At 67.2% G+C, this 114,907-nt stretch carries 103 protein-coding genes (2 of these 103 cut by a window edge); 38 read left to right on the top strand and 65 right to left on the bottom strand.

All coding sequences use genetic code 11. The annotated features are described in order from the left end of the window. Positions 1-157, top strand: partial view of a hemerythrin domain-containing protein gene (locus LTA6_RS01320; RefSeq protein WP_363544979.1) — the final stretch only. 305 nt of this gene lie to the left of the window's left edge; only the last 157 of its 462 coding nucleotides appear in the window; its start codon lies beyond the left edge, outside the window; the stop codon is at positions 155-157. A gap of 24 nt (positions 158-181) precedes the next feature. Here LTA6_RS01320 and LTA6_RS01325 read toward each other — a convergent pair whose 3' ends face one another. After that, positions 182-1,168, bottom strand: coding sequence for a glycerophosphodiester phosphodiesterase family protein (locus LTA6_RS01325; RefSeq protein WP_407358451.1), 987 nt, complete (start codon positions 1,166-1,168; stop codon positions 182-184). An 87-nt stretch (positions 1,169-1,255) separates the two neighbouring features. On the opposite strand from LTA6_RS01325, the gene LTA6_RS01330 reads away from it, so the two are divergent. Then, complete coding sequence (locus LTA6_RS01330; RefSeq protein ID WP_407358452.1) at positions 1,256-2,170, top strand: Bax inhibitor-1/YccA family protein; 915 nt, start codon at positions 1,256-1,258, stop codon at positions 2,168-2,170. A gap of 154 nt (positions 2,171-2,324) precedes the next feature. Continuing rightward, complete coding sequence (locus LTA6_RS01335) at positions 2,325-2,597, top strand: GlsB/YeaQ/YmgE family stress response membrane protein (protein ID WP_341975644.1); 273 nt, start codon at positions 2,325-2,327, stop codon at positions 2,595-2,597. A 115-nt stretch (positions 2,598-2,712) separates the two neighbouring features. Here the strand turns inward: LTA6_RS01335 and LTA6_RS01340 are convergent, their stop codons facing one another. From LTA6_RS01340 to LTA6_RS01390, 11 genes are all read right to left on the bottom strand, one after another. Next, on the bottom strand, positions 2,713-3,999 hold the full coding sequence (locus tag LTA6_RS01340; protein WP_407358453.1) for an RNA polymerase sigma factor: 1,287 nt from the start codon (positions 3,997-3,999) through the stop codon (positions 2,713-2,715). Between the two features lies 1 nt (position 4,000). Further along, positions 4,001-4,426 (bottom strand): YciI family protein, encoded by a 426-nt coding sequence (locus tag LTA6_RS01345; RefSeq protein ID WP_341975646.1) that lies wholly within the window; start codon positions 4,424-4,426, stop codon positions 4,001-4,003. A gap of 140 nt (positions 4,427-4,566) precedes the next feature. Then, positions 4,567-5,976 carry a glycosyltransferase gene (locus tag LTA6_RS01350; RefSeq protein ID WP_407358454.1) on the bottom strand — a complete coding sequence of 470 codons (1,410 nt, stop codon included), beginning with the start codon at positions 5,974-5,976 and terminating at the stop codon, positions 4,567-4,569. Then, positions 5,967-7,553: a glutamine-hydrolyzing GMP synthase gene (gene guaA, locus LTA6_RS01355; protein ID WP_407358455.1), complete on the bottom strand. Its 1,587-nt coding sequence runs from the start codon at positions 7,551-7,553 to the stop codon at positions 5,967-5,969. The genes LTA6_RS01350 and guaA overlap by 10 nt, the downstream gene beginning before the upstream one ends. Then, on the bottom strand, positions 7,550-8,020 hold the full coding sequence (locus LTA6_RS01360; protein ID WP_341975649.1) for a DUF3817 domain-containing protein: 471 nt from the start codon (positions 8,018-8,020) through the stop codon (positions 7,550-7,552). The genes guaA and LTA6_RS01360 overlap by 4 nt, the downstream gene beginning before the upstream one ends. Positions 8,021-8,072: 52 nt before the next feature. Next, complete coding sequence (locus LTA6_RS01365) at positions 8,073-9,050, bottom strand: class I mannose-6-phosphate isomerase (RefSeq protein ID WP_407358456.1); 978 nt, start codon at positions 9,048-9,050, stop codon at positions 8,073-8,075. After that, positions 9,047-10,243, bottom strand: a complete 1,197-nt coding sequence (locus LTA6_RS01370) for an ADP-dependent glucokinase/phosphofructokinase (protein ID WP_407358457.1) — start codon at positions 10,241-10,243, stop codon at positions 9,047-9,049. The genes LTA6_RS01365 and LTA6_RS01370 overlap by 4 nt, the downstream gene beginning before the upstream one ends. Positions 10,244-10,274: 31 nt before the next feature. Beyond that, the gene (locus LTA6_RS01375; RefSeq protein ID WP_363544957.1) at positions 10,275-11,138 is read right to left on the bottom strand and encodes a ketose-bisphosphate aldolase; all 864 of its coding nucleotides are present in this window, start codon (positions 11,136-11,138) and stop codon (positions 10,275-10,277) included. 46 nt (positions 11,139-11,184) lie between these two features. Beyond that, the gene (locus tag LTA6_RS01380) at positions 11,185-12,030 is read right to left on the bottom strand and encodes a carbohydrate ABC transporter permease (protein WP_407358458.1); all 846 of its coding nucleotides are present in this window, start codon (positions 12,028-12,030) and stop codon (positions 11,185-11,187) included. 2 nt (positions 12,031-12,032) lie between these two features. Further along, entirely contained in the window at positions 12,033-12,956 is a 924-nt protein-coding gene (locus LTA6_RS01385) for a sugar ABC transporter permease (protein ID WP_341975655.1), read from the bottom strand. 86 nt (positions 12,957-13,042) lie between these two features. Next, a complete protein-coding gene (locus LTA6_RS01390) occupies positions 13,043-14,341 on the bottom strand; it encodes a sugar ABC transporter substrate-binding protein (protein ID WP_341975656.1) in 1,299 nt (432 codons plus the stop codon). A gap of 229 nt (positions 14,342-14,570) precedes the next feature. Between LTA6_RS01390 and LTA6_RS01395 the strand changes: the two genes are divergently transcribed. After that, positions 14,571-15,377 carry a DeoR/GlpR family DNA-binding transcription regulator gene (locus tag LTA6_RS01395; RefSeq protein WP_407358459.1) on the top strand — a complete coding sequence of 269 codons (807 nt, stop codon included), beginning with the start codon at positions 14,571-14,573 and terminating at the stop codon, positions 15,375-15,377. 91 nt (positions 15,378-15,468) lie between these two features. Next, positions 15,469-16,092 carry a VOC family protein gene (locus LTA6_RS01400; protein ID WP_407358460.1) on the top strand — a complete coding sequence of 208 codons (624 nt, stop codon included), beginning with the start codon at positions 15,469-15,471 and terminating at the stop codon, positions 16,090-16,092. 121 nt (positions 16,093-16,213) lie between these two features. Here the strand turns inward: LTA6_RS01400 and LTA6_RS01405 are convergent, their stop codons facing one another. From LTA6_RS01405 to guaB, 7 genes are all read right to left on the bottom strand, one after another. After that, a complete protein-coding gene (locus LTA6_RS01405; RefSeq protein WP_407358461.1) occupies positions 16,214-20,551 on the bottom strand; it encodes an ExeM/NucH family extracellular endonuclease in 4,338 nt (1,445 codons plus the stop codon). Between the two features lie 237 nt (positions 20,552-20,788). Continuing rightward, entirely contained in the window at positions 20,789-21,547 is a 759-nt protein-coding gene (locus LTA6_RS01410; protein ID WP_407359237.1) for an SURF1 family protein, read from the bottom strand. A 59-nt stretch (positions 21,548-21,606) separates the two neighbouring features. Then, complete coding sequence (locus LTA6_RS01415; RefSeq protein ID WP_407359238.1) at positions 21,607-22,722, bottom strand: GuaB3 family IMP dehydrogenase-related protein; 1,116 nt, start codon at positions 22,720-22,722, stop codon at positions 21,607-21,609. 49 nt (positions 22,723-22,771) lie between these two features. Then, positions 22,772-24,460, bottom strand: a complete 1,689-nt coding sequence (locus tag LTA6_RS01420) for an ABC-F family ATP-binding cassette domain-containing protein (protein ID WP_407358462.1) — start codon at positions 24,458-24,460, stop codon at positions 22,772-22,774. A 165-nt stretch (positions 24,461-24,625) separates the two neighbouring features. Next, positions 24,626-25,177 (bottom strand): OsmC family protein, encoded by a 552-nt coding sequence (locus LTA6_RS01425; protein ID WP_341975661.1) that lies wholly within the window; start codon positions 25,175-25,177, stop codon positions 24,626-24,628. A gap of 110 nt (positions 25,178-25,287) precedes the next feature. Then, a complete protein-coding gene (locus tag LTA6_RS01430; protein WP_341975662.1) occupies positions 25,288-25,602 on the bottom strand; it encodes a DUF2277 domain-containing protein in 315 nt (104 codons plus the stop codon). A 75-nt stretch (positions 25,603-25,677) separates the two neighbouring features. Beyond that, the gene (guaB, locus tag LTA6_RS01435; protein ID WP_341975663.1) at positions 25,678-27,180 is read right to left on the bottom strand and encodes an IMP dehydrogenase; all 1,503 of its coding nucleotides are present in this window, start codon (positions 27,178-27,180) and stop codon (positions 25,678-25,680) included. A 340-nt stretch (positions 27,181-27,520) separates the two neighbouring features. On the opposite strand from guaB, the gene LTA6_RS01440 reads away from it, so the two are divergent. The 4 genes from LTA6_RS01440 to LTA6_RS01455 are packed head-to-tail and all read left to right on the top strand — an operon-like array spanning position 27,521 to position 31,501. Beyond that, on the top strand, positions 27,521-28,747 hold the full coding sequence (locus tag LTA6_RS01440) for a branched-chain amino acid ABC transporter permease (RefSeq protein WP_341978507.1): 1,227 nt from the start codon (positions 27,521-27,523) through the stop codon (positions 28,745-28,747). Positions 28,748-28,750: 3 nt separating this feature from the next. Beyond that, positions 28,751-29,728, top strand: a complete 978-nt coding sequence (locus tag LTA6_RS01445; RefSeq protein WP_341975664.1) for a branched-chain amino acid ABC transporter permease — start codon at positions 28,751-28,753, stop codon at positions 29,726-29,728. Continuing rightward, positions 29,718-30,770, top strand: coding sequence for an ABC transporter ATP-binding protein (locus LTA6_RS01450; RefSeq protein ID WP_407358463.1), 1,053 nt, complete (start codon positions 29,718-29,720; stop codon positions 30,768-30,770). The genes LTA6_RS01445 and LTA6_RS01450 overlap by 11 nt, the downstream gene beginning before the upstream one ends. Continuing rightward, complete coding sequence (locus LTA6_RS01455) at positions 30,767-31,501, top strand: ABC transporter ATP-binding protein (protein WP_341975665.1); 735 nt, start codon at positions 30,767-30,769, stop codon at positions 31,499-31,501. The genes LTA6_RS01450 and LTA6_RS01455 overlap by 4 nt, the downstream gene beginning before the upstream one ends. A 126-nt stretch (positions 31,502-31,627) precedes the next feature. Here the strand turns inward: LTA6_RS01455 and LTA6_RS01460 are convergent, their stop codons facing one another. The 3 genes from LTA6_RS01460 to groES all read right to left on the bottom strand — a co-directional run bounded on the left by LTA6_RS01460 (position 31,628) and on the right by groES (position 34,367). Then, positions 31,628-32,896, bottom strand: a complete 1,269-nt coding sequence (locus LTA6_RS01460; RefSeq protein WP_341975666.1) for an ABC transporter substrate-binding protein — start codon at positions 32,894-32,896, stop codon at positions 31,628-31,630. Positions 32,897-33,040: 144 nt separating this feature from the next. Beyond that, on the bottom strand, positions 33,041-33,928 hold the full coding sequence (gene rarD / locus LTA6_RS01465) for an EamA family transporter RarD (protein WP_407359239.1): 888 nt from the start codon (positions 33,926-33,928) through the stop codon (positions 33,041-33,043). 142 nt (positions 33,929-34,070) lie between these two features. Continuing rightward, the gene (gene groES / locus LTA6_RS01470; protein WP_341975669.1) at positions 34,071-34,367 is read right to left on the bottom strand and encodes a co-chaperone GroES; all 297 of its coding nucleotides are present in this window, start codon (positions 34,365-34,367) and stop codon (positions 34,071-34,073) included. 181 nt (positions 34,368-34,548) lie between these two features. Between groES and LTA6_RS01475 the strand changes: the two genes are divergently transcribed. After that, positions 34,549-35,745, top strand: a complete 1,197-nt coding sequence (locus LTA6_RS01475) for a THUMP-like domain-containing protein (protein ID WP_407358464.1) — start codon at positions 34,549-34,551, stop codon at positions 35,743-35,745. A gap of 15 nt (positions 35,746-35,760) precedes the next feature. Here LTA6_RS01475 and LTA6_RS01480 read toward each other — a convergent pair whose 3' ends face one another. The 8 genes from LTA6_RS01480 to LTA6_RS01515 all read right to left on the bottom strand — a co-directional run bounded on the left by LTA6_RS01480 (position 35,761) and on the right by LTA6_RS01515 (position 41,816). Continuing rightward, positions 35,761-37,005, bottom strand: a complete 1,245-nt coding sequence (locus LTA6_RS01480; protein WP_407358465.1) for a hypothetical protein — start codon at positions 37,003-37,005, stop codon at positions 35,761-35,763. Positions 37,006-37,008: 3 nt separating this feature from the next. Then, a complete protein-coding gene (locus tag LTA6_RS01485) occupies positions 37,009-37,545 on the bottom strand; it encodes a hypothetical protein (RefSeq protein ID WP_407358466.1) in 537 nt (178 codons plus the stop codon). Continuing rightward, a complete protein-coding gene (tsaD, locus tag LTA6_RS01490) occupies positions 37,542-38,618 on the bottom strand; it encodes a tRNA (adenosine(37)-N6)-threonylcarbamoyltransferase complex transferase subunit TsaD (protein WP_407358467.1) in 1,077 nt (358 codons plus the stop codon). The genes LTA6_RS01485 and tsaD overlap by 4 nt, the downstream gene beginning before the upstream one ends. Next, positions 38,615-39,124 carry a ribosomal protein S18-alanine N-acetyltransferase gene (rimI, locus tag LTA6_RS01495; protein WP_407358468.1) on the bottom strand — a complete coding sequence of 170 codons (510 nt, stop codon included), beginning with the start codon at positions 39,122-39,124 and terminating at the stop codon, positions 38,615-38,617. Before rimI ends, tsaD begins: the two co-directional genes overlap by 4 nt. Continuing rightward, entirely contained in the window at positions 39,121-39,744 is a 624-nt protein-coding gene (gene tsaB, locus LTA6_RS01500; RefSeq protein WP_407358469.1) for a tRNA (adenosine(37)-N6)-threonylcarbamoyltransferase complex dimerization subunit type 1 TsaB, read from the bottom strand. Before tsaB ends, rimI begins: the two co-directional genes overlap by 4 nt. Before the next feature lie 130 nt (positions 39,745-39,874). Continuing rightward, positions 39,875-40,357 carry a tRNA (adenosine(37)-N6)-threonylcarbamoyltransferase complex ATPase subunit type 1 TsaE gene (gene tsaE / locus LTA6_RS01505; protein WP_341975676.1) on the bottom strand — a complete coding sequence of 161 codons (483 nt, stop codon included), beginning with the start codon at positions 40,355-40,357 and terminating at the stop codon, positions 39,875-39,877. Beyond that, positions 40,354-41,460: an alanine racemase gene (alr, locus tag LTA6_RS01510; RefSeq protein ID WP_407358470.1), complete on the bottom strand. Its 1,107-nt coding sequence runs from the start codon at positions 41,458-41,460 to the stop codon at positions 40,354-40,356. The genes tsaE and alr overlap by 4 nt, the downstream gene beginning before the upstream one ends. Further along, complete coding sequence (locus LTA6_RS01515; RefSeq protein WP_341975678.1) at positions 41,457-41,816, bottom strand: holo-ACP synthase; 360 nt, start codon at positions 41,814-41,816, stop codon at positions 41,457-41,459. The genes alr and LTA6_RS01515 overlap by 4 nt, the downstream gene beginning before the upstream one ends. A 324-nt stretch (positions 41,817-42,140) precedes the next feature. Between LTA6_RS01515 and LTA6_RS01520 the strand changes: the two genes are divergently transcribed. Further along, on the top strand, positions 42,141-42,974 hold the full coding sequence (locus LTA6_RS01520; protein ID WP_407358471.1) for a DUF559 domain-containing protein: 834 nt from the start codon (positions 42,141-42,143) through the stop codon (positions 42,972-42,974). Positions 42,975-43,099: 125 nt separating this feature from the next. Here LTA6_RS01520 and glmS read toward each other — a convergent pair whose 3' ends face one another. Continuing rightward, complete coding sequence (glmS, locus tag LTA6_RS01525; protein WP_341975680.1) at positions 43,100-44,947, bottom strand: glutamine--fructose-6-phosphate transaminase (isomerizing); 1,848 nt, start codon at positions 44,945-44,947, stop codon at positions 43,100-43,102. 78 nt (positions 44,948-45,025) lie between these two features. Beyond that, positions 45,026-45,979 carry a type I pantothenate kinase gene (gene coaA / locus LTA6_RS01530; protein ID WP_341975681.1) on the bottom strand — a complete coding sequence of 318 codons (954 nt, stop codon included), beginning with the start codon at positions 45,977-45,979 and terminating at the stop codon, positions 45,026-45,028. A 40-nt stretch (positions 45,980-46,019) separates the two neighbouring features. Here coaA and LTA6_RS01535 point away from each other — a divergent pair, with 40 nt between their 5' ends. Further along, positions 46,020-46,763, top strand: a complete 744-nt coding sequence (locus tag LTA6_RS01535; RefSeq protein WP_407358472.1) for a low molecular weight phosphatase family protein — start codon at positions 46,020-46,022, stop codon at positions 46,761-46,763. A gap of 269 nt (positions 46,764-47,032) precedes the next feature. Beyond that, positions 47,033-47,776 carry a helix-turn-helix domain-containing protein gene (locus LTA6_RS01540; protein ID WP_407358473.1) on the top strand — a complete coding sequence of 248 codons (744 nt, stop codon included), beginning with the start codon at positions 47,033-47,035 and terminating at the stop codon, positions 47,774-47,776. A gap of 104 nt (positions 47,777-47,880) precedes the next feature. Here the strand turns inward: LTA6_RS01540 and LTA6_RS01545 are convergent, their stop codons facing one another. Both LTA6_RS01545 and LTA6_RS01550 read right to left on the bottom strand, forming a co-directional pair. Then, positions 47,881-48,996, bottom strand: coding sequence for a hypothetical protein (locus LTA6_RS01545; protein ID WP_407358474.1), 1,116 nt, complete (start codon positions 48,994-48,996; stop codon positions 47,881-47,883). Further along, a complete protein-coding gene (locus LTA6_RS01550) occupies positions 48,953-50,422 on the bottom strand; it encodes a polysaccharide biosynthesis tyrosine autokinase (RefSeq protein ID WP_341975686.1) in 1,470 nt (489 codons plus the stop codon). Before LTA6_RS01550 ends, LTA6_RS01545 begins: the two co-directional genes overlap by 44 nt. Before the next feature lie 154 nt (positions 50,423-50,576). Between LTA6_RS01550 and lepB the strand changes: the two genes are divergently transcribed. The 3 genes from lepB to LTA6_RS01565 all read left to right on the top strand — a co-directional run bounded on the left by lepB (position 50,577) and on the right by LTA6_RS01565 (position 54,905). Next, positions 50,577-51,275 carry a signal peptidase I gene (gene lepB, locus LTA6_RS01555; protein ID WP_341975688.1) on the top strand — a complete coding sequence of 233 codons (699 nt, stop codon included), beginning with the start codon at positions 50,577-50,579 and terminating at the stop codon, positions 51,273-51,275. A gap of 325 nt (positions 51,276-51,600) precedes the next feature. Next, complete coding sequence (locus LTA6_RS01560) at positions 51,601-53,004, top strand: sugar transferase (RefSeq protein ID WP_341975689.1); 1,404 nt, start codon at positions 51,601-51,603, stop codon at positions 53,002-53,004. 44 nt (positions 53,005-53,048) lie between these two features. Further along, positions 53,049-54,905 carry a DUF4012 domain-containing protein gene (locus LTA6_RS01565; RefSeq protein ID WP_407358475.1) on the top strand — a complete coding sequence of 619 codons (1,857 nt, stop codon included), beginning with the start codon at positions 53,049-53,051 and terminating at the stop codon, positions 54,903-54,905. A gap of 3 nt (positions 54,906-54,908) precedes the next feature. Here the strand turns inward: LTA6_RS01565 and LTA6_RS01570 are convergent, their stop codons facing one another. Genes LTA6_RS01570 through LTA6_RS01585 form a run of 4 tightly spaced genes read right to left on the bottom strand, consistent with a single transcriptional unit; the run spans position 54,909 to position 58,260 of the window. After that, positions 54,909-55,919 carry a MauE/DoxX family redox-associated membrane protein gene (locus LTA6_RS01570; RefSeq protein ID WP_407358476.1) on the bottom strand — a complete coding sequence of 337 codons (1,011 nt, stop codon included), beginning with the start codon at positions 55,917-55,919 and terminating at the stop codon, positions 54,909-54,911. Then, positions 55,919-56,188, bottom strand: a complete 270-nt coding sequence (locus LTA6_RS01575) for a hypothetical protein (RefSeq protein ID WP_407358477.1) — start codon at positions 56,186-56,188, stop codon at positions 55,919-55,921. The genes LTA6_RS01570 and LTA6_RS01575 overlap by 1 nt, the downstream gene beginning before the upstream one ends. Next, a complete protein-coding gene (locus tag LTA6_RS01580) occupies positions 56,185-57,045 on the bottom strand; it encodes a hypothetical protein (RefSeq protein WP_407358478.1) in 861 nt (286 codons plus the stop codon). The genes LTA6_RS01575 and LTA6_RS01580 overlap by 4 nt, the downstream gene beginning before the upstream one ends. 9 nt (positions 57,046-57,054) lie before the next feature. Continuing rightward, positions 57,055-58,260, bottom strand: a complete 1,206-nt coding sequence (locus LTA6_RS01585; RefSeq protein WP_407358479.1) for a glycosyltransferase family 4 protein — start codon at positions 58,258-58,260, stop codon at positions 57,055-57,057. A gap of 99 nt (positions 58,261-58,359) precedes the next feature. Here LTA6_RS01585 and LTA6_RS01590 point away from each other — a divergent pair, with 99 nt between their 5' ends. From LTA6_RS01590 to LTA6_RS01600, 3 genes are read left to right on the top strand one after another with little or no spacing between them, the layout of a single operon-like run. After that, positions 58,360-60,360 (top strand): glycosyltransferase, encoded by a 2,001-nt coding sequence (locus LTA6_RS01590; protein WP_407358480.1) that lies wholly within the window; start codon positions 58,360-58,362, stop codon positions 60,358-60,360. A gap of 37 nt (positions 60,361-60,397) precedes the next feature. Then, complete coding sequence (locus tag LTA6_RS01595; RefSeq protein WP_341975700.1) at positions 60,398-61,429, top strand: glycosyltransferase; 1,032 nt, start codon at positions 60,398-60,400, stop codon at positions 61,427-61,429. Next, a complete protein-coding gene (locus tag LTA6_RS01600) occupies positions 61,426-62,523 on the top strand; it encodes a glycosyltransferase (protein WP_341975702.1) in 1,098 nt (365 codons plus the stop codon). The genes LTA6_RS01595 and LTA6_RS01600 overlap by 4 nt, the downstream gene beginning before the upstream one ends. A 45-nt stretch (positions 62,524-62,568) precedes the next feature. On the opposite strand, the gene LTA6_RS01605 is transcribed toward LTA6_RS01600, so the two are convergent. Then, entirely contained in the window at positions 62,569-63,075 is a 507-nt protein-coding gene (locus tag LTA6_RS01605; protein WP_341975704.1) for a hypothetical protein, read from the bottom strand. 157 nt (positions 63,076-63,232) lie between these two features. Here LTA6_RS01605 and LTA6_RS01610 point away from each other — a divergent pair, with 157 nt between their 5' ends. Next, complete coding sequence (locus tag LTA6_RS01610; protein ID WP_407358481.1) at positions 63,233-65,044, top strand: ABC transporter ATP-binding protein; 1,812 nt, start codon at positions 63,233-63,235, stop codon at positions 65,042-65,044. 1 nt (position 65,045) lies between these two features. Here LTA6_RS01610 and LTA6_RS01615 read toward each other — a convergent pair whose 3' ends face one another. Further along, complete coding sequence (locus LTA6_RS01615; RefSeq protein WP_407358482.1) at positions 65,046-65,954, bottom strand: glycosyltransferase family 2 protein; 909 nt, start codon at positions 65,952-65,954, stop codon at positions 65,046-65,048. Between the two features lie 50 nt (positions 65,955-66,004). On the opposite strand from LTA6_RS01615, the gene LTA6_RS01620 reads away from it, so the two are divergent. From LTA6_RS01620 to LTA6_RS01640, 5 genes are read left to right on the top strand one after another with little or no spacing between them, the layout of a single operon-like run. Beyond that, complete coding sequence (locus tag LTA6_RS01620; RefSeq protein ID WP_407358483.1) at positions 66,005-66,955, top strand: glycosyltransferase family 2 protein; 951 nt, start codon at positions 66,005-66,007, stop codon at positions 66,953-66,955. 41 nt (positions 66,956-66,996) lie between these two features. Next, on the top strand, positions 66,997-67,836 hold the full coding sequence (locus tag LTA6_RS01625) for an alpha-1,2-fucosyltransferase (RefSeq protein ID WP_407358484.1): 840 nt from the start codon (positions 66,997-66,999) through the stop codon (positions 67,834-67,836). A 48-nt stretch (positions 67,837-67,884) separates the two neighbouring features. Next, positions 67,885-68,745, top strand: coding sequence for a glycosyltransferase (locus tag LTA6_RS01630; protein WP_363544850.1), 861 nt, complete (start codon positions 67,885-67,887; stop codon positions 68,743-68,745). Further along, positions 68,742-69,800 (top strand): glycosyltransferase family 4 protein, encoded by a 1,059-nt coding sequence (locus LTA6_RS01635; protein WP_407358485.1) that lies wholly within the window; start codon positions 68,742-68,744, stop codon positions 69,798-69,800. Before LTA6_RS01630 ends, LTA6_RS01635 begins: the two co-directional genes overlap by 4 nt. Before the next feature lie 28 nt (positions 69,801-69,828). Next, positions 69,829-71,028 carry a hypothetical protein gene (locus LTA6_RS01640; RefSeq protein ID WP_341975716.1) on the top strand — a complete coding sequence of 400 codons (1,200 nt, stop codon included), beginning with the start codon at positions 69,829-69,831 and terminating at the stop codon, positions 71,026-71,028. Between the two features lie 88 nt (positions 71,029-71,116). On the opposite strand, the gene LTA6_RS01645 is transcribed toward LTA6_RS01640, so the two are convergent. The 4 genes from LTA6_RS01645 to LTA6_RS01660 are packed head-to-tail and all read right to left on the bottom strand — an operon-like array spanning position 71,117 to position 76,247. Next, positions 71,117-72,016, bottom strand: a complete 900-nt coding sequence (locus LTA6_RS01645) for a polysaccharide pyruvyl transferase family protein (protein ID WP_407358486.1) — start codon at positions 72,014-72,016, stop codon at positions 71,117-71,119. Then, positions 72,013-73,167 (bottom strand): glycosyltransferase family 4 protein, encoded by a 1,155-nt coding sequence (locus tag LTA6_RS01650; RefSeq protein ID WP_407358487.1) that lies wholly within the window; start codon positions 73,165-73,167, stop codon positions 72,013-72,015. The genes LTA6_RS01645 and LTA6_RS01650 overlap by 4 nt, the downstream gene beginning before the upstream one ends. 4 nt (positions 73,168-73,171) lie before the next feature. Further along, the gene (locus tag LTA6_RS01655) at positions 73,172-74,776 is read right to left on the bottom strand and encodes a polysaccharide biosynthesis tyrosine autokinase (protein WP_407358488.1); all 1,605 of its coding nucleotides are present in this window, start codon (positions 74,774-74,776) and stop codon (positions 73,172-73,174) included. A 25-nt stretch (positions 74,777-74,801) separates the two neighbouring features. Beyond that, positions 74,802-76,247 (bottom strand): O-antigen ligase family protein, encoded by a 1,446-nt coding sequence (locus tag LTA6_RS01660; protein ID WP_407358489.1) that lies wholly within the window; start codon positions 76,245-76,247, stop codon positions 74,802-74,804. Positions 76,248-76,488: 241 nt separating this feature from the next. Here LTA6_RS01660 and LTA6_RS01665 point away from each other — a divergent pair, with 241 nt between their 5' ends. Further along, a complete protein-coding gene (locus LTA6_RS01665; RefSeq protein WP_341975723.1) occupies positions 76,489-77,133 on the top strand; it encodes a hypothetical protein in 645 nt (214 codons plus the stop codon). Between the two features lie 21 nt (positions 77,134-77,154). Next, complete coding sequence (locus LTA6_RS01670) at positions 77,155-78,180, top strand: MauE/DoxX family redox-associated membrane protein (protein ID WP_341975724.1); 1,026 nt, start codon at positions 77,155-77,157, stop codon at positions 78,178-78,180. A gap of 4 nt (positions 78,181-78,184) precedes the next feature. Here the strand turns inward: LTA6_RS01670 and LTA6_RS01675 are convergent, their stop codons facing one another. Further along, a complete protein-coding gene (locus LTA6_RS01675; protein WP_407358490.1) occupies positions 78,185-79,237 on the bottom strand; it encodes a heparan-alpha-glucosaminide N-acetyltransferase domain-containing protein in 1,053 nt (350 codons plus the stop codon). 153 nt (positions 79,238-79,390) lie between these two features. On the opposite strand from LTA6_RS01675, the gene LTA6_RS01680 reads away from it, so the two are divergent. From LTA6_RS01680 to LTA6_RS01690, 3 genes are all read left to right on the top strand, one after another. Further along, positions 79,391-80,701 (top strand): UDP-glucose/GDP-mannose dehydrogenase family protein, encoded by a 1,311-nt coding sequence (locus LTA6_RS01680; RefSeq protein ID WP_341975726.1) that lies wholly within the window; start codon positions 79,391-79,393, stop codon positions 80,699-80,701. Next, positions 80,701-81,804: a glycosyltransferase gene (locus LTA6_RS01685; protein ID WP_407358491.1), complete on the top strand. Its 1,104-nt coding sequence runs from the start codon at positions 80,701-80,703 to the stop codon at positions 81,802-81,804. Before LTA6_RS01680 ends, LTA6_RS01685 begins: the two co-directional genes overlap by 1 nt. A gap of 63 nt (positions 81,805-81,867) precedes the next feature. Beyond that, the gene (locus LTA6_RS01690; RefSeq protein ID WP_341975728.1) at positions 81,868-82,635 is read left to right on the top strand and encodes a low molecular weight phosphatase family protein; all 768 of its coding nucleotides are present in this window, start codon (positions 81,868-81,870) and stop codon (positions 82,633-82,635) included. 13 nt (positions 82,636-82,648) lie between these two features. Here the strand turns inward: LTA6_RS01690 and LTA6_RS01695 are convergent, their stop codons facing one another. From LTA6_RS01695 to LTA6_RS01710, 4 genes are read right to left on the bottom strand one after another with little or no spacing between them, the layout of a single operon-like run. Beyond that, positions 82,649-83,647 (bottom strand): Gfo/Idh/MocA family oxidoreductase, encoded by a 999-nt coding sequence (locus LTA6_RS01695; protein ID WP_341975729.1) that lies wholly within the window; start codon positions 83,645-83,647, stop codon positions 82,649-82,651. Beyond that, on the bottom strand, positions 83,647-84,744 hold the full coding sequence (locus LTA6_RS01700) for a DegT/DnrJ/EryC1/StrS family aminotransferase (RefSeq protein ID WP_407358492.1): 1,098 nt from the start codon (positions 84,742-84,744) through the stop codon (positions 83,647-83,649). Before LTA6_RS01700 ends, LTA6_RS01695 begins: the two co-directional genes overlap by 1 nt. After that, positions 84,741-85,295 carry an acyltransferase gene (locus tag LTA6_RS01705; RefSeq protein WP_407359240.1) on the bottom strand — a complete coding sequence of 185 codons (555 nt, stop codon included), beginning with the start codon at positions 85,293-85,295 and terminating at the stop codon, positions 84,741-84,743. Before LTA6_RS01705 ends, LTA6_RS01700 begins: the two co-directional genes overlap by 4 nt. Positions 85,296-85,345: 50 nt before the next feature. Beyond that, complete coding sequence (locus LTA6_RS01710; RefSeq protein ID WP_407358493.1) at positions 85,346-86,650, bottom strand: nucleotide sugar dehydrogenase; 1,305 nt, start codon at positions 86,648-86,650, stop codon at positions 85,346-85,348. 105 nt (positions 86,651-86,755) lie between these two features. Between LTA6_RS01710 and LTA6_RS01715 the strand changes: the two genes are divergently transcribed. From LTA6_RS01715 to LTA6_RS01725, 3 genes are read left to right on the top strand one after another with little or no spacing between them, the layout of a single operon-like run. Further along, positions 86,756-88,753, top strand: a complete 1,998-nt coding sequence (locus tag LTA6_RS01715; protein ID WP_407358494.1) for an acyltransferase family protein — start codon at positions 86,756-86,758, stop codon at positions 88,751-88,753. Positions 88,754-88,792: 39 nt separating this feature from the next. Beyond that, positions 88,793-90,046 (top strand): O-antigen ligase family protein, encoded by a 1,254-nt coding sequence (locus LTA6_RS01720; RefSeq protein ID WP_407358495.1) that lies wholly within the window; start codon positions 88,793-88,795, stop codon positions 90,044-90,046. Between the two features lie 5 nt (positions 90,047-90,051). After that, entirely contained in the window at positions 90,052-90,933 is an 882-nt protein-coding gene (locus tag LTA6_RS01725) for a glycosyltransferase family 2 protein (RefSeq protein WP_407358496.1), read from the top strand. 45 nt (positions 90,934-90,978) lie between these two features. On the opposite strand, the gene LTA6_RS01730 is transcribed toward LTA6_RS01725, so the two are convergent. The 13 genes from LTA6_RS01730 to LTA6_RS01790 all read right to left on the bottom strand — a co-directional run bounded on the left by LTA6_RS01730 (position 90,979) and on the right by LTA6_RS01790 (position 106,154). After that, entirely contained in the window at positions 90,979-92,265 is a 1,287-nt protein-coding gene (locus LTA6_RS01730) for an oligosaccharide flippase family protein (protein ID WP_407358497.1), read from the bottom strand. A 99-nt stretch (positions 92,266-92,364) separates the two neighbouring features. After that, on the bottom strand, positions 92,365-93,495 hold the full coding sequence (locus LTA6_RS01735) for a hypothetical protein (RefSeq protein ID WP_341975736.1): 1,131 nt from the start codon (positions 93,493-93,495) through the stop codon (positions 92,365-92,367). Positions 93,496-93,580: 85 nt separating this feature from the next. Beyond that, positions 93,581-94,708, bottom strand: coding sequence for a non-hydrolyzing UDP-N-acetylglucosamine 2-epimerase (gene wecB, locus LTA6_RS01740; protein ID WP_407358498.1), 1,128 nt, complete (start codon positions 94,706-94,708; stop codon positions 93,581-93,583). A 1-nt stretch (position 94,709) separates the two neighbouring features. Then, complete coding sequence (locus tag LTA6_RS01745) at positions 94,710-95,804, bottom strand: NAD-dependent epimerase/dehydratase family protein (protein WP_407358499.1); 1,095 nt, start codon at positions 95,802-95,804, stop codon at positions 94,710-94,712. Then, positions 95,801-96,847 (bottom strand): SDR family NAD(P)-dependent oxidoreductase, encoded by a 1,047-nt coding sequence (locus tag LTA6_RS01750; RefSeq protein ID WP_407358500.1) that lies wholly within the window; start codon positions 96,845-96,847, stop codon positions 95,801-95,803. Before LTA6_RS01750 ends, LTA6_RS01745 begins: the two co-directional genes overlap by 4 nt. 61 nt (positions 96,848-96,908) lie before the next feature. Then, a complete protein-coding gene (locus LTA6_RS01755; protein ID WP_341975740.1) occupies positions 96,909-98,132 on the bottom strand; it encodes a glycosyltransferase family 4 protein in 1,224 nt (407 codons plus the stop codon). Next, positions 98,129-98,812: a sugar transferase gene (locus tag LTA6_RS01760; RefSeq protein WP_341975741.1), complete on the bottom strand. Its 684-nt coding sequence runs from the start codon at positions 98,810-98,812 to the stop codon at positions 98,129-98,131. Before LTA6_RS01760 ends, LTA6_RS01755 begins: the two co-directional genes overlap by 4 nt. Before the next feature lies 1 nt (position 98,813). Further along, positions 98,814-100,025 carry a polysaccharide pyruvyl transferase family protein gene (locus LTA6_RS01765; RefSeq protein ID WP_407358501.1) on the bottom strand — a complete coding sequence of 404 codons (1,212 nt, stop codon included), beginning with the start codon at positions 100,023-100,025 and terminating at the stop codon, positions 98,814-98,816. Then, on the bottom strand, positions 100,022-100,732 hold the full coding sequence (locus LTA6_RS01770) for an HAD family hydrolase (protein ID WP_341975743.1): 711 nt from the start codon (positions 100,730-100,732) through the stop codon (positions 100,022-100,024). The genes LTA6_RS01765 and LTA6_RS01770 overlap by 4 nt, the downstream gene beginning before the upstream one ends. Then, positions 100,725-101,720, bottom strand: coding sequence for an ATP-grasp domain-containing protein (locus LTA6_RS01775; protein ID WP_407358502.1), 996 nt, complete (start codon positions 101,718-101,720; stop codon positions 100,725-100,727). The genes LTA6_RS01770 and LTA6_RS01775 overlap by 8 nt, the downstream gene beginning before the upstream one ends. Continuing rightward, positions 101,720-102,853, bottom strand: a complete 1,134-nt coding sequence (locus tag LTA6_RS01780) for a DegT/DnrJ/EryC1/StrS family aminotransferase (protein ID WP_407358503.1) — start codon at positions 102,851-102,853, stop codon at positions 101,720-101,722. Before LTA6_RS01780 ends, LTA6_RS01775 begins: the two co-directional genes overlap by 1 nt. Beyond that, positions 102,850-104,658, bottom strand: a complete 1,809-nt coding sequence (locus tag LTA6_RS01785; RefSeq protein ID WP_341975746.1) for a nucleoside-diphosphate sugar epimerase/dehydratase — start codon at positions 104,656-104,658, stop codon at positions 102,850-102,852. Before LTA6_RS01785 ends, LTA6_RS01780 begins: the two co-directional genes overlap by 4 nt. Before the next feature lie 338 nt (positions 104,659-104,996). Next, positions 104,997-106,154 carry a hypothetical protein gene (locus LTA6_RS01790; RefSeq protein ID WP_407358504.1) on the bottom strand — a complete coding sequence of 386 codons (1,158 nt, stop codon included), beginning with the start codon at positions 106,152-106,154 and terminating at the stop codon, positions 104,997-104,999. Between the two features lie 113 nt (positions 106,155-106,267). Here LTA6_RS01790 and LTA6_RS01795 point away from each other — a divergent pair, with 113 nt between their 5' ends. Further along, positions 106,268-107,644 (top strand): polysaccharide biosynthesis tyrosine autokinase, encoded by a 1,377-nt coding sequence (locus LTA6_RS01795; RefSeq protein ID WP_407358505.1) that lies wholly within the window; start codon positions 106,268-106,270, stop codon positions 107,642-107,644. Between the two features lie 80 nt (positions 107,645-107,724). Further along, positions 107,725-109,170 carry a polysaccharide biosynthesis tyrosine autokinase gene (locus LTA6_RS01800; RefSeq protein WP_407358506.1) on the top strand — a complete coding sequence of 482 codons (1,446 nt, stop codon included), beginning with the start codon at positions 107,725-107,727 and terminating at the stop codon, positions 109,168-109,170. 107 nt (positions 109,171-109,277) lie between these two features. Here LTA6_RS01800 and LTA6_RS01805 read toward each other — a convergent pair whose 3' ends face one another. Then, positions 109,278-109,736 (bottom strand): GtrA family protein, encoded by a 459-nt coding sequence (locus tag LTA6_RS01805; RefSeq protein WP_407358507.1) that lies wholly within the window; start codon positions 109,734-109,736, stop codon positions 109,278-109,280. A 64-nt stretch (positions 109,737-109,800) separates the two neighbouring features. On the opposite strand from LTA6_RS01805, the gene LTA6_RS01810 reads away from it, so the two are divergent. Then, positions 109,801-110,583: a glycosyltransferase family 2 protein gene (locus tag LTA6_RS01810; RefSeq protein ID WP_363544755.1), complete on the top strand. Its 783-nt coding sequence runs from the start codon at positions 109,801-109,803 to the stop codon at positions 110,581-110,583. A 40-nt stretch (positions 110,584-110,623) separates the two neighbouring features. After that, positions 110,624-112,096, top strand: coding sequence for a hypothetical protein (locus LTA6_RS01815; protein WP_407358508.1), 1,473 nt, complete (start codon positions 110,624-110,626; stop codon positions 112,094-112,096). Here LTA6_RS01815 and LTA6_RS01820 read toward each other — a convergent pair. After that, on the bottom strand, positions 112,069-112,587 hold the full coding sequence (locus LTA6_RS01820; RefSeq protein ID WP_341975754.1) for a VanZ family protein: 519 nt from the start codon (positions 112,585-112,587) through the stop codon (positions 112,069-112,071). The genes LTA6_RS01815 and LTA6_RS01820 overlap by 28 nt on opposite strands. 51 nt (positions 112,588-112,638) lie before the next feature. Here LTA6_RS01820 and LTA6_RS01825 point away from each other — a divergent pair, with 51 nt between their 5' ends. Then, complete coding sequence (locus LTA6_RS01825) at positions 112,639-113,586, top strand: Ppx/GppA phosphatase family protein (protein ID WP_407358509.1); 948 nt, start codon at positions 112,639-112,641, stop codon at positions 113,584-113,586. Between the two features lie 199 nt (positions 113,587-113,785). Here LTA6_RS01825 and glmM read toward each other — a convergent pair whose 3' ends face one another. After that, positions 113,786-114,907, bottom strand: partial view of a phosphoglucosamine mutase gene (gene glmM / locus LTA6_RS01830; protein WP_363544744.1) — the 3' portion only. Its footprint extends 237 nt past the window's final position; the window shows 1,122 of its 1,359 coding nt (coding positions 238-1,359); the start codon falls outside the window, past its right edge — the gene reads right to left on this strand; the stop codon is at positions 113,786-113,788.

Genomic DNA, 114,907 nt, shown 5'->3' on the forward strand with positions numbered 1-114,907 from the left:
CGAACGCGATGAGGATACGGCGTCGATCGAACGCCACCTCGACGGGATCGGCGCGATCATGGAGTCGCATTTCCGCTTCGAAGAGCGGGAGATCCTCGCTCCCCTTCGCGCGCTGCGGCTCGAGAAGACCGTGCCGGAGGTCCTGGGACCGCTCTGATGCCCCCGGATCGCGGGCGAATGCTCAGTTGCGGAAGAAGCCCACGCCCAGATCGGGGTGATCGACGAACACGCCGTCGATCCCGGTGCGCGCGATCGCTGCCCACTCCGCCTCGTAGTCGCCGTACTCGCTGCGTCCGCCGGCACCGCGGAACTCCGCGGCCAGGAACGCGTTCTCCGGGCGGGCGGTCCAGGTGAACACCTTGAGGCCGCGCGCATGCGCATCGTCCACGATCGTGTTGCCCTTGGCCAGCAGCATCCTCTTGTTGACGCTGATGCCATCGACCTTGCCGACCAGACCATCGAGTCCCCGCGGCGTGACCGTGGCCTTGTAGCTGAGCGCCTGCTTGCCCTGCGCGACGAGGAGGTCGTACGGGCGGCCGGATGCCTCGATCAGATAGACGTAGGAAGCGGCGATCCCTCGTGCACGCAGGTGGCCGAGCACCGTCGATTCGAAGCACTCGATGATGAGGGGCAGCTCGCCGTCGGCCCAGCCTGCCTCGCGAAGATCCCGTTCGATCAGGGGAGCAAGGTCCAGGCCGATGCTCGCGAAGTAGGTCGCATGCTTGATCTCCAGCACCACGCCGATCTCGCGCCCGTGCTCGATCGAGCCGGCGCGCACGATGTCGAGCACGTCGCTCAGTCGCAGAATGGCCTGCGACCCGTCGAAGCTCGCGCTGGTCAGCCGCACCTCGGGCAGCCGCTCGCGGCTGCGCAGAGTGGTCAGTTCGGCCCAGGTGAAGTCCTCGGTGAACCAGCCGGTCAGTGCCTGGCCGTCGACGCGCTTGGTGGTGCGTCGGTCGGCGAACTCAGGATGCTCGGCGACGTCGGTGGTGCCGGAGATCTCGTTCTCGTGCCGCACGACGAGGACGCCGTCCTGGGTGGCGACGATGTCGGGCTCCACGGCGTCGACGCCCATGGCGAGCGCGAGCTCGTACGACGATCGGCTGTGCTCCGGACGGTAGCCGGGAGCGCCGCGATGACCGATGACGAGCGGTGATTTCCTGGGCACGCTCTCAGCGTAGAACACGCCACTGAGCGCACCGCGCGGGTATCGTGGAGGAAAGAGACCTACGCACACTTTGGAGTGAGGCCCACCATGAGCAATTTCGCCTTCAACAATCCGGCGTTCAAGCAGCAGGATCCGCGCAATGTCGCGACCTACCCCGGCGGCCCGCAGGCTGCGGCTCAGGGTGCGCAGTTCGGTTCCGCGCAGCACGCCGGAATGGATGCTGCCGCCAACGCACAGCTGGAGGGCATGTACGCCGGTCCGCCCGCCGGCGCGATCGAGACCGACCGGATGACGGTCGAGGACACGGTCTGGAAGACCGCCGCCCTCTTCGGCATCCTGCTCGTCACCGCCGCCATCGGCTGGGTGTGGACCCTCGGCGGCGTGCAGATCGATCCCCGCCAGGGTGTCTCGATGATTCCGTGGATGATCGGCGCCTTCGGTGGCTTCGTGCTCGCCATGGTGATCACCTTCACCTCGCGCAAGAAGGTGCGTCCCGCACTGATCTTCGTCTACGCGGCGCTGGAGGGCCTGTTCGTCGGTGGCATCTCCGCGTTCTTCGAGATGATCTGGCCCGGCATCGTCATGCAGGCCACCCTCGCGACGGTCGCCGTCGTCGGCGTGACCCTCGCCCTCTTCGCCAGCGGCAAGATCCGCGCGTCGAAGAAGATGACCAAGATCGTCATGATCGCGATGCTCGGCTACATGGTCTTCTCGCTGCTCAACCTCGTCCTGATGTGGACGAACGTGCTCCCGGCCGGCCAGGCGTTCGGCCTTCTCAGCCAGGAAGTCATGGGCATCCCGCTCGGCCTCATCATCGGCGTCCTCGTAGTCTTCATGGCCGCGTACTCGCTGGTGATGGACTTCGACCAGATCCAGCAGGGCGTGCGCAACGGCGCACCGCGCAAGTACGGCTGGCTCGGCGGCTTCGGCATCATGGTCACCGTCGTGTGGCTGTACGTCGAGATCCTGCGCATGATCGCGATCGTCCGCGGCAGCAACTAGTCACGACTCGAAAGAGGCCCGTCTCCGCCTGGAGGCGGGCCTCTTTGCATACCTGGTGACCCCGGCGCAAGGGGGTATCCGAGATGTCCCGAGGCCAGCACAGTGGACTCACGAATCCCCGCAACTCGGGGATCCTGACACAAAGGAGCTGACCATGGGTTTCCTCGCCTTCATCATTCTGGGCCTTATCGCCGGTGCCATCGCCAAGCTCATCCTTCCCGGACGTCAAGGCGGCGGGTGGCTCGTCACCCTTCTGCTCGGCGTCGTCGGAGCCCTGCTCGGCGGCTGGATCGGCTCGATGCTCTTCGGCGTCGGTCTCGAGAACTTCTGGGATCTCTCGACCTGGCTGCTCGCGATCGGCGGTGCGATCATCGTTCTGCTGATCTACGGCCTGATCGTCGGACGCGGATCGCGCGTTCGCGACTGATCTCACCTCGCGCGTCGCGCGCGGTGAAAGAGGTTCCGCCTCTGCTCGGACAGCTTTGCTTCCGGCAGGGGCGGTTCCTGTCTGTGCCGCCGGCAGGAGTCGGCGGGACAGATCCTCATCTCCCGGCGGCCTTCGCCTCGAGCAGGGCGCGTTCTCGGTCGTTCCCGGCGAGAGATGCCGCGACCGCGAACTCGCTTCGCGCCTCGTCGTTTCTGCCCAGACGCAGCAGCAGTTCTCCGCGCGTCGCCGGGAGCAGGTGGTACCCCCGCAGGGCCCCCGACTCGGCAAGGCGGTCGATGATTCGCAAGGCGGATGCGGGACCGGTGGCCATCGCGACAGCAGCCGCGCGGTTCAGCTCGACCACCGGTGACGGCGCGATCCGGCCCAGCGCCTCGTAGAGCACGACGATCCGTTCCCAGTCGGTCTCCTCGAGCGATGCCGCCACCGCATGGCATTCCGCGATCGCCGCCTGCAGCCCATAGGCACCGCGACCTCGGCCCAGAGCATCCGCCCGAGCCAGCGCGGCTCGCCCGCGGGAGATGCGCCCCCGATCCCAGCGTCGGCGATCCTGGTCCCCCAGCAGCACCGGATTCCCTTGCCCGTCGACGCGAGCCGCGAACCGTGCCGCGGTGAGCTCCATCAGCGAGAGCACGCTGTGCACGTCGCGCTCGCGGGGCATCAGGGCCGCAAGCACTCGTGTGAGCCGGATCGCCTCTTCGCTGAGTTCCGGGCGCATCCAGTCCGAGCCGCCGCTGGCGGTGTGCCCCTCGTTGAAGATCAGATAGAGCACCCCGAGGATCGCTCCGAGTCGTTCCGGCTGCTCCTCCCTCGACGGCACCTCGAACGGCACGTTCGCGGCGGCGAGAGTCTTCTTCGCCCGCACGATGCGCTGCTGCACGGTGGCGGTCGGCACGAGAAAAGCCCGCGCGATCTCCTCGCTCCCGAGGCCGCCGACCACGCGCAGGGTGAGCGCGACCTGCGCCTCCCGCGACAGCACAGGGTGGCAGGAGATGAAGATCAGACGCAGCACATCGTCGTCGACAGCATCCGGATCCCAGGGCAGCGCATCGGTGGACTGCTCACGTTCCAGGTCGTGAGCGATCGCGGCGAGCCTGTCGTCCAGGCGTTCACGTCGACGCCAGCCGTCGATCGCCTTGCGCTTCGCCACCGCCGTCAGCCAGGCTGCCGGGTTGCGCGGAACGCCCTCGACGGGCCACTGCCGCAACGCGTCGATCAGCGATTCCTGGGCGAGGTCCTCTGCGAGCCCGAAGTCGCCGACCATACGCGTCAGCGTCGCGACGATCTTGGCCGATTCGATGCGCCAGACCGCCGCGACGGCGCGCTCCGCCGATGTCTGATCGGATGCGGAGCGCGTCGCCTGGTCTGCAGAAGGGTCGCTCATCTCACTGCTGGGCGCGCTGCGCCTGCTCGTCGCGCCAGCCCTCTTCCTTCTGGATCCACTCGTTGTCGGCGGGGAAGTCGTCGAACTCGGTCACCCGCCGCACCTCCAGGAACGATCCAGGGCCGAGGGGCGCACGTCCTGCCCACTCCGCCGCCTCTTCGCGCGAGGAGACCTCGATGATCCAGAAGCCGTTGAACAGTTCCTTGGTCTCGCCGTACGGGCCGTCGGTGATCAACGGCGCCTCCGCGCTGAAGTCGACGACGAATCCCTCGGCAGCGTCGGTGAGCCCCTCGCCGGCCAGAAGCACGCCCGCCTTCATCATCGACTCGTTGTACTTGCCCATGGCCTCGATGACCTGCTCGAAGGGGGTGTTCTTGTACGCCTCCACAGCCTCGTCCGTCGCGCGCATGATGAGCATGAACTTCATGATGTTCTCCTTGGTGTCCTGGGTCGTTTTCGACCCTCTCATTGAAGACGTCGAACGAGAAGACCCTGGATCGACAAACGTGCCGAAAAAACTTCTCAGCACTTCAAGAGTCGGCCTGGTCCCGCCCGATACCGCAGGACTCAGCGTCGCGCCGGCGCCGCCAGCACGCCGCGTGCGACGCCGGCAAGTGCACCCATCGCCGCCTCGGGGCTCCATACGCCCGCTGCCGCACCGGTCTGGCCGTGCAGTCGCTCCCAGAGCGCGGGGTCGGAGAGCAGGCTGCGCACGGCCTCGGCCAGAGCATCCTCATCACCGTCCGGCACCAGCACTCCCCCACCACCGCCCAGGATGTCGCCAGGACCGTAACGCACGTCGTACGACACGGCCGGTGCACCGTGGGCAAGAGCCTCGACGATCGACAGCCCCTGAGCCTCGAATGCCGTCGCGGTGAGCACCACGGACGCGCGATCCAGCACCGCTGCGGGATCCTCCGCGAACCCCGCGAGAAGCACCCGCTCTCCGGCGTCACACTCCTCGATCAGTTGCTGCAGTCGTGCCCGTTCCGGCCCGTCGCCCCAGATCTCGAGGCGTGCGTGCGGCACATCCGCATGCAGGAAGGCACGGATCGCGTGATCGATGCGCTTGCCGGCCGCGAGCCGGCCCAGCACGACGACGAGCCCCGGCTCGCGTTCTGCCTGGCGCGATCGAGGAGGTTGCACGCCGTGCGGAACCACACGGTGCGTGCTCTCGCCGCCGAAACGGCGCACCACATCCTGACGCTGGGTGGGAGTCGGCCAGACCACGGCGTCGAAGCCCTCGGCGAGCGCGAACCATCGGGACCAGAGGGCGTTGAGCGGCGCATCCGGCGTGTAGGGCGGCTCCACGTGCATCGTGTGGATCGTGTGAATGAGCCGCACCCGCGGATGCGCCCAGTCGACGATCAGCTCGCCGAGCTGCCGCGACTCGCAGATGACGACGATGGGCCGTTCGCCCACGGACGCCACGATGTGTTCGAGCCAGGCACGGTAGATGCCGGCGAATCCCGGCAGGGCGCCGACCGTCGCACCCGTGGAGTCGTAGACCCGCACCGGCTCGGTCGTGAGGTGCCAGTCCGGATCTCCGGCGATCACCGGAAGCGCCGCGAAGGGGCGACCGGATTCATCCGCCAGCGTTCGATACTCACGCCCCGGCGTCTCCGCGAGGCCGATGTCGGCCGCTCGAAGCAGCCACTCCGCGGCGCCGCCATCCGGAGCCTGAGCCTCGTCGAAGAGGTTGCGGAGCCGTTCCGGCGACGCGAGCGCTCCCCGCTCGGCGAAGACGCGACGATGCTCAGCATGCGCGGCAGCGGTACCGGGATCGAACGTCAGCAGCTGCGGTCCGCGACCGTCGGCGACGCCCGCATCCGCCATCTGCTTCGCACGCGCCAGCGTCGCGATCGTGTAGCCGCCGTCGAGATCAGGAATGAGCCGGCTGGACAGCACGAGATACTCGGCGTCCGGGAAGATCCCAGACGCCGAGGTAGAGGACGTATCGACGTCCTCTACTCCCACTCGATGGTCCCCGGCGGCTTGGAGGTCACGTCGAGGACGACGCGGTTGACGTCGCGCACCCCGTTGGTGATGCGGTTCGAGATCTTCGCCAGCACGTCGTACGGCAGGCGCGTCCAGTCGGCCGTCATCGCGTCTTCACTGGAGACCGGACGCAGCACGATCGGGTGCCCGTAGGTGCGGCCGTCTCCCTGGACGCCTACCGAGCGCACGTCGGCGAGGAGCACGACGGGGCACTGCCAGATCGTCTGGTCGAGCCCCGCCTTCGTGAGTTCTTCGCGCGCGATGGCGTCGGCCTCACGCAGAATCTCGAGGCGGTCGCGCGTGACTTCGCCGATGATGCGGATGCCGAGGCCCGGCCCCGGGAAGGGCTGACGCCCCACGATCGCCTCGGGGATGCCGAGCTCGCGACCGATGGCGCGGACCTCGTCCTTGAAGAGAGCTCGCAGCGGTTCGATGAGCTCGAAGTCGAGATCGTCCGGGAGGCCGCCGACGTTGTGGTGCGACTTGATGTTGGCCGTGCCCGTGCCGCCACCGGACTCCACCACGTCGGGATACAGCGTGCCCTGCACGAGGAACTTGATCGGGGCTCCACCGGTCTGGCGGGCCTCCTCGACGAGGTCGAGCTGCACCTTCTCGAAGGCGCGGATGAACTCGCGACCGATGATCTTGCGCTTCTCCTCGGGGTCGGTGACGCCCTCGAGGTAGCCGAGGAAGGTGTCTTCCGCGTCGACCGTGATCAAACGCACGCCGGTGGATTCGACGTAGTCCTTCTCGACCTGCTCGCGCTCGCCCTTGCGGAGGAGACCGTGGTCGACGAACACGGCAGTGAGCTGGTCGCCGATCGCCTTGTGCACGAGGGCCGTCGACACCGCCGAGTCGACGCCGCCGGACAGCGCCGAGATGACACGGGCATCGCCGACCTGCGCGCGGATCCGCTCGACCTGCTCGGCGATCACGTTGCCGCTGTTCCAGTCGGCGGCGAGGCCTGCACCCTTGTGCAGGAAGTTCTCCAGCACTCGCTGGCCGTGGTCGGAGTGCTTGACCTCGGGGTGCCACTGCACGCCGTAGAACCCGCGCTCCTCGTTCGCGAAGGCAGCGACCTTGGTGGCATCCGTCGTCGCGAGCACCTCGAAGCCCTCGGGCGCCTTGGCGACCTGGTCGCCGTGGCTCATCCACACGTTCTGCTCGGCCGGCTGGCCGCCGAGCAGTGTGCCGCCGTCACCGGTGATGACGGCATCCGTCGCCCCGTACTCACGCAGGCCGGTGTGCGCGACCTCGCCGCCCAGGGTCTGCGCCATGTACTGGAAGCCGTAGCAGATGCCCAGCGTGGGCACGCCGAGGTCGAAAACGGCCGGGTCCAGGCGCGGAGCGCCCTCCTCATACACCGAGGACGGGCCTCCGGAGAGGATGATCGCAACCGGGTTCTTCGCGGCGATCTCGGCGGCGGTGGCGGTGTGCGGCACGATCTCGCTGTACACGCCCGCTTCGCGGACGCGACGGGCGATCAGCTGCGCGTACTGCGCGCCGAAGTCGACGACGAGCGCTGGACGCTGCTGGGTCTCGGACTGTTCGGTCAACGGACACCTTCCGGGGCGGGGACGGGGGCCTCTGCGGCCTCCCTGGTTGCGAGGTAGGACTTCACGTCGCGGGCGACGATCGTCTCCATGATGAAGGAGAGCAGCGGGATGACGCCGCCGAGCGCGAGGAGCGCCAGACGCAGCAGCGGCCAGCGCATCAGGCTCCACATGCGGAAGCAGGCGAAGAGGTAGACGACATAGAACCAGCCGTGCGCCACGAGGATGAACAGCGACAGGTTCGCTCCGTCGCCGGTGGACTCCAGCCCCTCGGGGCCCTCCACGACCGGCGCGAACCACAGCGGACCGCCGGATCCGCCCGCGAAGAGCTCGAGATGGATCGGCGTGTACTTGAGCACCATCTCGGCCACCAGCAGGAGCAGCATGACTCCGGTGATGATCGACGCGATCTGGTAGAACTTCAGTGCACCGCGGATCGCCGGAAAGCTGGCGACTTTCGGTTCGGGCATGCCACCAGTCTAGTCGTCGCCATCAGCTGCCTCATGCCCTCGCCGTTCTGCCTCAAGGCATCGGCGGTCGAGCGACCAACAGCTCCCCCGACCCGCTCACGACGAGTCGACCGGCCGCGGCGGGTGTCAGCAGAGTCGTGCCCACCGGGAACGGCTGCCCCGCGATCTCCACGTCTCCGCTGGTGACCACCGAGAGGGAGAAACCAGGCGCGAGCTGGTCTGTTCCGGCGACAGGATGCCGATCCAAGCGGAAGTACTCATCGGCGTCGCGCGGGAAGACGGAACCGGAGGGCGGCGCCGCTCGCACGAGGTGCCGGAGCTCGGCCCGGCTCCGCCCGGACCGGCGGACGGCGGCGAGCGCGAGGTCGAAGCCCAGACCGAGGTGCCCGGCATTCGGACCGTCGACAGCGAAACCCTTCCACTCGAGCAGGATGGAGAGGTCCTCCGGCTGCTGCAATTCGAGCAGCAGGACACCGGCGCCGATCGCGTGCAGCTCACCCGGCGGCACCCAGACGACGTCGCCTGGAGCGACATCCACCTCGTGCAGCAGCGCCAGCAGCGCTTCGACCTCCTGCGATGCCACGAGGGCCGAGAGTTCTTCCGCCTCGACGTCACGCCGGAGTCCGATGTGCACGACCCCGCCTTCGAGGATGTACCAGGCCTCGGCCTTGCCGTGGGCAATGCCGAGATGCGTCGCGGCGAAGGCGTCATCAGGATGCGCGTGCACCGGGAGTCGCTGGCCGGCATCCAGGAGCTTGACCAGCAGCCGCGCGTCCGCTCCCCACCGCGCGACGTGCGCGGCTCCGAGCCAGAACTCGGGATCGTTCATGATCGCATCCCGCAGCAGTTCGCCGTCGGGGAGGCGGGTGAGCCCGAGTTCCGACTCTCCGCGGATCGTCGTGGTCGACCCGATCCAGTCCTCGGGCTCCCGCTCCTCCGACGAAAGCTCGCCGCGGAACGCGCTGATCCGCGCCCCTCCGCGATAGAAGCGCTCCGGAGGACGATTGGCGAGAAGCCTGATCGGCCTCACGCGCCCCGTCCACTCTGACTGCGCGCGGAGAGGAAGCCGCCGACGAAGCTGTCGCCGAGCCCGACCGTCGTCGGCGAAGGAACATCGAAGACGAATCCCGGCACACCGACGATGTCGCTCCGGAGACTCTCGATCGCAGCGACCACCGCCGCTCCGCCGGCATGCCGTGGCATCGCGGCCGTGCTCTCGATATCCTCCGCCGCGAACCGGTCTCCCAGCCGGTACCGGGTCGCGGCCATGCGAACGGCGCTGTCAAGAGCCTCTCGGTGCCGTCGGGCCTGCGGACCGATCGCCGTCGCCCAGTAGCGGGTGTGCACGACGAGCGCGGGCGACGGGATTCGCGCAGCGACCTCGTCGAGGGCGTCGACGATCGAACCGGCATCCAGCAGGTTCACCGCGCGCCCGCAGTACTCCTGCAGCTCGTCCTCGTTCATGCTGTACACGTCGATCCGCGGGAGCAACCGCGCTCTCACCGTCTCCGCGAAGTCGCGGACATAGAAGCCTGCGTCCTCGTAGAAGACGAGCGCATCGTCTGGCAGGCTGCGCATGGCCTGCTCCAGCTCATCCAGCCGCCGCTCGAGCAGCTCATGATCCTGCATCGTGTTGAACCCGGAGATGAGGAAGGCCGCTGCGCCCTCGAGAGCTGCGGGCAGTTCGGCAGCGATGGCCATCTCCCGATTGGGAGGATCGTTCGCGAAGATCAGGCGGTTCGGCGCCGGCGAGACGACGTCTCCGTCCAGCATCCGGGCCCGGGCGCCCACCGGATACTGCACGATCAGGTGCGGGTCGAGGGTGTCGCGAGTGGCGGACGAGACGTAGGAGATCGACGGCGGCAGCAGTCGGCGCACGTTCTCGTCGATGCTCACCAGATGCTGGACGCTCGGGATGCCCAGGCGATCGAGTGCCAGGCCGGCACGCACACCCGTGCCGCCGAGGGTGATGTCGTACTCGAAATGACTCACGAAGCGCTCGATGACAGCCGACGAGGCGACGAATCGCTCCGCACCGGTACCGGAGGCGAGGAAGGCGAGAATCGCCACGAGCAGCGAGCGCTCGTCGATGATCGGCGCCGTGGTCGTCAGTTCGTGCCTGCGCACTCGATGCTCGAGGGCGAGCCGATCGAGCACCGCGGTGTCCCATCGGAGTTCGTAGTCGACGGTGCCGCCGAGCCCGAGAACGAAATGTCTGTCCACGTCGCCGATCATCCTCCTCTCGCCAGCGGATTCAGTACAGCGAGGCCGTGCCGTCTGCGCCGAAGAGCCGGATCTTCTCCGCAGCGGTGACCTTCATCGCCGCGACGGAACCCGGCTGGATGGCATTGGGCTCCCGGAGCCGCTGATCGGTGCCGAGGATCTCGCGCATCCGGTTGTGGTACGAGACCTTGATGTCACTGGAGATGTTGATCTTGTTGATCCCGAGGCTCACCGCCCGGCTGAGCTCGCTGTCGGGGTTGCTCGACCCGCCGTGCAGCACCAGCGGGATGCCGACGGCCGCCTTGATCTGCTCGAGCAGGTCGTGACGCAGTTCGGGGTTCTTCTCCGCCGGGTAGAGGCCATGAGACGTCCCGATCGCGATCGCGAGGCTGTCGACGCCGGTCTCCTCGACGAAGCGCACCGCGTCGGCAGGGTTCGTGTAGATGATCTCCGCCGCTCCGGATTCTCCGTAGCTGTCGTTCGCACCGATCGTGCCGAGCTCGCCCTCGACCTGGATGCCGACGGCGTGCGCGGCCTCGACGACCTTGCGCGTCAGGGCGACGTTCTCGTCGAACGGCAGCAGCGAGGCGTCGATCATCACCGACGTGAATCCCGCCTTGATGGCCGTGATGATCTGCTCGTAGCTGCCACCGTGGTCCCAGTGGATCGCGACCGGAACGCTCGACCGGTGCGCACGGGAGTGCATCGCGGGAATGAGGTCGGTCGTGATGTGGGAGACCTCATCGGGGTGGATCGCGATGATGACCGGTGCGGACAGTTCCTCGCTGATGTCGATGATGCCGTTGAACATCGCCCAGTCGCTGATGTTGAACGCGGGGATCGCGAAGTTATGCGCGTTCGCGACATCGAGGATGGATTTGCCGGTGTAGAGCACGTGATTTCTCCTGTTTCGTGGTGGTCGAAGTCTGGGGTGACGGATGTCAGCTCTTCACCGAGCCGGCCGTGAGACCGCTGATGAAATAGCGCTGGAAGAAGAGGAAGAGGATGAGCACCGGGATCGACCCGAGCACGCTCATCGCCATGATCTGGTTCCACTCGTAGGAGTGCTGACCCATCAGCAGCTGGATGCCGATCGGCACGGTGCGCATGTCGATCGTGCGGGTGAGCGTGAGGGCGAACAGGTACTCGTTCCACGCGATCATGAACGTGTAGATGCCGACCGAGACGATGCCGGGGACCGAGATCGGGACGAGGATGCGCCAGAGGGCCGTCATCGAACCCGCGCCGTCGACGCGGACGGCCTCGTCGAGTTCCTTTGGCAGGGTGTTGAAGTACCCGGTCATCATGATGATCGCGTAGGGCAGCGTGAACACCATGTAGGTGAGGATGAGGCCGGCGTAGGAGTTGTACAGACCGAGCGCGACCATCAGGCCGAAGTACGGGATGAGCAGCGTGATGGGTGGCACGGCCTGCACGCTCACGATCACGACGTTCAGGATGCGCTTGCCGCGGAACTCGAAGCGACTGAAGGCATAGGCCGCCTGGATCGCGACGATCAACGTCAGGATCGTGACCGCTCCGGCGACGATGTAACTGTTGAGGAAGAACCTCATGGTCTCGGGGTTCGTGAAGATCGCGACGTATGCGTCGAACGAGAACGTGTCGGTGATCAGGCGCGGTGGCAGTTCGAAGATCTGGGTGTTCGACTTGAACGAGCTCGAGAGCATCCACAGCACGGGCCCCGCAGCGAACACCGCACCGAGGATGAGGCCGATCGTGACACCGGTCTTCGCCGCGAGGCGCTGGTTCTTGACGGTGAGAGCCATGATCAGTCCCTCGCCTTCTGGTGACGGACGTAGAACACGGCGAGCACCATCGACATGAGCAGCACCAGCACGGCGGAGGTCGCCGCGAGCGAGAAGTCGTACTTGGCGAAGGCGAGCTTGTAGGTGAAGGTGCTGAGCACCTCGGTGACGTCGATGGGGCCGCCACCGGTCGTCATCCAGATCAGGGCGAACTGCTGAGACGTCCAGATCAGGTCGAGCAGCACCAGGCTGACGATGATCGGCCGCAGCTGCGGGATGGTGACGTTCCAGAACCGCTGCACAGCGCCGGCGCCGTCGACCGTGGCCGCTTCGTTCAGTTCGTTCGGGATGCCCTGGAGACCGGCCAGCAGGCTGACCATGAAGAAGGGATACCCGGCCCAGATGTTGATGAAGATGATGGTGCCGAGCGCGAGCTGAGGTGAGGCGAGCCATTCGATGTCGGTGTTGAGCAGGAAGTTGACGACGCCGTTGGGGGCGAGCAGCATGCGCCACAGGACCGCGATCACGGCGACGGTGAAGAGCCACGGCAGCACGTACAGGGCTCGGAACACGGATCTCGCGAAGCCTCCGAGCAGCGGGCTGTTCAGCATCATCGCGAAGCCGAGACCGAGGACAAGGTGCGCGACGACGCTTGCGACCGTGAACAGGATCGTGTTGCCCGTGGCCTTCCAGAAGCCGGGGTCGGAGAGGATCTCCACGTAGTTCGCGATGCCGACGAACTCCGGTGACTTGTTCAGGATCACGTTGTCCTGGAACGAGTAGCCGATCACCATGATGATCGGAACGATCATCAGCACGAACAGCAGGATCATCGTGGGCGAGAGGAAGGCGTAGGACTCTGTCGTCTTGCGCAGCTGGCGGCGTCTGCGCGACAGCGAGACTCCGGTGACGATCACCTCGGTGTCGTCCGTGGTTCTGAGGCTCATGGGAACCGGTGCTCCTTGGTTGGTCGGGTGCCGCATCGGATCGAGTTTCGCGATGCGGCACCCCGTTCATGCGGGGAGGCGGGAGATCAGAACTCCGCCTTCCAGGCGTCCTGCGCCTTCTTCAGCGCATCGTCGATCGACTGCTGCCCATCGAAGGCGGCCTGCAGCTGTTCGCCGAGCAGTCGCATGAGCTCTTCCGCGACGGGCAGTCCGGTGAATTCGTTCGCCGGGTAGCCTTCCTGGTAGATCTCGAAGGCCTTCTTGAACAGCTCGTCGTCGTTGACGAAGTCCGGCACCGACTTCGAGTTGCCGGGGAACGCCTTGGCCATCGTCGACAGCTCGGAGTTCGTCTCCTCGCTCATCAGGAACTCGACCAGCTTGAAGGCGGCTTCCTTGTGCTCGGAGTTCTCGGCGACGCCGATACCCCAGGACGCGTAGGGGATGCCCCGCTCGCCGTCGTATCCGTCTTCCGCGGGGAGAGCCGAGATCGAGAACTTCAGATCGGGGTTCGTCTCACGGATCAGATTGATGTGCGCCAGCGAATCGATCATCATGCCGGCACGGCCGTTGGTGAACTCCTCGACCTTGTCCTGCTCCTTCATGGTGAAGGAACCGGAGGCGATCACGCCGTCGTCCCAGAGGCCGCCGATGAAGTCGACCGCCGAGGTGACGTCGTCGTTGGTCAGGTCCGGCTGGCCGTCTTTCAGCATCGAACCGCCGGATGCCCAGACCCACGACATGACGTCGTTCTGCACGCCGTTCGGCGCCTCGAGTGAAAGCGGAAGCACCCAGCCCGATGCGTCGCCGCCGAGCGCGGAGACCTTCGCCGCGGCATCCGCGAACTCGGTGCGCGTGGTCGGCGGGGCCGTGACGCCGGCTTCGGCGAGAAGGGTGTCATTCGTGAACATCGGATAGACGAAGTTCACGACCGGGATCATGTACGTGCTGCCGTCGACCTGGATCTGGCTCGCCAGTTCGCTGTCGTCGTAGTCGTACTCCTCCATGAGCGCGCTCAGGTCGGAGATGACGCCCTGCGAGGCGAAGTCATTCACCCAGGCGCCGTCGAGGCCGACGACGTCGGGCATGGTGCCGGATGCTGCTCCGGCAAAGAGCTGCTCCTTGGTCGACGCATACGGGCCGCTCACCAGATCGACCGTGATGCCGGGGTTCGCTTCTTCGAACTTGTCGATCAGAGCGCGGAACTCGCCGTCGGGGAGTTCGGGCTCCCACCACTGAGCGAACTCGATCGTGACGTCGCCGTCACCACCACCGTCGGTTGTGCCGCTGTCGCCTGCCGCGCAACCTGCCACGGCCAGGACTGTCACGGCTGCTGTCGCTGCGCCGGCGAGCTTCAGAATGCGTCGCCCTCGCCCCACTGTGATCATCACTTCTCCTCTTCGAGATCGTGCCGCATAACGCACTCTCATGCTTCTTCATGCGGTTTTGAGCCATGTTATGCCGGAATCTTCGCATTAGTCAAGGGCTTCTCTGCCGCGAATTGCACCCAGGTCCCGGGTTCCCGCGTCCAGGCCACGGAAATCACCGGCGGAAGCCGCCTGCCGTTTTGTGCATGATTGTGCCGCACTCCACCGCCATGTGTGCCAACATGTCTGCATGGACGCTTCTGCAAAGGCCCACCGACGCCGCCTCCCTGCCGGCAGGAAGGCGGATCTCGCCGCCTACGTCGAGCAGACGGGCCAGGTCACGGTCGGCGATCTCGCGGAGCACTTCACCGTCTCGATCGACACGATCCGGCGGGATCTCGACCAGCTCGATCGCGAGGGCGTGCTCATCCGGACGCATGGCGGAGCCGTCAGCGCCGCGAACGGCCAGCTCAAGGACCGCGCCCTCGACGTCCGCCTCAACATGCAGAAAGAGGAGAAGGAGCGGATCGCGCGCCTCGCCGCCGATCTCGTTCAGGACGGCTCAGTGGTGATGCTCAACGCGGGAACGACGACGCTCGCCGTCGCCCGCGCACTCCGCAATCACCGCGACCTCACGATCGCGACGAACAACCTGCGCATCCCCGCGGAGATCTCGCCGTCGGCCTTCCGCGATCTGTTCGTCTTCGGTGGCGCTGTGCGTGCCATCACCCAGGCGACGACCGGTCCTGTCACGTTCACGATGACGCCGGGCGGACCCGAAGTCGACATCCGCTGCGATCTGGCTCTCATCGCCGTCGGCGCCGTCGATCAGGACGGGTACTCGACCTCCAACCTCGGCGACGCCGCCATGATGTCCGAGATGATCCAGCGCGCCGAGCGGATCGCGGTGCTCGCCGACTCGTCCAAGTTCGGACGTCGGCTGTTCGCGCAGATCGCCACACTCGAGCGCGTCGACTACCTCATCACCGACAAGGCCCCGCCGCGTGAGGTGGCGGCGGCGCTCGCACAGGCCGATGTCGAGGTCCTCACGCCGTAGCGGTCGCTGATTTCTCGTGGCTCCGCGCCATCATCGAAGTGAGCAGGAATCGAGAAGCGCGCCCTCGTGCGGCATCCGTAACGTCGAGGTCATGAACAACACCATCGATTCCATCACCCTCCACGTCTCCGATGTCGCCGCCGCTGAGGCGTTCTACACACAGGCTTTCGGGCTCGGCGATCGGCTCCTCTTCCGCACCGCGGATGCCGACACCTCCGGGTTCCGCGGCTACACCCTCTCGCTCGTCGTGTCTCAGCCGGCGAACGTGCACGCTCTCATCGACGCAGCCGTCGCCGGCGGCGCCCGCGTCATCAAGCCGGTCTCGAAGTCGCTCTGGGGCGTCGGCGGCACCGTCCAGGCACCGGACGGCGCCATCTGGAAGGTCGCGACGACCGCCAAGAAGGACACCGCGCCCGCCAGCCGCGATGTCGACGAGATCATCCTGCTGATCGGCGCTGCCGATGTCGTCGCGTCGAAGACCTTCTACGCCGAGCGCGGCATCCGCGTCGCCAAGAGCTTCGGCCGTAGCTACGTGCAGTTCGAGACCAGCATGGGCTCCATCGGCCTCGGCCTCTACCGTCACGCCTCTCTTGCCAAGGACGCCGGAGTTCCCGCGGATGGATCCGGCTCGCACCGCCTGACCGTGAACGGCGTGCTCGGTGCCGCGGTCGACCCCGACGGATTCGCCTGGGCGCCTGTCGAGGCACGGGTCTGACCTCCAGGTCCCCACGAACCGAAGAACATCACACGGACGCTGCGAGGTGCCGGAACGCGACGGAGGCCGCCGGGATCACTCCCGGCGGCCTCCGTGTTCGCATTCAGGCGAGCGTGCTCGACTACGAGGTGCGACGACGACGGGCGACGAACAGCCCGAGGCCGAGCGCGAGCAGCAGAACCGCCAGCACGACGTAGGGAGCGGAATCCGCACCCGTGGTCGCGAGACCGTTGCCGTTTCCGTTTCCGTTGCCGCCCGCTGCGGTGACGGTCAGAGAAGCAGTCGCCTCGGCGCCATCCGGCTGGATGACGGCGATGGTGTGCTTCCCCGCGGAGGTGTTCTTCGGGATGGTCACCGTCGCCGAGAACGTTCCGTCCTCATTCACCGTGACAGTCCCGACCTTCACCGGGGTGGACCGCAACTCGATGACGAGTTCGGCCCCGGCATCGAAGCCCTCGCCCGACACCGTGACGGTGCCGCCTGCGGCGACGGTGACGTCACTCAGCGAGATCTCGCCGGAGGCCACCGGCGCACCGGCGAACACCATCGGAATGACGACCGACGTTCCCGTGCCGGCGACGGCGACGTCGAGCTGCTGCTCGCCGTAGACGCCCTCAGGCACCGTGAATGTCAGGCTCGACCGCCCCGCCTCGTCCGTCGTGTCGACGGCGACCGGATCGATCGCGCCCGAGGCCAGCTCGGTGTCACCCAGCGTGAGCGACACAGCGCCTGGCGCTGCTTCGCCACCGGTGAAGGCGAGCGACGACAGCGAGACCGTGACCTCGTCGCCGGGGCTGTAACCGTCGGCGTCCGCCGCGCTGACCGTGACGCCGACCGCGCGCTGAGCGAGATCCGGCGACGCGGTCTTGTTCGCCTCGAACCAGTCGACCATCGACTGCAGGTCGACCTTGCCGGTGTCGGCCTTGTTCTTGCCCTCGGCGAGAGTGAAGAAGTTGTCGCCACCGGTTGCCAGGAACGAGTTCGCCGCCACGGAGTATGTGGCCGCCGGGTCGATCGCCACGCCGTCGAGCGTGATCGAGGTGATCCGCGCACCCGCCGCAGCCGCAGGGTCGTAGGTGTACTCCAGCCCCTCGGATACGCCGAGCTTGAGGAACGGTCGCGCCGCTGCCGCCGGCTGCCACTGCTCCTCCAGCACCTGCTTCAGCTGCGCACCGGTGAGGTCGAGCGTGACCAGCGTGTTGGCGAACGGCTGCACGGTCGCAGCCTCACGGAACGTGACGTTGCCCGCCGGATCCGTGTCACCGGTCGCCGCGTGCTTCAGATTCGCCCGCAGACCGCCCGGGTTCATCAACGCGAGGTCAGCACCCGTCGACCACTTCTGCACGTCGGCGACGAAGTTGCCGAGAGTGGATTCCCCACCGCGGTTGTCGGTCTTGCCATCGCTCTGACGCGCACGGTTGAAATCGGCCGTGATGTCACCGACCTTGACGGCTCCGAGCACATCGGCTTCGGCCTTGGCGGCGTCGACGATCGACTGCACCTCTGGCACGGCCGGGTACAGCGGTACCGAGACCTTGTCGACGAGCTTGGTGAGCGGCTTGATTTCGTTGGTGATGGAGATCAGCTCGTGCGACTTCGCGTCGACCTGGATGTTCATCAGGCCGAGGTTCTCGCCGTACTGCCCTGCCGAGACGACCGGGCGGCCCTCGATGACGTGGTTGTAGGCGAGGTGCGTGTGCGCGGAGACGATGGCGTCGACGTCCTGGTCGACCCCGTAGACGATCTCACCGAGCGGCGAATCCGGGGTGACGCTGGACAGTTCGACGCTCGCGGCGCCCTCGTGCACGAGCAGGATGATGACATCCGCCTCACCGTTCGACGGGTCGCCGTCGCGCAGGTCGTCGGCCACGGCGTTCACGGAGTCGACGATGCTGCGCACCTCGAGATCCGCGATGCCGTCCGGTGAGACGAGCGAGCCGAGATCCTCGGTGACAGCACCGACGAAGCCGACTTTGACACCCTGCAGCTCCTTCACCCAGGCCGGGGCGAGCGCGGGCTCGCCGGTCTCGGTGACGAACACGTTCGCCGAGATGTACTCCCAGTCGGCGCGGTCCTGTACGCGGCCCTCCAGATCGGCCCATCCCTGGTCGAACTCGTGGTTGCCCGCAGCGCTCACGTCGAGACCGGCCGCGTTGAGCGCGTCGATCGTGGGGTTGTCATCGTTGATGAACGACGTGAACGTGGAGGCGCCGATCAGGTCGCCGGCTGCGGCGAAGATCGTGTTCGGGTTGGCCTCGCGGAACTGTTTGACCGCACCGGCCATGACGGCGGCACCGGCTGCGGTGCCATCCGCCTCGATACGACCGTGGAAATCGTTCATCGTGACGACGTCGATGCTCACGGGCGGGAGGTCGCTCGAGACGCCGACGACGATCGGGTCGTGGTCGCTGGAGCGGAACGGCGTTCCCGTCTCGGTGGCCGCGTACGCGAAGCCGCGGTCGCTCCACTCCGGCGAGTTGATGCCCCACACGCCGGCGCCCGTGATGGATGCCGACAGCTCAGGCGACGCGATGACGTGGTCGAGCGAGCCGAGCTCGCCGTCGAACGAGTACGTGTACTGGCCCGAAGCCTTGTCGGCGACGAGGTCGCTCCAGCCCGCCGACGTGAACACGTCGATCGGGTCTTCCTTGCCGTAGGCGTTGAAGTCACCGATCAGCAGCAGGTCATCGCTGCCCGACGTCGACGTCAACTCCTCGGTGAAGGCGAGCAGCGACTGCGCCTGCTCGACGCGGTCCGCGTTGAAGAATCCCTGTCCGTCGGCCGGCTCCGAGGTGCCGTCCTTCGGATCGGACTTCGACTTGAAATGGTTCGCGACGACCGTGACGACACGGCCGTCGATGTCGAACGCCTGGGCGATGGGCTCGCGGGCGTTGCCCCACACCGACTCATCGATGACGGTCGCGCTGTCGCCCTTCGGGGTGACCGCGTCCTTCTTGTAGATGATGGCGTTGGTGATGTAGTCGGTCGTCGCCGCGTCGCTGAGCGCCGCGGGGGTGGGAACGTACGCCCAGACCTCGCTGCCGGCCGCAGCGTTCAGGCCGGCGACCAGATCGGCGAGCGCCGAATCGATCGGCTTGCCGAGCTTGACCGAGTTCTCGATCTCCATGAGCGCGACGATCTCGGCATCCAGCCCGTTGATCGCCGAGACGATCTTGGACTTCTGGATGGCGAACTGCTCAGCGTTCGCTGCCCCGCGGGCATCCGGGTTCTCGGTCTTCAGCGTCGTGAAGTAGTTGTAGACGTTGAAGGACGCGACCTGCGCATCGCCGCCCACCTCCGGGGCGGATGCGGTACGCGGGTTCGTCGATGCGAACCCGACCTTCAGATCTGCCGGGGAGGCGTCGTCGATCGGCACCACCGGCTGCAGACGCCAGTCGTCGAAGCCCCACTGCAGGACGTAGCCGTTGTCGCCGAACTCGACGGTGTCGCCGCTGCGGACGACCTCATCCTTCGTGAAATACGGCTGCTCACCCGGGTGGTTCTTGTTGGTGACCTGAAGCGACCAGCCGTCATCGAGGAAGATGCGGTTCGCGCGGTTCTCCGCGGCGATCGCCGCCGCCTCGTCGCCCGGACGCGTCGTCTCGGTGCTCTTGACGTTCAGGTCGGCGCCGGCGTTCAGCCAGAGCGCGCCGAAGTTGTAGAGCTGGTGGCTGGAGGCCAGGCGGTAGGTGCCGGCCGGAGCCACGTACATGTTCTCGTACTGTTCGCGGTCTGCGCCGAGCACGGTGTCGGGCAGCGGCGTCGCGGCAGGCACGCCTGCGCCAGCGGTGACGACCTCGATGCCCTCGAGCGCTGCCGGGCTGACCTGGGTCTGGCCGAAGTACTCGCTCACGGCACCGGTCACCGAGACGAGGTCGCCGATGTTGAGCGCAGGTGCGAGCGCGTTCAGGAACACGAAGATGCCGTCAGACGCGCCGGGCGTGGCATCCGTGGCGCCGCCGGCGCCCTGCGTCTGGATGACGATGCCCTTGTAGCCGCCGGTGCGATAGTCGGCGGTGACGACGCCCTCGATCGTGACGGTCTGCCCGGTGAGCGGTGAGACGTCCGTCGTACCCTGCACCTCGGCGATCGTGTACGTCGCCGGGGTCGCGGCGAGCGGAGCAAGCGGGGCGGACTCCTGCGGCACGACCTCTTCGACCGCCTTCGAGTCGAGAGCCGGGGCGTCCTCGTCGGGGACCTCGGCATCCGGCGCGGGGGTCTCCGGCGCTGCCGTCTCGGCGGTCGCGTCCTCCGGGGCCGGGGTCGTCGGTGCCGGAGTCTCCGTCGTGGAGACGGCCGGCGCATCGATGGGCTGCTCGACCGCGAGCGCCGGGGCGGCGCTCATCGGGCCGATGACGAGAGCGACAGCCGTGGTCAGGGCGAAAGCGCCTGCACGCCCCCGCTTCCGGTTCACGGATGATTCGAGGCCCTTGCGGGCATCGTCGGGGACAAGCATCATTCGGGTGGTCTCCTCGACATTGCTGACGGAAACGGCGGCTCTCATGAAGCGCCGTCGCGATGCGCGCCGGACTCCCAGCGCACACACATGTTAGGGAGCATACGGAGCAGCAGGGACATCCTCAACGGTGTTTGCCTATTCGTCACCTGGCGCTCACCCGATCGCACAAATCGTTCGGAGGAAGCGCACAATTGGCCGCTCAGGTGCGCAAAACGGGGTGCGCGATTGCGCGGATCGTCAGGCGGATGCCGCGCCAGCGGCATCCTCGAAGTCCTCGACCTCGCGCTCCCAGGCGTCCTTGGCGAGCCGGTACCAGAGGTAGAAGGCGAAGCCGGCGAAGATCGCCCACTCGGCGGCGTAGAAGATGTTCAGCCAGTTGACCGGAGAGCTCTCGTCGGGCGCCGGCGACGCGATGTCGACGAGTCCGTCCGGGGCCTCCGCGGCGGCGAGGTAGGGCCGGTAGACATCGAGCTGTTCGATGTCATGCCATCGACTGAGAAGCATCGCCGTCGACATCCGATTCATCTGGGACGGGTCGTCGCGCGGCGGCACGACCGCGCCCTCATCGGAGATGATGCGTCCGATGATCGCCGTTTCGGTGCCGGCGGCATCTGCGTTCATTGCCTCGACGGCGGCATCGGCCGTCTCGCGGTCGGGGGCCCACCCCAGCGCGACGGCGATCGAGGTGCGCTCAGCCACCCGCAGCTGGCCGGTCACCCAGAAGCCCTCGACGTCGTCGTTGAAACGCTGAGACACGACGAGGAAGTCGTCGGAGACCCACGTCCCCTCCGTGGAAACCCGCTGACCGACCTGCGGCTCCGGCAGGTACTCGCCGACGGCCACGACGTCGGTGAGCGGCAGCACTTCCTCGGTCGCACCGGGTACCGGCGGGTCGCTGTCGATGGCTCGGCCCAACTGCCATTGCCCGAGCCAGGCGAACACCCCGGCGACGAGCAGGCACAGCACGAGCATCCCGATCCAACGACCGCGGAGCATCACCTCACGCAGGGTGGGCGGGAACAGCAATGGCGACGTCACGATGGAGTGCGCGACCCTCAGGCCTCGTACGGGGCGAGCACGACCTCGACCCGCTGGAACTCCTTGAGGTCGGAATAGCCCGTGGTCGCCATCGACTTGCGCAGCGCACCGATGAGGTTCGCCGTGCCGTCCGCGACGGGAGCCGGCCCGTACAGGACCTCCTCGAGCGTTCCGATGCCCTCGACGGCGACACGGTGGCCCCGCGGAAGCTTCGGGTGGTGCGCCTCGGGTCCCCAGTGGAATCCGCGCCCCGGTGCGTCGGTGGCTCGTGCGAGCGCAACGCCCAGCATGACGGCATCCGCGCCCATGGCGAGCGCCTTGACGATGTCGCCCGAGGTACCGACGCCGCCATCGGCGATCACGTGCACATAGCGTCCGCCGGACTCGTCGAGGTAGTCGCGGCGCGCGGCGGCGACATCGGAGACGGCAGTGGCCATCGGCGCGTGGATGCCGAGGGTGGCGCGCGTCGTCGAGGCCGCTCCCCCGCCGAAGCCGACGAGCACGCCCGCGGCACCGGTGCGCATGAGGTGCAGGGCCGCCGTGTAGGTGGCGGCGCCGCCGACGATGACGGGAACGTCGAGGTCGTAGATGAACTTCTTGAGGTTCAGCGGCTCGGCGACACTGGAGACGTGCTCGGCCGACACCGTGGTGCCGCGGATCACGAACAGGTCGACGCCGGCGGCGGCGACGGTGTCGTAGAACTCCTGGGTGCGCTGCGGGGTGAGCGATCCGGCGACCGTGACGCCGCCTTCGCGGATCTCGGCGAGACGGCGCGTGATGAGTTCGGGCTTGATGGGCTCGGAGTACAGCTCCTGCATCCGCACCGTCGCCTTCTCATCGCTGAGACCGGCGATCTCCGCGAGCAGCGGCGCCGGGTTCTCGTAGCGGGTCCACAGGCCCTCGAGATCGAGGACGCCGAGGCCGCCGAGCTGCCCGAGCATGATCGCCGTCTGCGGGCTCACCACGGAGTCCATCGGGGCGCCCAGCACCGGGATCTCGAACCCGAAGGCGTCGATGGTCCATGCGGTCGAGACATCCTCGGGGTTGCGCGTGCGCCGTGACGGCACCACCGCGATGTCGTCGAACGTGTACGCACGACGCGCACGCTTTCCTCGGCCGAGCTCGATCTCCATGGTCACCCCTCCAGACTACCGGGCACCGGCCGCGGCATCGGCTTCCGGCTCAGCGCACCCGAGCGACGCGCTTCTCATCCCAGACCGGCACGTCCGATTCATAGACCTCGCCGTCGGAGCCGAAGACGAGGAATCGATCGAACGACCGCGCGAACCAGCGATCGTGGGTCACGGCGAGCACTGTGCCTTCGAACCGCGAGAGCGCGTCTTCGAGCGCCTCGGCGGATTCGATGTCGAGGTTGTCCGTCGGCTCGTCGAGCAGCAGCAGCGTGGACCCTGCGAGTTCGAGCAGCAGCACCTGGAACCTCGCCTGCTGACCGCCGGAGAGCGACTCGAAGGTCTGCTGCGCCTGACGGACGAGACCATAACGGTCCAGCGCCGAGCTCGCGGCATCCCTCGGCATCCCGGCGCGCCGTTCGTCGCCGCGGTGCAGGATCTCGAGCAGCGTGCGTCCGATGAACTCCGGATGCACATGCGTCTGGGCGAACAGCCCAGGCACGACGCGGGCACCGAGCACGGCACGTCCGGTATGCGAGACCTCGCTCAACTGCTCACCGGTCGACGTGACGTGCCCCAGCGTCGAATCCGGGTCGCTGCCGCCGCGGGCGAGCAGTCGCAGGAAGTGCGATTTCCCCGAGCCGTTCGAGCCGAGCACACCTACTCGATCCCCGTACCAGACCTCGGCGTCGAAGGCCCTCATCAGACCAGCCAGCTCCAGGCCGGTGGCCACGACCGCGCGCTTTCCGGTTCGTGCCCCGCGCAGACGCATGTCGAACTCCTGAGCCGGCGGCCTCTCCTCGGGCGGACCGGCCTCCTCGAACTTCCGCAGCCGGGTCTGCGCAGCTTGGTAGCGCGAGGCGAAACCGTCGTTCGCGGATGCCTTCACCTTGAGGTTCGCGACGAGGATCCGCAGCTTCTCATGCTGCTCGTCCCATCGCCGGCGCAACTCGTCGAGCCGGTCCATCCGGTCGATGCGCGCCTGGTGGTACGTGGCGAAGCCGCCACCGTGCACCCAGGCGGTGGCACCCGCACCGCCCGGTTCGAGGGTGATCAGGCGATCGGCCGCTCTCGCCAGCAGCTCCCGGTCGTGCGAGACCAGGAGCACCGTCTTCGGCGTCTGACGCAGCTGCTCCTCGAGCCAGCGCTTGCCCGGTACGTCGAGATAGTTGTCCGGCTCGTCGAGCAGCAGCACCTCGTCGGGTCCGCGCAGCAGCGCCTCCAGCGCGAGCCGCTTCTGCTCCCCGCCGGAGAGCGAGGTGAGTTCGCGGTACCGCGCCCGTTCGTACGGCACGCCGAGGGCGGAGACGGTGCACTGATCCCAGACGGTCTCGTGCTCGTAGCCACCGGCATCCGCGTACTCGGAGATCGCCGAGGCGTACGCCATCTGCGTGTCGTGCTCATCGCGCTCGATGAGTGCGTTCTCGGCGGCCTCCAGCGCCTGAGCCGCCGCTCGGATCCGCCGGGGCGCAACCCGGACGAGGAGCTCCTGCACGGTCTGCCCCGGCTCGCCGTGTCCGACGAACTGGTCCATGACGCCGAGGCCGCCGTCGATCGTGACGACTCCCCCGTCGGGAGCCAGATCGCCGCGCACGATTCGCAGCAGCGTCGTCTTGCCGGCGCCGTTCGGCCCGATGAGCGCGCTCGTCGAGCCGGCACCCACCCGGAACGTCACCTCATCGAGCAGTGGTCTGCCATCCGGCAGCGTCAGCGAAACGCTGGAAACATCGATATACCCCACGAGCGTGGCCGTCCTTCCGCCCGTGTACCGAGCCGACCAGGCTATCAGCTGCGAGCCGGACACGCGTCCGTTGCTCGTCTCGCCCCGAGCCGGGAGAAATCCCGAGGACAGGGCGATCCTCGCGGGCTCGTCCTGTCCTCGGGATTTTTCCTGTCGTGCGGATGCTCAGACGAGCACTCCCGAGGTCGGAACCGGGTTCGCGAACAGGTCGAGCACCGGGCAGTGCGCGTCGACGACCTGGCGGAGGTTCTCGTACTGCTGCTCGGTGTCGGGACCGGTGATGGCGACCGCCACCCGGACATCGTGGAATCCGGCGCGCCCGGACTCGTCGATCCCGAAGAGCTTGCGCACATCGAGGTCGCCTTCCGCGGTGATCTCGATCTCGTCGATCGTGAGGCCGAGCGCCTGTGCGTAGAGGCGGAACACCACGACCTGGCACGAGACGAGGGCGCCGAGGGCGTACTCGACGGGGCTGGCCGCGAGGTCATCGCCCGCGAGGCCAGCGGGCTCGTCGACGAGGAAGCGGTGCTTGCCCGCACGGATCTCGGTCGCGACCGCACCGATGCCACGGCCGGTGACCTTGTAGGTGAGTCCAGCGGTGCCGGGATCAGCAGCGATGCGCTCGTTCCATGCCGTTCCGGCTTCGGTGAGCCGCGCGGCTCGCTCCTCGGGGGTGACGTCGATGATGGTTTCGATCTGTTCCTGGATGAGAGTCATGACGCGACCGTAAACGAGCGCGGACCGTCTTCGACGGGGGCACTGTCACCGACCGTCATCGTGCGTTGCAGACCGTCATCCCACGTCGCGGGCCGTCATACGCTCGTCGTCTAGGACGCAGCGCGAGCAGCCCGTTTCTCCTGCTGAAAGACGCGGATGGCCTCGTAACGGTCGGCAGAACGCGCCTGGCGCTTGGCCGCTTCGTCTTCGCGATTCTTCGGCGGAGCGGAGGTGACGAGGCCGTCGAGGAGGCGACGGGTCGCCTGTGCGATCTCGGCGACGGCTCTGTCGAACGTCTCCTGATTGGCCCGCGAAGGGCTGGTGGTTCCGGCGATCTTGCGCACGAACTGCAGGGCCGCGTCATCGCACTCCTCGTCGGTCGCGGCGGGCTCCAGATTGTTCAGCGGGACGATGTTTCGGCACATACCGGCACGGTACGCCGAACCCCGGACACGCGAAAGGGGGCGGATGCCGCAGCATCCGCCCCCTTTCGTCGAGCCCTACTTCTTGTAGTTGGGCGCCTCGACGACGATCTGCACGTCGTGCGGGTGGGACTCCTTGAGTCCCGCCGCCGTGATGCGCACGAACTTGCCGCGCTGCTTGAGCTCCTCGATCGTGCGGGCCCCGACGTAGAACATCGACTGCCGGAGTCCGCCGACGAGCTGGTACGCGACGGCGCCCAGTGGACCGCGGTAGGGCACCTGCCCCTCGATGCCCTCGGGGATGAGCTTGTCGTCGTTGGGGACGTCGGCCTGGAAGTAACGGTCCTTCGAGTACGACGTCTGCTTGCCACGGGTCTGCATCGCACCGAGCGATCCCATGCCGCGGTACTGCTTGAACTGCTTGCCCGACTGGAAGACGATCTCGCCCGGCGACTCGTCGGTGCCGGCAAGGAGCGAGCCGAGCATCACTGCGTCAGCACCGGCGACGAGCGCCTTGGCGATGTCGCCGGAGTACTGCAGGCCCCCGTCGGCGATCACCGGGATGCCTGCTGGGCGCGCCGCGAGCGATGCCTCGTATACGGCGGTGACCTGCGGCACGCCGACGCCGGCCACGACGCGGGTGGTGCAGATCGATCCGGGGCCGACGCCGACCTTGACGGCATCCACACCCGCGTCGATCAGCGCCTGCGCGCCCTCACGGGTCGCGACATTGCCGCCGATGATGTCGATGTGGGCGAACGACTCGTCGGCCTTCAGCCGGCGGACGAGATCGATGACGCCCTGGGACTGCCCGTTCGCGGTGTCGACCACGAGCACGTCGACGCCGGCATCGCGCAGCGCCTCGGCGCGCTCCCACGCGTCGCCGAAGAAGCCGATCGCCGCTCCGACACGCAGTCGGCCCTGGTCGTCCTTGGTGGCGAGCGGGTACTTCTCGCTCTTGTCGAAGTCCTTGATCGTGATGAGTCCGGCGAGCTTGCCGTTCTCGTCGATGAGCGGCAGCTTCTCGACCCGGTGCTTCGCGAACAGCGCGATGACCTCGCCGGCGGCGACGCCGACCTTCGCGGTCACGAGGTTCTCCGAGGTCATCACGTCCTTCACGAACGTGGTCTGACGCTCGAAGCCAGAGACGAAGCGCATGTCGCGGTTCGTGATGATTCCGAGCAGACGCCCATCGGCGTCGACGACGGGGAGGCCGGAGATGCGGTACTGCGCGCACAGGGCGTCGACCTCTTCGACGGTGGCGTCCGGGTTCGTGGTGATCGGGTCGGTGATCATGCCCGATTCGCTGCGCTTGACCCGGTCGACCTGCGACGCCTGGTCGGCGATCGAGAGGTTGCGGTGCAGGATGCCGATGCCGCCTTCACGGGCCATCGCGATCGCCATGCGCGCCTCGGTGACGGTGTCCATCGCGCTGGAGAGCAGCGGTGTGGCGACCGAGATGCGGCGGGTGACCCGCGAGGAGGTGTCCGCCTCGCTGGGGATGACGTCGGTGTGCCCCGGAAGGAGCAGCACGTCGTCATAGGTCAATCCGACGAAGCCGAAGGGGTCGGGCTGGTCCATGGAAGCTCCTCCTGCGCGCGTGGCGCGAATCCGAGTACGTGTACGGGGCGGTCGACGTCGGCCGGTGCGGGCCGAAACCCCTATGCAGATTCTAAGCGAGACACGCCCGAGAACATTCCCTGAGCGGCGTCAGCACCCTTCGTGCGGCCCCGGAGGTAGGAGATTCGCGAATCGCGCACTACGCTCAAGTGCGTCGTCCATCGATGCGGCGCATACCCGATGCCGCAGAGACAGCACTCACAGTGGAGGTTGCGTGGGACCCACAACGATCGCCGTCCGGCGAACGCGAACCGTATTGGTCGCGTTCCTCGGGATTCTGATCGCGCTGAGCGCGATCTTGATGCAGCCACCGGCACCCGCATCAGCCGACACCACCGATGACGGCCAGGAGATCACCGACTTCTACTTCGCCGGGGTGATCACCTTCGACGACGAACCGGTCGAAGGCGTCGCCATGACGATCGAAGGCAACGGTTTCAAGGGCGAGACCGAGACGGATGCCGAAGGCAAATGGCGTCTGTACGTGCCGGAGAAAGAGGAGTACACGCTCAGCCTCGATGAGTCGACGCTTCCCGACGGCGTGATCGTCGAGGGCGACTCGGCCTCGCAGAAGGTCGAGTTCGGCCTCACCGGCACGAAGATCGTGAACCTGTTCCTCGGCGAGGGGGTGCGCGAGACGACGTCGTTCATCGACCAGCTGCTGTCGCGTCTCGTCGGCGGGCTGAACTTCGGTCTCCTTCTCGCGCTGGCCTCCATGGGCGCGGCGCTCATCTACGGCACCACGCGGTTGTCGAACTTCGCCCACGCGGAGATGGTCACCTGGGGCGGCCTGGTGGCGCTGCTGTTCACCTCGTTCTGGCACCTTCCACTCTGGCTCGGACTCATCGCCGCGGTCATCGGCGGCGGGCTGTTCGGCTGGGCGCTGGATGCCGGAATCTGGCGTCCGCTGCGCCATCGCGGCCTCGGCGTCGTTCAGCTCATGATCGTGAGCATCGGACTGTCTCTCGCCCTGCGCTACGCATTCCAGTTCGTCATCGGCGGCGGCACGATGCAGTTGCCGGGCGCGAGCCCCACACCCATCCAGTTCGGACCGGTCTCGCTGTCCTACATCGACCTCGTCTCGATGGGCCTGAGCATCGTCGTCATCCTCTTCGTCGCCTACTTCCTCACCCGCACGCGGGTCGGAAAGGCGACCAGGGCGATCTCGGACAACCCGCAGCTCGCGGCGGCGTCCGGCATCGACGTCGATCGGGTCATCCGCACCGTCTGGATCCTCGCGGGTGTGCTCGCCGCGATCTCCGGTGTGCTCTGGGCCTATTTCCGCCCCGGTGTGAAGTGGGACATGGGCATGCAGATGCTGCTCCTGATCTTCGCTGCGATCACTCTCGGCGGCCTCGGCACTGCCTTCGGCGCCCTCCTCGGATCCCTGATCGTCGGAATGGCCGTTGAGGTCTCGACGCTCTGGATCCCCTCGGACTTGAAGTACGCGAGCGCTCTGGTGGTGCTCATCCTCATCCTCTTGGTGAGACCGCAAGGGCTGCTCGGACGCAGGGAAAGGCTGGGCTGACGCATGGACTTCGGAAGCATCTTCGGCAATACAGCCGCGTACCTGTTCAGCCCCGTCACGATCGCCTACGCACTGGCCGCGACCGGCCTCGCCGTGCACTTCGGATACGCAGGTCTGCTCAACTTCGGCATGGCGGCGTTCATGGCGGTCGGCGGCTACGGCTACGCGATCTCGGTTCTCTCGTTCGGCCTCCCCTGGTGGTTCGGCATGATCATCGGGCTGCTGGGCGGCGCGCTCTTCGCCGTCCTCCTCGGCATCCCCACGCTGCGTCTGAGAGCCGACTATCTCGCCATCGCGACGATCGCCGCCGGTGAGATCGTCCGTCTGCTGTTCACCACCCAGGTGTTCGACGAATGGACGAACTCGGCCGACGGCCTGGCCGGGTACCACTCGGGTTTCCGAGATGCGAACCCGTTCCCGCCCGGGACATACGGATTCGGCCCGTGGACGTACAACGAGGGCGATCTGTGGAACCGCGTGTTCGGCCTGATCCTGCTCGGCGTCGCCGTCCTGCTGGTCTGGATGCTGATGCGCAGCCCGTGGGGCCGCGTACTCAAGGGCATCCGCGAAGACGAGGACGCCGTCCGCTCGCTGGGAAAGAACGTCTTCGCCTACAAGATGCAGGCGCTCGTCGTCGGCGGCATGATCGGAGCGGCCGGAGGCATCGTGTTCGCCCTCCCCTCGGCGGTCGTCCCCAGCAGCTACACCACGTCGCTCACCTTCTTCCTGTGGACGATCCTGCTGCTCGGCGGCGCGGCCACCGTCTTCGGTCCGACCCTCGGCGCGGTGCTCTTCTGGCTCGTCTTCGCGTTCCTCGGCAACCTGCTGCCCGACATGGCTGCGGCGGGGCTGCTGCCGATGTCCGACAGCCAGGCGGGCACGATCCGCTTCGTGCTGGTCGGTGTCGCCCTCATGCTGCTGGTGATCTTCCGCCCGCAGGGCATCCTCGGAGACAAGAGGGAGATGACCTTTGTCAAGTGACCAGACCCCGGCCGCACCGTCGACCGGAAGCATCCGTCGCCCCAAGGCGACCGGCCTCGCCAAGGGGCCAGCCGCACCCGGCGTCGCCAAGGTCGACCCGATTCTGATCGCCGACGGCATCCAGCGCCGCTTCGGCGGCCTCACGGCGGTGGACGTCGACCACGTCGAGATCCCCCGCGGCGCGATCACCGCACTGATCGGGCCCAACGGCGCCGGCAAGACGACGCTGTTCAACCTGCTCTGCGGCTTCGACAAGCCCAACACAGGAACGTGGTCGTTCGACGGCAAGAACCTCGCCGGCATCCCCTCGTTCAAGGTCGCGCGCATGGGACAGGTGCGCACCTTCCAGCTGACCAAGTCGCTGTCGCTGCTGACCGTGCTGGAGAACATGAAGCTCGGCGCCCCGCACCAGCGCGGCGAGGGCTTCTGGACGAGCCTGCTGCCGTTCATCTGGCGCAAGCAGGACACCGAGATCGAAGCCAAAGCGCGTGACCTGCTCGCCCGCTTCAAGCTCGACGCCAAGGAGAAGGACTTCGCCGCGTCGCTCTCCGGTGGGCAGCGCAAGCTCCTCGAGATGGCCCGGGCGCTGATGAGCGACCCGAATCTCGTCATGCTCGACGAGCCGATGGCCGGCGTCAACCCGGCCCTCACCCAGTCGCTGCTCGAGCACATCCTCGATCTCAAGGAGCAGGGCATGACCGTGCTCTTCGTCGAGCACGACATGCACATGGTCCGCCACATCGCCGACTGGGTCGTCGTGATGGCAGAGGGACGCGTCGTGGCTGAAGGGCCACCCGACGAGGTCATGGAAGATCCTGCCGTCGTCGATGCGTATCTCGGCGCTCACCAGGATCTCGATCTGGGCGCGGTCACGGGCAGGATCCCCGTCATCGAATCCGCGGCGGCCGAACGTCTGCGCCGCGAGATCGAGGCCGAGGCGCAGGCCGAGCTGGCCGGCGAGCAGCCATCGGCTCATGGCCCGGCCGGAGCGACCGCGGCCGAGCCGACCCGACCGACTGCGACCGATGAGGAGAAGGCATGAGCGACGACATCGTCGTGGAGATGAAGGATGTCCACGCCGGGTACCTCCCCGGTGTCAACATCCTCAACGGGGCGAACCTCGTCGCCCGCAAGGGCGAGCTGATCGGCATCATCGGACCGAACGGGGCCGGCAAGTCGACCCTGCTCAAGGCGATGTTCGGACTCGTGAACGTGCGCTCCGGCGAGGTCACCTTGAACGGCGAGAGCATCGTCGGGCTGAAGGCCGACAAGCTCGTCAAGCGCGGTGTGGCGTTCGTTCCGCAGACGAACAACGTCTTTCCGTCGCTCACGATCGAGGAGAACCTGCAGATGGGGTTGTACCAGAACCCCAAGATCTACGCGGAGCGGCTGGAGTTCGTCTCCAGCATCTTCGCGGAGCTGGGTACGCGCCTCAAGCAACGCGCCGGATCGCTGTCGGGCGGCGAGCGTCAGATGGTGGCGATGTCGCGCGCACTGATGATGGATCCGTCCGTCCTGCTGCTGGACGAGCCCTCGGCAGGACTCTCGCCGGTGCGGCAGGATGATGCGTTCATCCGCGTCTCCGACATCAACAAGGCGGGCGTCACGACCATCATGGTCGAGCAGAACGCGCGACGCTGCCTGCAGATCTGTGATCGCGGCTACGTGCTCGATCAGGGCAAGGACGCCTACGAGGGCACCGGTCGCGAGCTGCTGAACGACCCGAAGGTCATCGGCCTCTACCTGGGTACCCTGGGCACCGACGCGGCCTGAGACGTCTCGCAGAAGGGGGTGGATGCCACGGCATCCACCCCCTTCTGCATGTCCGTTCCCATCCGCGCTCCCGGCACGAGGAAGGCCCCGGATGCCAGCATCCGGGGCCTTCACACTGCGGTTCGGTCAGTTGATCCGCGAGTAGGTGTTGTCTGCGCCGTACTCGAAGACGCCGATTGCGGCACCCTTCGGGTCGCCGTTCTCGTCGAACGTGACGTCACCGGAGTAGCCGTCGTAGTCGGCCGTGCCGCCTCCGTTGATGATCTCGGCGCACTCGGCGAAGCTGGTGCACTTCTCGCCATCGCCGGAGCCGCCGGAGACTTCCTGCATCTTGGCTGCGATGTCGACGCCCTCGGTCGAGCCCGCCGCGAGCGAAGCCAGCGCGAGCAGGATCACTGCGTCGTACGCCTCGGCCGCGTAGGTCTCGTCCTCGATCTCGGGGTTGCCCTCACCGGTCCACAGCTCCTGAAGACGATCAGTGAAGTCGTCTTCCAGAGCGGGTCCGGGCTTGGTGCCCTTGGCGCCCTCGAGCTTCACGGCGGGAAGGTCCGTCGCGTAGCTGTTGGAGAGGTTGCCGTCGACGAGGTAGAAGCTCTTCGGGTCAGCGCCCGCGTTCACGAGCAGCGGAGCGATCGTCTTGAACTCGTCGTACGAGACGACGGCGATCGCGTCGGGCTTGGCCGCCATGATCGTCGACACCTGAGCGTCGAACTGCGCGTCGCCGATGTTGAACGCAGCCTCGGCCACGATCTCGCCGCCGGTGCCTTCGAACGTCGAGGAGATCGCGTCGAAGAGTCCGGTGCCGTAGGCGTTGTTCTGGTAGATGATGCCCAGCGTCTTGTGGCCGTCTTCGGCGATCAGGTTTCCGAGCACCTCACCCTGCAGCAGGTCGCTGGGGGCGGTGCGGAAGTAGAGACCGTTGTCGTCCCACGCGGTGAAGTCCGGAGAAGTGTTAGACGGCGAGATCGTGATGATCCCGGAGCTGATGTTGCCGTCCAGGATCAGCTTGGAAACGGCCGACGACGCGGCGCCGACGACAGCGGCGACGCCTTCGCTCTGCAGCTGCGCGATCGACGTCTCGTATGCCTTGGTGTCGGTGTCGCCCTCGTCCGCAGCGGTCAGGTCGATGGTGACCCCGGCCTTGGCGTCGTTGACCTCTGCGACCGCCAGCTGGGAGCCTGCCTGCATCGGCGGGCCGAGGAAGGACAGGGCGCCGGTCTGCGGCAGCAGCGAGCCGAGCTTCAGCGTCAGGTCTGCCGCTGGCTTGTTCCCGCCCTCGTCGGACGGCTTGTCGGTCGTCGGGCTGCTGCAGCCGGCGATAACGATTGCGGATGCGCTGAGCAGCGCGATCCCCGCGAAGACCTTCGCTGTGCGCGAGCCCTTCAGTGCGTTCATGATGCTCCCTTGCGTGTCTGAACGTGGAGTATGACCACGATCGAGTGCTCTAACCCTAGAGCGTGATCACAGCGAGATGGAGACGCAAGTGTTTCGGTGCGTTAACGATCCGGGACTCCGTGTCTACCTCGGTGCGCCTCGGATTCAGATGAGCTCGGCGGGGTCCGTCCGTCGGCCACGACGCGCGGCGAGCAGCAGGTCGACGACGAAGACCGCGATCGCGACCCACACGATGATGAATCCGGCCCACCGCTCAGGCGGCATCGGCTCGTGCAGGAACGCGACACCGATCACGAACTGCATGATCGGAGTGATGAACTGGATCATCCCGATCACGGTCAGGTTGACCCGGCGGGTACCCGCCGCGAACATCAGCAGCGGCACCGCGGTGACGACTCCCGCGAAGGCGAGCAGCAGGGCGTGCCATCCGCCGTTCGTGCCCATCGTGATTCCGGAGGTCTGCGCGACGACGATGAGCTGAACGACGGCGATGGGGATGAGCCAGAACGATTCCAGGGTCAGGCCGCTGACGGCGTCCACCGCCGGACCGATCTTCTTCTTGATGAGTCCGTAGACGCCGAACGACGCGGTGAGCGAAAGCGCGATCCACGGGAATTCCCCGTACCCGATGACGATCACGGCGACCGCCGCAGCGGCGATGCCGATCGCGGCCCACTGCAGCCGTCTGATGCGTTCGTGCAGCACGAAGACGCCGAGCAGCACGGTGGTGATCGGGTTGATGAAGTACCCGAGGCTCGTCTCGACGATGCGATCGCTGAGGGTTCCGATGAGGAACACCTGCCAGTTGACGTAGATGAGCAGACCGGCGAGCGCCGTCCAGCCCAGCAGCTTCGGCTGCCGCACGATCGCGCGGAACGCGCCCCAGCCCCGGGTGATCGTCAGCAGCACCAGACAGAACACGAAGGAGAGCAGCACGCGCCAGGCGACGACCTCCCAGGCCCCGGTGGGCGCCAGCAGCAGGAAGTAAAGGGGCAGCACGCCCCACAGCAGGTAGGCCCCGCCCGCGTACATGGCCCCGGAGGCGCGGCTCTCACGGGTGGACGGGTCTGGGCTCACTGCACAACCCTATGCCCGGCAGCCGACCCGGAGGCCGGCGGGGACGCAGAAGGGCCCGGATGCGGATGCATCCGGGCCCTTCGAGAACTGCGCTGGCTCAGCGAACGACGACCGCGAGGACGTCGCGGGCGGAGAGCACGAGGTACTCGTCCACGCCGAACTTCACCTCGGTGCCGCCGTACTTGCTGTAGAGCACGCGGTCGCCGACGGCGACATCGATCGGAACACGGTTGCCGTTGTCGTCGATGCGGCCGGGGCCAACGGCCACGACCTCGCCCTCCTGGGGCTTCTCCTTGGCAGTGTCGGGGATGACCAGGCCACTCGCGGTGGTCTGCTCGGCCTCGACCTGCTGGATGACGATGCGGTCCTCGAGCGGCTTGATGGAAACCGACACGGTCTACCTCTTCTTTCCTTGACGCTGACACGAAAGACTTGTTCGCACTCTCAACCCGAGAGTGCTAATCCCAGTGTATGCGGTCCATTGGCACTCATGCAATGCGAGTGCCAGCCCTCGGTCCTGCCGATCGTCGAGAGAGCGGGCCGAGACGAAACGCTCGGCCGCATAGGCTGGCGTGGTGGAGATGTCCGAGCTGCGCACCCTGCTCACCGCCGAAGGTCTGTCGCTTCTCGACGGCACCGAGCCCCTCGAGTCGCTGTCCGACGTCACCCGCACGGTCTCACGGATGCGCGCAGCGGGCCACTCCCCTGAGCTCGTCACCGCCGTGGTCGGACAGGTGAGTCTGCGGGCTCGGGCGAAGTCGAAGTTCGGCGCCTTCGCCGATCGGATGCTGTTCACCCGCGCTGGGCTCGAACAGGCGACTCGCCTCGGCGTGGCCGCCAGGCACGCCCAGCGCATGCGCGGTGCCGGCATCACGAGCGTCGCAGACCTGGGATGCGGCATCGGCGGCGACGCCCTCGCCTTCGCCGGCGCGGGACTCCGTGTGCACGCTGTCGATGCCGACGAGGTCACATCCGCGATCGCGGCGTACAACCTCGCCCCCTTCGCCGGCGATGTGAGCGTGCAGCACGGCACCGCCGAATCGGCCGACCTCAGCGGGGTGGACGCCGTCTGGATGGACCCAGCACGACGCACTTCGGGCCACAGCGAGACGCGACGCGTCACGGCATCCGACTACTCCCCCTCGCTGGACTGGGCATTCGAACTGGCATCGCGCGTTCCGACCGGGATCAAGCTCGGCCCAGGACACGACCGTGACGCCCTGCCGGCGGATGCCGAAGCGCAATGGGTCAGCGTCGACGGCAGCGTCGTGGAGCTGGTGCTGTGGACGGGCGTGCTCGCCCGGAACGAGGTACGCAGAGCGGCGCTGGTGATCCGTGGCGACCACTCGTACGAACTCACCGCCGGTGCGGATGCCGAGGACGCCCCGGTCCGGGAACTCGGCGCGTACCTGCACGAACCCGACGGCGCGGTGATCCGTGCGCGTCTCATCGGCGACGTGGCGCGGAGCCTGGAGGCCGGCATGCTCGACGAGCACATCGCCTATCTGACGTCGGATGCTGCTCTCACGAGCCCGTTCGTGCAGTCGTTCCGCGTGCGCGAGACGACGCCGGCGAACCCGAAGTCGATCAACGCCGTGCTCAAGGCCAACGGCATCGGCACGCTGGAGATCAAGAAACGCGGCATGGACATCGACCCGGCCGCCTTCCGGAAGAAGCTGACGTTGCGCGGTGACGAGTCGGCGACACTGATCCTCACTCGAATCGGCAGTCGGCGTCTCGCGATCCTCGCCGACCGAGTGCACGCGGAATAGCGCGCCCCGAGGAGATCACCCCTGCGGAACGTCGGTGCCGACCTCGATCGGGTCGCCGTGCTCGCCGCCCACCTCGACCCGATCGCCTGGCTTGACGGTGAACAGTTCGCCCGCATCAGCGGTGATCGTGAGGTACGGGGTCTGCCATTTCGTGAAGAGCACGTCGAAAGTCCACCTCCTGGTGATGCCACTCGCCGCATCCACGTCGACGATCGTCAGCGAGAGGCCGTCATCCAGAGCCTGCGCGGACGGAAGGCATGTCTCCGCGCTGGACGACTCGCGGTCGACGATCAGGCAGCGCGCGTCGTTCTCCGTACGATGCGCCAGCCACACAGGTTGACCATCGAAGGTCCCGGCCTCGCTAAGCATCGACGCGTCATACCCCTGCGCGATGAGCTCCTCGATGCGTGGATGCCGACTTTCGTCGAACTGTTCGAGCCAGTTGCCCGAGTTCGTCCAGCGCTGGATCGCGACCATCGGCTCGTCGTCAGCGGAGTACAGCAGGGTCGCGCCGATGCCCGTGCTCTCATAAGCCCCGGTCTCCGGGTCAGGGTCGGATTCCTCGAGCGTCAGGAACGCGTTCATGCCGTGCGCCGCGGCGTCGGCCACCGGGCGGCAGTCGAGCGTCGAGAGCTCCCCGACGTCGAGCACAAGGCACGCGAACTCGCCGTCGTTCTTCGTGGCATACCAGACCAGAGCTTCCTCGTCGCGACGGACAGCGCGTACCGACCCTTCGTCGTAATTGCCTTTGTCATAGAGCTCGAGCCGGCGCTGCACCTCGTCGGCGGTCAGCGCGATCGCCTCCGAGCGCTGCCCGAAGATCGCCCACCCGGCGGCGAGGCCGAGGAGGAGAAGCGCCGCGGCCACGGCGGCCAGCGGGCGCCAGAACCGGCGCAGCGTGCCGCGGCTCAGCTCAGGCGCCACCTCGGTCGTTGAGCCATCCGCCCCCTCCTCGGTCGTTGAGCGAGCGAAGCGAGTCGAAACGCGCTGATCCGCTGTCGACGCCGGTGCAGGCGTTTCGTCTCGTCGCTGCGCTCCTCGCTCAACGACCGACGAAGAAGCCCGGTCGATGAGGGTCGCTTCCCCGACCGTTGAGCGAGCGGAGCGAGACGAAACGCCCTGATCCGCACTAGACGCCGGCATTCGCTGGAGCTCGAGCTGCCGCATCCGCTCGGCATCCGCGTCGGAGAGGCCGCCGTCGCGCCCGTATGCCCGCGCCTGCAACGCGCGGAGTTCCACGAGTTCGTCGGCGCTGAGCATCCGCTATCCAAGTCTCTCGAACTGCATGCCAGCCCAGACCAGCCAGCCCAGGCTGTACACCATCGCGCACAGGCCGAGCACGAGCGCCCATCGTGCGATGGCTCGGCTCTCGACCGGGCGGCGCAGCGACATGATCGCCGCGATCACGGCGACGATCGCGACGGGAATGCCCCAGCCGACGAAGAACGAGGTGCCGAGCGCGACGATCGCGGCGAGCAGCGCCCACGGTGCCAGACGCGTGTCTTCGATCTCCGTGCCGTCTGTGCCCGTCGGCTCCCATTCGACCGCCGGCGCTCCGACGGCGTCCGGGTCCGGCCCGCTCGCGACCACCGGTTCGATGCCGACCGGCCCCGTGGGCAGCCGCGTGTATCCGTCCCCTCGGGCCCCCGGGATCTTCGCCAGGCCCGCCGGTCGTTCGACCTCGCCGCTCGGGCGATCGATGCTCGTGTGCAGCGGATCCGCGATGGCGCCATCGGTCGACGCCGCTCGCTTCGACGCGTCGATGCCGTCGGTCCCCGCTGTGCGCGGTGCGTCGGTCATGCGGGCACCTCCTCCACCGTCTCGGCCACCTGGATCTCGGTGACCGGCAGAGTCGAGTCGGCCCCGAAGGCCAGCGTCGACGGCCGTCGACCCGAGGAGATCAACTCCGCGGCGAGCGCCGCGATCATCGCGCCGTTGTCGGTGCACAGGGACAGCGGCGGAATCCTCACGGTGACGCCCGCGACCTCTGCGCGGGCCAGGGCGACCTCGCGAAGCCGTCGATTGGCGATGACCCCGCCGCCGAGCAGCAGCCGCGGCACGCCGAGGTCGACGCACGCGGCAAGCGCCTTCGTCACCAGCACGTCGACGACCGCCTCGCGGAAACTCGCCGCCACGTCTGCCACCGGCACCTCGACGCCGTCGGCCTCACAGCGCTCGACCCAGCGCGCCACCGCGGTCTTCAGCCCGGAGAACGAGAAGTCGTAGCGGTGCTTCGCCATGTCGGATGCGCGCGAGAGGCCACGAGGGAACCTGATGGCGTTCGGGTCACCGGACGCCGCAGCCCGGTCGATCTCCGGCCCGCCCGGGTACGGCAGAGACAGCAGTCGAGCGACCTTGTCGAAGGCCTCCCCCGCTGCGTCGTCCATCGTCTCGCCGAGCAGCTCGACGTCGCTGGTGAGATCGCGCACGTGCAGGAGCGACGTGTGTCCGCCGGAGACGAGGAGCGCGATCGTCGGGTACTCGAGCGGTTCGGAATCCGCAGTCAGGATGTCGGCGGCGATGTGCCCGACCAGGTGATTCACCGCGTATAGCGGCTTGCCGAGCGACACTGCGAGACCCTTCGCCGCGCCGACACCGACCATGAGTGCGCCGGCGAGCCCTGGGCCGCTGGTGACGGCGATGGCATCGAGATCTTCGAGTCGCACCCCGGCTTCGCTCAGAGCCTTCTCGATCGACGGCTGCAGCGCCTCGAGGTGCGCGCGTGCCGCGACTTCGGGCACGACGCCGCCGTAGCGGGCGTGCTCATCCATGCTGGAGGCGATCGTGTTCGTCAGCAGCGTGCGTCCGCGGACGATCCCGATCCCGGTCTCGTCGCAGCTCGTCTCGATGCCGAGCACCAGCGGTCCGCTCATGTGCGGGTCTCCTTCACGGCATCCGTCGCATCCGGCACATGGGCCCCTGTGCTTGCCGAGCCCCGCAGATCGAGTCTCATCACGATCGCGTCGACGTCATCGGGCTGGTAGTAGTGCGGGCGTCGTCCGATCTCCAGAAATCCCTCGGAGCGGTAGAGCCCCTCAGCTGCCGGATTGTCCGCCCTGACCTCGAGGAACATCTCGCGGGCACCGCGCGCCACGGCCTCGGCGAGCAGCGCACGCAGCAGCGCGCGGCCTCGCCCGCCACCGCGATGCTCGGCGTCGTATGCGATCGTCTGGATGTCGGCATCCGCCCCGCCCGGGAGGGCGCGGATGCCCCCGTAGCCGATGACGTCGCCGTCCGCCTCGTCGACGAGGTAGACGCCATGCGGGCTCGCGAGCTCGGCCGCCATGGTCTCGGTGCTCCACGCGTCGCCGGGGAACGAGCGGTTCTCGATACCCATGATCGCGGCCAGATCAGCCGGGTCAGCCGCGCGGAGCGTCATGATCCGACCCGCTTCGGGGCGCCGGGGAGCTTCACGTCGGGGGCTCGCAGATACAACGGCTCAGCGTCGGCGAGCGCACGGCCGGCGGCGTTCGCGTTCGCGCCGACACGGGCGAGATCGGCGGCGGAGAGCGCGTCGACATCGATCCGGCGGATGCCGCCCAGATGCGTGTCGGCGTCGATGCGCGGAAGCAGGATCGTGTCGGCCACGACGCGCGGAATGCCGTCGTCGTCCTTCCCGTCGAACACGGTGATCGCGACCTCTCTGCGGCGCGCGTCCGTGACGATCGCGAAAGCGCCGGTCACGGCATCCGTGTCGATGGCGGTGAGCGCGGCGGCGAAGTGACTGGGAACCGGGATGATCGGGATCGCACGGCCGAGCGCGAATGCGCGGGCAGCGGCGATGCCGATGCGGAGACCGGTGAACGGCCCGGGGCCCATGCCCGCGACGACGTGGGTGATGTCGCCGGCATCCGCCTCATCGAGGACGTTCTGGAGCAGGTCCCCGATGACCTCGGCATGCCCGAGCGGGTCGGCGGTCGCTGCTTCCGCTCGCGGCCGGCCGTCTGCATCGATGAGCGCGACGGCCGTGCCCAGGGAGGTATCGACGGCGAGGATCACCCTTCCAGGGTAGTCGGCGTTCATAACTCCGGAGATCTGCCCGGTGTGAACGTCACCATCGCCCGGATCGGACGATATCGCGACGTTCTTCCGGAGTTGTGGACGAGGTCTGCCTGATCCCGCCGCGCCCTCAGCGTTCGACGCGCGCGATCGTGACGACCCGCGGAGCGTCGGCATCGAGATCCTCGTCGGCGAGGGCGTCGCCGGCGCCGACCGGGCGCTCCAGTTCGATGTCCCACCAGGCCTCGACGAGTTCCTCTGCCATGCCCCGCCCCCACTCGATCACGACGACCGACCGGGCGACGTCGAGGTCGAGGTCGTCGAGCTCGGATGCCGAACCCAGCCGATACGCGTCGACGTGCACGAGAGGCGCCCGACCGACCAGCGAGGGATGCGTCCGTGCGATCACGAACGTCGGGCTCTGCACCGGCCCGCGCACGCCGAGACCCTCGGCGAGACCGCGGGTGAACGTCGTCTTGCCGGCCCCGAGTGGACCGGTGAGGATCAGCAGGTCGCCGGCCTGCAGCTGCTCGCCGATGCGAAATCCGAGCTGCTCCATGTCCTCCACCGTGGCGATGGTTCGGCGCCCGAGAAAAGCCGGATCGATGCTCACGACGTACGCCTCGGCACCCGCGGGCCGATGCGGGTGACGATCTCGTAGTTGATGGTGTCTGCGGCATCCGCCCATTCGGCTGCCGATGGCACGCCCAGCGTCGGATCACCGAACAGCACCACTTCGTCACCGACCGAGATGGCGGTATCGCCGACGTCGACGACGAACTGGTCCATCGCGATGCGTCCGACGTTCGCGAAGCGGCGGCCCGAGATCGCGACGTGCGCCTTGCCCGAGGCTTGGCGCGGAATGCCATCCGCATAGCCGAACGGGATGAGCGCGAGGGTCGTGTCCCGCTCAGTGCGGTGCGCGTAGCCGTAGGACACCCCGGTTCCGGCCGGCACCCGGCGCACCGCTGCCACGGCCCCGCGCAAGGTCATCGCTGGCCTGAGGCCCAGCTCGGCCGACGTGCGATCCTCGAACGGCGACAGGCCGTAGATCCCGATGCCGACCCGGACGGCATCGAGCCTCATCTCCGGACGATCGATGGCCGCGGCGGTCGCTGCGATGTGCCGGAGTTCCGGTCGGATGCCGAAGGCCGCCGCGGCGGCCACCCCCTCCTCGAACTTCTCGAGAGCGGAGCGATCGTCGTCGAGCGAGGTGTTCGAGAGGTGGCTGAAGATGCCCACGATGCGCAGCCGGCCGATCCGTTCCAGTCGCGCGGCCTCGGCGAGCACGCGCCCCCAGTCGGCGGGAGCGATCCCGTTGCGGGACAGACCGGTCTCGAGCTTTAGATGCACCGCGACCGGCTCATCGACGTGCGCAGCCGCGGCGGCAGCCTCGAGCTGGTCGAACGAGGAGATGCCCACCTCGATGCGCTCGGCAGCAGCCTGTTCGAACCGCTCTCCCGGGGCGTGCAGCCACGCGATGATCGGCGCGTGCACGCCCTGCCGGCGCAGCTCCAGAGCCTCGGGGATCTGCGCCACACCGATCCTGGTGGCGCCGGCCGCGAGCGCCGCGACAGCCGCGGCCGCGGCACCGTGCCCGTAGGCGTTCGCCTTGACGACGGCGATGACCTCGACGCCGGTGAGGCGACGGAAATGGCGGGTGTTGTCGGCGATCGCATCAAGATCGATCGTCGCCTCACGGAACGGCACAGTCACAGTGGGTCTCCTTCGGCGACGACGAACGCAGTGGCGAGGCCGGCGTCGTGCGACATGGTGAGGTGGAGATGGAGGATGCCGCGCGCCACGACGACCTCGGCCGTCGTACCGCTGAGCACGAAATGCGGCTTGCCTGAGGCCTCGGATGCGATCTCGATCTCGGTCCAGTGCACGCCGTCCGATCCGCCGAGCGCCTTGATGAGGGCTTCCTTCGCGGCATAGCGGGCGGCGAGCGAGGGCAGCCGCAGGCCTTGTTCGCTGGGCGCAAACAGCCTCTGCAAGAGCTTCGGCGTGCGCTCGAGAGTCCGCTCGAACCGCGGGATGTCGACGAGGTCGATGCCGGTCCCGATGATCACCCGTTCAGCCTACCCGTGGCGCGTTCTTGACCCGGCCTCGGCATCCGCCCGGGCGTCCGCCTCATCGTCCGCCGGCAGCATCCGCCCCGCAGCATCCGCCCCGGCGTCCGGCACACTTGCATGCTCAGACCCCGGATGCATGCCCAAACTCCCGATTTCGGCATGCATCTGTGAGTTCGGGCCTGCAGGTGTGCAGGAGCGCGAAGGGCGGATGCGCAGGAGCGATCAACCCACTTCTCCTCCACAAGCCCGGATAGTCCGAAATCCGTCCACAATCGCCGATGGGGCTGCCCGCCGAGCACCCGACCAGCGGATGCTCAGAGCGTGTTCGAGCCAGCAGACCTCCTCGCCAGACTCGGCGGCATCGCTCGCGGCGCCCTCCTGCAGGGGTACGGCTGCACGCGCAGGCAACTCTCCGATGAGGTGCGCAAAGGCAGCATCCGCCGGATCCGCACCGGGGTCTATGGCCTTTGGACGACGGACCCCGACGTCGTGACCGCCGCCGCGCATGGCGGCGCGCTCACCTGCGCGGATGCTCTGAGGGCCCACGGGGTGTGGGTGCTCCCCGACTCGGATGCCGTCGTCCATGTCTGGCTCGGCGGTTCGGGCCGCACGCACCCGCACGGCGGATGCACGTGCGTGCGGCATTACTCCCCCGGCACAGCCAGCCTCGGTATCGCGCCAGTCGCCGCAGCACTCGTCCATGCCTATGGCTGCCTCGAACGCGAGGCGTTCTTCGCCGCGTACGAGTCCGCGTGGAACAAGCGGTTGATCACGCCGCACGACCGGGTCCGGATCCGCAAGGAGCTGCCGAAGTCGGCCGAATGGCTGTTGGATCTCGCGCGCCACGATGCCCAGAGCGGCCTGGAGTCGCTCCTCAGACTGCGCCTGCATCTGCTCGGCATCCGACTCGACTGCCAGGTCGATATCGACGGCGTCGGGCGTGTGGACTTCGTCGCCGGCGGCCGGCTGATCCTCGAGGTCGACGGCAGGGAGAACCACGCCGGGGCCGACCGACGTCACCGGGATCTGATGAGGGATGCCGCAGCATCCGCTCTCGGATACGAGACCCTTCGCTTCGACTACGCGATGGTCATCCACGACTGGGACGCCGTGATCGCTGCGATCCTGCCTGCACTCGGGCGCGCAGCATCCTGACCCCGCCGATCGTCTGACTCACCTGCATGCTCAAAACCACGGATGCAGGTGGAATCAGCCGATCTCAGCATGCAAGTGGGATCTCGGCATGCATGTGTACCGACGGAAGGCGAAAACGCCGCGACCTACTCGACCGTGACGGACTTCGCGAGGTTGCGGGGCTGGTCGACGTCGAGGCCCTTGGCCGTGGCCAGTGCCATGGCGAAGATCTGCAGCGGCACGACGGCGAGCAGCGGCTCGAACATCGGACCCGCCAGCGGGATGTGGATGACCTCGTCGGCGAACGGCAGCACGGCAGCGTCGCCCTCTTCGGCGATCACGATCACCCGAGCGCCGCGGGCGCGGATCTCCTGGATGTTCGAGACGACCTTGGCGTGCACGAGTGCCGAGTGCCGCGGTGACGGCACCAGCACGAACACCGGCTGACCGGGCTCGATGAGCGCGATCGGCCCGTGCTTGAGCTCACCGGCGGCGAAGCCCTCGGCGTGGATGTACGAGATCTCCTTGAGCTTGAGCGCGCCCTCGAGCGCGATCGGGAAGCCCACGTGGCGGCCGAGGAACAGCACCGAACGCGTGTCGGCCATCCAGCCGGCGAGCTGCGTGACGTGCTCCTGCTCCTGCTCGAGCACGCGTGCGATCTTGTCCGGAAGCGCGAGGAGCTCGGCGACGTCGGTCGAGGCATCCGCGATCGTTCCGCGCACGCGGCCCATGTGCAGGCCGAGCAGCAGCAGCGCGGTGATCTGTGCGGAGAACGCCTTGGTGGAGGCGACGGCGACCTCGGGGCCGGCGTGGGTGTAGACCACGGCGTCCGACTCGCGCGGGATCGTCGCGCCCTGCGTGTTGCAGACGGACAGCGTGCGAGCGCCGCGCTCACGCGCGTACTTCACTGCCATCAGCGTGTCCATGGTCTCGCCGGACTGGCTGATCGAGATCACGAGAGTGTCGTCGCCGATCACCGGGTCGCGGTAGCGGAACTCGTGGGCGAGCTCGACATCGACCGCGACGCGGGCCCACTGCTCGATCGCGTACTTGCCGACCAGGGCGGCATAGGATGCCGTGCCGCACGCCGTGATGATGATGCGGTTGATGCCGATGAACAGGTCATCGAGTCCATCGAGTTCGGGAATGACGACCTGGTCGCCCTGGATGCGTCCGCGGATCGTGTTCGCCACGGCCTCGGGCTGTTCCGCGACCTCCTTGGCCATGAACGACGACCATCCGCCCTTCTCAGCAGCTGCGGCATCCCAGGACACATCGAAAGGCTCGGCCTCGACGGGGGTGCCGGCGAAGTCGGTCACCGTGACGGCGGACGGCGTGATCGACACGATCTGGTCCTGGCCGATCGCCAGCGCCTTGCGCGTGTGCTCGACGAAGGCGGCGACGTCGGAGCCGAGGAAGTTCTCACCCTCGCCGAGGCCGATGACCAGCGGCGAGTTGCGACGAGCGCCGACGACGAGGCCCGGCTTGTCCTGATGCATCGCGAGGAGCGTGAAGGCGCCTTCGAGGCGGTTCACGACGTTGCGGAAGGAGAGTTCGAGGTCTCCGCCGTTGGAGGCGTACTCCCGGCCGAGCAGGGCCGCAGCGACCTCGGTGTCGGTCTCGCTGCGGAAGGAAACGCCGTCGGCGAGCAGCTCGTCACGGAGCGCCGAGAAGTTCTCGATGATGCCGTTGTGGATGACGGCGAGCTTGTCGTCGTCAGCGAGGTGCGGGTGTGCGTTGACGTCGGTGGGTCCACCGTGCGTCGCCCAGCGGGTGTGGCCGATGCCCGTGGTGCCGTCGCCGAGAGGCGCGTCGGCGAGCGATTCACGCAGCATGCTGAGCTTGCCGGCCTTCTTGCGCATCCCCAGCGTGCCGTCGCCGTCGATGATGGCGACACCGGCGGAGTCATAGCCGCGGTACTCCAGACGGGCGAGGCCGGCGATAAGGATGTCCTGGCTGGGCCGCGGGCCCACGTATCCGACGATTCCACACATGGGTTCAAGAATAAGCGCGACTTTTTGCGAGGGTTCTGAACGAACCGGGATGCCGAAATCGCTCGGATGCCCGCCCGATCAGAGTTTGCGGAGGAGCACGCTCTCGACGTCGTGATCGGCGCCCTTGTTCAGCACGAGCCGTGCCCGGTGCTTCGTCGGAAGCACGTTCTCGACGAGGTTGGGCATGTTGATCTCGTTCCAGTAGCCCAGCGCTGTCGTGATCGCCTCGTCATCGGTGAGGTGCGCGAACACATTGAAGTACGAAGACGGGTTGCTGAACGCCCCCTGGCGCAGGGCCAGGAAGCGGTCGACGTACCACTTCTCGATATGCGAGGTGTCTGCATCGACGTAGATCGAGAAGTCGAAGAGGTCGCTGACGGCGACGTCGTTCGGCGCCGGTGGCGGCGAGAGCACGTTGAGCCCTTCGACAATGACGACATCGGGGCGGCGCACGACGACGTGTGCATCCGGCACGATGTCGTAGCGCATGTGCGAGTAGAACGGGGCGCGCACCTCGGGCGCACCGCTCTTGACCTCGGTGAGGAAATCGATGAGCGCGCGCCGATCGTACGACTCAGGGAACCCCTTGCGCTCCATCAGTCCGCGCCGCTCGAGCTCGGCGTTCGGGTGGAGGAAGCCGTCGGTGGTGACGAGTTCGACGCGCGGCGTGCCCGGCCAGCGGCTCATCAATTCGCGCAGCAGACGGGCGATCGTGGATTTGCCGACCGCGACGGATCCGGCGACGGCGACGACGAACGGGGTCGTGGCGTCTTCCTCCTGCAGGAACGCACTGGTCGCCGCTCCGAGCCGTTTCGTCGAGGTGGCGTAGAGACTGAGCAGTCGACTGAGCGGCAGATACACCTCACGCACCTCGTCGAGCGACAGCCGATCGCCGATGCCGCGGATCTCGACCACCTCGGTCTCGGACAGCGGCTGATCGATGTCGGCTGCGAGCCGGGCCCACTCCGCTCGCCCGATCTCCCGGTATGGGGACAGCGGCAGAGTCGGGTCGACGGTGGTCACGGGATACATCGTATCGGCGCGTTCGGCCAGGAAGTCCTAGGCTGTGCCTATGCACGCTTCTGATCGCGAGGCGGCGCGACTGGGGATGACGCGTCGTGAGCGAAGAAGATCGCTGGCAGCGGCGTCACCCGACGCCGAGGCTGCGACACGATCCCCCCTGTCTTCGCTGTTCGACCCCGCGCCCGAGGACGAGCACGACCGTGAAGGCACGCCGTCGATTCTCACCGTCTGCACCGGCAACATCTGCCGCTCTCCGCTTGCCGAGGTGATGCTCCGTGCGTCCCTGCGCGAGCTCGGCATCGCCGTGTCGAGTGCGGGCACGCATGCTCTGGTCGACCACGGGATGACGGCGCAGGCGCGTGAGCTGGCGGTTCAGGGCGGCGCCCGCGAGCAAGACGCACTGCAGCACCAGGCGCGACTGCTGACCGAGCGGATGCTTCTCGAGGCGGACCTCGTGCTGACGATGACCCGGGAGCATCGCGGCATCGCGGTGCAGCTCACGCCCAGCCGTCTGCACCGGGTTTTCCCTGTACGCGAGTTCGCCCGACTGGCCGCGGGCCTGTCGGATGACGACGTGCGCCGCGCTGCGGATGTCGGGAGCACTCCGCGCGCCCGGCTCGGGGCCGCAGTCACGGCGATCTCCCATCGACGGGGCCTGTCGGGTTCAGCATCCTCGGCCGACGACGTGATCGACCCGTACCGCCGCGATTCCGAGGTGTACCAGCAGTCCGCGAGGGAGCTGTTTCCGGCTCTCTTCGAGGTCGAGCGCGTCGTTCGGCTGGCCACCGCCTGACGACCGCGCCGCACGCGCGTGTTCGATGGGGCGCAACGCGCCTTCGGCGTGCCCGCGTGGTTGTACTCTGACGATGACAACTGACCGCTTCGCCCTCGGCGGAGCGGCCGCCCGCCGACCTCCTCCCCGAAATGGCCACACTGAACCCGTCGCACCTTCTTCAGACGCACTTGGGACAGGACGCCCATCGCAGCGGACTGGTGTCCAGTCGTGTCTTCCGGTCGGTGTGCGTGAGTCGGTTGCGCCCGCTTCCGGGCGAGTGGACATGGATGCCCCCGGAAGGTTCTTCGGCGTACGCGGCGCTCATCATCGCCGCCGAGGGGCAGACCATATCGACTCCGTCCGCCGTGCCGACCAGAGCTCTCTTCCTCCCGCCGGTGACCTCGGCCACGATCGTGTGGAGCGAACCGGCCGATCTGATCGCCGTGTGGCTGCCGCCGGATGCCGTCGCCGAGCTCGCGAACGCGTCTTCGGCGAAGCCGTCAGCGCTCCCGGACTCTCCCCTTCTCACAGCCGTGAGCGCCTTCGCGACCTCTCTCGCCGGCGCCGTGCAGGACTCCTCGGGGGTGGCACGCTACGCGATCGAGCGTTTGCTCGTCGAAATGGCCTTCGGCGCCCTGCTGGAGCGGCATTCCTCGGACAACCTCACGGTGGCCGCGGCACCGCTCATCGAACGGGCACGGTCGGTGATGATGGCGCGGCGAGAGGACGCCACGTTCACTGCCGTACAGCTCAGCCAGGATCTGCACGTCTCCGTGCGCCAGCTCCAGCGCGCCTTCGCACGCGAACTGACCTCCCCGGTGATCGCGTTGCGCCGGATGCGCGTCGAACTGGCAGAGTCGCTGCTGCGCAACCCGCAGTACGACACTCTGAGCATCGACGAGATCGCGAGGCATTCCGGCTTCACGAGCGCGCTGCAGATGCGGCGTGCGCTCGGCGCGGAACAGCTCCCTCCGCCCAGCACGCTCCGCGCGCGGAACACGCCCAGCACGCTCCGCACGCGGAACAGCTGACGCGCGGCCTCCGGTCGTTGAGCGAGCAGAGCGAGACGAAACGCCCGGATCCGACGTCGCACGGAGGAGACTCGCGTTTCGTCTCGGTCGCTGCGCTCCCTCGCTCAACGACCGGAAATATTCCGAAGAAGTCCGGCTTCGGTGAGTTCCTCGATCGCCGTCCGCACGATCACCTCGGGGTCACCGCTCGGCGGAACCCCATGATGCTCGATCACGGCTTTCACGATCGATCCGAATTCTTCGGATTCTCTCGCCGCCCGGATCACGGTGGGAGCGATTCCGGTCAGTACCCGCAGTGTGCGATCGGAAAGCACGACCACAGCATCGCCGTAGTCGACGGCGTCCGAGGACGACGCCTGACCAACGGCATCTCTCACCGCGACGGACGCGCGTGTCCATGCCTCCGGCGCAGGGCCGGGAGCGAGCAGTGACTCGATCTTCGCCGGCACATCCGCCGCCTCGGAGTAGCGCAGCCGCCGGATACCGCCGACGCGATCGCAGAGTTCGGCGAGTGTGGCCACGGTCCCGTCGAGCTCGACGAGATAGCTCGTCTGCTCGACCAGCACGGGGGCGGCGTCGATGAAGTGGAGGTGCTCGATCTCGGGCTCGCCGACCGATGTGTCGCGATCCAGAAGGACGATCGCCGCGAGCGTCAGATCGGCGTCCGGCAGGTCGCGCATCCCGGCATCCGCGGGCGCGACCTGATCTTTCGGCGCCCCATCTCGCACCACGGAGAGGGGTTTGCGGTACGGCAGCACTCGCAGGTCGCGGTCGAAGGCGATCGTCTCGTCCGAGACGTAGCCATGCACGTTCGCCAGAACGCGACTGAGAGTGGTCTTGCCACGTCCGGAGGGGCCGACGAAGGCGATCACCCGACCGTCATCGAGCGCGATGCCGGCCGCATGGAGCATCATCAGGCTCCCGCGGTTGTGGGCGAGTGCTTCGAGGGTCACGTCGGTGGAAAGCCGTTCCAGGAAGCGCTCGACCTCGGGGACGTCGTCGACCTCGATGCGGAGATCGGTGTCGACCCGCGCCGGCGCCGGGTCGATGGCTGCACCTGTCCAGGCATGACGAACGCGCTCGATCACCTCATCCGGAACGCCGTCGCCGAACTCGATGCGCACGACGGCGCCCATCGCGGCGAGGACGACGACCGCCTTCTTCACGACCGCATCCTCACGCGATCGTGGCTCCTCGGCGCCGAGGGCCGGCTTCGGCATCCGCGGTCTCAGAATCACTCGGCTCCGAGTCGGCGCGGTAGTAGTCGCCGTGGTACTGGTACCCGTAGTACGCGGCTCCGGTGCCGCGCCGCGGAACCCTGTTGAGCACGATTCCGAGCGCCCTCGCATTGGCACGTTCGAGGTTTCCGAGCGCCTTGCCGAGAACTTCGAAGGTGGTCTTGCCGACGGTGGCCACCACGACGGCGCCGTCCGCATGCTGGGTGAGCACGGCGGCGTCGGTGACCGGGATGAGTGGCGGCGCATCGATGATCACGATGGCCTCGTTCGCGAGCGACGTGAGCAGCTCGTGCATCTTCGCAGAGCCGAGCACCTCACTCGGGTTCGGCGGCAACTTGCCGGCGGCGACGACGATGAGGTTGTCACGGCCGGGGATCCGCTGCGCGACCTGCGCGATCTCCGCGCGCCCTGACAGCACCTCGGAGAGCCCGACGGACTCGACGAGTCCGAAGATCTTGCCGATCATCGGACGACGAAGGTCGCCATCGATGAGAATGACGCGTTCCCCGCTGGAGGCGAGAGTGATCGCGAGGTTCGATGCGGTGGTCGACTTGCCGTCACCGGGCAGCGGGCTCGTGATGACGATCACCCGCGGCGGGTTGTCGACGTCCATGAACTGGATGTTCGTGCGCAGCTCTCGCATCGCCTCGGCGATGGCGAACAGGTGCGCAGAACTGCTGTTCACCGATGTGCCGCCGTCCTGCGGGATGAGACGGTTGTCTGCGGTGAACGACTTCTCCTCGGGCAGCGTGCCGACCACCGCGACGCCCAGTTCCTTCTCGACGCCGTCGACCGAGCGGATGCGGCGATCGAGCGTGTACCGCAGCATCGCGTAGCCGAACGCGATGGCAAGACCGATCAGGCCGCCGATCGCGAGGGCGAGTCGCGTGTTGGGCGATGACGGCGACGTCGGTAGACGGGCGGAGTCGATCGCGGCCAGATAGACGAGGCCGGGCTTCTCCTCGTCGGCCGTCTCCAGCACGTTCACCTCGGCGCCCATGCCTCGCACCCAGGATTCGGCGATGTCACGGGCCGCCTCGGGCGATGACGCCGTCGCCGTCACCTTGAGCGAGTATGTGTCGAGCGGGTTGGTCACGGTCACCTGCGAGGCGAGCCGTTCGGGTGTCGTCTCCAGTCCGAGATCCGCGATGACCCGTTCCGCGACGGAGCGCGACGAGCCGAGGTTCACGAAGGTCTTCACGCTGGATGCCGCGAGCTGGTTACCGACCAGCTTCGTGCCGATGTCGTCGGCGGCAGCCGTGGCCTGCACGATCGCTGTCGCATCGGCGGTGTACACCCGCGGTTGCAGAAGAGTCCAGCCGAACGCGATCGCCACTGCCGCGACCACGAGAACGAGCATTCCGAGCCAATGTGCGCGGAAGACGCGCAGGTAGTGGCGCAGGTCCATTCAGTCGTCCTCTGTTCCGGTCGTTCGACGCCCCGCAGGCATCCCGACAAAGGTACTACAGCGGTCCTGCTCCGCTCGTACCCCGGCACCGCTCTCCTCGTGTCGTGAAGGTAGGGTGGGCTGGCACCGCCGTCCTCTCTGATCAGGAGCCCCTGTGAGCACTGACGAGCCGATCTCCCTACGCCGCAGGATCACCGGCAGCGTATGGTTCCACCTCGCACTGGCCTTCGTGGTCGCCGGCCTGGTGCTCTCTTTCGTCGCGAAGCCGTACCTCGTGCCCTCCGGGTCGATGGAGCAGACTCTCCAGCCGGGAGACCGGGTCCTGGTGAACCGCCTCGCCTATGTCGCGGCGGACCCCGCCCCGGGAGACGTGATCGTCTTCGACGTCGGCGAGAGCTGGGGCCCCACATCGGCCGCAGACGATGGACCCGTCAAGGCGATCCTCCGCTGGGTCGGCGAGGTCACCGGATTCGGCCCATCGGGCCCGCACACTCTCGTCAAACGCATCGTGGCCGGCCCCGGTCAGACGGTGCGCTGCTGCAGCGCCGACGGCTCGCTCATCGTCGACGGCGAGCCGATCGACGAACCCTACGTCTTCGAGGACTTCCTCTTCGACGACAGTGTGAACTGCACGTCGACGCCCGCATCGAGCCGCTGCTTCGCCGAGGTCACAGTGCCACCGGATTCCTACCTCATGCTCGGCGATCACCGTTCCGTGTCGGGCGATTCCGCCATCGCCTGCCGTCGATCCGAGGCGCCCACTCCCGAATGCTGGAGATGGGCGAAACGAGATCAGATCGTCGGCCGCGCGGCCGCGATCGTCTGGCCCGTCGGTCGCTGGACGGGTCTTTGACGATTTCTCCGCGGTGCGGGGTATCGGAAACGCATTCGCGCGGTTAGACTGCGGCTCTGGGCCTTCGTCAGCTTGACGGAGGAAAGAACATCGTTTGCTGGGGCAGCGATGTCTTCACTCTCTGCTGGGGCAGAGTGGGGCTGTTTGGGGCGCACACATTCTCTGGGGAGGGATTGTGGCAATATCTGGGGATCTTTTTCTGTCGTCGAGGCAGGGAAGGAAGAACGACCGTGCTGCGGCGGCAAGGGCGACCGCGGCGAGAACCGCGGCGCACGCTGCCGAGCGGACCGCTATCGATGCGGCCGAACCGGCTCGATGGCAGCGCGTGTATGCGCGACGCCTCCTGCTCACCGACACGGCGATCATCATCGGCGCCGTGTTCGGGGCTCAGCTGCTCCGGTTCGGGCAGAGCAACGCCGACCTGTACATCCCGGGTGTCACCGGAGCAGGGTTCGATATCGCCTACACGTCGGTCTCGGCCATCTTCGTCATCACGTGGGTCCTCGGGCTCCGGCTCTACGGCACTCGCGACGCCAAGGTCGTCGGGACCGGCTGGCAGGAGTTCCGCCGCGTGGCAGACGCCAGCATCCGCGTCTTCGGCGTCCTCGCGATCCTCTCCTTCCTGCTGCACATCGACGTGGCGCGCGGCTACCTGCTGCTGGCGCTGCCGGCGGGACTCGTCGTACTCGTGGGAAGCCGCTGGGGGTGGCGGCGTTGGCTCGCGGCTCAGCGCTCTGAGGGCAGGTTCCTGTCGCGCGTGGTCCTGGTCGGCGAGCACGCGAAGTCGGTGCACATCGCACGCGAGATGCAGCGCGACGGCGGCGCCGGAATGGTCATCACGGGAGCCCTCACCGAGCGCGGAACGGGGTCGCTGCTTCCGGGCATCCCGGTGGTGGGCAGTCTCGATGATGCCGTCGCTGGCATCGACCTCGCCGGTGCGGATGCCGTGGTCTACAGCGGCTCCGACCTGATCACGCCCGCCCAGCTGCGCCAGTTCGGCTGGGATCTGCAGTCGCGGAACGTCGACCTCATCGTCGCCGCCGCACTGACGGACGTCGCCGGTCCGCGCATCCACGCTCGACCGGTCGCCGGACTCTCCTTGATCCACGTCGACTATCCGGCGTTCACCGGTTCCCGGTACGCCACCAAGCGAGCCTTCGACGTCATCGTCGCGACGCTCGCGCTCATCGTGCTGAGCCCGGTCTTCCTGGCGCTGACAGTGATGGTGCGCCAGGACGGCGGGCCCGTGCTGTTCCGGCAGCGCCGTGTCGGCCTCGAAGGACGCCAGTTCATGATGCTGAAGTTCCGCACGATGGTCGTCGACGCGGAGGCGCGCCTGCCGCAGCTGCTCGACGCGTCGGACGGCAACGGGATCCTCTTCAAGATGCGCGACGACCCCCGCGTGACCCGGATCGGCCGGATCCTGCGGCGGTACAGCCTCGACGAACTCCCGCAGCTGGTGAACGTCCTGCGTGGAGACATGTCTCTGGTCGGACCTCGTCCGCCGCTGATGAGCGAGGTCGACACGTACGAGAAGTGGGTGCAACGTCGTCTGCTGGTCAAGCCGGGAATCACGGGGTTGTGGCAGGTCAGCGGACGATCGGACCTCTCCTGGGACGACAGCATCCGCCTCGATCTCTACTACGTCGAGAACTGGTCGCTGACGAGCGACCTGGTGATCATCTGGCGCACCGTGCGCGCGGTGCTGCGGAGACACGGCGCGTACTGACCCCTCACATGAACCACTCGGCGGGTACTCCTACGATTGAGGGCATGACCACGAGAGCCGAGCGCATCAGCCGCGCCGACCGACCGCGCCGGCCCCTGCTTCGCAGCTTCCGCCTGTGGGTCCCGATCGGCGTCCTGCTCGTGCTCATCGGACTGGCGATCGCTGCCTGGACGGTCGGAGAGCGCATCTACGATCGCGCGATGGCCGCGAAGGGCTCGCTCGAGCAGGCGATGCCCCTGGCGACGACGGCCAAGGACCAGATCCTCGCGGGTGACGCGGAGGGCGCCAAGACGACCACCGCGAAGCTCGCTGCGTTGACGGCGGACGCACGTGAGCAGACCGACGACGAGATGTGGAAGAACCTCGAGTGGGTGCCGGTCGTCGGACCCAATCTCTATGCCGTGCGCACCGCGGCGTCCGTCACCGACGATCTGGTGACCAACGCGCTCACGCCGGCGACGACCCTGAGCGTGGATGCTCTCAAGCCGGTGAACGGCGCGATCGATCTCGCCGCCGTCGCCGGTATGCAGACGACGGTCACGCAGGCGGCGGATGCCGTCGCCAAGGCGGCGACCGACCTGGACTCGATCAACCGAGACGGGCTGCTCGATCAGGTCGATGACGCACTCGCGAAGCTCACCGGAGCAGTCGATGAGATGGAGCCGGTGCTCGGCCCGGCGAAGGACATCATCGGCATCCTGCCGACCGCGCTCGGCGCCGAGGGCCCGCGCAATTACCTGATGATCTTCCAGAACAACGCAGAGGCCCGAGGCACCGGCGGCAACCCGGCTGCCCTCGTGCTGGTGACGGCGGACCAGGGGCGGATCAGCATCACCCAGCAGGCCTCGAGCACGGACTTCAAGAACAATCGGCCCGAGCCGATCGTCCCGCTCAACCCCGAGACCGTGGCGCTGTACGGCGACAAGATGGGGCGCTGGATCTCGGATGCCACGCTCAGCCCCGACTTCAGTGAGACGGTCGCTGTCGTCCGCGCTTACTGGGCGGAACAGTTCGGAACGCCGGTGGACGCCGTCGTGTCGTTCGACCCGATCGGACTGAGCTACCTCCTCCAGGCAACCGGTCCGACGGTCATCCCGGCCGCGACCGCTGAGGTCAACGGCGAGACGATCGAGGTCATCGAGCAGCCGATCACTCTCACAGCCGAGAACGCCGTCCCGCTGCTCCTCAACGAGGCGTACTGGATGTTCCCCGAGGGCTACCTGCAGGACGCGTTCTTCGCGGCGGCGGCCAAATCGGTCTTCGATGCGGTGACCTCCGGGAACGCCGCACCGAAGGCGCTCCTCGACAGTCTCGCGCTCGCGGTGGAGGAGGACCGGCTGCTGTACTCGCCGGCCAACGAGGCCGAGGCGAAGCTCATCGGCGAGACCAAGATGTCTGGTCGTCTGCCGAGCACGAATGAAGACACGACGCTGCTCGGTGTCTACGTCAACGACTTCACCCAGAGCAAGCTCGACTACTACATGCAGCTCGACATCGCTGCCGCGTCGACGCAGTGCACGGCGCCGGACAGCCCGGTATTCACGACGACGGCCACCCTGACGAACACGGTGACGCCGGAGCAGGCACCGGATCTCCCCCGCCACATCGCTCCGGGCAAGTACTTCCCGAAGGGGGATGTGGCCACCGACCTCGTGTTCTACGGGCCGGTCGGCTCCACGTTCACCGGGCTCACGGTCGACGGGCAGCCGGGCAATGTCGGCGGTGTCCAGCACTTGGGTCGCGGCGCCGTCAAGGTGCCCATCATCACCACGCCGGGCCAGACCAGCACGGTCGTCGCGACGTTCTCCGGCGCAGCCGGCGAGTACGGGCCGCTCGACATCCGTCACACTCCGATGGTGCGCCCGGTGGCTGAGCAGCTGACGACTGAAGGCTGCGGCTGACCCTCAGGAATCGTGAGCGGGTCGCTCTCCGTGCAGGTTCTCATAGATGTCGTCGATGAAAGACGACACCGCGTCTGAGCCGGAGACCGGCCCGCCGGCGAGGTAGCCGTCAGCGCCGATGAGAACGGCCGCGGGTGTCGCCCAGTCGGCGATCGACTGCTGCACATACATGTGGGGGTCGTGCAGGGACTGCGGCTCGGTCAGCTCGGTGAGCGAGCTCTTCTCCGGCGCGGGCCAGAGCAGGAAGCGCACGCTCACCTCGGGCAGCAGCGCGCGCCATCGGGGTACGGCCGCGATCACAGACACGCAGGAGCTGCATCCCTCCTTCACTGCAAGCAGGAGGATCGGACCGCGCGCCGCGAGATCGCGGAGATTGACAGTGCGCCCGTCGGCCAGCGTCACGGGCACGGCCGGCGTGCGGGCGCGGAGGTATTCCTCCGGCTCGGCCCCGGTGGCCGTCCCCGGAGTACCCATGATCGGCACGCCGGCCTCTGGTGACGAGGGCTGCGGCGGATGCCAGAGGATCAGGGCCACCGTGAGGGCGGATGCTGCGAGCGCGAGAACCCATCCGCCGTCATCGCCCAGCGTCACCACCGGCCCGCCGATCAACGGTGTGACCCCGATCACCCAGGTCGTGAGAATCGACAGCAGCAGGAACCAGGCGTTGCGCACGATCGTCAGGCCGGTGATCGGCTGACGCGCGCCGAAACAGCTGCAGGAGGCCCCATCGACCGTCCTCCATCGCCGCCAGACGAGGAAGAGGTAAGCACTGAAGAGCAGCACGGCTCCTGCGGCGGCGAGCAGACCGAGCACCCCGCCGAAGAAGAGCAATGCCAGCGCGAGCAGGATCTCGCCCCAGGGGTGCAATCGGATGAGCCAGCGCTGTCGCAGCACCGCGGGAACGCCGAGTTCCCCCCACGCATCCGCATCTTCGGGTCGGAACAGTTTCGCCATGCCGCTCGCGATCAATACACCGGCCAGAATCAGCGGAGCGACGGCCAGTAGTGACGTCATCAGGAATCCTCTTCCTCGCGCAGCAGCCCGGAATCCACGAATGCCCGTGTGAACAGCGCGGCATCCGTCGCCGCATCACCTTCCTCGCACACGTCGCCGTCGACCAGGCGCACGGCAAGCGTCGCGAGGTCTGCGCCGAGCGCTGCCCGCCATACCGCCGCACCGACGCCGGCGAGCACCACGATGGGGCCCTTCGGGAGCACAGCGGCGAACACCCGGATCCCGTCGTCGATCACGCCGACATCCAGGGCTTGCACGAAGCGGGTCACGACCCGCCCCTGAGGCCGAGGGACTCCCGGAGCGCCGTGCCGATTCGCCGCAGGAAGGCGAGCATGACGTCGCGTGCGCGGGGTTCACGGCCGAGCTCGTGCGCCAGAGCGGCGCGATTGACCCGCGGCGCTCGAGCGGCGGTGCGCAGTGCCGCACCCACGGTGGGTGCGGCTTTGATTCGTCCCCACCATTCATCGGTGCGGCTGCCGCCCTGCGACACGGTCTTCCAGAGCAGGTATTCGCGGCGACGTCGGTAGCGCTCGAGATCGCCGAGCGCGGCGGCGAACGCCACCTCGGCCCGGAGTCGGCGCACCAGCCGTGAGCGACGCACGCGTTCGTCGTCGCTCTGGCCCGCCCACAGCGCTCGTGCCTCGGCGGCGAGCGCGTCGAGGTCGCGCGCGGCGTTGAGTACGAAGAGCACGGCCTGCGCGTCCACCGACGAGATCGAGCACTCCACTCCGGCAGCGGAATAGGTTCCGTGATCCGGCCAGAGCACCTCGAAAGCCTCCTGATCAGGGATGCCGATACCCGGGAATCGGCGATGAAGATCCAGGTAGCCCCACTCCGGGTGGTGATAGGTCTGCGCGTGTCCGAAGGGCGAACCGTCGAGAAAGGAGCTGTACACGCTCCAGCCGTTCTGCAGCATCTGCGCATGCAGTTCGGACATGCGGCTCGGGTCGGCCAGCACATCGACATCGGTGCCGCTGCGTTTTCCCGGGCGGAGCGCACCGTCAAGAGTCTCGCCCTTGATATGCAGCAGGCGGACACCGATACGGCGCGCGATCACCTCGACCGCCGCACGACTGAACTCCAGCCGCACGTCGAGCGAGATCGGTGTCGTGTCCAGCGAATCCACGGCGTCAGCCTATTCCTGCGCGCCGGCGGTGAGGCGGCGGCGCGCATGCCGATCACCGCGACGTGCGACCCGGCGGAACACCTCGGCGTGCGCGGCCGCGACGGCGACATCATCGAGGAGCCCGGGTGTCTGCACGGCAGCCGCGGCCAGTCGATCCCGGCCCTCACCGTCCGAGGCGAGCTCCCGCAGCACACGAGCCAGCTCGGGCACATCGCGGGGTGTGACGCGTCGACCGTTCACGCCATCCGTGACCCACTCCGCGGGACCGCCCTCATCCGCGACGATGGCGGTGACTCCGGCAGCGAGATACTGTAGGACGTTCTGCCCCATCGGCTCGGCGCGGGTGGAGTACTGCACGGCGATGTCCCACCGGTTCAGCAGCGCGGCGGTGTCGTCGACGTGGCCGAGCAGGTGCACCCGATCTCCCACTCCGAGTTCCGCCGCGCGCGTGCGCAGCCTCTCGGCGAATCCCCCGTGCTCGAAGGGCGCGCCCCCGGCGAGTTCCAGTTCCTCGGTACCGTCGCGGAAAGCATCCGCGAAGGCCTCCAGCAGCTCGGCCTGCCCTTTCCACGGATCGATCCGCGCGAGCATCCCGATCCGCAGCGGACCCGATGTCGGCACGCGACCAGGCGACAGGGTCAATCCGGACGCGCTGGGGATGACGACCGCCACGGCATCTTCGCGGAGGAACGGCAGCGCTCCCGCGAGGGTCACGCGCGAGTTGCCGATGACAGCGTCGGCCCGGGGCAGCACAAGACGCGTCATGGTGCGGTATCCGAAGGCTCCGAGGCTCTCCTCGTCGATCATGTCGCGGAGGTGCACCACCAACGGCCGTCGTGACAGCCGCAGGGCGAGAGCCGCGTACGCGGCAGCACGCGTGCTGTTCGCCGCCACCACATCGGCGGTGCGGACCAGCGGATGCGTGCCGGTGAGCACCGCCTGGGCGACGAGCCGGACGGCGAGACCCAGCAGATGAGCGCGCGACGCGCCACTGCCGCCGGAGTGCTGACGCACGCCGCGCGCGCGGCGCACGACGATCGGCGGCATCAGCGCGAAGACGTCGACCTCGTCGATCGCCGGCACGAGCACAGCCGGGGTCCAGGCCGGATCCACCGACAGCAGACGCACAAGCGCGAGCTCGGCACCCCCGCGCACGGTGGTGTGATCGAGGTGCACGACACGGGGACGATCCACGTTGCGTCGGATGCTGTCCACGGCTGCCCTCCCCCAGGAAACTGCATGCCGTCCCGGGCGCTCCCCTGTGCGCTGATGGACGGTTATGGTTGCTCACAGAGCATATCTTGGGGAGGCCTCGTGCGAGTGCTGAGAATTTCGCACAGCGCCGCAATCGCCGCATGGCGCGGGCGCGAGAACGCCCTCCGCGCGCGCGGCGAGGATGTCTCTCTGATCACCGCGCGCCGCTGGCACGCCGGTGGCACCTGGGTCGATCTCGATGCCGCGGCGGACGAGCAGGTCTCCCCCGCGCGCACCTTCGGCACTCATCCGGCCCTGTTCCTCTACGACCCGCGTCCGCTCTGGCGTGCACTCGGTGAGACGTGGGATGTCATCGACATCCACGAGGAGCCGTTCGCGCTCAGCACTGCAGAGGTGCTGGTGCTGTTGATGCTGCGCCGCAACCGTGCCCCGGTCGTGCTGTACACCGCCCAGAACCTGTTCAAGAGGTATCCGGTGCCGTTCCGCTGGCTCGAGCGCTGGGCGCTCCGCTCGGCGGCCGGCATCTCCGCCTGCAATGCCGATGCGGCGCGGATCGTGGAGGCGAAGGGTTTCGCCGGCAGGGCACGCGTGATCCCACTCGGCGTGGAAGTCGGCCCGACCCCGCCCGCTCCGGTCGCAGTTCATGCGGCTGGCGCGGCCGAGGACCCGCACGAACTGCGACCGGAACAGTCTGTGACGGTCGGGATGCTGGGGCGCCTCGTTCCGGAGAAGGGGTTCGCGACGCTGCTCGATGCGCTCGCGCTGCAGCCGCGTCTGCATGCGCGCATCGGCGGATCGGGACCGCTCGCGACAGACCTCCGCGGCTGGGCATCCGAGCGCGGCGTCGCAGACAGGGTGGAACTGGTCGGCCCTGTGGACCCGGATGCCGTCGACGATTTCTACCGCTCCATCGACGTGCTCACGATGCCGTCGCTTCCGACGCCGCGCTGGACCGAGCAGTTCGGCCGCGTGGCCGTGGAGGCCATGGCGACGGGGGTGCCGGTCGTCTCCAGCGATGCGGGTGCGCTCCCCGATGTCGTCGGGGGCGCCGGGATCGTTGTGCCCGCCGGGGATGCCGCGCGGTTGGGCGAATCGCTGATCGCCGCGGCCGGCCCTCATCGTGACGAACTGATCGCGGCGGGCCGCGAGCGGGCCGTCGAGTGCAGCTGGGACAGCGTCGCCGTCGCCTACCAGGAGCTGTACCGCTCGGTGGTTCGCGCACCTCGGTCAGAGAGCCCGTCGACGGTCCCGGTGCGCCCCGTCGAGGTCATCGTGGTGGCGTACGGCTCCGCCGATCTGCTCCGCCGGGCGCTCGAGCCCGTTGCGGCGCTTCCGGTCACGGTCATCGACAACTCGTCCCTCCCCGAGATCGCCGATCTCTGCGCCGATCTCGGTGTGCGCTACCGGGATTCCGGGGCGAACCTCGGATTCGGTGCCGCCGTGAACCTCGCCCTGGCCGACCGGCTGCATCCCGACGCGGATGTGCTGCTGCTGAACCCGGACGCCGAGGTGACCCCGGCCACCGTCGAGACGCTGCAGAGGGCCCTGCACGCCGATCCCGGACTCGCCAGCGTGGGTCCGGCTCAGGTCGACGGCGATGGGCGCTCAGCACGCGTGGAGTGGCCATTCCCGACCCCTTTCCGCGCGGTGACGGACGCACTCGGTCTCGGCGCCTTTGCACGCGGGCCGGGTTTCGTGATCGGATCGGTTCTGCTGCTGCGTGCCGAGGCACTCGCGCAGGTGGGTCGATTCGATGAGCGCTTCTTCCTCTACGCCGAGGAGACCGACTGGGCGTACCGCGCGCACCTGCTCGGCTGGCGGCATCGCGGCGTTCCGACGGTGACCGCCCTCCACCGGGCCGGCGGCACGAGCTCGGATCCGCGGCGCCGCGAGGCGTACTTCTTCGCATCGCAGGAGCGCTACTTCCGCAAGCATTTCGGCGCGTCCGGCTGGGCCGTCGCCCGGCTCGCCGGCTGGGCCGGCGCGACAGCACGAGCCGCCCTGCTCCGCGGCGAGCGCCGTATGCAGGCACGGCGCCGGGCAGCCGTCTACCGGCTCGGGCCGGTGCGCGTCGAGGCACGATTCCGGCAGGAGCGGTGATGCCCGCCGCCCTGGTCGCCCCGATCGAGGCGCGGTCATGACTCCGCTCCGGATCGTGCACGCCGTCGCGTCAGACCGCTTCGCCGGCGTGGAGCAGTTCGTGCTGCGCCTTGCGTCGGCTCAGGCTGCGCACGGACACGATGTCACGGTGGTCGGCGGAGCCCCCGCCCGGATGAGCGCCGCCCTGCAGGCAGTCGGTGCTCGGATGGTCCCGGCCGTTCGCACTCGCGACGTGCTCCGAGTGGTACGACGGGCTCCCGCCGACGTCGTGAACTCGCACATGACCGCAGCCGACGGCGCCTGCGCCGTGGCTCTCTTCGGCCGCCGCACCGCTCTGGTCTCGACGCGGCACTTCGCGAGTCCGCGGGGACGCTTCGGACCGCTGCCGCTCGACGCCATCATCAGACGACGCGTAGATGCCGAGATCTCGATCAGTCGGGCGGTCGCCGCGGCAATCGGCGTGCCGAGTGTCGTCGTGCATTCCGGCATCCCTCCGGCCGACGTCGCGTCCGATGGCACCCAGAAGCGCATTCTCATGGTGCAGCGTCTGCAGCCGGAGAAGCACACCGGCGTCGGGGTGCGGGCATTCGCGGCGTCGGGGCTGGCGGCCGAGGGCTGGCGCCTCGACGTGGTCGGCGAAGGACCGGAGCGCGACCCGCTCACCGCGCTCGTCGATGACCTCGATGTCGCCCAGACAGTGCACCTGCTCGGCTTCCGTGACGATGTGCCGCAGCTGCTCACCGAGGCATCCATTCTGCTCGCGCCGTGCCCGGTCGAGGGACTGGGGCTCGCCGTCTTGGAGGCGATGGCGCACGCGGTCGCGCCGATCGCCGCCGGCGCCGCCGGGCACCTCGACCTGCTCGAGGGCCTCGACGCACGTGCGCTGTTCCGGCCCGATGATGTGGCGGATGCCGCTGCGGCACTTCGTGTGTTCGCCGATGAGCCCCAGCGGCGAAGCCTGCTCGCCCATGCCGCGCGCGAACGAGCACAGAGCGAGTTCTCCATCAGTCAGCAGGCCACCGGCACCGAGGTCGTGTACCGTCGTGCGATGGCGAGGAGAAACGCATGACCGACCTCGTCGTTCTCTCGTTGGAAGGCTGGGACTCCGTCTGGCGGCGAAACCAGTACCTCGTCGCCGGGCTCCTCGATGCCGATCGGGAGCTTCGGGTGCTGTTCGTCGAACCTCCGGACGATCCGCTGCACGACCTCCGCATTCGCCGCCGACCCGGGTTCGGCCAGCCGGTGCGCCAAGTCGCCGATCGGCTGTGGACGGTCCGTCCCGCCAAGTGGCTGCCCCGCAAGTGGGATCGCGGCGGCGACCAGCGTCGCGCGCAGTCGATCCGTGGTGCCGCCGCAAGCCTCGGCTTCGCCGCACCGATCCTCTGGGTGAACGACCCCGCCGCGGCCGGGCTCGTGCCGATGACCGGGTGGCGTTCGCTGTACGACATCACCGACGACTGGCTGAGCGCGTCTCGTCCCGCGGCAGAACTCGCGCGGATCGCGGACGGTGAGCGGATGCTGCTCGAGCGTGCAGACGCCGTCGTCGCCTGCTCTCCGGAGCTCGTCCGTCGCAAGAGCGCGCAGCGCAGCGGCATCCATCTGATCCCGAATGCCGTCGATCTCGACGCCTACCGCGTCCCCGCCGAGCGACCGGCGGATCTGCCGGCTGCTCCGGTGGCACTGTACCTGGGCACCCTGCATCCGGACCGCATCGACGTGGCGCTCTGCGTCCGTGTCGCCCAGGAACTCGCCGATCGCGTGCGCCTCGTGCTGGCGGGTCCGGATCTCCTCAGCAGGCTCGACCGGGAGAGACTCGACGAGGCCGGAGTCCGCCGACTCGGCGCTCTCGATCGCTCAGCCGTGCCGGCGCACCTGCAGCACGCCGACGTGCTGCTGGTGCCGCACCTGGTCACGGCGTTCACCGACAGCCTCGACCCGATCAAGCTCTACGAGTATCAGGCCGCGGGCCGTCCGGTCGTCTCGACGGCCGTGGCGGGGTTCCGCGACGCATCTGATTCCCGCATCCGCATCGCAGACGCGGACGGGTTCGCGGACGCCGTGATCAGCGCTCTGGAGGATCCGCTGCCCGGGAACGCAGCGGACGCCGCCGATTGGCGCGTGCGCGTGGATCAGATGCGTCGGGTGATCGAGTCGATCCACTGACGCTCCTGGTCAGTGAAGCCCCGCAAGAGGCGGGGCTTCACTGGATTACTTGCAGCAGTCCGGCGGCGTCGCCGGGATCGTGACCGTGACCTGAATCTGCTCGTGGTCCGTGTCGGATCCATCCGACTCGTGTCCCCACGTGACGAGGAAGCCAAGGTCGAAGACGAGGTTCGCGCTGCTGTTGCTGGTCGCGTTGAAGTTCACATCGAGCGAACCACCGGCCGGGATGAACCACGGCAGCGCAGGAATCGGATTGAGTCCGAAGTTGATCCCGCTGGTGTTCACGTTGATCGAGATCGCCGTGACCCATGCGTCCTGGTTCTGGTCCGGATTGCTCACGGTCGCCGGGACGCTGTAGCCCTTGACGATCGGATTGCAGCTGTTGCCCGGCGCTTTGCAGGCCGTTCCCGGTGTGATGATGATGGTCTCGCCCGACGCCGCGAACGCGGGCACCGGCGCTGCGATGGCGATGGCCGGAACCGCCCAGGCCATAGCCTTGGTCACGGTGCGACGGCTGATACCTTCGGACGTTTTTGCTGCATTGTCAACCATGGTTGAACTCCCCAGATTTTGATCGCTCAATTGACGTCCCGGGACCCTTCCCCAGGTGCCATGTCCCCAGACACGGAGCGACTTCACCTGAATGATAGCGTAAGAGCGCTCCGCGCGGAACAGTCATCTGCGGAGCACTGCCAGGAGGGAGGACGAGATGACCGACCCCGTGCGCCGGCCACCGCTCCTCCCGCAGTTGCGCAGATTGCTTCTGCTCACCGACTCGCATCCGCGGCGCTGGATCGGCTCGACCGTGGCGGCCTCGGTCACCCTGGCGCTGCTCGATATGGCGGGCGTCGCGGCGATGATCCCGTTGATGCAGCTCATCACTTCGGGAACTCCCGACGGTCCGTTCCTGGAGTGGGTGGTGCAGTTCGTCGGCACCTCCGAGCTCTCGACCCTGATCCCGCTGATCGCCGGGTTCGTCGCACTCGCATTCATCGTGAAGAGCATCGGATCGATGGCTTTTCGCTGGTGGCTGCTCGGCCGTACTTCGAGGATCGCCGCACTTGCCTCATCCGAGATGTTGAACCGCTACGTGCTGTCGCCCTACTCAGCCCACCGCGCGCGTTCCCTGAGCGTCGTCTACCGGAACATCAACGACTGCACGAGCCAGGCCGCCAGCGTGCTCGTGGCCGTGGTGAACGTGTGCACGGACTTCCTGATGCTGCTCGCGATCATGACTGTGCTCGCCATCAGCGCCCCGCTCGTGACGGCATTCGCCGTCGTGCTCTTCGGCGGGCTCGTCTTCGGCGTGCAGCGCATCCTCCGCGCGCGTCAGCTGCGAATCGGCGAAGACCTGGCCGTGACGAGTCTGGAGGCGTGGCAGTCGCTGATGCCGGGTCTCGACGGCTTCCGCGAGACGAGACTCACCTCCAGCGCGTCATCGTTCGTGCGCAACTTCCGCTCGGCTCGTCTGCGCGGGGCGCACCTCGGTCGAGAGATGGGCTTCATCTCGGATGTGCCGCGCTACCTGCTCGAGATCGCCTTCATCGTCGCCATCGTCGGAATCGCCGTGATCCTGTTCGCGATGGGCGACGGCGAGCAGGTCATCCCGGTGCTCGGCCTCTTCGCCGCGGCATCCATGCGAGCGCTGCCGACGATGAACCGCGTGAGCGCGAGTCTCGCGACCACGCGCGGCGGGCAGGCGGGGCTGCGCATCATGATCGAGACCCTGGACGAGCTGCAGGCCGAGGGCAGCCACGATGAGACCCCGAAGAGCGGCCCACCGTACGTCGGTGACATCCTGCTCGACGGCGTGACGTTCGCGTACCCCGACGCCGAACAGCCCGTCCTGTCCGACTTGACCCTCACCATCGCCGAGAACCAGACCACGGCGTTCACCGGCGGCAGCGGCGCCGGCAAGACCACGGTGGTCGACCTCGTGCTCGGGCTGCTGGCGCCGACCTCAGGGGCGATCCGGTGCGGTGGCCGCTCCATCGACGATGATCTCGCGTCGTGGTATTCGGGGATCGGGGTCGTACCGCAGGACGTCTTCCTCTTGAACGCGACGATCACCCGGAACATCGCCTTCGGCGAGGATGCCGCCACGATCGACATGGATCGACTGCACGAGGCCGCGCGCCAAGCCCAACTCACAGAGCTGCTGCAGGAACTCCCTGACGGCGTCGACACGATCGTCGGCGACCGCGGCGTGCGACTCTCAGGCGGCCAGCGTCAGCGCGTCGGCCTCGCCCGCGCACTGTATCGTCGGCCGCGCCTCCTCGTCCTGGACGAGGCGACGAGCGCGCTGGACAATGCGACAGAGCACGAGATCGCGCAGACGCTCCAGGCCCTGCGCGGTCAGATGACGATCGTGATCGTCGCCCACCGACTCTCCACCATCCGCTCGGTCGACCATCTGGTGCACCTGCGCGAGGGCCGGATCGGCGCCGAGGGGACCTTCGACGAAGTGCGCGCCCAGGATGCCGAATTCGCCCGGCTGGTCGAACTCGGATCGCTCGACTGAATCACCCGGTGCGGGACTCTCGGCGGCCGAGACGCGCCGCCAGCGCGGTGATCGATGTCCACGGCGCACGCCGCGCACCCCAGACAGCCAGGCGTGCGGCGTACGGTGCGTCACGACGACGGCTCGCGGCGATGAACTCGCCGAGATTCTCCGCGGCAGCGTAGCGGCGAAAGGCGCGGCGGTGGCGTCGTAGCAGTCCTGTCAGCTCGCGGTCGCCGCGAAGCCGCGCATCTCGCAACTGATCGAGCACGACGCGTCGGTTCGCCTCGCGGCCGGCAAGTCCGCGGCTGGTGACATTCGCGCTGTGCCGGCGATAGCCGACCAGTTGTCGGTCGACATTCGCGAACTCGCCGATCTGCAGCAGCCGCAGAATCAGGTCGTTGTCCTCAGCCGGTTCCATCGCCGTTCGGCATCCACCCACCGCGAGAAACGAGTCCCGACGAATGAGCAGCGTGGTGATCCGCGGTGGGAGTTCGTCGTACGCGATCATCTGCGCTGACGTCGCCTGCCGAGCGCCCCAGCCGGAGCCGAAGGTCACCCCTTCAGCGTCCATGTACCATCCCCCGGTACACACCGCCACCGCATCCGGCATGGTGACGAGCGCGCGCAGCTGCTCCTCGATGCGCTCTGGATGCCACACGTCGTCGTCGTCGAGATACGCGATCCACTCGCCCTCCGCGGCCGCGGCCCCGGCGTTGCGGGCGACGGACAGACCGGATGCCGGCTGCCTCAGGTACCGCAGGCCGAGTCCGGAGGCGATCTCGGAAAGACCGGGTGCGGGCGAACCGTCGTCGACCAGCAGGATCTCGCGCACGGGTGCGGTCTGCGCACGCACGGAAGCGACGGCCTCCTCGAGGTAGCGACCGCCCCGGTTCGTCGGAATGATCACGGTCACCGCACGGTCCCGCATTCGCGCACCTCCATCCCTCCAGCGGTGAGCCTACAACTATGCTGAGCCGCATGTCCGACCCGGATCTCAGCGTGTGCATCGTCACCTACGAGCGCTCCGCGTTCATGGTGCGCTGCCTCCAGTCCCTCGCCTCGGACGTCGGCGACGACGTCGAAGTGATCGTCGTCGACGCGTCTGCCGTCGATGACCGCGCCGCAGCCGTCGAGGCCTTCCCGGGTGCGCAGTACCTGCACCGTCCGGGGCTCGCCGGTTGGATGACGCGCTCGCGCAACGCAGCCCTGCTGCATGCGCGGGGCACGGTGGTCGCGTTCCTCGACGACGACGTCGTCATCTCCCCCGGGTGGAGGCGTGGACTGGACGATGCCTTCGCCTCCGAACCGCGTCCTGATGCCGTCGCCGGACGCACGCGGAACCTTCTCCCCGGCGAGGAGACGTACGAACTGCCGATCGGCCGGCTGCGCGATGACGGCACCCTGACAGCGGGATTCGCGTCGCTGCCGAGCGGCCTCATCGAGGTCGATCACGGCATCGGCGCCAACATGTCGTTCCGGCGCGAGATGCTCGCGCGACTGGGCGGCTTCCGCGACGACTATCCGGGAACAGCCATGCGGGAGGACACCGACATCTTCCTGCGGGTGAAGCGGCTGGGCGGCCGTACCGTGTTCGCGCCGGACGCCGTCGTCGACCACCTCCCGGCGCCTCATGTGAAGGGCCGCCGCTTCGACACTCGCTACAAGCTCTACGGGCGCCGAAACCACATGGTGCTTCTCGCGCGCTACGCCGGGCTCCGCTCTCCCCTCCTGCGTCGCTGGATCGTCGCAGACCTTCGCGCCATCCGCGATGCGGGCGGGCTCCTCCGCCGCGTCCAACGGCTCGGCGTGTCGATTCTCGGCATCGTGTGGGGCTTCGGAGCGGCGATCCGTCAGGCGCGATGGGCGCCCCTGCCGGCGGAGCGTGCGGGACAGGATGCCGAACGCATTCGGGCGGCTCTACGTCGCTGATCCTCACGCCGGCATGAGCACACGGGGCCTATCATGACTGCGTGTCCGAACTCCGGCGTCTGCCCGCCCGCATCGCGGGTCACCTCGCGTGGCGCGCTCGACGTGCGGGAACGGTCGTGGCCGATCGCTTCCGCCGCGGAGACCGCACGGTGACGATGACCCCTCCGGTCGGCCTGCGCTTCGGGAACTGGCTCTACCTGTGGTTGCAGGCGCATGAGTCATCCGCCGCGGGGCGGCCGTGGCTGGTGCTCGAAGCCCCGGGGATGGCCGAATGGCTCGATGCCTTTCCCGGCCTGCGTGAGTTCACGGTGGCGCGAGACGAGGTGCGCTTCCACGATCGCCGGGTGTGGGGAGAACGATTCTGGAACCAGAAGTTCGGCGAGGAGTTCAGCCGTCGAGCCCTCGACGCGTTCATCGCCGACGTCCTGGCGCCGCACATCCCGGTGGACGACTCCGACACCGTCGTCGTGAACGTCCGGCGCGGCGACTACTACGCGCAGGATCACCTCCGCGCGCGTTACGCGTTCGACCAGGCCGGCTACATCGCCGACGCCCTGGAACGGATCGGCCCGGCCGCGCGCATCCGGCTGGTATCCGATGACCCCGAGTGGTGTCGCAAGCACCTCGGAGTCCTGCTGAGCCACCATGCCGACGAGGTCGTGTACGAACCCCGCGGCGCTGTCGGCAACTTCCTCGCGGTATCCGGCAGCCGGAAGCTGATCGGCACCAACTCGACGTTCTCGTACTGGGGCGGATACATCGCCGGCGTGCTGCACTCCGACGCCCAGATCGTGATGCCCCGCTTCCATGCACGCACCGAGCGCGGTACGGACGCCTACCACCTTGATCCGTCGTGGACGATCATCGACGGATACCACTGAACCATGCGTCGCGCGACATAGACTTTGCCCGGGCTGAGGGGGTTACACATGGGGACTGGCACAATCGGGATCGTCATCCCGGTCTACAACACCGATGGCGCGTATCTGGACGAGTGCATCGCATCGGCGCTGGCGCAGACCGTGGACTGTCCGGTCGTCGTCGTCGACGACGGTTCGGTGAAACCGAGCACCTTGGAAGCTCTCGCCCGCTGGTCGGACAAGGGTGTGCAGGTGGTGCGGCACCCGGAGAACCGGGGCACGAGCGTCGCTCTCGATTCCGGCGCCGCGGCTCTCGATACCGACTACGTCATGCCGGTGGGCAGCGACGATCGCATCCAGCCCTCCCTCTGCGCTGAGGTCGCTGCGATGCTCGACGCCGACCCGGCGGTCGGCGTCGTGTCGACCGACCTGCAGTTCTTCGGATCGTTCGAGAAGGTCGACCGCCTGCCCGCCACGAACGGCGTCGCCGACATCCTGTTCGGCAACACGATCCCGGGAGCATCCGCATTCCGGCGGAGCGACTGGGTCGCGCTCGGCGGCTTCGCGACCGGTCTCCGCTTCGGCCAGGACTGGGAGTTCTGGGTGCGCCTGCTGGCGAGTGGCCGCACCGCCCGCATCGTGCATCAGCCGCTCTACGAGTACCGGCGGCACGCCGCGCAGGTGACGGCCACGATGTCCGAGGAAGGGAAGCGCGAACACAGCCTCGATGTGGTCCGCCGAAACCCGGCGATCTGGGGCGCACACGTCGAAGAGATCATGGCGCGGTACTGGACGCTTGCCGATGAGCACACACGGCAGTCCGCACGCCTCGCAGTCTTGGAACGCCGGTACGGAGCGATCAATCGGCTGCTCGGTCGCGGCGCACGTTTCGTGAAGTCGGTGCGACGCAGAATCCGGAGGCGCGGATGACATCGCGTCTCTCGATCTCGACGATCATGACCGACACCCCAATGGGTGCACAGGTCTACCAGCGCGAGATCACGTCTCGCGCTGAGGCCGCTCTCGCCGAAGTCTCACCGCGGCCCTGGACGGTGCGCGAGTTGGACTTCCGCTCGTTCCGGTCGTCTCTCGCCGGCAACCGCCGACTGCCGCTCGGCCGCGTTGCCGCGGCACCTGCCGCAGTGCGCCGAGCGATCGGGCGAGTGCTGTACCAGGGCGACGCCGTGTCGCACCGGATGGCCCTCGAGCTGCCGCCCTCCCCGCACGTCGACGTGGCGACGCTGCACGACGTCGTCGCGTGGCGGTTCGCGGACGAATCGGCCCCCGTCCGCGCTGCCGCTGAGGAGCTCAGGCGAAGCGCCGCCGTCATCTGCGTCTCCGCGTTCACGGCATCCGAGGCCGTCGATCTGCTCGGAATCCGAGATCCGCACGTGATCCCGAACGGCGTGGACGTGCGCTACTTCGATGCGGCTCCACTGGATGCTGCTTCTCGACGTGCCCTCGGCCTCGAAGCCCCGTACGTGCTCCACGCGGGCGGGGCGGCCCTGCGCAAGAATCTCGCAGCCCTCGCCGATGCGTGGCCGCGGGTGCACCGCGAGCGTCCCGACCTGTTGCTGGCGATGGCCGGCCCTCCGCATCCGCAGCGCACGGCGTTGTTCGCCGGCATGCCGGGGGTTCGTCTGCTCGGCATGCTCCCCGACGAGACGATGCCCGGCCTCGTCGCCGCTGCCACGACCGTCGTCGTCCCCTCCCTGTACGAGGGGTTCGGCCTGCCGGTCCTCGAGGCGATGGCTGCCGGGGTCACCGTCGTGGCTGCCAACACGAGCAGCCTGCCCGAGGTCGCCGCCGGCCACGCGATCATCGTCGAACCGGGTGCAGCGTCGATCGCCACCGGCATCCTCGATGCGACATCGGACGATCCGGCGCTGGGCGCCCTCGTGCGCGGCGGTCGGGCGCATGCCGCCGACTACACCTGGGATCGCAGCGCGCTCGCACATGCGCGGGTCTGGAACTCCTTGCGCTGACCCGTGCGCTGAGGGTCATACTGAGCGCATGGACGTGATCGAAACGTCGCCACCACGCATCGAACGCGATGATGAGCGCGTGCGCGCGGTGGCGGACGTCAGCGGGCGGCCAGCGCTGTGGTTCTCGGTGGAGGAGCGCTTCGCCGACCTGATCGCCGACCGCGCGGACTACGTCGTGATCGGGCTGCTCATGCCGGCGATGAAGGAGGGGCGCGACCTGCATGTCGGCGGGGTGGTGACGGATGCTCTGCTGCACAGCGCGAACGGAGATCTGCAGCGTCTCCTCCGTCTGATCCATCCCGATCTGCATGAGATCCGGGTGACAGCGGATGCCATCGCCGCACCGTCACGGCCGGCTGCCGGGGTCGCCACCGGGTTCTCGGGCGGGGTGGATTCGTTCGCGACGCTCGCCGAGTACCTCTGGCCTGACGATGTTCCCGACTCGCTTCGGGTGACGCACCTCCTCAACAACAACGTGGGCGCGCACGGGCACGGAAGAGACGGCGACGCTCTCTGGCAGGCCCGCCGTGCCCCGCTGGCACGGGCTGCTGCCGAGTTCGGCGTCCCGTTCGTCACGGTCGACAGCAACCTCGACGAGCACTATCCGCGCATCGGTTTCATCCAGTCCGTGACGATGCGCAACGCGACGATTCCCCATCTTCTGGGTGCCGGGATCGGTCGCCTGCACCTCGCCTCGGCGATCTCGTTCACCGCCGTCCACATCGACTCCTCCGGCGAGATCGCCCGCTTCGACCCTTTTCTGGTTCCGCTCGTATCGACGCCGGCGGTGACCGTGAGTTCCGCGAACTCGGGGCTCACGCGGGTGCAGAAGACCCTGTCGCTCATCGGACGCCCCGAGTCCCGCTATCTCGACGTGTGCACCGACGGAGACCCGCAACGCACGCGCAACTGCTCCGCATGCCCCAAGTGCATGCGCGCGATGCTGACGCTCGAGATGGCCGGGCACCTGCAGGAATTCTGCCCGCAGACGTTCTCCCTCGAGCCCTACGTGAAGGGCCGGGACGCCTTCATCGCCAGCGTGCTGTCCTCCGACGGCCCCTATCCCCGCGAGCTCCGCGAGTACGCGAAGGAGATCGGCTGGCACTGGCGGGTGCCCGATCGCGGTCGATCACTCGCCTCTCGGTTCCGTGCCGCAGCATCCCGCCTCGCGCATCGAGTGGCCGCGCTCCCCCTGGTGCGCTCGTTACGAGGTGCGTTGCGCCGCTGAGCCGCGGGGCGGCGACCGATCTCGACCGTTCCGGTCGCAGTTTGTGCGGGTGTCAGGCCCTGCAGACGACGCCACGTGCGACCGGAACCTACCGCAGCGCCGCCAGAAGCCCACCGGGGAAGGGGAGCTGACCGAGCGGCAGCGCGAGCGCTCCGGCGAGCGCCTGCTCCAGCCCATCGCCGGTGCGGGCGACCGTCGCGGCATCCGCAGCCCACGCCTCGGCGACGAGGTCGTCCAGGGAAAGCGCCTCGTCGAACGGCCGGAACCGCGTGCGGCCAGGCGTCACCGCTGCCTCGTAGTCGCGGAACTTGAAGTCGCCGCCGCCGAGCGGCGGGTCGAGCGTCGTCCACACCGCCGGGATCCCGTAGGAATCCGCGGTGATCAGCCCGTGCAGTGATGTCGTGATCACGGCGCGGCTCGCGGCGATCTCGCGCACGGCGACCGCCGCCCGTTGATGCACGTTCACCACGCGCACGGCGGCTTCCCCGGCCTCCCGCACTCGACGATCGAGCTGCGGATGCGGGCGGTGATGTCCGTGCGGCACGACCGCGATCCTGCCGTCGGACGGCGGCCGCGGCAGGTGTCGGGCGACGAGGATGCCCGGATCCCCGAACGTCGGCTCCTCGGCCAGGCCGATGCGCTCCGCGGTGAGCGGTCCACGCACCGCGAGGACGGATGCCGCCGGCAGCAGGTGCCGCCGATCGTTCATGAGCCCCGATCCCCAGATCGCGCCGGTGAAATCCTGCGGCACGAACTCCAGCAGGCTTCCGACTCCGATCAGGCGGGCCGCGCGCGGCTCGCGGTACAACGGCACGATTCCGTACCGCGGCAGCAGCCAGGGCGTGAGGTCGTCGCCGAAGTTCGGATGCCCGTCCCACCAGAACGCGGGGATGATCACACCGTCCCCGCGGGCGTGCGGCTCCGCGAGCGCCTCAGCGAAGCGGCGCAGCTGCCGGCCACGCCGTCGCAGAGCCCCCTCGTACCTCACGGCCCGGCGTCCGAGCGCACCCGCGTGAACAGTTCCTCGTAGTCGAGGGCGACGCGAGACCAGCCGTACTCGCCGACCCGCTGCGCTCCGGCGGCGGCGATTCTGCTTCGCAGCGGCTCGTCGGCCATCACCGAGGTCAGCGTCGCGGCGAGCGCCGCGGTGTCTTCCGGGTCGACGAGGAGCGCATCCTCGCCATCGCGGATGAAGTCGGTCGCACCGCCGCGTGAGGTCATGATGAGGGCAGCACCGCCCCGCCACGCCTCGAGGGCGACGATCCCGAACGACTCGGAACGACTCGGCACCACGACGGCGGCTGCGTCGCCGATGCGCTGCGCGACGGCCGTCGCATCCTTCTCACCGACGAGCGTCACGGACTCCACCAACCCGAGAGACACGATCTGCTGCTGCAGGCTCACCCGCTCCGGCCCGTCTCCGATGATCTCGAGCCGGACCCCCTCGAGCGCAGCCAGCGCAAACGCGTCGATGAGGAGGTCGAAGCCTTTCATCCGCCCGAGTCGACCGATCGCGAGCACGAGTCCCTGACGCGGCGCGTCCGGGTCCGCCGTCCCGAGCGACAGATCGACGCCATTCGGCACGACAACCCCGTCCGCGAGTCCGAAGCGTGCGCGCAGGTCGTCGAGCACGTAGGTGCTCGGCGCGGTGACGGCGGATGACTGGGCGAGTGCGGCGCGCAGGCTTCGTCGCAGAAGCGCCGAGCGGGCGTACACGCCGTTGTCGTCGCCCAGAGTCTCGCCGTGCGAGCTGACCACCAGCGGCGTCGTGAACGCCCGCTGCAGGGCTGCGGCGTAGACGCCGTTCGGTCCGAAGCACTGCACCGACAGCACATCGGGGCGGAATCTCGCATATGTGCGCCGCCATTCGCGCCAGGCCCGCGGTACCGACCAGACCGTGCGGAACAACCCGTCGAGCGACCGGGCGGGCAGCGGCGTCGGCAGGTACCGTACCGGCACGGGGAAGGCTCGTGCCGACCACATGCCGCGGTCGACCGTCCAGACCTCGACCGCGTGCCCTCGATCGTGCAGCGCGGTCGCGACCTGGGCGACGTGCGTCTCCACCCCGCCGACATGCGGAGCGAACGACGACGAGATCAGCGCGACGCGCAACGGGGAGCGCCGCTCATCCGACGACATCACGTCAACCGCTGGGGCGTCGTTTCGGCGCCGACGTCTCGACCGTCGCGTCGTCGAACAGCTGTTCCAGGGCGGCATCCTCGTCGAAGTCCGCGTTCACGGCACCGGTCGAGGGAGCGGGCCGCGGCCGAGGCTTCTGCCCGGTTCGTACCACCCCGCCGCCCGGGCGGGCAGCGGTGCGAACCCGCCGCGGTTTCGCCGGCTTGTCCGTCTTCGTCTCGACGGCCTCCGCCTCCTGCGGGTGATAGTCGTACGAATAGTTCGCTGTGCCGCTGCCGGTCAGCGGCATCCGGTTGAGGACGACCCCGAGCACGCGCCCTCGTACCTTCTCGAGGGCCTCGACCGCTTTGTCGACGAGGTCGTAGGTGGTGCCGCCCACCGTGACCACGATGATCGCGCCGTCGGCCTGATGCGTGAGGATCGCGCCGTCGGTGACCGGGAGCAGCGGCGGCGCATCGATGATGACCATCGCATGTTCGGCGAGCTCGTTCAGGAGCGAGCGCATCCGGTCAGACCCGAGCAGCTCGCTCGGGTTCGGTGGAATGGTGCCTGCTCCGAGAACGACCAGTCCGGGAACACGAGGCGTCCTCTGCAGCACTTCGATCAGGTCGGCTCGTCCGGCGAGGACGTCGGTCAGCCCCGCTCCGGGGATGAGGCCCATGGTCGTGGCGACCGTCGGTCGCCGCAGGTCGCCGTCGACGAGTGCGACGTGCTCTCCGTTCGCCGCGAGCATCGTGGCGAGGTTCGCGGCGACGGTGGATTTCCCCTCCCCCGGCATCGCGCTGGTGACGACGATGCAGCGCGGCGGGTGGTCGACGTCCATGAACTGCAGGTTCGTGCGGAGCGTGCGCAGCGATTCGGAGACCGCGAAGCTCCCCTTCTTGGTGGTGTCCGAGAGATCGATGAGACGTTGATCCGGGTCTTTCTTGCCCACCGTCGGAATGCTCCCGAGCACCGAGACGCCGAGCCGCTGCTCGACGTCGTCCCCTGGGCGCACACGCCGATCGGACAGCGCGCGCAACAGAGCGAACGCGATCCCCGCGCCGAGCCCGAGGACTCCGCCGACCATGAGTGCCGTCTTCGTGTCGGGAAAGCTCGGCGCCGTCGGCAGCGATGCCGATTCGCCGAGCACGATGCCCACCGGCGCTGATCCGGGCGTGCCGTCGCCCTCGAACTCATCGATCGTGGCGGTCAAACCCATCACCCAGGCCGAGGCCAGGTCGCGAGCCGCCTCGGGGGTCGTCCCCTGGGCGGTGATCTTCAGGATCGCCGTGTTCAGCGGATTGTCGACGGTGATCCGGCGCACCAGATCCTCCGGGGAGCTTTCGCTGCCCAGTTGCTTCGCGGCGAACTCGGCGACGTTGGTCCAGGTCGCCATGTCGCGATAGGTCGGCACCTTCGCCTTGGCGAAGTTGTCGCTCGCGTTCGGGGCGAGCGCGACGCCCTGCTGGTCGGTCGCCTTCGACCTCAGGAAGCCGCTGGCCGACGCTTCGTACACCGGTGTCTGAATGGCTGCCCAGCCATAACCGGCGCCGAGCCCGACGAGCACCAGTAGGACGATCGCAATCCCATGACGCCTCAGCGCCAGGAAATAGTCGCGGATCTGCATGCCACCCCCAGTGTTTTGACTGATCTTACGCGCGGGCCCGGTCGGCGGGCGGTGCATTCTTCACGCGGCTGCGTGCGGGATGCCGAGTACTCCGCGGCACCTGTCGGCCTGTCCTTGTCGTCGCGATCCGGCCGGTGGCCCGTCGCCGATCGTTCCAGAAGCTCTTCGCCTCACCACGACTCACCGCGAGCGCCTGCGCCCCGAGACAGATACCGGCGATCAGGAACGGGATCGACACCTGCGCCGACACCCAGAAGAGATCGAACTGCGCCTGCACGATGCGGGCGAGCACCGAGCCCAGCGCGAGCATTCCGAAGCGGGCATCGACGCGCCACAGCACGATGATGATGCCGATCCACATGATCATGAATCCGGCGAGGCCGACGAGCCCTGTCGATGCGACGACTTCGAGCTCCGCCTGCGGCGGCTGGAAGTTCGCCGTCGGATGCACGTACCAGTAGCGGAGGCCGTGGCCGAAGAACGGCGAATGTTTCCAGAGCGCGTAGACCTCCTGCATCCATTCGATGCGCTGGTACACGGAATTGAAGCGGTTCTGCGAATCGATTTGCTCGACGACGCTCTGCACGATGAGCACGGCGCTGGGAACGGCGATCACGGTGATCAGCACCCAGTGCCGGGCGGCTCCCTGACGGAGCACGTGGATGAGCAGCGCCACCAGGAAGCCGATCATCGCCTGTCGCGACTGCGTGAGGGCGAGGGCAGCGAGGAAGAGGAACAGTGCGGCCCGCGCCCATCGTTTCGGGATCTGCGCCCAGTCCGGATTGATGTACGCGACGAATGCGGCGAAGGCGAGAGCGCCGCCCGCGAAGTTCTTGTGCATCGCCCAGGGCCACTGCGGATACACGGCCCCGAAATCATCGGCCGCGATCAGTGCCAGTGCGCTGGCGAGCGTGCCGAGGGCGATGAGCGTCGCCACGGCGTAGATGAGGACGAGTGCCGTGCGGGCTTTGCCCGCGCGACCGATCGCCCAGCCGCTGAGGAGAGCTCCGGAGATGAGGAGCCAGGCGTGGAACCACTCGATCACGTTCTGCGCGAACGGATTCGCGATGACGGTGAAAAGAGTTGCGAATTGATAGATGAGGTTGAGCTGGAGCAGCGCTTTCAGCGGCGGACTGAGATCGCGGTCGCCGAGGAACACCGCGGTGCCGAAGGCCGCGGCGAGTGCGGCATCCGACACCGTCAGATCGCCCGGACCGATTCCGATGCGCTCCACGATGAACAGTGCCGGTGTCGCCATCAGTGCGATCGCCATCGGCTTGGATGCGGTGAGCACGGCACCGATGAGGAAGGCTCCGATGGCCGCCGCCGTGACCACACCGTTCGCGATCCCGCGATCGAGCAGCAGATATCCGCCGGCAGCGACGCCGCCGGCGAAGAGCACCCAGCGCCAGACACCGGCCCACCAGTCGCGCAGGCGAGAGGGCTGTCCCGTCATGCGACGCGCGTGCATGCCTTCATCCCCATAGCGCCCCCTCAAGCGTGGTCTCAGTATGGCACTGAGGTGCTCGCAGGCCCAGGGCCGCCGCCTCGGTTGTGATTAGTCCACCGTTTCGATCGCTTTCCGACATCGTTCGATCGTTCTGCGACACGATTCAGCCATGACGTACAGAACTCGGCCACTCTCGGAGAAGCCGCTTGTGCGGTTCCCTGCCCTTCCGCCTCCCCAGCGGAAATGACCACCGGAGATATTCATGTCTGAAGAGAACACCTTCGCGCCCCAGGGCGTTTCCCGTCGTACCCTCGTCAAGGGCGCCGCATGGTCGCTGCCCGTCATCGCCGTTGCCGCCGCCACCCCGTTCGCTTCGGCCAGCGTCGCGTGGAACGGCACCGTCACTGCTGAGTGCAGCGGCGACTACGACATCTCGGTGCTGACCGGCATCGTCGGAGCCGGCCTGGTCGGCGTCGTCCAGACCGCGCTGGGCGTCCTCGGCCTCGAGCCGAACGCCACGCGTGAGTTCACCGTCACCGCCACGACCGGCGACATCCCGGCGGGCACGCAGTACCTGCTCACCGACCCGAACGCACTGCTGACGCTCACCGGCCTCGAGGCAGTGATCGGCGCCGGCGTCGCCGGTGTCGTCAGCACCACCGACGGCTACGTGATCACGCTCACCAACGCGATCCCGAACGGCAGCTCGTTCTCGGTCAACGTGTACGACGCCCTCGTCAACGTCGGCGCACTGAGCAGCTTCACGCTGACCCAGGTCCAGGCAGACGCCAATGCGGGTGACAACAGCGCGACGACCGGCAGCCTCCTGGCCGCAGCCATCAACCTGGGCGACCTCGGCATCCCGTTCGTCACCGGCTCGCTCGCCGTTCAGACCTGCGACCTTTGATCTGCCGCTAATCTGAGGGTTATGCCCACGAACCCCGTCGAGTTCATTCTGATGATCTCGACGGGGTTCGTCGCGTTCGTGCTCCTGCTGTCAGGTGCGACGAAGAGCGGACGGATCGGGCGCACCCTCGACAGCATGGAGGCCCTCGGGGTTCCCGAGTTCGTCCGGCGCCGATGGATCGCCGCCGCGGTTCCGGCATGGGAGATCGGGCTCGGCCTCGCGCTGCTCATCGCGCCGGGCTGGTATCGTGCCGCAGCCGCGGCACTCGCGCTGGGCACGTTCGCGGTCTTCACCGTTTTCATCGTCGGCGTACTGCGTCGCGGCGATGACGTGGATTGCGGATGCTTCGGGCCGCTGTCTGTCGATGATCGCGTCACCGGCTGGACCGTCGCCCGCAACGCCGTACTGATCCTGGTATCCGTTGCCGTTGCCGTCACCGCCCCAGGGCATCCATCGTTCATCGTCGAACTCTTCACAGCCGACCGCGGGCTGGTGCTGCTCGCTAGCCTGGCCTGGGCGCTGCTGGCGGTCGGAGTGCTGGCGACCGCTCTCTTCCGCATCCGCCACGACCGCGCAGACTCGACAATCCCGTCTGACTCGTCCTCGACATCCGTGCGCATCTCAGCGGAGGGCGATCCTCTTCCCGACGCCGAACTCGTGAGCCCCGCGGGCGTCACCGTGCCGCTGCACGCACTCGGCAGCGGCTCGCCCGTGCTCCTCGTCTTCCTCTCCGCGGAGTGCGGCAAGTGCGAGGCGGCGGCCCGTCGATTGCCGGAATGGCAGCAGATGATCGGCCCCTCGATCCTGCTGCGGGTCGCGACCTCCTCACGCCCCGATGCGCTCAAGGCGCGTGTGCCTCAAGCGCTGCCGTTCGCGTACTTCGGGGCACGATCAGCCAAGCAGCAGCTCGGCGTCGAGGGCATCCCGTCGGCCGTACTGCTCGGCGGCCTCAACTACCGTTTCGTGGCCTCGCCGATCGCGCACCGCGAAGACGAGATCGACGCGCTCGTTCGCGGCATCGTCAACGCTCAGGCCGAGACGCCGTGAGTCTCTAGCGAACCCGCCACTTCCTGGGACGCCCGGTGATCATTCCGAGCAGCCACTCGATGGGGCCGGTGCCGACGAATCGCACCCACGCCCAGCCCAGCAACGCCATGCCAGGAACGATGAGCAACCAGCCGAGCGGCTCGTTCGTCTGAGGGAACCCGTTGGAGCGCGCCCACAACGCGATCACGCCCACGTGCACGACGTAGAGACTCAGAGCGACCTGCCCCCATGCTCCCACCGGCCCCAGCATCCGCTGGAAGGCGCCTCCGCCGGCTGTCGCCACAAGCACGACGACAACGTAGGCGGCGAACACGAGGCCGACGTCATGCAGCGTGTCGAGGTAATCACCCGACTGCACGGCGACCGTGAAGAAGCGCTCGACGGCCATGCTCCCGAGGAACGCCACGGGTGCGATCGCGGCCATCACCCAGAGCAGGCGGTCGCGCCGGAACCCGTGTCGCAGCAGCAGCGCGCCCAGCAGGAAGAACGGCAGCAGGTTGATCAGGCGGTACGAACGCCCCACCGCCAGGCCGTTCGCGAGCTCCTGCACGATGAGCGGCTGCGTGTACAACCACGTCGTACCCCGCGCCAGCATCAGCAGCGGCTGACTCAGAAGCGCGATCGCGGCCGCGACGATGATCAGCGTCCGCGTTCCCAGGAGCAGCAGCGGTACACCGAAGATCAGCAGCAGCCCCAGCGACTGCAGCACGATCATCACCCACGACCCCCACGTCGTCATCCAGATCCCGAGCGCGACGAGGAGGACTCCGCGCCAGCTCTGCTGCACCAGGGTACGGGCGACGCCGGACCTGCGATTCCAGACCAACTGGGCCGAGATTCCCATCACGAGCGCGAACAGGGGCGAGGCGACATCGTTGATGGTCCCCTGGATGAACAGCAGTGCCTTCGGCATGTCCGGCACGAACGGGCCGGCGTGGGCGATGAGCATCGCGAGAATGGCGACGCCGCGCAGCACGTCGGGGATGAGCATCCGTCGTCGGGAGCGGGATGCCGAACGGCGATCGCTCATGGTGCTGGTCGCGTTGCCGGTGCTCATATCCAGTCCCCACTTGTGAAGGCGATCATGCCGCGGCGTTCCGTTGTTCTCCAGGGCAGCTCAAGCCTAGGGATTCGCTCGCTGTTCACCTATCACCAGGGCGGAAATGGTGGATGATGAGGTATCGACGCCCCTTGGAAAGAGGAACGTATCGTGCGATTGTCGGTCATCGGCTGCGGATACCTGGGAGCTGTGCACGCTGCAGCCATGACGTCGATCGGTCATGACGTGGTGGGAATCGACATCGACCCCCGCAAGATCGACGCACTCACGCGGGGCGAGGCGCCATTCTTCGAACCAGGCCTGCAGGACATCCTCACCGAGGGCATCGCTTCTGGCCGTCTGACGTTCACCTCTGACATCGCTGCCGCCGAGGGTGCCGCCGTGCATTTCATCGGCGTCGGGACGCCGCAGCAGCAAGGCGGGCACGCCGCCGACCTCAGCCACGTCAACGCCGCTTTCGATGCGCTCCTCCCCTATCTGCGCGAGGGCGACGTCGTCGCAGGCAAGTCCACCGTCCCGGTCGGCACCGCCGTCGAGTTGGCACCGCGGGTGGAGGCGACCGGTGCGACGCTGGTCTGGAACCCGGAGTTCCTCCGCGAAGGCTGGGCCGTGCAGGACACCATCGATCCCGACCGGCTGGTCGTCGGTATCCCGGCGACCCCCGCAGGCGAGCGCGCAGCCCAGGTGCTCCGGGAGGTCTTCCACCCGGCGGTCGCGAAGGGCACGCCGTTCCTCGTCACGGACTACGCGACGGCCGAGCTCGTCAAGGTGGCAGCGAACGCCTTTCTGGCGACGAAGATCTCGTTCATCAACGCGATGGCCGAGATCGCCGAGGTCACCGGCGCCGACGTGACGCAGCTGGCCGAGGCTCTCGGACACGACGACCGCATCGGCAAGCGGTTCCTGGGCGCCGGAATCGGCTTCGGCGGCGGATGCCTGCCCAAAGACATCCGCGCGTTCGCGGCACGGGCAGAGGAACTGGGACGCCGCGAGTCGGTCGCCTTCCTTCGCGAGGTCGATGCCATCAATATGCGCCGCCGTGACCGCGCCGTGGAGTTGGTCGTGGAAGCCCTGGGCGGCCTCGTCTTCGGCAAGAAGGTCGCCGTGCTCGGAGCCGCGTTCAAGCCGTACAGCGATGACGTGCGCGACTCCCCCGCGCTGGATGCCGCCGTGCGGCTGAACGGCCTCGGGGCCAACGTCGTCATCACCGACCCGCAGGCGATCGCGAACGCCCGGCGACTGCATCCGCAGCTCTCCTACGAGGCCGATCGCGATGAGACGCTGCGCGGAGCGGATGCAGTGCTCGTCGTCACCGAGTGGGACGAGTACCGGCGTCAGATGTCTCCGCAGCACGCCGCGTCACTGACGCGCGGTCAGGTCATCGTCGATGGCCGCAACTGCCTCGACGCTGCCGCCTGGCGCGCCGCCGGATGGACGTATTACGGCATGGGCCGACCGTAGTGACAGGCCTTCTCGTTCACGAATGGATCGAAGCATCCGGTGGAGCGGAGCAGGTGCTCGAGGCGATGGCGCGGGCGTTCCCGGACGCCGACATCCAGTGCCTGTGGGATGACGCGCCGCAGCGGTTCGCCGACCGTCGCGTGTTCGAGACATGGCTCGCCCGTACGCCGTTGCGGCGGCACAAGGCCCTCGCACTGCCGGTCACGACAGGCGTCTGGCGGCGGCTCCCCTCTCGGGAGGACTACGAATGGATGCTGGTCAGTTCGCACCTGTTCGCCCACCACGCGCGCATGGTCGGTCGCGACGTTCCCAAATTCGTCTACGCGCACACGCCGGCTCGATACATCTGGAATCCCGAGCTGGACGAGCGCGGCGAGAAGAAGATCGTGAAGGCCGTGGCCCCGCTGTTCCGACGTCTCGACCGCAGACGCGCGCAGGAGGCGACGGCGATCGCCGCGAACAGCGCCTTCGTGCAGGCTCGGATCGCGCAGGCCTGGGAACGGGACGCCGTCGTCATCCATCCACCCGTCGCCGTCGACCGCATTCGCGCCCAGGCCGACTGGCGAAATACCGTGACCGGCGACGAGCGGCGAGCGCTCGACGACCTCCCCACGCCCTTCGTCCTCGGCGCTTCGCGCTTCATCCCGTACAAGCGCCTTGATCTGGTCATCAGAGCGGCCGAAAGAGCCGGTCTCCCCGCGGTGATCGCCGGCCGCGGGCCGGAGGAGGCACACCTTCGCGCGGTGGCCGCCGAGGCACGAGTGCCGGTTCGCATCGTCGTGTCGCCGTCGGATGCGATGCTCTACGCACTGATGCAGCAGGCCGGTGCGTTCGTCTTCCCGCCCGTCGAGGATTTCGGCATCGTGCTCGTAGAGGCGCAGGCTGCGGGGACCCCCGTCGTCGCCGGTCCCGTCGGCGGCCAGATCGAGGCGATCGAGCCGGGTGTCAGCGGCGTGATCGCCGCCTCGACCGACGTCGCCGACCTGGCGGTGGCCATCGAGACTGCTCTGGGGCTGCCGCGCTTCGACGCCGCGTCGGCGACCGCCCGATTCCGCGAAGAGCGCTTTGCCGACGCGATCCGCGCGTTCGTCGGGCTGCGGTGATCGGATGCTGCGCCGCCGAGCTGATTCCCCGTCTTCACAAGGGACTCGCCCTACGCTGGAGGAATGAGTGAACCCGGTTCTCAGAATCCCCACATCGGCCTGAGCCGCCGTCAGCGCCGAGAGCTTCTCGACGCGCTCAGCTCGCCTGCTCCGCAGGACACACTGATCACCGGCGTACCCGCGATGACGCCTCCTCCCTCGCCGACGCCGCGTCCTGTCGCCTCTGAGGCGCCCGCTGACGCCCCCACGGTGCTGATGGTGTGCACCGGGAACATCTGCCGCTCGCCGATGGCTGAGGCCCTTCTCCGTGCCCGCCTCAGCGGCCTCGGCGTGCGTGTGCACAGCGCGGGCACGCATGCCCTCGTGGATCACGAGATGACCGAGCCGGCACAGGTGCTCGCTGTGGGGCTGGGGGCGGCTCCTGTGGATGCGGCGGCGCATCGCGCCCGCTTGCTCGTGGAGCCGCTGCTGCGCGACTCCGACCTGGTTCTCGCGATGGCGAGGGAGCACCGCACGCACACGGTTCAGCTGATGCCCAACGTCTTGCGACGCGTGTTCACCATCCGCGAGTTCGCCCGGTTGGCCTCAACGCTCTCGTCCGATGACGCCAGAGCAGCGGCGAACGCGGCCGGCGAATCACCGCGCGAGCGGCTGCGCGCTGTCGTCAACGCAGTCGGCGCCCAGCGCGGGATGACCCCCACGGGGAGCCCCGAGGATGACGACGTGATCGACCCGTACCGCCGGTCGCAGAAGACGTACGATCTGTCGGCGTCGCAGCTCGCGCCTGCACTCGACGAAGTGGCCCGGGTCCTCCGGGCGGGGTTGAGCTGAGCTCTGGTCGGCTCTACGACGACGGACGCAGCGTCTGGGAGGTACCAGCGCGGGCCGAGTCCAGCGCGGCCTCGACCACGACCAGTGTCCGCTGACCCTGCTCCATCGTGACGAGGTCGGTCTGCTTGCCGAGGACGGCGTCACGGAATGCTTCGTGCTCGGCTTTCAGCGGCTCGCGCTTCGCGAATGCATAACGGGTGACGTCTCCCTCCGACACCCCGCGGAACCTCGAAACGGATTCCCACTCCAGCGGGATGGTCCCGTTGGCGTAGAACGTGAGATCTCCGGTGGAGGTGTCGGCGACGAAAGCGCCCTTCTCGCCGGTGACGACCGTGAGGCGCTCCTTCATCGGGCTGAGCCAGTTCACGATGTTGTTCACGATCACGCCAGACGCCGTGCGCCCGGTGATCGTGATCATGTCTTCGTGCTCCCGGCCGCTCTTGAACGCGGTCTGTGCGAACACGATCTCGTAATCGGACTGCACCACCCACGCCGTGAGGTCGACGTCGTGAGAAGCGAGGTCCTTCGCAACCCCCACGTCTGCGATGCGCGACGGGAACGGCCCCTGCCGGCGGGTGACGACCTGATACACCGCACCCAGCTCGTCTGCTTCGATCCGGCGACGCATTTCCTGCAGCGCGGGGTTGAAGCGCTCGATATGTCCGACGGCTCCGACCAGCCCGGCTGCGGCGAACGCGTCGACCATGCGCTGGCCCGCTTCGATGCTGTCTGCGATCGGCTTCTCGACGAGTGTGTGCACGCCGGCAGCAGCGAGCTTCAGCGCGGCGTCTTCGTGGAACCGTGTCGGGACGGCGACGACTGCGATATCGATGCCCTCGCCGATGAGCGCCTCGATGTCGGGCAGCACCGAGAGATCTCCTGCGACGCCGTGCGGGTCTCCGCCCGGATCAGCGATCGCGACGAGGTCGATACCCTCGACCTCGCGCAGCACTCGCGCGTGATGGCGCCCCATCATGCCGACGCCGAGGAGGCCGGCACGCAGATTGGCCATCAGGCACCCGCCCCGGCGACCGCGTTGACCGCGGTCACGATGCGCTCCAGGTCTTCCTGGCTCAACGAGGGGTGCACCGGCAGCGAGACGACCTCGCGGGCGGCGCGTTCCGTCTCGGGCAGATCCAGCCCCGGTGCGAAATGCGCGAGTGACGGCAGCCGGTGGTTCGGGATCGGGTAGTACACGCCCGCACCGACCTGGTACTCGTTCTTGAGTGCCGCGACGAATCCGTCGCGGTCTTCCGGCACCCGGATCGTGTACTGGTGGTAGACGTGCACCGCACCGGCCGCGACCGGCGGAACGATGACGCCGCGCAGGTTCGCGTCCAGGAATGCCGCGTTGTCCTGGCGGGTCTTCGTCCACGCGTCGACCTTTGTCAACTGCACGCGGCCGATCGCGGCGTGGATGTCGGTCATTCTGGCGTTGAACCCGATGACCTCGTTTTCGTACTGCCGCTCCATGCCCTGGTTGCGCAGCAGCTTCACCTGACGCGCGATCTCGGCCGTCGCCGTGGTGACCATGCCGCCCTCGCCGCTGGTCATGTTCTTCGTCGGATACAGGCTGAACATGGCGAACTCGCCGAACGAGCCCACCGGGCGGCCGTCCAGCGACGCCCCATGCGCCTGCGCGGCGTCCTCGTACAGGGCGATACCGCGCTCGGCGGCCAGCGCTTCCAGTTCGCGCATCCGCGCCGGGTGACCATACAGGTGCACCGGGAGGATGCCCTTCGTCTTCGGCGTGATCGCCGCGGCCACCGCTGCGGGGTCCAGGGAGAACGTGTCCGGTTCGATATCGACGAACACCGGGGTGCCTCCGGTCAGGGCGACCGAGTTGCCCGTCGCGGCGAACGTGAACGACGGGACGATGACCTCGTCCCCCGCACCGACACCGGCCGCAAGCAGACCCAGGTGAAGACCTGCTGTACCCGAGTTCACCGCGACAGAGGGCCGACCCGGCACGAAGTGTGCGGAGAACTCCTCCTCGAAGGCCGCGACTTCCGGCCCCTGCGCAATCATGCCGCTGCGCATCACCCGGTCAACCGCTTCACGCTCCTCATCACCGATGATGGGCTTCGCGGGGGGAATGAACTCGCTCACGCGATCTCCTTGGTCAGTGTCTCGTTGGACTCCACGTAATGTGCACCCGTCGACGGGCACACCCATGATCCTTCACGCTCACCCGCAATGAGTGGCATACCCGCCTCGCCGACCCATCCGATGCGCCGCGCTGGCACCCCGACGACCAGCGCATATGCGGGCACGTCCTTCACCACGACGGCTCCGGCCGCCACTGTGGCCCATGCGCCGATCGTGACAGGCGCGACGCACGTCGCTCGCGCGCCGATCGAAGCGCCTCGCTCGATCGTCACACCGACCGGCTCCCAATCGTGCGCGCTCTTCAGCGAACCGTCGGCATTGATCGCACGCGGATAGGTGTCGTTCGTCAGCACGACCGCCGGGCCGATGAACACACCGTCTGCGAGCTTCGCCGGCTCGTACACCAGCGCATAGTTCTGCACCTTGCAGTTATCGCCCATGACGACGCCGGTGCCCACGTATGCGCCTCGCCCGACGATGCAGTTCTCGCCGATCCGGGCGCCCTCGCGCACCTGCGCGAGATGCCAGATCGAACTTCCCGCGCCGATCATCGCCTCCGGCGAGACATCAGCGGAGTCGACGATCCGAACGTCTTCGAAACTCACGCAAGAACCCCAGCGGTGCCGATGACGATACGCGGCGTTCCCACCCACAGCGCGGCATCCGTCGCGGCGCGGCCATCGACGAGGAGCTTCACGCCCGGCAGATCAGCAGGGCCGATCTGCCGATAATCAGCGTGGTCGGTCTGCAGGATCGCGAGGTCGACATCGCCTCCGAGCTCGTAGGGCTCGAATCCGAGTCGCCGAAGCTCCTCGTCGTCGTACAGCGGGTCGTGAACGACCACCTGGGCGCCACGCGACTTGAGTGCTTCCACCGTCGGGAAGACGCCGGAGAACGCCGTCTCCTTGACGCCTCCGCGGTACGCGGCTCCGAGGACGACAGCCCGCTGTCCCTCCAACGATCCCAGCACACCCTCCGCCTGAGCGACGAGTCGCTCGGGCATGGAGGCGTTGAGGAGGCGAGCCGTGCGGACGATGTCGGCGTCCTTGTCGGTCGAAAGATACAGGCGCGGGTAGACCGGGATGCAGTGACCGCCGACGGCGATGCCCGGACGGTGGATGTGGCTGTAGGGCTGAGAGTTGCAGGCTTCGATCACCTGATAGACGTCGATCCCGTTGCCCGCCGCGAACAGCGCGAACTGGTTCGCCAGGCCGATGTTGACGTCGCGATACGTCGTCTCGGCGAGCTTCGCCATTTCAGCGGCCTCGGCCGAGCCGAGATCCCAGACACCGTTCGGGCGGACGAGGTCGGGTCGCTCATCGAACTGCAGGACGGCCTCATAGAATTCCCGCGCACGGCGAGCGCCCTCTTCCGAGAGCCCGCCGACGAGCTTCGGATACTTGCGCAGATCGGCGAACACTCGCCCGGTGAGCACACGCTCCGGGGAGAACACCAGGTGGAAGTCGGTGCCCTCCTTCAGCTTGGATCCTTCTTCGAGCATCGGCTTCCAGCGGTTACGAGTCGTGCCGACAGGAAGCGTCGTCTCGTACGACACGAGCGTTCCCGGCGTGAGGTGCTCGGCGAGAGAGGCGGTTGCGGCATCCATCCACGCGAAGTCAGGTTCCCACGTCTCGTCATTGACGAAGAGCGGAACCACGAGCACGACGGCATCCGCACCAGGAATCGCCTCGGCGTAGTCGGTCGTCGCACGCAGCCGTCCTGCGGGAACGAGCTCGGACAGCTTCTCCTGGAGATGCGCTTCGCCGGGGAACGGTTCGATCCCCTGGTTGATGGTGTCGACTGCCTTCCGGTTGACGTCGACGCCGATCACCTCATGACCGGAATCAGCGAACTGGACGGCAAGGGGCAGGCCGATCTTTCCGAGGGCCACGACGGCGATACGCATGATGTTGAGTCTATTGGCACGCTGTTGTGCCCCGAGGCCTCCGGCCGGATCGCGAGCGTTAACATCGGGTTCCACAGTGACGATGACCCTCGGTACGATGTGGCGGTGTCCGGACGACCGTCGCGCCGATTCCGCGTTGACATCCAAGGTCTGCGCGCCGTAGCAGTCGTGCTCGTGATCATCGACCACGCTCACTTCGGACTCCGCGGCGGATTCATCGGCGTCGACGTCTTCTTCGTCATCTCCGGGTTCGTCATTACGGCGATGCTTCTCCGCGAAGTACAGTCTGAGGGCCGCATCCGCCTCGGCCGTTTCTTCATCCGCCGCGGCTACCGCCTTATACCCGCCGCCATCGTGGTCATCGTGTTCACCGCCCTCGTCGGAATGCTGCTTCTCTCACCCCTGGGCACGCAGCAGCAGGCCGCAGTAACCGGCGGCGCCGCGGCCGTCGGCCTCAGCAATATCGCGCTCTACGCGATCTCATCCGACTATTTCAGTGAGCACACTCAGTCCAACCCCTACCTGCACACGTGGTCGCTGGGTGTCGAGGAGCAGTTCTACCTGTTCTTCCCACTGGCGCTGCTCCTCGTGTGGAAGGTCGCGGAGCACCTTAAACGCGCGGCCGCAGTGGTGCTGACAATTGTCGCTGTCGTGTCCTTCGCTCTCTCGCTCATCGCGTCCTACTCGGCGGTCCTGCCGATCGTCAAGAGCCCGTCGATCTTCGCGTTCTACATGATGCCGACCCGTGCGTGGGAGTTCGCCGTCGGCGCGCTGATCGCCTGTGGCGCGGTCTGGCTCACGAAGCTGAGAGGCCACGCCTTCGCGACCTGGGCCGGACTCTCGCTCATCATGCTCGGCGCGGTCTTCATCGACAACTCTGTGCCATTCCCCGGCATCGTGGCTGTCGTACCCGTTCTCGGCGCCGCCTTCGTCATCTTCGGTGGGCTGGCATCGAACCGCGGTTCACAGATGCTCGCGTGGAGACCATTCGCACACATCGGCGATCTGTCCTACTCCCTGTACCTCTGGCACTGGCCGTTGCTGGTGTTCGCGCGACGGATCTGGCCGGACAGCGTCGCTGCCGTCGTCGCCGCTCTGGTATTGACCTACGTCGCTGCGTTCCTCACGTATCGCTACGTGGAAACGCCGTTCCGAGGCAAGGCCCAGACATGGTCGTGGCGCACCGTGCGGATGCCGGCCGTCGCGGTCAGCGTCGCGCTTCTGGCCGCAGGATCGATGTTCGTCGGTGCGCAGTCGAATTGGGGCAACAAGAACGTGGAGGCCGCCGCCGACCAGCTGCTCGAGCGCCCTACCGGCTACAGCCAGTGCCTCTCGACCACGCCTGTGGCGCAACGCGACCTGAGCCCGTGCACATGGGAAGGCGAAGGGAAACCCATCTACCTGGTCGGCGACTCCAACGCCCAGCAGTTCACCGAAGCTCTGATCTCGGCGTCTGAGACGCTCGATCGACCGTTGATCATCGCGACGTGGGGCGGATGCCCATTCTTCGACGTCGGACGGGTCGACCTGAACGACCCCAACAAGGGTGCGGAGTGCAGCGCGTATGCCGCGGGAGGCGAGGAATGGCTCGCCCAGCAACCAGCGGGAACGGTGATCATGGCCGCCGCAGGCGAGATGATCACCGACAGCGGAATCGTCTTCCGATCCGGCGAGGGGATCCTCGACGACCCGGCTTCGAAGGCAGCCCAATGGGGTGAAGCCATGGCCGCGCGCATCGCTGATCTTGAGGTCGCTGGCCACGAAGTGCTCGTCGTACCTACGCTGCCGCACTTCGTGGGGATATCGCGCGCCTGGTGGCACCCCGTGCAGTGCCAGAATGCCGACCTGTTTGCCGACCCGTCGCTGTGCTCGGCCCGCGTCTCGACGTCTGACATGCAGGAGAGCATGGCAGCGATCTCGAAGGGTGACCGGTACGGCATCACGACCTCCGGGGCCGAAGAGATCGACCTCACCGGACAGGTGTGCGAGTCCGGATGGTGCGAGACCTACCGTGACGGGACCTGGCTCTATCGTGACGGTCTGCACATCAGCCCGACCTACAGTGAGGAGATCGCTGGAGTGTTCGTTGATGCTCTGCGGTAGCCAGACGCCCGGTTGCCCGCTGCAAGTAGGATCGACCTCGTGAAGTTCTCTCCCGTGGTCCCGCTGTCCAAGTTCGGACGGGTCACGCGCTCACTCATCCTCGTCGGGATGCTCGTCGGCAACTTGTTCCCGACCGTGGGTGGCCTCGGGATCGCACTGATCAGCACCGTACTCGCGGCGCCGGTGGTCATCTACGAACTGATTCGCTGGCTCCCCCGATTCCATCCGGTGATCCTCTTCGTCGTCTCGCTGTTCGCGATCGTCGCGGTGCACGCATGGGTCGTCGCCCCGACGTCGCTCTACGGGCAGGACAAGTTCGAGAAATGGATCACTGCGACGCTCATCTCGGCCGTCGCGGCATGTCTTATCCGCGACAAGGCTGCTCTTCTCACGTTCGTGCGTGCCTGGCTGGGAGCGGCATTGATCCTGTCCGCGCTGTCGATCGTCGGCTTCCAAGGCGGGCGGGCGGAGACCTTCGATTCCAATCCGATCTGGCTGGGAAGGGCGATCTCTTTCGCAATCATCGCCATCATCTGGATGATCTGGCAACGCCACATTCGCCTGGTGTGGGCCATTCCCGCGGTGCTGATTCTCGCCGTCGGGCTGATCACCACTGGCTCGCGCGGCCCTCTTCTCTCCGTCGCGGCAGCCGCGATCGTGATGGCCCTGTTCTCCGGCCGTCGTCGGATTGCGAAGGTCCTCGCGATCGGCGGCGCCGGCGGCCTCGCCTATTGGGCTGTCGCCGAACTCCCGTTCTTCGCCGAGAGCCGGTTCAAGTCCCTCCTTTCGGAAGGCTTCTCCGATCAGGCGCGCGAGATGTTCTGGCGAATCACTCTGCCGGTCATCGAGGAGTATCCAAGTGGTGTCGGTTTCGGCAACTGGGCGGCGCACGCCCATCCCCCGGCACAGTTCTTCTACCCGCACAACATCTTCCTCGAGATCTTCTCCGAGTTCGGCGTCGTCGTCGGCGTGATCTTCACACTGGTCGTGGTCGCGGTGCTGCTCGGTCTCATCCGACGTTCCGGGAAAGATCCCGCGGCTCTCGTCGTGCTCGCGCTGTTCGTCGGCGAACTGGTCTCCGTGAATGTCTCCGGTGATCTCAACGCGCGCACCTTCTTCTTCATGCTCACGCTGGGCTTCCTCTCTGCAATAAAGAGCGTCATCTCCACCACCCCGGAATCAGAGACCGCGGCAGACGGCTCCGACCAGACGATTGAGTCGAACCTGACGTCCGCTGCCGGCACGACCGACTCGCCAGCGCACAGCGCAGGCGAGCAGACCACGAAGGCCTGACATACATGAAGATTTCTCTCCTCTCGCCGGTGTACAACGAAGAGGATCACCTTGCCGAGATGATCGAGAGTGTCCTCGCGCAGACACACGAGGACTTCGAGCTCATCATCGTCGATGACGGATCGACGGACCGAACGGCGGACATCGCGGATTCCTATGCGGCCCGCGACCGGCGTGTTCAATCGATCCGACCGGCGACGAAGCTGGGGAAGGTCGCGGCCTTCAACAACGCATTCACTCAAAGTTCGGGAGACGCGATCGTTCTGCTCGGGGGTGACGACACCCTCCCGCCCACGTCATTGGCATTGCGCGCTGAGGCTCTTTCGTCTGCGCCCGAGACCCGGGTGGCCGCATATTTTGCGCTTCGGACGATGTCGGAATCCTCCCGGCACGACGGGCTGATCATCCCGAAGAGCGGAAAAGGAAACTTCTCCGGTGGAACCGGCATCCTGAGCCGGGAACTCGCGGATCTCGTGTTCCCGATACCCGGTCAGCTGGTCGCCGAAGACGTCTGGCTCGCCGAGAATGTGCGGCTGCTGGCCCACACCATCGAGCAGCGATCTGATGTGGTCCTCAACTACCGGATCCACGACGGAAACTCCAACCCGCGCAACAAGCCGTTCGCCGTCATGCGCGAACAGATGCACGTGCGGGCGCTGCCGTACACGCTGATCTTGGACAACCCGCCGGTGGCACTCACCGCCCAGCAGACGCGTCGACTCGAGGGCATGAAGGAACTCGATCAGCACCGCTATGAGGGGAAGCTTCTCAAGATCCTCGCGACCCCGAACACCAGCTTCATCAGTCGAGCCCGCGCCGCTTCGACAGCGACCCCTTGGTTGTTCAAACTGCGATCGATCTTCTTCGGTTTGTTCTCAGGGCGCTGAGCGGAGGGGCTGGAGCTCGAAGCGACTGGAGTCGCCCAGCCGACGTCACGCGGGAATCGGTTGCGGCGATGCCGGGGTATACCGCCGCGCGAGCTGTAGACCCACGATCCACGTCACGACGTAGACCGCGCTGAGCGTGATGGACGTGCACCAGGCGGCCTCGACGACATCGAGGTCAAGCGAGATCGCCACGATGACCGCGGTGACGACCATGACCACTCTCATGACGTCGAGCACCAGATTCCATGCGCCGTGCTGCAGCACGATCAGCACTTTGCTCATCGGGCTCGCGATCAGCCGAGTCGCAAGCATCGGCAGCAGCGCGATCATGATGTGGACCGCTTTTTCCCAGCCGTCGCCCAGGAAGATCGGAACGATCCACGGGCCCAAGAAGACAATGATGGCGACCATCGCCGCTGACATCCCCGCGAGTACACCCGAAACCGACAGATAGTACCGCGCCAGCCCTGGGCGCGATTCGCGATAGGTCTCGGACATGTGGGCTTCCGCCACCTGCCCGATGCTCGTCGCGACCAGAACCAGCGGTGCGGCGAGAAGACGATCCGCCATCCCCCATTGCCCCGCATCCGCGACGGTGAACCACGTGCCGACGAAGAGGATGGGTAGCACCAAACCGGCGGAGTTCAGAACAGCGGACGGCGCGAACAGCACGGGAAAGCGCCAATACTCGCGCACGACCCTTCGCATGTCTCCGCGACCGAATCTCTCCAACTCGGATCGAAGCGCAAGTGTCAGGGGGGCGATTCCTGCCACCCGTCCGATCGCGTAGCCCCCGATGAGACCTGTCGCCGAGGCGCCCGCCAGCCCGAGACCCAGCTGTGCGCCCGCGGCCAACCCGGACTGATAGATGCTTCGCCTTGCCACGGGCCCATACCGGTGACCGCGAAGCGCGAACTGGCTGAGCAGAGTGAACGCCGCAGTGAGGAACACGATTGCGGCGACCCAGAGTGCTATCCACGGCAACCGAGACATGTTCTCCAAGAGGCCGAAGGAGAACAACAGGGTGAGCAGTCCCGCGGAGAAAGCGCTGATGACGACAGCGCTGCACAGGCCCGCACTCAGCAACGCTGTCGCATCCCGCGACGATCGCGGAAGCATCAACGCGGATTCCAGGCGGAGCGCGGCTGCCGGTGCCGCGATGGACGCAGAGGACAGCACAAGGGACAGGTATCCGAAATCGGTGTCGGAGTACATCCGCGCGAGTATCGGTGTAATCGCCAGTGTGATGAGCTGGCCGAACGCCGTGCCGAAGATGAGGGTGATCGCCCCCTTCGAGCCGCGAGACCGCAGGCGATCCCAAAACGCGGACATTCTCACACTGTGCTCCGATCGAATGATGTGGTGTTCTTTACTTCGCTCTTGCGAGCCCGGTCCTAGAGATCGGCAGTCGACGGAACGACCGCGATCCTACTAGTTGCGGAATTTCCCCAGCTGCCGAAGTCCCGCGGCCACACGAAGGCTCCGCAGTTTCCAAACGCTCGCGTTCGGGTGCATCGTCGCGATCGGCCCGGAGCGAAGGCTCTCTGCCGATGGCCAGACCACCCGGAACACGACCCGCAACCTGTCGCGCCACGGGATGAGCTTCAGCGCCTCGAGATAGACACCCACGGTCGAGGTCTGCAGCCTCCAGGACCAGTCCTCCGGCACCACGGCATCGTCGAATCGCAATCCTGCCTGAGGGAATGCCTCGACCAGGCTGTCCTTGAGAGCGAATTCCGCACCCACCCTCGTTGCCATCTCGATCGTTGCTTCCCCCGCGACGCTGAGGCTGTGCGCTGCGGAGCGGACACTCGCCGCCCCCGGATGCTGGCCACGAACAGGCCTGATCTCGTTGAGGGCGCTGATGATCGCGTGGAGTGCGATGGTTGGTGTGCGAGCAGTCTGCCCGGCGAAAGTGCGAATATCCGACGTGGACAGAGCCGTCGCGAAGGACGCAGACCGGCCGACTGCCATCCCCGGGAAGAACGAGTGGACGTCCACTGCGCAGCCCCATTCCCCGGCCCTCAGCGTCAGCGAGTGAAGGACACGCGTTCCTGTGAAGGCAGAGAAGGCAGGGGCCCAGCCCCACGGTTCCATCGCGCGCGCCAACCGGGAGTCGTTTCCCGGAGCAACCCAGCAGTCGACATCGCCGGAGTGCTCTCTGTTTCGCAACCCCTGAGCATGCAAGGTGGGTCCCTTGAGGAAGATCAGGTCGATATCGTTCCTTGCTGCGACGTTGCCGAGCAGCGCGTACACAAGCTCGTGGACCATCGAACTCATCCAGGGGGCGTTGACTTCGCGGACGCGCGCGGGGTCCTCCGAGTCTCGCGAAGCGATCCCCATGTGCTCCATGTCGCGAACGATCTCGCGCTCTTCCGAAGTGAGGTCGCTGTCTGCCACGGGGCCAGCCACGAGACGGAGCCAGACCTCAGCTCCAGGGCCGAACAGGAAGCGAGGGGTACCCGGCCGAATCGGCACCACGACCAGGTCGTAGCCCTGCGCGCCCAGCTCATGGTCCCGCATGTCCAACGCGCCGAAACTCACGGCGACCCATTCAGTCACGTGCACATCCTCGCACGCACGAAATCGAAAGCCTCGTTCCAGACGCCCTACGACAGGGGGTCACGGACTTGACCGATCATCGGCTTCACGAATGAAGACCCAACCGCTTCTTGTGCGAATGCGCCGTGGACAGAATGAATGCGGTCGCGCGCCAGGACGTGTTGGCGATCTCGTAACCATTGGGCATCGAGATCGCATCATTGTCCATCTGCAACCGCACAGACACGGCTTGAAGTACGTTTTCGGGATCCAGACCAGTCGTGATGATCGCACCCGCATCGAGAGACTCGGGACGCTCGATGAAGTCGCGCATCGTCACCGCAGGGAAGCCGAGAATGCTCGACTCCTCGCTGATCGTGCCGCTGTCCGAGAGCACCAGTTTCGCGTCCATCTGAAGCTTGATGTAGTCGTGGAATCCGAACGGCGGGTGGAAGACGATTCCGTCGGTCGCTGCGGCGTCCTCGAGGGCCTCGATCCGCTTGCGCGTGCGAGGGTGGGTGGACACCAGGATCGGCACCGCATACTCCGCGCGAAGCGCCTGCAGAGCAGCGATCGCCGAGCGCAGGCGCCCAGGGTTGTCGACGTTCTCTTCGCGGTGCAGGCTCACCAGGAAATACTCACCGGGTGTCAGCCCCATGCGCGTGACCGCGTCGCTTGCGTCGATCTGTTCGCGATTCTGCTCCAGGACCTCACGCATCGGCGAACCGGTGAGCAGGATCCGCGACGGGTGAAGACCTTCAGCGAGCAGGTTGCGGCGGGCGTGCTCTGTGTAGACCAGGTTGTAGTCGGCGACATGGTCGACCAGACGACGGTTGGTCTCCTCCGGCACGTTCTCATCGAACGACCTGTTGCCGGCTTCCATGTGGAACACCGGAATCTTCATGCGCTTGGCGATCACTGCAGAGATGCAGCTGTTCGTGTCTCCGAGCACGAGGAATGCGTCAGGACGCTCCTCCACGAGCACCTGCTCGGTCTTCGCGAGGATGGAGCCGAGCGCTGCCCCGAGGGACGACGTGTCCGCCTCGAGGAAGTGGTCCGGCTTCCGCAGCCCGAGGTCCTCGAAGAAGACTTCGTTGAGCTCGTAGTCGTAGTTCTGACCGGTGTGGACCAGAATCTGATCCGTGTGCTCATCGAGCAACTTGATCGTCGCAGAGAGTCGGATGATCTCGGGCCGGGTCCCGACCACGGTCATCACTTTGAGCTTGTCGGACATGTCACACTACCTCGGCAATCGTGTCGGGGTTCTGAGGGTCAAAGATGTCGTTCGTCCAGAACGAGGTGTAGAGAGTCTCACTCCCCACGTTCGTGATGTTGTGGGCCCACATCGTCGGCATGTCTACGGCACCTGGCGCATCGCCCGAGACATCGAAAGAGACGACCTCATCGGAGAACAAGCGCCGCAAGGAGATGCGTGCCCGTCCTTGCAGAACCGTGAATCTCTCGATCTTGCGCCGATGGAAGTGGTCACCTCGGGTCACACCGGGCACGGTCGTTGAGAATGACGATTGCCCCGGACCGCCGTGCGACCGAATGATCTCGAAGAACGATCCGCGTGCATCTGCGTGCCTGGTCAGCGAGATCGGGCTCTGCTCCGGGAACGTGAACGAGCGGTAGGTGTTGAAGAGGTCCCGGTCGAAGTCGCTGTCGACATCGGGGATCTCGCCCTGGCGATACAACGCGGCGTAACCCTGCAGACGAGCGAGCAGGCCCGACACGGTTTCGACGACTTCGAGATCGGCCTGCCGGTCGACGGAAGCCGTCCCCGTCAGCAGATCCACGGCGTTCTGCGCGTGGAGCAGGGTGAGCTCTTTGTCGTTCTCGACCGTCGGGCTTTCGCCCTTCGCGATCAGGTGGCTGAAGGTCGACGTGACCGCGTTGTAAAAGGGGCGCCCATGCTCTCCGAAGAGGTTGGGCAGCGACACGTTCACGAATTCGGCACCGATGTCACGCGCTGCCGCCGCGAGTGTCTCGGCGGCGCGTGCCTTCGCCTCGCCGTAGACGGAACCGTTGCCGACCTGGGTCGAATTCGCGTACGCGACGACCGGAGGCGGGTTGGCCGCGGCGCGGAGCGCGGCGGCGAACTGCTCCGCGAATCCGATGTTCCCGGCCATCACCTCTTCATCGGAGGCACGGTTGACACCGGCGATGTGCACAGCGCGAGTGCTGCCGTCGATGGCGGCGAGAGCCCGCTCGGCGTCGAAGGCATCTCCGACCGGGACGGCATCCACCGTCACTCCGGACTCTCGGAGGGCTGCCCTCGTATGCCAGCCGAGGAAGCCGCCGGCTCCGGAAACGGCGTAACGAGTCACGCGCTGGGCTCTTCTGCGACGATTCCGGCGAGGCGCAGTTCCTGACGCACTTCGGGCAGCGTGAGCAGGAGCTGTTCCACTTCCTCGACGGACATCTGCGCGACCGTGTGGGAGTCGTAGTCCTCGAACTTGTTCTGCGCGACGTCGCCCTCTTCGAAGTACAAGCTGTAGTTGAGGTCGCGCTTGTCCGCCTCGACCCGGAAGTAGTCCCCCATGTCGCGCGCGCGAGCGAGCTCTTCGCGTGTAGCGAGGGCCTCCGACAACTTCTCGGCGTGCCGCGTGCCGATGACCTCAACGGATGCCTTGGACTGGAACAGGTTGAGCACTGCCTGGGCGAGGGACCCGATCGAGCATGCCTTCGCCTTGCGCACGAAAAGATCTCCCTGTTGCGCATTCTGGAACGCGAACTCCACCAGGTCGACGGAATGCGCGAGGGACATCATGAAGCGCGTCATATCGGGGTTGGTGACCGTGATGTTCTTGCCTGCCTTGAGCTGGCGGATGAACAGGGGGATCACCGAGCCACGCGAGTACATGACATTCCCGTAGCGCACACACGACACCGTCGTCGCGGCGTTCGGATTGTTGAGCCCGTGCGATTGGGCGACCTTCTCCATGAGCGCCTTCGACATGCCCATCGCGTTGACCGGATAAACAGCCTTGTCGGTGCTCAGACACACGAGCGACGTCACGCCGTTCCGGTCCGAGGCACGCACGACGTTCTCGCTGCCCGTCACGTTGGTCCGTACTGCTTCCATCGGGAAGAACTCGCAGGACGGCACCTGTTTCAGTGCCGCAGCATGGAAGACGAAATCGACATCGCGCGTCGCGCGATCCACGCTCTCGTAATCACGGACGTCACCGACGTAGAAGCGCAGGCGACTGTCCTTGATCTCGTGCCGCATGAGGTCCTGCTTGGCCTCGTCGCGGCTGAAGATGCGAATCTCCGCCACATCCCTTTCGAGGAGCTTCCGTGCCACGGTGTGGCCGAACGAACCGGTTCCACCGGTGACGAGAATCTTCCTGCCTGCGTACGTCGTCATTCTTCTCTTCTTCCGTGGGATCGCGATTCGTGTGCGTTCGCCGTTGACATTCTCGGGGGCCTCATCTGCGGTCGTCGTTCGCCGCGATCGAGGTCAAGATGGCTTCGATCGCACTCACGGCCTGCTCCTTCGTGAGGTGCTCGTCGTAGAACGCGCGGGCGCGTGCGCGAAGTGCCTGCCTCTCGACGAAGGTCGTTGCGTGCGCCTCGCGGAATGCGTTCGCGAGCGACTCGACATCTTCGGGCTCAGCAACCAGACCCAGGCTGTTCTCGACGACCAGCCGTGAGACGTCTCCCGCGACGGTCGTGATGACCGGGACCTGATGGACAAGGCCGGCCTGGAACTTCGACGGGATATTGCCGGCGAAGATATCCAGCCGCTTGAGGGACACGATCTGAAAATCCGCTTGCTCGTACGCGCCGACGACGTCCTCGGGGCTCAACTTGCCGAGAAACTCGACCTTCTCGTTGAGGTCGAGCTCATCCGCCAGTTCCTTCAGCCGACCCTCCAGCACGCCGCCACCCGCTATGAGGAGGCGGAAATCTTCGAGGTCTCGCACTCGCCCCGCAGCCTGCAGAACGGTTTCGAGGTCTTGCAACACTCCGAGATTGCCCGCGTACAACAGGGTCAATCCCGGGCGCTCACTCGTGGGCACTGCCGCCCTGCGCTCTGTGTCGCGAGCCCAGTTGTACACCAGATGCACTCGGTCAGCCGAGGCACCACGCTCGACGAAGAGCTGCTGCGCGCTGGGAGCGATTGCGACCACCGCGGACGCCGACGCGTAGACCTTGCGCAGCCAGCGGTTGATGGCGGCGTTCGCGAATCTCCCAACGGGCGCAGGGAGGAAGCCCGAGCCGGTCACGGACTCCGGCCAGATGTCCTGCACGTGGAAGAGGTAGGGGATGCCGAACTTCTTCGACCAGACGTAGGCGGCATGCGCAGGCGTCGCTGGGGTGCCGTGCACGTAGATGACGTCCGCATCCTTCACGAATGACGAGGCGAATCGGGCGGACCAGGGAAAGCTCAGGTAGTTGGCGATCCTGCCGATGGCGTTGCGGGAATGGCTTGCGAAGATCGGCACGCGTCGGACCTTGACGGCGCCCCGAGACTCGACATGGCGCCACCGCTGACGGACCCCTGGCGGGATCTTCCCCGTGTCGTAATGCGGGAAAGCAGTCAGCACCCGAACAGAATGCCCTCGACGCGCAAGCTCTTGCGAGAGTTCGTCTGCGATCCGTCCCGGCTTGTCCGGCGGGAAGTACTGCGAAATGATGGCGATCTTCATTCGCCATCCTTCCTTTCTCCGATGTGCCGGCGGAGGTCGCCATTGTGCGCACTCAGCTCATCGTGCTTCTCGAAGCGAAGTCCCGAGCCTGACACGACGACGTTGACAGTCTTCACCATGATCTTCAGGTCGAGTCCGAGACTCACATGGCGAACGTACGCCAGATCCATGGCGATCTTCTCTTCCCAGCTCAGAGAGTTGCGACCCTTGACCTGAGCAAGACCGGTCATCCCTGGCCTCACGTCCATGCGCTTCCGCTGCGTCGCGTCGTACCGCTCGACCTGGTACGGCAACGCCGGCCTCGGGCCCACGAGCGACATGTCACCGAGGAACACGTTGAAAAGCTGCGGGAGCTCGTCGATGCTCGTCCGCCGCATGATCGCTCCGACCCGCGTCACGCGCTGGTCATTGGTGAGCTCGTTGCCTTCGTCGTCGTAGCTGTCCTCGAACGTGAGCATGCTGCGGAACTTGATGATGCGGAACGTTCGCGCGCGCAGACCCGGACGTTCTTGAAAGAAGAAGACCGGTCCGCGCGAGGTCGTCTTCACCAGGACTCCGGTGACCAGCAGGACAGGCGAGAGCACGATGATGGCGATCGCGCTCCCGAAGAGATCGAGAACCCGTTTGCCGAACCGAGCGTAGAAACGTGACCCGGCCGTCCGCGTTGAAGGTGCGCCCATCTCAGCTGTCTCCGTTCAGATACGCCTCGCGTGCCGAGCGCAGCTTCGCACCTGTGCGAGGGAACGCGGCGGAGTAGTTCTCGCGCTGACGTCGGGTGATGCCGGCGAAGTCATCGACGACGGCATCCAGCGCCTCGACGTAGTCCATGAAGAAGTAGTCCCGCAGGTCGTGCGGCTGTCCTTCGAGCACGCCTTCGAGCGCGCCCACGTTCTTGCCGTAGTAGTACTGCTTGTCCCCGAGGACATCCTTGAGCACGCTGACGAAGGGCGTTCCCACAGAGAGCGCGAGAATCACGGCGTGATATCGACTGGAGATGACCAGCTCCGCACCGCTCACGAGCGCGACCGCGTCTTCGATCGGCAGGTAGCCGCGCCCGGTGATGTCGAACATCTCGACGTCGTCGAGTCGGTCCGCAAGAAGCGCTCCTTGGTCGACACCGCCATGACCGAGGTTGAAGGGGAGGAAGACGACCCCGAGCCCGTGGTCGTGCGCCATGCGCTGGGAGAAGCGCTCGAAGTGCGCGAAGTTCTCCGTGATGAACGCGGTCGGCAGATACGTCTCCATCACCACGTATTTGCCAGCCCGCGGCTCCTGTTTCGGGGTGAGGCGTTCGTCGATGAAGAGCAGATCATCCGGCAGAGTGTGGATCCGGTCGGGCTGGACACCTGCCTGATTCAGCCAGTGCGGCGACAAGATCGTGTCTCTCGCGCCGAATCGGGCGTTCGGCAGCGAACCGAAGAAGCTCGCGAAGAACTCCGTATCCCCTCGGAATGGTCCATAGCCGTTCGCGGTGAAGACGACAGGGATGTTCATCGTCGCCGCGACGAGAGTAGGCGCGATGATCTGGATCAGCCGCTCGATGCGATGCGGCTGTGTCCACAGGGAGTTGAAGTAGCCGCCCCCGTTGACGTACAACGTGTCCATTTCGGCGACCGCTGCGGTCACTTCGTCGATGTTCTCGATCTCCCGCAGGATTTCCATCGGGGTCAGGTGCTGGGTGTCACGGCCCTCAGAGAATGCACCAGGACGCAGCGCGATCTCGACGAGACGCACGTTGCGATCCGCGAAGTAGTCGTCGCGGATCCTCTCGACGAACGGCCTGTCGTAAACGAAGACGATGGCATCTTTGGCGTCGAGCTCATACACGTTGTTGACGAGCATCGCGTAGTCACCGAAGTTGACATCCGAATACGGCCCTGTGAATCCGATCACTGCGGCAGTCTTCCTCTCTCACGGCTGGACGGAACGCCCACCGGGGTTTGTGCTGACGCACCGGTCGTAGGGAACGTCGAGATCGTCTCGTCGACGGCGAAGGCGTCATCGACGGCGTAGTGCAGGCCGAGCGGGCGTCGGACACGGACGGTGCGCCATCCCAACTGCCGCGGAGCGTGGAAGTCCTTCTTGGGATTGTCTCCGAAGTAGACGAACTCGATGCCAGGCCGCGAGAACTTCGATTCGATGAGACGGAACGCGTTCTCGCTGGGCTTCGTCCAGTCCTGGCCGTGTTCGCCCGTCACAACGATGTTGTCGAGGACTGCGTCGAGTTTCAGGGCGCGCAGCTTGCGCCATTGCCCTCCGGCATATCCGTCTGTGATGACACCGGTCCCGACGGCATCGTCGGGAAGATTGCTCAAATACGACTGCGCATCGGGCTGCAACGTGATCACCGGATCATGATCGCGATACTCCCCGATGAGGAGTCGAGTCGCTTCTGGGGGCAGTGAGAACCGATCGACGATGAGGTCGAATGTGTTCCCGCGAACGCCCTTCTCGAAAAGCGACCACGCGTGATCACCAACGCCGTCGACGCCGTAGAGGTCGCGCGCGACGTTGCCGATATGTGCGAACCCGCTCTGAACATAATCGCGCTCGAGGTAGAGCGTGTCGTCCAGGTCGAACACATAGACACGATCAGGCATCGAGGCTCCGGATGTCGAAACCCGACACGATGACCTCGGTGTCATACCGCAGAAGAAGGGTTCCCGGATTCCATTCCAGTTCGGAGATATCCTCTCCGCGCCCGTCTCGCAGCAACGCGTCGAAGAAGTTCGCGCCGGCGAGGTGAGCGAGCGGGTATCCGCCGCCGAAACGCGGGTTGATCTCGATGATGTTCAATTCGCCCGTGGACGGCTCGTAGAAAACCTGTACATTGAGCGCGCCATACGCACCGGGAAGGCGTGTCGCAACCTGGCGTGCCACCTCAATCACGGCGGGATAGTCGACGGTTACGCCCTTGGAGACTTCCCCGCCTCGCACCTCGATGCGCCGACGCGGCACGATCCCGAGGACCCGGCCGTCGCGGCCGACCGCGAAATCCACTGTGACTTCGAAGCCGGGCGCGCGAGACTGGATGATGTAGCTTTCGTCGAGGTTTGCCACATTCAGCGCTTCGACAGAGTCCGCGAGCACCACACCGATTCCCGACGAGCCGGAACGGGGCTTCGCCACGACGGCGCCGGTCAGCGCCCCCGTCGGCAGATCGGAGACCTCAAACGTCTCGACGGTGGGCAGGCCCTGCTCTCTCAACCATTGATACAGCGCCCACTTGTCCCACCCCAACCGAGACACCTCGGGACTCGACACCCAGACGTCGACACCCTGCTCTGCGAACTCGTCCCGATGATTCGCGTACACCTCGATCTCGGGATCAATGGTGGGGATGATGACCCCGACGTCGTGCAGTCGCGCGATCTCCAGCGTCCGTGGGATGAATGCCTCATCCCGAACGGAGGGCACCTGCTCGAACACATCGGCCAGCCGTCCTGCGGCAGACAACTCCGACCGATCGGTCGCGATCACGCGCGATCGATCGCCATGCATCGGCTGCTGCTTCAGCAGGTTGACGAGAGACCCACGACGTCCGGCGCTCGACAGCAGCCAGGACGTCCTCGCGGTCTCACCCGCCATCAGCGTCCCGCCAGGAACTCGGAGATCGCGCTGATGACCCGCTCGCGCTGACCGTCACTGAGCGCCGATCCACTCGGAAGCGTCAACCCGCGCTCGAACAGCGCCTCTGAAGTACCGTCGATCTCGCCGCGGTAGTTCTCGAACACCGGTTGCTTGTGCATCGGCTTCCACAGGGGGCGGCTCTCGATGTTGTCTGCGGCGAGCGCCGCGGAGAGCTCTTGCGGCGTCCAACCCGTGGTGTCCGAATCGATGAGGATCGACGTCAGCCACACGTTGTCGTCGCCGTCACCGTCTCCGCCGAACACCTCGACACCGGCGACGTCGGCGAAGAGCCCCTTGTACTGCTCGCGCATCTCACGGCGCTTCGCGATCATCCCGTCCAGACGCGACAGCTGCGCCCGCCCGAGGGCCGCGAGGAGGTTGCTCATGCGGTAGTTATAGCCCACGTCGGTGTGCTCGTAATGAACGACCGGTTGACGCGCCTGCGTGGCCAGGTAGCGCACGTGCTGCGCGAACGCAGCGTCATCGGTGAGCAGCATCCCGCCGCCCGAGGTCGTCATGATCTTGTTGCCGTTGAATGACACGATCGACGCGCGGCCGAATGAGCCGGCTGCCTTTCCTCCGTGACTGGCGCCCAGTGACTCTGCGGCATCCGCCAGCACTGGCACACCGAACTCGTCAGCGATCGCGAGAATCTCGGTGTAGTCGACGGCTTTGCCGAGCAGATCGACAGGAACGATCGCCCCCACGTGCTCGCCGTCTGCGCTCAGGCGCTCGAGCGCTGTGCGCAGGAGAGCCGGGTTCATGTTTCCGGTGGCCGCATCCGCATCGACGAAGTACGGCTCGGCGCCGGTGTACATGATCGCGTTCGTCGTGGCCGCGAATGTCATCGTCGAGGTCACCACGATGTCGCCGGGCTTGACCCCCAGCGTGATGAGTCCCAGATGCAGGGCGGCGGTGCCGGAACTCAGCGCGACGCCCTCTGCCACTCCGACCCGGTCGGCGAGCTCGCGCTCGAACGCGTCGACATCGGGGCCGAGCGGCGCGATCCACCCGGATCGCATGGCTGCCACGACGGCGTCTTCTTCGAGCTGCGTCACATCAGGTGACGACATGTAGATGCGTTCACTCACGCGCGTTCAGCCTTCTCCAGGTTCGGTCGTTCGATGATGGCGGTGTCGTTGTTCCGCGGATTCGCCTTCATCCGCGCCTCCCAGCCTGCCTTGTCGAGCCGCTCGGGGGTGATCACGTCGGCGCGGGTGTGCGACACCTTCGGATGGAACGGGCGCGCCAGGTTCTCCTTGTGCCCCACGAGCTCCTCATGCAGTTTCTCGCCAGGACGCAGTCCGGTGAAGACGATCTCGATGTTCCGCCCTGACATCGCGATCATGCGCTTCGCGACGTCGAGGATCGACACGGGCTCGCCCATGTCGAGGATGAGCACTTCGCCGGCGCGGCCGATGCCGCCCGCCTGGATCACCAGCTGGCAGGCCTCGGGAATCGTCATGAAGAAGCGAGTCGCCTCTGGATGCGTGACGGTGATCGGGCCCCCTGCGGCGATCAATGACTGGAAGGTCGGCAGCATCGAGCCGCGGCTCCCGATGACGTTGCCGAAACGCACCGACAGGTAGCGCATCCCGGTCTCTTCGCCCGCCCACGCCGTGAGCTTCTCGGCGACGCGCTTGGAGTGCCCGAGCACGCTCGTGGGGTTGGCCGCCTTGTCGGTGGAGATGTTGACGAACGTCGTCACCCCGACACGACGCGCGGCCCGGATGACGTTGAGCGACCCGAGCACGTTCGTCTTCCATGCCTCATCCGGGTACTGCTCGAGCATCGGCAGGTGCTTCAGAGCCGCCGCATGGAACACGACCTCGGGGCGACGCTCATCGAACAAGCGATCCATCAGCTCTGGGTCACGGATGTCGGCGAGCACGACTTCGTTGGTATCGAGAAGACCGTGCCCCTTGGTCCCCAACTGCGCCATCTGCAAGCCGGTTTCGTCACGGTCGAGCATGATCAGCTCGCTGGGTCCGTATTTCGCCAGCTGACGGCAGAGCTCGGATCCGATCGACCCGCCCGCCCCGGTGACGAGAACCCGCTTTCCGGTGATGTACCCGGCGATCTGCTCGACGTTCGTGTCGACCGGGTTGCGGCCGATGAGGTCTTCGATGCTGATGTCGCGCACATCGGACGGGGACTCCGCGCCGGATTGGAGGCTGGCCAGGGTCGGGGTGACTGCAACCCGCAGACCCGCCTTCTCGCCCTGGTCGCTGAACTTTCGCATCAGCGCGCTGTCTGCCTGGCCGACCGCGATGATGAGCATCGTCGCTCCGGTATCGCGCGCAGCGGCTTCAATCTCATTCGTGCGGCCGATGACCGAGACACCGCGCAGGCGCAGGTTGGCCTTCGCGGGGTCGTCGTCGAGCAGTCCGACCGGGCGGAACGGCGACAGCGGATCGGTGTTGACCTGGTGCAACAGGCGATCGGCGATGTATCCCGCGCCGACGATGAGGGCCGGCTCGGCGTCGGCACCGGGCTTGCGCGCACGGTCGATCATGAGCCGAGCGACGTAGCGCACGCCGAACATGAGCAGCAGCACAAGAGGGGCTGCCAAGAAGGAGGTACCGCGGGGCACGCCGATCAGCGGGCCGAGCGGAATGATGAACAGCGCGATGACGATCGTCTCGGCGAGCACGAGCAGCCCGAGGGTGCGTACCTCTTCGAATGACCCGTATGTATAGCGGCCCCGGTAAAGCGCGAGATAGTAGCCGGCACCAATGTGCAGCCCCGCTGCGACGAATCCGAGCAGGATCGTCGAGATCCAGCCGCGCGCTTCCATCATGAACTCGAACCGCAAGGCCACGGCCAGCACGATGCCGAAAGCCCAGGCTCCGCCGTCGACCGCTGCCGCGAGCCCGCGTCGGCGTTTCTGTGCCATTGACTTGGTCTGCATGGTAGAGATCTCTCCGGTCATCAATGGCTCATCCAGCGTCGGGTCCACATGGATCAACTTTCTCTGCGCTCCCCCAAGCACTGAAACCTATGATTCCACACCCAGTCGAAGAATCCGTGCACGATGTCGGCGGAAGACTGCGGGATCTTTGTGGGTTTCGCAGGCGATGGGCGGGGGAGTTGTGCGCGGGATTTGGGCGCGTTTCGTCTCGCTGCGCTCGCTCAACGACCGGGAGAGATGCTGGGCTCTCTCAACGACCGGGAGGGATGCTGGGCTCGCTCAACGAACGGAGGGATGCGCAGCGCTCGCTCAACCAGGCAGGGTCAGAGGAGACCGTCGCCGATCTCAGGGTCGCCCTCCACCGGCGGAGCGGTCGGTTCCGGATTGGGCACGACCGGCTCTTCGGTCGGGGTCGGGTCGGGCTCCTGATTCTGCTGCCGGTTCTGCCGCTCCCGGCGTGCGGCCTCGGCGCGCTCCTCCTCCGTGATCGCCTGATCCGTGACGAGTGCGACCACTGCATCGCGGTAAGCGGTGACCGCCGCTGCTCCCTCGGCACCGCCGAGCTTCGAGCTCACGACGTGTGCGGCAGCAGCCGTCACCGCGTCGCGCAGAGGCGCCTCAGCGTCTGGGTTCTCTTCGATCACCTCGATGCCGAGAGCAGTGAACGATGCCGCAAGGCCTTCGAGAGTCGTCGCGTGCTGAGCATCGAGGTCTTCGACTTTCGTCCGCCCCTCACGCAATTCAGCTGTCGCCGCGTCGAGCTCGGCGAGCTTGGCCTGCGCGTCGTCGATCGCCACGCCGACCTCTGACAACGAGTCCTCGTCGATGTCATTGCGGACGTATGGGTCGACTGGTTCCGGAAGCACGACCGCCTGCACCGCCGCCGCGTGCCTGTCGATCTCTGCGATGATCCCGTCGGCCAGCACCGCATCGAGGATCGCGATCGTCGCGGCACCATCTGTCGACCGCGGATCGGGAGCCGTACGTGCTCCGTCGACCGCGGTGCGCAGCGCCGCCGCATTCGCCTCGCTCGCCACCGCTTTCGCGGACAGCCGGTCATGCGCAGACATGAACGCCTGCTCGGCGTTCTGGATCATCGCCTCATCCGCGCGAAGCGACTGCATGACCCCGTCGGCAGGGCTCGCGTTCGCCATCTGCACTCCCCCGACGATCCCCGCTGTGGCGACGCCGACGATCGCAAGCGAGGCCGCAGCCGCGGCCAGCCCGTCGAACCGGCGACGCCGACGCCGCTTGGCCGACGCCGGGGGTGCGGGAATGGTCGCCGGCGCGGCATCCGCCACCGCCTCCTCGACGAGCTGCGACAGACGCTGCACACTGGCGCGCGGCCTCGTCATGTCGAAGTCGTCGCTCGGATCACCGAACATCTCCGTGAGCCGTCGCACGGTGTGGTGGTCGTCGAACGTCGTCGACGCCTCTTCGATGCGAGGGCCCTGCGGGAAGAGCTGTGCGAGTGTGGTCATGCGGCTTTTCCGTGATGTCTTTTCGGCAGTGTCGTGAGCGTACCTATAGTTGTCCTCAGACGAACATACCCGCGCGGTCTGTTCCTCGCCCTTCCCCGCCACCAGGAGCGCCCATGGATCTTCCCGATTTCGTGCGGATTCTGCGACGCCAGCTGGTGCTGATCGTCGCGTGCCTGTTGATCGGGGTCTCCAGCGGGGCACTGATCGCCATGTTCACGCCGCAGCGGTTCGAGGCATCCACCGAGCTCATGATCTCGGTCAACGCCCGCGACGGTGCGACCGCCATCGAGCTCACCCAGGGCACGAGCTACGCGCAGCAGGTCGTCGAGACCTATCGCTCCATCATCACCAGCTCTCTGGTGCTCGACCCGGTGATCGACGATCTCGGCCTGCCGACGACAGCTCCGGAACTCGCCGAGCGCGTGCGTGCCTCCGTCGGCATCCGCAGCACGATCATCTCCATCTCGGTGACTCACACGAATCCCGGACAGGCTGCTCGCATCGCCAACGCGATCGGCGACAGCTTCGCGACCCTCGTGTCTGAACAACTCGAGAAGCGCGCAGAGGACACCGCCTTCCGCATCCGCATCATCCCGCTGCAGGCGGCTCAGGTGCCCCTCGAACCCGTCGCTCCCAACATGCGCATGTCGCTGATCATCGGCGCGGTCATCGGCCTCGGCGCCGGCATCGGAATCGGCATGCTCCGGACGGTGCTCGACACACGCATCCGTACCCTGGCCGACTTGGAGTCGACCGTCAAGGCACCGGTGCTCGGCGGCATCGCGCACGATCCGGATGCCGCTTCGCGGCCGCTCATCGTCGCATCCGCCCCGCAGGATCCGCTCGCCGAAGCCTTCCGCAGCCTGCGCACCAACGTGCGCTTCGTCTTCCCGTCCGGCGAGCCGGGCGTGTTCGTGATCACGAGCTCCGGCCCCGGCGAGGGCAAGACCACCACGGCCGCGAACCTGGCCATCGCATTCGCCGAATCGGGGATGCGGGTAGCCCTCGTCGACGGCGACATGCGCCTGCCTCGGGTCGCCGAGCGCTTCGGCATCGAGGGCGGCGTCGGCCTGAGCGACGTGCTCGTCGGCCGCGTCGCGGTGAACGACATCATTCAACGCTGGGGGCGCGGTGCGCTGTTCCTCCTCCCGTCGGGAACCATCCCGCCCAACCCCGCCGAACTTCTCGGATCGCCGGCGATGGAGAGCCTGATCGCCACGCTCACCACCGCATTCGACGTCGTCATCATCGACACGCCCCCGGTGCTGTTGGTGACGGATGCCGCGGTGGTATCGCGATTCGCCACCGGCGCCATCCTGGTCGCCGCCGCGGGTTCCACGACGAAGCCTCGACTCGCAGAAGCCGCGCAGCGCATCGAGGCGGCGGATTCGCGGGTGCTGGGTACTGTTGTAACCATGCTCCCCACCAGCGGGGCAGACAAGACGGCATACGGCACGTACGCGTATGGGGCGCACCACAGCAATGCATGAGCGCACGGGGAAGGTTCCGGATTCATTCCGGACCGCGCTCCCAACGATGAACTGAACGAAAGAACTCAGGAGAATTCCTCGTGGAACTTCGCGACTACGTGCGCATCCTGCATAAGAACTGGATCCTCATCCTGGTGCTTCTGCTGCTCGGGCTCGGTGGCGGCACCGCTTACGCGCTGCTGCAGCAGCCGAAGTACGTCGCATCCACGCAGCTGTACGTCTCGGTGCGCACCGAAGGTGCCGCGACCGGTGATCTGGTGCAGGGAACCACGTTCGCGCGGCAGATGGTGACGAGCTACGTCGACGTCGTCGGCACCGCGCTCGTGCTCGAGCCGGTCATCGAAGAACTGAACCTCGACACGTCCGTCGCAGCACTCAGCTCACGCATCTCCGCGAGCACTCCGCTGAACACGGTGCTCATCGACATCGCTGTGACCGACGGCGACGCCGACACCGCGGCCGATATCGCCAACGAGGTCGCGAAGAGCTTCTCGGCAGCAGTGCAGGGCACCCTCGAGCAGCCCGCCGCCGAAGGCACGACAAGCCCTGTGCAGATCACGATCACCGAGCCGTCGGTGCCGCCGACGGCGCCGACCAGCCCGAACGTGCGCATGCTGATTCTGCTCGGCGGGATCCTCGGCCTCGCTGCCGGTATCGGCCTCGCCATGCTGCGCACCGTCCTCGACACCCGCATCCACACGCTCCACGACATCGAGAACATCACCGACAAGCCGATGCTCGGCGGCATCGCGTACGACCCGGATGCGACGAAGCGTCCGCTCATCGTGCACGCCGATCCTCGCAGCCCGCGCGCGGAGTCCTTCCGCACGCTGCGCACGAACCTGCAGTTCCTCAACGTCGAATCCGGCCCCCGCATCTTCGTCGTCTCCAGCTCCGGCCCCGGTGAGGGCAAGTCGACGACGACCGCGAACCTTGCGATCGCCCTCGCCGAGACCGGGGCGCGCGTCGCCCTGATCGACGGTGACCTCCGCCTGCCTCGCGTGGCCGAGTACCTCGGCATCGAGGGCGGCGTCGGCCTCACCGACGTGCTCATCGGGCGGATCGATGTGCCCGATGCGTTGCAGAAGTGGGGCGCGAACGACCTGTACGTGCTGCCCAGCGGTCGCATTCCCCCGAACCCTTCGGAGCTGCTCGGCTCTGCCGCGATGGACCAGGTCCTCAAGCCCCTGGGCGAGTACTTCGACTACGTGCTCATCGATGCGCCGCCGCTGCTGCTGGTGACGGATGCCGCGGTGATCGGCAAGAAGGCCCGTGGCGTCATCCTGGCCGCCGCATCCGGCAAGACGAAGAAGCAGGAGCTCGCCGGCGCGATCCGCACGCTCGACACCGCCGGAGTCTCGATGCTCGGTGTCGTCGTCACCATGCTGCCGACGAAGGGCCCCGACAGCTACGCCTACGGCGCGTACACCTACGGGTCGACGCATACCCTCGAGCAGGCTCCGACCGAATTGAGCACGGCCCAGGCGAAGCCGAAACGCCGGGCGAAGGCCAAGGCCGGCGTCTGACGCACGCTCGGAGTTCCAGGTCGCCCTTGCGGCGTTCCGGTCACAGTTGACGTCGCCCGCGCGACCCGGCACCCGCACGAAGTGCGACCGGAGGCGCCAGCCGGCCCTCAGTCGGCAGGTGCAGCCGCGGCGGGAGCCGTCCGGAAAACGATCTTGTGGTACAGCACGAACCGCAGGAGCACCACGATCACGATGCTGACGAGGTTGACGACGTTGACGCCCAGCGGCCCCGGCGTCCGATCCAGAATGCCCGTGAGCATCTGCACGCCCAACCACACCAGCGCTGCGCCCAGCGCGGTGCATGCGGCGTTCACCAGCACGAACAGCACCAGCTCGTTGACGCGGCCGCGCCTGTCGCGGTGACGGAACGTCCACTCGCGGTTTCCGATGTAGGCGTTCACGAGTGCCACCAGGGACGCGATCACCTTCGCCCAGACGAGGTCGACGCCCCAGACGTAGACGAGCAGGTTGAACACACCCACCTCGATCAGGGTGCTCACCCCGCCGACGATGAGGAAGCGGCCACCGACGGAGGCGAGTCGGCGCAGGCGTGAGCGAATTTCCATGTCTCCATTAGTCTAGAAGGGAGTGCGATCGTCCGCTCTCGACGCATCGCAGTGAGGTCCGCCAGTGCCAGTAGCCCATCTCGTCGTCGTCATGCCCGCCTACAACGAGGCAGAGGGCATCGGCGGCTTCATCGACGAGATCCGCGAGCACCTCGCGCCCGTCGCGGAGCGGATCAGTTTCGTCGTCGCCGACGACCAGTCCACCGACGGTACGCCCGCAGCACTCGACGGCATCGACGACGTGCACGTCGAGCGTCAGCCGGCAAACCGCGGCCACGGCCCCACCGCCCTCGCCGCGTACCGCGCCGGCATGATGCTCGATCCCGACGTGCTCGTGCACGTCGACGGTGACGGACAGTTCATCGGCCCAGACTTCCCCCGGCTCGTCTCGGCGCTCGTGCGAGAGAACGCCGATGTCGTGCACGGTGTTCGCGACGGCCGCACCGACCCCTGGTTCCGCAAAGCCCTCACGGCATCAGTCGGCACGCTCATCGCTGTCGCCGCGGGCCGCCGCATCCCCGACGTCAACACTCCTCTGCGCGCCTACCGGCCGCAGGCGATCAACCGCCTTCTCGATGCGGTGCCTGCCGACGCTCTCGTCCCGCACGTGCACTTCTCGCTGGCCGAGGCGCGTCTCGGCCTGACCGTCCGCTACCTCCGCGTGCTGAGCATCCCCCGGCGCGGCGAATCCGAGACGGGCACGATGTGGGGCGGCACGCCCCGACCGAGCCTCCCGCCGCAGCGACTGCGCCGCTTCGCACGCGCCGCTCTCGGCGAGGTCTGGTCATGGTCCCTCAAGCCGGGCGCTCCCCTGCGCAGCATCCCGACGGCTCCCGCCCAGCGATAGCCCGCACCGACGAGCCCCGCGAATGCCCGAAGGACAGCCCATGAAGAACCTGCGCACTGCGATCTTCTGGCTGCTCGCGGCATCCCTCATCGCGGCGCACGTCATCGTCGGCTGGCACAGCCTCGTGACCATGCGCCTGTGGGAGGACGAAGCGTTCAACCTGACGGTGCCGCTGAACCTGCTCGCCGGGCTCGGTTACACCAGCGACGGCGCTCTCTCCGGATCGACGTTGACGCCCTTCGACCCTCGGATCTCCACCGGCGTTTCGGTGCTGCTTCCGGTCGCGGGCGTCCTCACGACCGGCATCGACCCGGTCATCGGCGCCCGACTCATCCCTCTCGCATACTGGGTTCTCCTCCTCGCCGGCCTGGCCGTGCTCGGCCGGCGCATCGGCGGACGCTGGGCGGCACTCGTCGCCGTGGCCGTGCCGCTGGCGTTCAACTCGGCGCTGACGATCTCCCCGATCCAGGGTCCGGCCGATCTGCTCGGCGAGATTCCCGCCGCCGCGCTCATCGTCTGGGCCCTGGTCGTGCTGCCCCGGCGCGCCTGGCTGGCGGGCCTCCTCATCGGCCTCGCGGTGCAGGCCAAGCTCATCGCGCTGCTCGTGCTGCCCGCTTTTGCCGTGGCGCTCTGGATCCTCTCGCCCGGCCGTGGGATGGACCGCCTCCGTGCGACCCTCACGCGTTCCTGGCTGCCTCTGTCGCTGGTCGCCCTCCCCACCTTCCTCGTCGAAGTCGCCGCCTTCGTCTCCCTGGGCGCGAGCGGGTACGTCGACCACCTCCGGGCCCTCGCCGGGTTCCTCCGCAGCGGCGGTCAGAACTACGAACCGACCACGATCACGCAGAAGATCGGCACGCTGCTCGATGCCTGGTTCCTGCCGGGGTGGCTCACGCTGCTCGTCGCGCTCACGGCATCCGCCCTCATCGTCGGCGGGTTCATGATCGCGCGCCGCCGCGAAGCAGACTCCGACACCGCCATCCCTCCGGTCATCCAGTACTCCGTGCTCGCGGCCATCGTGGGTCTCGCCGCCTATGTCGGATGGTGGGCCACCGCATCCCACCTCCCGCTCTGGGTTCGCCACCCCTCGCCGGGTGTGTACGCGTTCCTGCCGATCCTTGCGGCCGTCGCCGTCTGGGGAATGCGGATGCTGTGGCAGACGCGCATTCGCCCCGCCCGCATCACGGCGGTCGCCGGTTCGGCGCTCCTCGTGCTCGGACTCGGCGCCGGCGGTGCGCTGCACGCGTCATCGACCTTCACCCCCGGATGGGAGACGCTCGAGAGCCAGCGCGCCTCCGTCGCACCGATCCGCGCCTGGGCCGAAGAGAACGACATCTCCTGGCTCGCCGCCCAGCCCTGGGGAGGCCCGACCTCGGCAGTGGTGCTGTCGGGGACTCATCTCGGCCTGTTCGATGCACCGGCCATGGCCGAGACGCCGCGCCTCACGGTCGAAGCCTGCACCACCGACGTCCTCGTCGACGGACCGATCTATCGGGTCTGCGCCGCCCCGGAGTAGCTCGGCCCTCGGTGCCGGAGAAGACCTTCGAAGGCGGCGACGACGACGAGGCCGACGCAGGCTCCCGCGAAGTTCGCGATCAGGTCGATGACGGTCGGGCTCCGACCAACGAGCAGCAGCGCCTGGACGCCTTCGATGGTCAGCGTGGCGAGGAATCCGAGCGGAACCACGAGGTAGCGATGCCGATGGAGCATCATCGCAAGACCGGCACCGAGGGGAACGAACAGCAGCACGTTCGCCACGAATTCGACCCGCGTCGACGTGAGCGCCGGGACGATCTCGCGGATCCGCCGCAGCCAGGGCGAGATCCCGAAGTCCGATGGCTCCGGCCAGAAGACGATGTACACGAGGATCACGAGGTAGACGATCGCGACCGCCCAGATCCAGCCCCGCCGTCGTGCGGCGTGCGGGTTCGTATGCACCGGAGTCTGCGCGGCCAGGCGCTGCGCTCGACGGGCTCCTGGAAGGTCGGGACGCGGCGGTATCTCCATATCGCGCTCCTTCGTTCCCCGGGTGGATCCCCCAACGAATAGTCTCATACAGTGCGCTTAGGAGTTCTCGACATCGGGTCGAACACCGTCCATCTGCTGGCTGCCGACGTCCGCCCAGGAGGTCGGCCGTTGGCGAAGACGAGCGACCGTACGGTCCTGCGGCTGATGCGCTATCTCACGCCCGATGGCGCGATCACCGAGGAAGGGGTCCTGGCGCTGATCGCTGCCGTCACACAGGCGCGCGCTGTCGCCGAGGCCGAGCGGGTCGATGCGCTGCTCGCCACAGCCACCAGTGCCGTGCGTGAAGCCCGCAACGGCGAAGACGTCATCGCGCGCATCGAAGCGGCTCTCGGGCAGCCTCTCCAGGTGCTCGACGGCGAGACCGAAGCCGAGCTCACCTTCCTCGCCGTGCGGCGATGGTTCGGGTGGTCGGCCGGTCAACTGCTGCTTCTCGACATCGGCGGCGGATCGCTGGAGATCGCCGCCGGCGCCGAAGAAGTGCCGGCCGCCGCCGCATCCGTTCCGCTCGGCGCCGGGCGCATGACGGTGGAGTTCCTGCCCAACGATCCGCCCGGCGAAGACGACGTCGAACGGCTCCGCGAACACGCCGCCGCGACGCTGACGCCGGTCCTCCCCCGGTTCGCCGCCCTGCCGAAGCCCGACCACGTGGTCGGCTCTTCCAAAGCGATCCGCTCGCTCGCGCGGCTCGTCGGCTACCCCGCGCCCGGATGGTCGGGGAGCGATCGGATGCTGCTCCCGCGCACCGCGCTCGGATCGTGGATCCCGCGACTGGCCCGGCTCCCCGCATCCGCCCGCCAGGAGCTTCCGGGCATCACCCCCGACCGCACCTTCCAGATCGTCGCCGCGGCCGTCTCGCTGCACACGACGATGCGCGCGCTCGACCTCGACGAACTCGAAGTCTCTCCCTGGGCCCTGCGCGAGGGCGTGCTGCTGCGGTACATCGAGCAGCTGACCTGGGGCGGCGTCGCCGAGCGCTGAGCCCGAGCGGAGCGCCGTCCCGTCACCTCGCTCGCAGCCGCGTTCCGACGTGCACTTTGTCGGCTCAGAACACGGTTTGTCGGCGGAATCGGCCGTTCTGGACCGACAATCGTGATTCCCCGCCGACGTTCTGACCGACAGCGAACCGGCCGGATGCTGATATCTCAGCATCCGGCCGGTTCGTTGTTCTGTACGTCTGTCAGAGCGCGAGGCGCTCACGAACGACGTCTGCGAGGCGCTCTGCGTGCCGCTGAACGGACTCGGCATCTGCTGCCTCGACCATCACGCGCACGAGCGGCTCGGTGCCGGAGGCGCGCAGCAGCACGCGTCCGGTCTCGCCCAGCTCGGCTTCGACCTCGCGGACCGCGGCGAGCACGCCTTCGTCGTCGTTCACGCGCGAGCGGTCGACGCCGCGCACGTTGATGAGCACCTGCGGGTACACGGTCATCACCGAGGCGAGTTCTGCGGCCGACTTCTTCTTCCTGGCCATCTCCGCGACGAGGTGCAGACCGGTCAGCAGTCCGTCACCCGTCGTGGCGTACTCGCTCATGATGACGTGGCCGGACTGTTCGCCACCGAGCGCGTATCCGCCGGCGTTCATGTCCTCGAGGACGTAACGGTCGCCGACGGCGGTCTGACGGACCGTGATGCCGTGCTCGCGCATCGCGACGTGCAAGCCCAGGTTGCTCATGACCGTCGCGACGAGCGTGTCGTCGACGAGGTGGCCCCGTTCCTTCATCGAGACCGCGAGGATCGCCATGATCTGGTCGCCGTCGATGACGTTGCCTTCGGCGTCGACCGCGAGGCAGCGGTCGGCGTCGCCGTCGTGCGCGATGCCGATGTCGGCTCCGAGACGAACGACGGCCTCAGCGAGCTTGTCCAGGTGGGTGGATCCCACGCCGTCGTTGATGTTCAGACCATCAGGATCGGCGCCGATGACGGTGACTTCGGCGCCTGCATCCCGGAACGTCTCCGGGGAGACGCCTGCGGCCGCGCCGTGCGCGCAGTCGAGGAGAACGTGGATGCCGTCGAGCTGGTTCGGCAGCGAGCCGAGCAGGTGCACGACGTAGCGGTCCTCAGCATCCGAGAAACGGCTGATGCGACCGACACCGGCACCCGTGGGCTGAAGCTTCTCACCGGTCATCGCGTCTTCGATGCGCGCCTCGACGATGTCGGGGAGCTTCACTCCGCCGCGCGCGAAGATCTTGATGCCGTTGTCGGGAGCCGGGTTGTGCGAGGCGGACACCATGACACCGAAGTCGGCATCCCGGTCAGCGACCAGGAACGCGAGCGCCGGGGTGGGGATCACTCCCGCGTCGAG

The sequence above is a fragment of the Microbacterium sp. LTA6 genome, assembly GCF_045690355.1.
GTDB lineage: Bacteria > Actinomycetota > Actinomycetes > Actinomycetales > Microbacteriaceae > Microbacterium.

Excerpts from the sequence above, each read along its gene's own strand:
- LTA6_RS01330 (WP_407358452.1), top strand. The coding sequence starts at position 1,256 with ATGAGCAATTTCGCCTTCAACAATCCGGCGTTCAAGCAGCAGGATCCG.
- LTA6_RS01335 (WP_341975644.1), top strand. The coding sequence starts at position 2,325 with ATGGGTTTCCTCGCCTTCATCATTCTGGGCCTTATCGCCGGTGCCATC.
- LTA6_RS01340 (WP_407358453.1), bottom strand. The coding sequence starts at position 3,999 with ATGAGCGACCCTTCTGCAGACCAGGCGACGCGCTCCGCATCCGATCAG.
- LTA6_RS01345 (WP_341975646.1), bottom strand. The coding sequence starts at position 4,426 with ATGAAGTTCATGCTCATCATGCGCGCGACGGACGAGGCTGTGGAGGCG.
- LTA6_RS01360 (WP_341975649.1), bottom strand. The coding sequence starts at position 8,020 with ATGCCCGAACCGAAAGTCGCCAGCTTTCCGGCGATCCGCGGTGCACTG.
- LTA6_RS01380 (WP_407358458.1), bottom strand. The coding sequence starts at position 12,030 with ATGGCTCTCACCGTCAAGAACCAGCGCCTCGCGGCGAAGACCGGTGTC.
- LTA6_RS01385 (WP_341975655.1), bottom strand. The coding sequence starts at position 12,956 with ATGAGCCTCAGAACCACGGACGACACCGAGGTGATCGTCACCGGAGTC.
- LTA6_RS01390 (WP_341975656.1), bottom strand. The coding sequence starts at position 14,341 with ATGATCACAGTGGGGCGAGGGCGACGCATTCTGAAGCTCGCCGGCGCA.
- LTA6_RS01395 (WP_407358459.1), top strand. The coding sequence starts at position 14,571 with ATGGACGCTTCTGCAAAGGCCCACCGACGCCGCCTCCCTGCCGGCAGG.
- LTA6_RS01400 (WP_407358460.1), top strand. The coding sequence starts at position 15,469 with ATGAACAACACCATCGATTCCATCACCCTCCACGTCTCCGATGTCGCC.
- LTA6_RS01405 (WP_407358461.1), bottom strand. The coding sequence starts at position 20,551 with ATGATGCTTGTCCCCGACGATGCCCGCAAGGGCCTCGAATCATCCGTG.
- LTA6_RS01410 (WP_407359237.1), bottom strand. The coding sequence starts at position 21,547 with ATGCTCCGCGGTCGTTGGATCGGGATGCTCGTGCTGTGCCTGCTCGTC.
- LTA6_RS01415 (WP_407359238.1), bottom strand. The coding sequence starts at position 22,722 with ATGGAGATCGAGCTCGGCCGAGGAAAGCGTGCGCGTCGTGCGTACACG.
- LTA6_RS01425 (WP_341975661.1), bottom strand. The coding sequence starts at position 25,177 with ATGACTCTCATCCAGGAACAGATCGAAACCATCATCGACGTCACCCCC.
- LTA6_RS01430 (WP_341975662.1), bottom strand. The coding sequence starts at position 25,602 with ATGTGCCGAAACATCGTCCCGCTGAACAATCTGGAGCCCGCCGCGACC.
- guaB (WP_341975663.1), bottom strand. The coding sequence starts at position 27,180 with ATGGACCAGCCCGACCCCTTCGGCTTCGTCGGATTGACCTATGACGAC.
- LTA6_RS01440 (WP_341978507.1), top strand. The coding sequence starts at position 27,521 with ATGCAGCCACCGGCACCCGCATCAGCCGACACCACCGATGACGGCCAG.
- LTA6_RS01445 (WP_341975664.1), top strand. The coding sequence starts at position 28,751 with ATGGACTTCGGAAGCATCTTCGGCAATACAGCCGCGTACCTGTTCAGC.
- LTA6_RS01455 (WP_341975665.1), top strand. The coding sequence starts at position 30,767 with ATGAGCGACGACATCGTCGTGGAGATGAAGGATGTCCACGCCGGGTAC.
- LTA6_RS01460 (WP_341975666.1), bottom strand. The coding sequence starts at position 32,896 with ATGAACGCACTGAAGGGCTCGCGCACAGCGAAGGTCTTCGCGGGGATC.
- rarD (WP_407359239.1), bottom strand. The coding sequence starts at position 33,928 with ATGTACGCGGGCGGGGCCTACCTGCTGTGGGGCGTGCTGCCCCTTTAC.
- LTA6_RS01480 (WP_407358465.1), bottom strand. The coding sequence starts at position 37,005 with ATGCTCAGCGCCGACGAACTCGTGGAACTCCGCGCGTTGCAGGCGCGG.
- LTA6_RS01485 (WP_407358466.1), bottom strand. The coding sequence starts at position 37,545 with ATGACCGACGCACCGCGCACAGCGGGGACCGACGGCATCGACGCGTCG.
- tsaD (WP_407358467.1), bottom strand. The coding sequence starts at position 38,618 with ATGAGCGGACCGCTGGTGCTCGGCATCGAGACGAGCTGCGACGAGACC.
- rimI (WP_407358468.1), bottom strand. The coding sequence starts at position 39,124 with ATGACGCTCCGCGCGGCTGACCCGGCTGATCTGGCCGCGATCATGGGT.
- glmS (WP_341975680.1), bottom strand. The coding sequence starts at position 44,947 with ATGTGTGGAATCGTCGGATACGTGGGCCCGCGGCCCAGCCAGGACATC.
- coaA (WP_341975681.1), bottom strand. The coding sequence starts at position 45,979 with ATGTATCCCGTGACCACCGTCGACCCGACTCTGCCGCTGTCCCCATAC.
- LTA6_RS01535 (WP_407358472.1), top strand. The coding sequence starts at position 46,020 with ATGCACGCTTCTGATCGCGAGGCGGCGCGACTGGGGATGACGCGTCGT.
- LTA6_RS01540 (WP_407358473.1), top strand. The coding sequence starts at position 47,033 with ATGCCCCCGGAAGGTTCTTCGGCGTACGCGGCGCTCATCATCGCCGCC.
- LTA6_RS01545 (WP_407358474.1), bottom strand. The coding sequence starts at position 48,996 with ATGCCGAAGCCGGCCCTCGGCGCCGAGGAGCCACGATCGCGTGAGGAT.
- LTA6_RS01550 (WP_341975686.1), bottom strand. The coding sequence starts at position 50,422 with ATGGACCTGCGCCACTACCTGCGCGTCTTCCGCGCACATTGGCTCGGA.
- LTA6_RS01565 (WP_407358475.1), top strand. The coding sequence starts at position 53,049 with ATGACCACGAGAGCCGAGCGCATCAGCCGCGCCGACCGACCGCGCCGG.
- LTA6_RS01570 (WP_407358476.1), bottom strand. The coding sequence starts at position 55,919 with ATGACGTCACTACTGGCCGTCGCTCCGCTGATTCTGGCCGGTGTATTG.
- LTA6_RS01595 (WP_341975700.1), top strand. The coding sequence starts at position 60,398 with ATGACTCCGCTCCGGATCGTGCACGCCGTCGCGTCAGACCGCTTCGCC.
- LTA6_RS01600 (WP_341975702.1), top strand. The coding sequence starts at position 61,426 with ATGACCGACCTCGTCGTTCTCTCGTTGGAAGGCTGGGACTCCGTCTGG.
- LTA6_RS01605 (WP_341975704.1), bottom strand. The coding sequence starts at position 63,075 with ATGGTTGACAATGCAGCAAAAACGTCCGAAGGTATCAGCCGTCGCACC.
- LTA6_RS01610 (WP_407358481.1), top strand. The coding sequence starts at position 63,233 with ATGACCGACCCCGTGCGCCGGCCACCGCTCCTCCCGCAGTTGCGCAGA.
- LTA6_RS01615 (WP_407358482.1), bottom strand. The coding sequence starts at position 65,954 with ATGCGGGACCGTGCGGTGACCGTGATCATTCCGACGAACCGGGGCGGT.
- LTA6_RS01620 (WP_407358483.1), top strand. The coding sequence starts at position 66,005 with ATGTCCGACCCGGATCTCAGCGTGTGCATCGTCACCTACGAGCGCTCC.
- LTA6_RS01630 (WP_363544850.1), top strand. The coding sequence starts at position 67,885 with ATGGGGACTGGCACAATCGGGATCGTCATCCCGGTCTACAACACCGAT.
- LTA6_RS01635 (WP_407358485.1), top strand. The coding sequence starts at position 68,742 with ATGACATCGCGTCTCTCGATCTCGACGATCATGACCGACACCCCAATG.
- LTA6_RS01640 (WP_341975716.1), top strand. The coding sequence starts at position 69,829 with ATGGACGTGATCGAAACGTCGCCACCACGCATCGAACGCGATGATGAG.
- LTA6_RS01650 (WP_407358487.1), bottom strand. The coding sequence starts at position 73,167 with ATGTCGTCGGATGAGCGGCGCTCCCCGTTGCGCGTCGCGCTGATCTCG.
- LTA6_RS01655 (WP_407358488.1), bottom strand. The coding sequence starts at position 74,776 with ATGCAGATCCGCGACTATTTCCTGGCGCTGAGGCGTCATGGGATTGCG.
- LTA6_RS01660 (WP_407358489.1), bottom strand. The coding sequence starts at position 76,247 with ATGCACGCGCGTCGCATGACGGGACAGCCCTCTCGCCTGCGCGACTGG.
- LTA6_RS01665 (WP_341975723.1), top strand. The coding sequence starts at position 76,489 with ATGTCTGAAGAGAACACCTTCGCGCCCCAGGGCGTTTCCCGTCGTACC.
- LTA6_RS01670 (WP_341975724.1), top strand. The coding sequence starts at position 77,155 with ATGCCCACGAACCCCGTCGAGTTCATTCTGATGATCTCGACGGGGTTC.
- LTA6_RS01675 (WP_407358490.1), bottom strand. The coding sequence starts at position 79,237 with ATGAGCACCGGCAACGCGACCAGCACCATGAGCGATCGCCGTTCGGCA.
- LTA6_RS01690 (WP_341975728.1), top strand. The coding sequence starts at position 81,868 with ATGAGTGAACCCGGTTCTCAGAATCCCCACATCGGCCTGAGCCGCCGT.
- LTA6_RS01695 (WP_341975729.1), bottom strand. The coding sequence starts at position 83,647 with ATGGCCAATCTGCGTGCCGGCCTCCTCGGCGTCGGCATGATGGGGCGC.
- LTA6_RS01705 (WP_407359240.1), bottom strand. The coding sequence starts at position 85,295 with ATGATCGGCGCGGGAAGTTCGATCTGGCATCTCGCGCAGGTGCGCGAG.
- LTA6_RS01710 (WP_407358493.1), bottom strand. The coding sequence starts at position 86,650 with ATGCGTATCGCCGTCGTGGCCCTCGGAAAGATCGGCCTGCCCCTTGCC.
- LTA6_RS01725 (WP_407358496.1), top strand. The coding sequence starts at position 90,052 with ATGAAGATTTCTCTCCTCTCGCCGGTGTACAACGAAGAGGATCACCTT.
- LTA6_RS01730 (WP_407358497.1), bottom strand. The coding sequence starts at position 92,265 with ATGTCCGCGTTTTGGGATCGCCTGCGGTCTCGCGGCTCGAAGGGGGCG.
- wecB (WP_407358498.1), bottom strand. The coding sequence starts at position 94,708 with ATGTCCGACAAGCTCAAAGTGATGACCGTGGTCGGGACCCGGCCCGAG.
- LTA6_RS01750 (WP_407358500.1), bottom strand. The coding sequence starts at position 96,847 with ATGACGACGTACGCAGGCAGGAAGATTCTCGTCACCGGTGGAACCGGT.
- LTA6_RS01755 (WP_341975740.1), bottom strand. The coding sequence starts at position 98,132 with ATGAAGATCGCCATCATTTCGCAGTACTTCCCGCCGGACAAGCCGGGA.
- LTA6_RS01760 (WP_341975741.1), bottom strand. The coding sequence starts at position 98,812 with ATGGGCGCACCTTCAACGCGGACGGCCGGGTCACGTTTCTACGCTCGG.
- LTA6_RS01770 (WP_341975743.1), bottom strand. The coding sequence starts at position 100,732 with ATGCCTGATCGTGTCTATGTGTTCGACCTGGACGACACGCTCTACCTC.
- LTA6_RS01775 (WP_407358502.1), bottom strand. The coding sequence starts at position 101,720 with ATGGCGGGTGAGACCGCGAGGACGTCCTGGCTGCTGTCGAGCGCCGGA.
- LTA6_RS01785 (WP_341975746.1), bottom strand. The coding sequence starts at position 104,658 with ATGGCACAGAAACGCCGACGCGGGCTCGCGGCAGCGGTCGACGGCGGA.
- LTA6_RS01790 (WP_407358504.1), bottom strand. The coding sequence starts at position 106,154 with ATGACCACACTCGCACAGCTCTTCCCGCAGGGCCCTCGCATCGAAGAG.
- LTA6_RS01795 (WP_407358505.1), top strand. The coding sequence starts at position 106,268 with ATGGATCTTCCCGATTTCGTGCGGATTCTGCGACGCCAGCTGGTGCTG.
- LTA6_RS01805 (WP_407358507.1), bottom strand. The coding sequence starts at position 109,736 with ATGGAAATTCGCTCACGCCTGCGCCGACTCGCCTCCGTCGGTGGCCGC.
- LTA6_RS01815 (WP_407358508.1), top strand. The coding sequence starts at position 110,624 with ATGAAGAACCTGCGCACTGCGATCTTCTGGCTGCTCGCGGCATCCCTC.
- LTA6_RS01820 (WP_341975754.1), bottom strand. The coding sequence starts at position 112,587 with ATGGAGATACCGCCGCGTCCCGACCTTCCAGGAGCCCGTCGAGCGCAG.